Source organism: Longispora sp. NPDC051575, from assembly GCF_040681875.1.
Taxonomy (GTDB): Bacteria; Actinomycetota; Actinomycetes; order Mycobacteriales; family Micromonosporaceae; genus Longispora.
This window is the reverse complement of record NZ_JBFAZP010000002.1, coordinates 600,293-712,108: the sequence shown is the minus strand read 5'-3', so window position 1 is coordinate 712,108 and position 111,816 is coordinate 600,293. Positions and strand designations below refer to the sequence as shown.

General features: G+C 73.8%; 105 protein-coding genes and 1 pseudogene (2 of these 106 only partly in view). 50 read left to right on the top strand and 56 right to left on the bottom strand.

Annotated features, from left to right (window positions below):
- Window positions 1–1,121, bottom strand: partial view of an ABC transporter substrate-binding protein gene (locus AB0M43_RS06940; RefSeq protein WP_363721860.1) — the 5' portion only. It extends 82 nt beyond the left edge of the window; only the first 1,121 of its 1,203 coding nucleotides appear in the window; it begins with the start codon at window positions 1,119–1,121; its stop codon lies off the left edge, out of view.
- Between the two features lie 177 nt (window positions 1,122–1,298).
- Here AB0M43_RS06940 and AB0M43_RS06935 point away from each other — a divergent pair, with 177 nt between their 5' ends.
- Window positions 1,299–4,085, top strand: coding sequence for a nitrate- and nitrite sensing domain-containing protein (locus AB0M43_RS06935; protein WP_363721858.1), 2,787 nt, complete (start codon window positions 1,299–1,301; stop codon window positions 4,083–4,085).
- The gene (locus AB0M43_RS06930; protein ID WP_363721856.1) at window positions 4,082–4,483 is read left to right on the top strand and encodes a roadblock/LC7 domain-containing protein; all 402 of its coding nucleotides are present in this window, start codon (window positions 4,082–4,084) and stop codon (window positions 4,481–4,483) included. The genes AB0M43_RS06935 and AB0M43_RS06930 overlap by 4 nt, the downstream gene beginning before the upstream one ends.
- A gap of 57 nt (window positions 4,484–4,540) precedes the next feature.
- On the opposite strand, the gene AB0M43_RS06925 is transcribed toward AB0M43_RS06930, so the two are convergent.
- Complete coding sequence (locus AB0M43_RS06925; RefSeq protein WP_363721854.1) at window positions 4,541–5,782, bottom strand: serine hydrolase domain-containing protein; 1,242 nt, start codon at window positions 5,780–5,782, stop codon at window positions 4,541–4,543.
- A 334-nt stretch (window positions 5,783–6,116) separates the two neighbouring features.
- Between AB0M43_RS06925 and AB0M43_RS06920 the strand changes: the two genes are divergently transcribed.
- A complete protein-coding gene (locus AB0M43_RS06920) occupies window positions 6,117–6,575 on the top strand; it encodes a hypothetical protein (RefSeq protein WP_363721853.1) in 459 nt (152 codons plus the stop codon).
- Window positions 6,576–6,703: 128 nt separating this feature from the next.
- Here AB0M43_RS06920 and AB0M43_RS06915 read toward each other — a convergent pair whose 3' ends face one another.
- The 3 genes from AB0M43_RS06915 to AB0M43_RS06905 form a co-directional block, all read right to left on the bottom strand.
- Window positions 6,704–7,090 carry a hypothetical protein gene (locus AB0M43_RS06915; protein WP_363721851.1) on the bottom strand — a complete coding sequence of 129 codons (387 nt, stop codon included), beginning with the start codon at window positions 7,088–7,090 and terminating at the stop codon, window positions 6,704–6,706.
- A gap of 150 nt (window positions 7,091–7,240) precedes the next feature.
- A complete protein-coding gene (locus tag AB0M43_RS06910) occupies window positions 7,241–11,020 on the bottom strand; it encodes a WD40 repeat domain-containing protein (RefSeq protein WP_363721849.1) in 3,780 nt (1,259 codons plus the stop codon).
- A 511-nt stretch (window positions 11,021–11,531) separates the two neighbouring features.
- Window positions 11,532–13,205 (bottom strand): hypothetical protein, encoded by a 1,674-nt coding sequence (locus tag AB0M43_RS06905; protein WP_363721847.1) that lies wholly within the window; start codon window positions 13,203–13,205, stop codon window positions 11,532–11,534.
- 510 nt (window positions 13,206–13,715) lie between these two features.
- Between AB0M43_RS06905 and AB0M43_RS06900 the strand changes: the two genes are divergently transcribed.
- From AB0M43_RS06900 to AB0M43_RS06885, 4 genes are all read left to right on the top strand, one after another.
- On the top strand, window positions 13,716–13,949 hold the full coding sequence (locus AB0M43_RS06900) for a hypothetical protein (protein ID WP_363721845.1): 234 nt from the start codon (window positions 13,716–13,718) through the stop codon (window positions 13,947–13,949).
- Between the two features lie 40 nt (window positions 13,950–13,989).
- On the top strand, window positions 13,990–14,697 hold the full coding sequence (locus tag AB0M43_RS06895) for a TetR/AcrR family transcriptional regulator (protein ID WP_363721844.1): 708 nt from the start codon (window positions 13,990–13,992) through the stop codon (window positions 14,695–14,697).
- Window positions 14,698–15,166: 469 nt separating this feature from the next.
- Complete coding sequence (locus tag AB0M43_RS06890) at window positions 15,167–15,928, top strand: ABC transporter ATP-binding protein (RefSeq protein WP_363721842.1); 762 nt, start codon at window positions 15,167–15,169, stop codon at window positions 15,926–15,928.
- A complete protein-coding gene (locus AB0M43_RS06885; protein WP_363721841.1) occupies window positions 15,928–18,450 on the top strand; it encodes an FtsX-like permease family protein in 2,523 nt (840 codons plus the stop codon). The genes AB0M43_RS06890 and AB0M43_RS06885 overlap by 1 nt, the downstream gene beginning before the upstream one ends.
- 126 nt (window positions 18,451–18,576) lie before the next feature.
- Here AB0M43_RS06885 and AB0M43_RS06880 read toward each other — a convergent pair whose 3' ends face one another.
- On the bottom strand, window positions 18,577–19,263 hold the full coding sequence (locus AB0M43_RS06880; RefSeq protein ID WP_363721839.1) for a DUF6882 domain-containing protein: 687 nt from the start codon (window positions 19,261–19,263) through the stop codon (window positions 18,577–18,579).
- Window positions 19,264–19,667: 404 nt separating this feature from the next.
- Here AB0M43_RS06880 and AB0M43_RS06875 point away from each other — a divergent pair, with 404 nt between their 5' ends.
- Genes AB0M43_RS06875 through AB0M43_RS06865 form a run of 3 tightly spaced genes read left to right on the top strand, consistent with a single transcriptional unit; the run spans window position 19,668 to window position 22,160 of the window.
- Complete coding sequence (locus tag AB0M43_RS06875; protein WP_363721837.1) at window positions 19,668–20,417, top strand: SDR family oxidoreductase; 750 nt, start codon at window positions 19,668–19,670, stop codon at window positions 20,415–20,417.
- A gap of 22 nt (window positions 20,418–20,439) precedes the next feature.
- The gene (locus AB0M43_RS06870) at window positions 20,440–21,189 is read left to right on the top strand and encodes a TSUP family transporter (protein WP_363721836.1); all 750 of its coding nucleotides are present in this window, start codon (window positions 20,440–20,442) and stop codon (window positions 21,187–21,189) included.
- Between the two features lie 20 nt (window positions 21,190–21,209).
- Window positions 21,210–22,160 (top strand): TauD/TfdA family dioxygenase, encoded by a 951-nt coding sequence (locus AB0M43_RS06865; RefSeq protein ID WP_363721834.1) that lies wholly within the window; start codon window positions 21,210–21,212, stop codon window positions 22,158–22,160.
- Window positions 22,161–22,320: 160 nt separating this feature from the next.
- Here the strand turns inward: AB0M43_RS06865 and AB0M43_RS06860 are convergent, their stop codons facing one another.
- On the bottom strand, window positions 22,321–23,310 hold the full coding sequence (locus AB0M43_RS06860; protein WP_363721832.1) for a WD40 repeat domain-containing protein: 990 nt from the start codon (window positions 23,308–23,310) through the stop codon (window positions 22,321–22,323).
- A 207-nt stretch (window positions 23,311–23,517) separates the two neighbouring features.
- Window positions 23,518–24,471: a WYL domain-containing protein gene (locus AB0M43_RS06855; protein WP_363721830.1), complete on the bottom strand. Its 954-nt coding sequence runs from the start codon at window positions 24,469–24,471 to the stop codon at window positions 23,518–23,520.
- Window positions 24,472–24,573: 102 nt separating this feature from the next.
- Here AB0M43_RS06855 and AB0M43_RS06850 point away from each other — a divergent pair, with 102 nt between their 5' ends.
- From AB0M43_RS06850 to AB0M43_RS06840, 3 genes are all read left to right on the top strand, one after another.
- Complete coding sequence (locus AB0M43_RS06850; RefSeq protein ID WP_363721827.1) at window positions 24,574–25,257, top strand: alpha/beta hydrolase; 684 nt, start codon at window positions 24,574–24,576, stop codon at window positions 25,255–25,257.
- Window positions 25,258–25,320: 63 nt separating this feature from the next.
- Window positions 25,321–26,571, top strand: coding sequence for a hypothetical protein (locus AB0M43_RS06845; RefSeq protein ID WP_363721825.1), 1,251 nt, complete (start codon window positions 25,321–25,323; stop codon window positions 26,569–26,571).
- Window positions 26,572–26,680: 109 nt separating this feature from the next.
- The gene (locus AB0M43_RS06840; protein ID WP_363721823.1) at window positions 26,681–29,842 is read left to right on the top strand and encodes a S8 family serine peptidase; all 3,162 of its coding nucleotides are present in this window, start codon (window positions 26,681–26,683) and stop codon (window positions 29,840–29,842) included.
- A gap of 77 nt (window positions 29,843–29,919) precedes the next feature.
- On the opposite strand, the gene AB0M43_RS06835 is transcribed toward AB0M43_RS06840, so the two are convergent.
- Complete coding sequence (locus tag AB0M43_RS06835) at window positions 29,920–30,387, bottom strand: GNAT family N-acetyltransferase (protein ID WP_363721822.1); 468 nt, start codon at window positions 30,385–30,387, stop codon at window positions 29,920–29,922.
- Window positions 30,388–30,556: 169 nt separating this feature from the next.
- Here AB0M43_RS06835 and AB0M43_RS06830 point away from each other — a divergent pair, with 169 nt between their 5' ends.
- Both AB0M43_RS06830 and AB0M43_RS06825 read left to right on the top strand, forming a co-directional pair.
- A complete protein-coding gene (locus AB0M43_RS06830) occupies window positions 30,557–31,117 on the top strand; it encodes a hypothetical protein (protein ID WP_363721820.1) in 561 nt (186 codons plus the stop codon).
- Between the two features lie 41 nt (window positions 31,118–31,158).
- The gene (locus AB0M43_RS06825; protein ID WP_363721818.1) at window positions 31,159–33,951 is read left to right on the top strand and encodes a hypothetical protein; all 2,793 of its coding nucleotides are present in this window, start codon (window positions 31,159–31,161) and stop codon (window positions 33,949–33,951) included.
- Between the two features lie 213 nt (window positions 33,952–34,164).
- Here AB0M43_RS06825 and AB0M43_RS06820 read toward each other — a convergent pair whose 3' ends face one another.
- On the bottom strand, window positions 34,165–34,632 hold the full coding sequence (locus tag AB0M43_RS06820; protein WP_363721816.1) for a hypothetical protein: 468 nt from the start codon (window positions 34,630–34,632) through the stop codon (window positions 34,165–34,167).
- Window positions 34,633–34,702: 70 nt separating this feature from the next.
- On the opposite strand from AB0M43_RS06820, the gene AB0M43_RS06815 reads away from it, so the two are divergent.
- From AB0M43_RS06815 to AB0M43_RS06805, 3 genes are all read left to right on the top strand, one after another.
- Complete coding sequence (locus AB0M43_RS06815; RefSeq protein WP_363721815.1) at window positions 34,703–35,242, top strand: helix-turn-helix domain-containing protein; 540 nt, start codon at window positions 34,703–34,705, stop codon at window positions 35,240–35,242.
- Window positions 35,243–35,274: 32 nt separating this feature from the next.
- Window positions 35,275–35,838 (top strand): GNAT family N-acetyltransferase, encoded by a 564-nt coding sequence (locus AB0M43_RS06810; protein ID WP_363721813.1) that lies wholly within the window; start codon window positions 35,275–35,277, stop codon window positions 35,836–35,838.
- Between the two features lie 261 nt (window positions 35,839–36,099).
- Window positions 36,100–38,118, top strand: coding sequence for a M4 family metallopeptidase (locus AB0M43_RS06805; RefSeq protein ID WP_363722072.1), 2,019 nt, complete (start codon window positions 36,100–36,102; stop codon window positions 38,116–38,118).
- Between the two features lie 185 nt (window positions 38,119–38,303).
- Here AB0M43_RS06805 and AB0M43_RS06800 read toward each other — a convergent pair whose 3' ends face one another.
- On the bottom strand, window positions 38,304–39,467 hold the full coding sequence (locus tag AB0M43_RS06800) for a GNAT family N-acetyltransferase (RefSeq protein WP_363721811.1): 1,164 nt from the start codon (window positions 39,465–39,467) through the stop codon (window positions 38,304–38,306).
- A 103-nt stretch (window positions 39,468–39,570) separates the two neighbouring features.
- Between AB0M43_RS06800 and AB0M43_RS06795 the strand changes: the two genes are divergently transcribed.
- The 4 genes from AB0M43_RS06795 to AB0M43_RS06780 all read left to right on the top strand — a co-directional run bounded on the left by AB0M43_RS06795 (window position 39,571) and on the right by AB0M43_RS06780 (window position 43,439).
- Window positions 39,571–40,494 carry a LysR family transcriptional regulator gene (locus tag AB0M43_RS06795; protein WP_363721810.1) on the top strand — a complete coding sequence of 308 codons (924 nt, stop codon included), beginning with the start codon at window positions 39,571–39,573 and terminating at the stop codon, window positions 40,492–40,494.
- A gap of 183 nt (window positions 40,495–40,677) precedes the next feature.
- Complete coding sequence (locus tag AB0M43_RS06790) at window positions 40,678–41,751, top strand: alkene reductase (protein ID WP_363721808.1); 1,074 nt, start codon at window positions 40,678–40,680, stop codon at window positions 41,749–41,751.
- On the top strand, window positions 41,751–42,158 hold the full coding sequence (locus AB0M43_RS06785; RefSeq protein ID WP_363721806.1) for a RidA family protein: 408 nt from the start codon (window positions 41,751–41,753) through the stop codon (window positions 42,156–42,158). The genes AB0M43_RS06790 and AB0M43_RS06785 overlap by 1 nt, the downstream gene beginning before the upstream one ends.
- Before the next feature lie 81 nt (window positions 42,159–42,239).
- A complete protein-coding gene (locus tag AB0M43_RS06780) occupies window positions 42,240–43,439 on the top strand; it encodes an MFS transporter (RefSeq protein ID WP_363721804.1) in 1,200 nt (399 codons plus the stop codon).
- Between the two features lie 77 nt (window positions 43,440–43,516).
- On the opposite strand, the gene AB0M43_RS06775 is transcribed toward AB0M43_RS06780, so the two are convergent.
- The 3 genes from AB0M43_RS06775 to AB0M43_RS06765 form a co-directional block, all read right to left on the bottom strand.
- Window positions 43,517–44,611 carry a VOC family protein gene (locus AB0M43_RS06775; RefSeq protein ID WP_363721802.1) on the bottom strand — a complete coding sequence of 365 codons (1,095 nt, stop codon included), beginning with the start codon at window positions 44,609–44,611 and terminating at the stop codon, window positions 43,517–43,519.
- A 254-nt stretch (window positions 44,612–44,865) separates the two neighbouring features.
- Window positions 44,866–45,150: a hypothetical protein gene (locus AB0M43_RS06770; protein ID WP_363721801.1), complete on the bottom strand. Its 285-nt coding sequence runs from the start codon at window positions 45,148–45,150 to the stop codon at window positions 44,866–44,868.
- Window positions 45,147–46,052: a cyclase family protein gene (locus AB0M43_RS06765; RefSeq protein WP_363721799.1), complete on the bottom strand. Its 906-nt coding sequence runs from the start codon at window positions 46,050–46,052 to the stop codon at window positions 45,147–45,149. Before AB0M43_RS06765 ends, AB0M43_RS06770 begins: the two co-directional genes overlap by 4 nt.
- A 71-nt stretch (window positions 46,053–46,123) precedes the next feature.
- Between AB0M43_RS06765 and AB0M43_RS06760 the strand changes: the two genes are divergently transcribed.
- From AB0M43_RS06760 to AB0M43_RS06750, 3 genes are read left to right on the top strand one after another with little or no spacing between them, the layout of a single operon-like run.
- Window positions 46,124–47,041: a LysR family transcriptional regulator gene (locus AB0M43_RS06760; RefSeq protein WP_363721798.1), complete on the top strand. Its 918-nt coding sequence runs from the start codon at window positions 46,124–46,126 to the stop codon at window positions 47,039–47,041.
- 44 nt (window positions 47,042–47,085) lie between these two features.
- On the top strand, window positions 47,086–48,033 hold the full coding sequence (locus tag AB0M43_RS06755; protein ID WP_363721796.1) for a hypothetical protein: 948 nt from the start codon (window positions 47,086–47,088) through the stop codon (window positions 48,031–48,033).
- A 44-nt stretch (window positions 48,034–48,077) separates the two neighbouring features.
- Window positions 48,078–48,668 (top strand): ABATE domain-containing protein, encoded by a 591-nt coding sequence (locus tag AB0M43_RS06750; protein WP_363721795.1) that lies wholly within the window; start codon window positions 48,078–48,080, stop codon window positions 48,666–48,668.
- On the opposite strand, the gene AB0M43_RS06745 is transcribed toward AB0M43_RS06750, so the two are convergent.
- A complete protein-coding gene (locus AB0M43_RS06745) occupies window positions 48,655–49,536 on the bottom strand; it encodes a pyridoxamine 5'-phosphate oxidase family protein (RefSeq protein ID WP_363721793.1) in 882 nt (293 codons plus the stop codon). The genes AB0M43_RS06750 and AB0M43_RS06745 overlap by 14 nt on opposite strands.
- A gap of 3 nt (window positions 49,537–49,539) precedes the next feature.
- Window positions 49,540–49,980 (bottom strand): VOC family protein, encoded by a 441-nt coding sequence (locus tag AB0M43_RS06740; protein ID WP_363721792.1) that lies wholly within the window; start codon window positions 49,978–49,980, stop codon window positions 49,540–49,542.
- A 204-nt stretch (window positions 49,981–50,184) separates the two neighbouring features.
- On the opposite strand from AB0M43_RS06740, the gene AB0M43_RS06735 reads away from it, so the two are divergent.
- On the top strand, window positions 50,185–50,427 hold the full coding sequence (locus AB0M43_RS06735) for a hypothetical protein (RefSeq protein WP_363721790.1): 243 nt from the start codon (window positions 50,185–50,187) through the stop codon (window positions 50,425–50,427).
- A 31-nt stretch (window positions 50,428–50,458) separates the two neighbouring features.
- Here AB0M43_RS06735 and AB0M43_RS06730 read toward each other — a convergent pair whose 3' ends face one another.
- Both AB0M43_RS06730 and AB0M43_RS06725 read right to left on the bottom strand, forming a co-directional pair.
- Complete coding sequence (locus AB0M43_RS06730) at window positions 50,459–51,091, bottom strand: hypothetical protein (protein WP_363721788.1); 633 nt, start codon at window positions 51,089–51,091, stop codon at window positions 50,459–50,461.
- Window positions 51,092–51,200: 109 nt separating this feature from the next.
- Window positions 51,201–51,893 carry a DUF4386 domain-containing protein gene (locus AB0M43_RS06725; protein ID WP_363721786.1) on the bottom strand — a complete coding sequence of 231 codons (693 nt, stop codon included), beginning with the start codon at window positions 51,891–51,893 and terminating at the stop codon, window positions 51,201–51,203.
- A 108-nt stretch (window positions 51,894–52,001) separates the two neighbouring features.
- On the opposite strand from AB0M43_RS06725, the gene AB0M43_RS06720 reads away from it, so the two are divergent.
- Together AB0M43_RS06720 and cpt are read left to right on the top strand one after the other, a co-directional pair.
- Window positions 52,002–52,691 (top strand): TetR/AcrR family transcriptional regulator C-terminal domain-containing protein, encoded by a 690-nt coding sequence (locus AB0M43_RS06720; protein ID WP_363721784.1) that lies wholly within the window; start codon window positions 52,002–52,004, stop codon window positions 52,689–52,691.
- A gap of 32 nt (window positions 52,692–52,723) precedes the next feature.
- Window positions 52,724–53,254, top strand: coding sequence for a chloramphenicol phosphotransferase CPT (cpt, locus tag AB0M43_RS06715; protein ID WP_363721783.1), 531 nt, complete (start codon window positions 52,724–52,726; stop codon window positions 53,252–53,254).
- A gap of 56 nt (window positions 53,255–53,310) precedes the next feature.
- Here cpt and AB0M43_RS06710 read toward each other — a convergent pair whose 3' ends face one another.
- From AB0M43_RS06710 to AB0M43_RS06695, 4 genes are all read right to left on the bottom strand, one after another.
- A complete protein-coding gene (locus AB0M43_RS06710; RefSeq protein ID WP_363721781.1) occupies window positions 53,311–53,721 on the bottom strand; it encodes a YciI family protein in 411 nt (136 codons plus the stop codon).
- Between the two features lie 246 nt (window positions 53,722–53,967).
- Window positions 53,968–54,768 carry an alpha/beta hydrolase gene (locus AB0M43_RS06705; RefSeq protein WP_363721779.1) on the bottom strand — a complete coding sequence of 267 codons (801 nt, stop codon included), beginning with the start codon at window positions 54,766–54,768 and terminating at the stop codon, window positions 53,968–53,970.
- A gap of 105 nt (window positions 54,769–54,873) precedes the next feature.
- Entirely contained in the window at window positions 54,874–55,152 is a 279-nt protein-coding gene (locus AB0M43_RS06700; protein WP_363721777.1) for a hypothetical protein, read from the bottom strand.
- A 116-nt stretch (window positions 55,153–55,268) separates the two neighbouring features.
- A complete protein-coding gene (locus tag AB0M43_RS06695) occupies window positions 55,269–55,829 on the bottom strand; it encodes a hypothetical protein (protein WP_363721776.1) in 561 nt (186 codons plus the stop codon).
- Window positions 55,830–56,057: 228 nt separating this feature from the next.
- Between AB0M43_RS06695 and AB0M43_RS06690 the strand changes: the two genes are divergently transcribed.
- The gene (locus AB0M43_RS06690; RefSeq protein ID WP_363721774.1) at window positions 56,058–57,794 is read left to right on the top strand and encodes an OmpA family protein; all 1,737 of its coding nucleotides are present in this window, start codon (window positions 56,058–56,060) and stop codon (window positions 57,792–57,794) included.
- 84 nt (window positions 57,795–57,878) lie between these two features.
- On the opposite strand, the gene AB0M43_RS06685 is transcribed toward AB0M43_RS06690, so the two are convergent.
- The 4 genes from AB0M43_RS06685 to AB0M43_RS06670 form a co-directional block, all read right to left on the bottom strand.
- Complete coding sequence (locus AB0M43_RS06685) at window positions 57,879–58,424, bottom strand: hypothetical protein (protein ID WP_363721772.1); 546 nt, start codon at window positions 58,422–58,424, stop codon at window positions 57,879–57,881.
- The gene (locus tag AB0M43_RS06680; RefSeq protein WP_363721770.1) at window positions 58,421–60,331 is read right to left on the bottom strand and encodes a polymorphic toxin-type HINT domain-containing protein; all 1,911 of its coding nucleotides are present in this window, start codon (window positions 60,329–60,331) and stop codon (window positions 58,421–58,423) included. Before AB0M43_RS06680 ends, AB0M43_RS06685 begins: the two co-directional genes overlap by 4 nt.
- Window positions 60,332–60,333: 2 nt before the next feature.
- On the bottom strand, window positions 60,334–61,224 hold the full coding sequence (locus AB0M43_RS06675) for a sensor domain-containing protein (RefSeq protein ID WP_363721769.1): 891 nt from the start codon (window positions 61,222–61,224) through the stop codon (window positions 60,334–60,336).
- A gap of 224 nt (window positions 61,225–61,448) precedes the next feature.
- Complete coding sequence (locus tag AB0M43_RS06670) at window positions 61,449–62,351, bottom strand: hypothetical protein (RefSeq protein ID WP_363721767.1); 903 nt, start codon at window positions 62,349–62,351, stop codon at window positions 61,449–61,451.
- 191 nt (window positions 62,352–62,542) lie between these two features.
- On the opposite strand from AB0M43_RS06670, the gene AB0M43_RS06665 reads away from it, so the two are divergent.
- Both AB0M43_RS06665 and AB0M43_RS06660 read left to right on the top strand, forming a co-directional pair.
- Entirely contained in the window at window positions 62,543–64,801 is a 2,259-nt protein-coding gene (locus AB0M43_RS06665; RefSeq protein ID WP_363721765.1) for an Hsp70 family protein, read from the top strand.
- Window positions 64,802–65,092: 291 nt separating this feature from the next.
- A complete protein-coding gene (locus tag AB0M43_RS06660; RefSeq protein WP_363721764.1) occupies window positions 65,093–65,656 on the top strand; it encodes a hypothetical protein in 564 nt (187 codons plus the stop codon).
- A 38-nt stretch (window positions 65,657–65,694) separates the two neighbouring features.
- Here the strand turns inward: AB0M43_RS06660 and AB0M43_RS06655 are convergent, their stop codons facing one another.
- Window positions 65,695–66,834, bottom strand: coding sequence for a hypothetical protein (locus AB0M43_RS06655; RefSeq protein WP_363721763.1), 1,140 nt, complete (start codon window positions 66,832–66,834; stop codon window positions 65,695–65,697).
- 152 nt (window positions 66,835–66,986) lie between these two features.
- Here AB0M43_RS06655 and AB0M43_RS06650 point away from each other — a divergent pair, with 152 nt between their 5' ends.
- The gene (locus AB0M43_RS06650) at window positions 66,987–68,249 is read left to right on the top strand and encodes an MFS transporter (RefSeq protein WP_363721761.1); all 1,263 of its coding nucleotides are present in this window, start codon (window positions 66,987–66,989) and stop codon (window positions 68,247–68,249) included.
- Window positions 68,250–68,279: 30 nt separating this feature from the next.
- Here the strand turns inward: AB0M43_RS06650 and rho are convergent.
- The 4 genes and pseudogenes from rho to AB0M43_RS06630 all read right to left on the bottom strand — a co-directional run.
- Window positions 68,280–69,431 (bottom strand): annotated as a pseudogene (rho, locus tag AB0M43_RS06645) (transcription termination factor Rho); the annotation flags it as partial.
- Between the two features lie 457 nt (window positions 69,432–69,888).
- The gene (locus AB0M43_RS06640) at window positions 69,889–71,628 is read right to left on the bottom strand and encodes an ABC transporter ATP-binding protein (protein WP_363721760.1); all 1,740 of its coding nucleotides are present in this window, start codon (window positions 71,626–71,628) and stop codon (window positions 69,889–69,891) included.
- Window positions 71,625–73,241, bottom strand: coding sequence for an ABC transporter ATP-binding protein (locus tag AB0M43_RS06635; RefSeq protein WP_363722070.1), 1,617 nt, complete (start codon window positions 73,239–73,241; stop codon window positions 71,625–71,627). The genes AB0M43_RS06640 and AB0M43_RS06635 overlap by 4 nt, the downstream gene beginning before the upstream one ends.
- Before the next feature lie 146 nt (window positions 73,242–73,387).
- A complete protein-coding gene (locus AB0M43_RS06630) occupies window positions 73,388–74,038 on the bottom strand; it encodes a LysE family translocator (protein ID WP_363722069.1) in 651 nt (216 codons plus the stop codon).
- 262 nt (window positions 74,039–74,300) lie between these two features.
- Here AB0M43_RS06630 and AB0M43_RS06625 point away from each other — a divergent pair, with 262 nt between their 5' ends.
- Both AB0M43_RS06625 and modA read left to right on the top strand, forming a co-directional pair.
- Window positions 74,301–74,717: a helix-turn-helix transcriptional regulator gene (locus tag AB0M43_RS06625; protein WP_363721758.1), complete on the top strand. Its 417-nt coding sequence runs from the start codon at window positions 74,301–74,303 to the stop codon at window positions 74,715–74,717.
- Window positions 74,714–75,493 carry a molybdate ABC transporter substrate-binding protein gene (gene modA / locus AB0M43_RS06620; protein ID WP_363721756.1) on the top strand — a complete coding sequence of 260 codons (780 nt, stop codon included), beginning with the start codon at window positions 74,714–74,716 and terminating at the stop codon, window positions 75,491–75,493. The genes AB0M43_RS06625 and modA overlap by 4 nt, the downstream gene beginning before the upstream one ends.
- A gap of 46 nt (window positions 75,494–75,539) precedes the next feature.
- Here modA and AB0M43_RS06615 read toward each other — a convergent pair whose 3' ends face one another.
- Window positions 75,540–76,187 (bottom strand): class I SAM-dependent methyltransferase, encoded by a 648-nt coding sequence (locus AB0M43_RS06615; protein WP_363721755.1) that lies wholly within the window; start codon window positions 76,185–76,187, stop codon window positions 75,540–75,542.
- A gap of 159 nt (window positions 76,188–76,346) precedes the next feature.
- Window positions 76,347–76,787, bottom strand: a complete 441-nt coding sequence (locus tag AB0M43_RS06610) for a VOC family protein (RefSeq protein WP_363721753.1) — start codon at window positions 76,785–76,787, stop codon at window positions 76,347–76,349.
- 113 nt (window positions 76,788–76,900) lie between these two features.
- On the opposite strand from AB0M43_RS06610, the gene AB0M43_RS06605 reads away from it, so the two are divergent.
- From AB0M43_RS06605 to AB0M43_RS06590, 4 genes are read left to right on the top strand one after another with little or no spacing between them, the layout of a single operon-like run.
- The gene (locus AB0M43_RS06605; protein ID WP_363721751.1) at window positions 76,901–78,337 is read left to right on the top strand and encodes a serine hydrolase domain-containing protein; all 1,437 of its coding nucleotides are present in this window, start codon (window positions 76,901–76,903) and stop codon (window positions 78,335–78,337) included.
- Window positions 78,334–79,308: a histidine kinase gene (locus AB0M43_RS06600; protein WP_363721749.1), complete on the top strand. Its 975-nt coding sequence runs from the start codon at window positions 78,334–78,336 to the stop codon at window positions 79,306–79,308. Before AB0M43_RS06605 ends, AB0M43_RS06600 begins: the two co-directional genes overlap by 4 nt.
- The gene (locus tag AB0M43_RS06595) at window positions 79,305–79,976 is read left to right on the top strand and encodes a response regulator transcription factor (RefSeq protein WP_363721747.1); all 672 of its coding nucleotides are present in this window, start codon (window positions 79,305–79,307) and stop codon (window positions 79,974–79,976) included. Before AB0M43_RS06600 ends, AB0M43_RS06595 begins: the two co-directional genes overlap by 4 nt.
- Before the next feature lie 38 nt (window positions 79,977–80,014).
- A complete protein-coding gene (locus tag AB0M43_RS06590; RefSeq protein ID WP_363721746.1) occupies window positions 80,015–80,644 on the top strand; it encodes a hypothetical protein in 630 nt (209 codons plus the stop codon).
- Between the two features lie 71 nt (window positions 80,645–80,715).
- Here the strand turns inward: AB0M43_RS06590 and AB0M43_RS06585 are convergent, their stop codons facing one another.
- Both AB0M43_RS06585 and AB0M43_RS06580 read right to left on the bottom strand, forming a co-directional pair.
- Window positions 80,716–81,081 (bottom strand): YciI family protein, encoded by a 366-nt coding sequence (locus AB0M43_RS06585; RefSeq protein ID WP_363721744.1) that lies wholly within the window; start codon window positions 81,079–81,081, stop codon window positions 80,716–80,718.
- Window positions 81,082–81,271: 190 nt separating this feature from the next.
- Window positions 81,272–81,871 carry a superoxide dismutase family protein gene (locus AB0M43_RS06580; RefSeq protein ID WP_363721743.1) on the bottom strand — a complete coding sequence of 200 codons (600 nt, stop codon included), beginning with the start codon at window positions 81,869–81,871 and terminating at the stop codon, window positions 81,272–81,274.
- A 287-nt stretch (window positions 81,872–82,158) separates the two neighbouring features.
- Between AB0M43_RS06580 and AB0M43_RS06575 the strand changes: the two genes are divergently transcribed.
- The 6 genes from AB0M43_RS06575 to AB0M43_RS06550 are packed head-to-tail and all read left to right on the top strand — an operon-like array spanning window position 82,159 to window position 89,925.
- The gene (locus tag AB0M43_RS06575) at window positions 82,159–83,238 is read left to right on the top strand and encodes an FAD-binding oxidoreductase (protein ID WP_363721742.1); all 1,080 of its coding nucleotides are present in this window, start codon (window positions 82,159–82,161) and stop codon (window positions 83,236–83,238) included.
- Entirely contained in the window at window positions 83,235–86,180 is a 2,946-nt protein-coding gene (locus tag AB0M43_RS06570; protein ID WP_363721741.1) for an amino acid adenylation domain-containing protein, read from the top strand. The genes AB0M43_RS06575 and AB0M43_RS06570 overlap by 4 nt, the downstream gene beginning before the upstream one ends.
- A complete protein-coding gene (locus tag AB0M43_RS06565; protein WP_363721740.1) occupies window positions 86,177–87,163 on the top strand; it encodes an aldo/keto reductase in 987 nt (328 codons plus the stop codon). Before AB0M43_RS06570 ends, AB0M43_RS06565 begins: the two co-directional genes overlap by 4 nt.
- Complete coding sequence (locus AB0M43_RS06560; protein WP_363721739.1) at window positions 87,160–87,867, top strand: hypothetical protein; 708 nt, start codon at window positions 87,160–87,162, stop codon at window positions 87,865–87,867. The genes AB0M43_RS06565 and AB0M43_RS06560 overlap by 4 nt, the downstream gene beginning before the upstream one ends.
- Window position 87,868: 1 nt before the next feature.
- A complete protein-coding gene (locus AB0M43_RS06555) occupies window positions 87,869–88,786 on the top strand; it encodes a family 3 encapsulin nanocompartment shell protein (protein ID WP_363721738.1) in 918 nt (305 codons plus the stop codon).
- Window positions 88,783–89,925 (top strand): MFS transporter, encoded by a 1,143-nt coding sequence (locus AB0M43_RS06550; protein ID WP_363721737.1) that lies wholly within the window; start codon window positions 88,783–88,785, stop codon window positions 89,923–89,925. The genes AB0M43_RS06555 and AB0M43_RS06550 overlap by 4 nt, the downstream gene beginning before the upstream one ends.
- A gap of 12 nt (window positions 89,926–89,937) precedes the next feature.
- Here the strand turns inward: AB0M43_RS06550 and AB0M43_RS06545 are convergent, their stop codons facing one another.
- Window positions 89,938–90,963, bottom strand: a complete 1,026-nt coding sequence (locus AB0M43_RS06545; RefSeq protein ID WP_363721736.1) for a hypothetical protein — start codon at window positions 90,961–90,963, stop codon at window positions 89,938–89,940.
- Between the two features lie 100 nt (window positions 90,964–91,063).
- On the opposite strand from AB0M43_RS06545, the gene AB0M43_RS06540 reads away from it, so the two are divergent.
- Window positions 91,064–91,810 (top strand): maleylpyruvate isomerase family mycothiol-dependent enzyme, encoded by a 747-nt coding sequence (locus AB0M43_RS06540; RefSeq protein WP_363721735.1) that lies wholly within the window; start codon window positions 91,064–91,066, stop codon window positions 91,808–91,810.
- A gap of 142 nt (window positions 91,811–91,952) precedes the next feature.
- On the opposite strand, the gene AB0M43_RS06535 is transcribed toward AB0M43_RS06540, so the two are convergent.
- The 18 genes from AB0M43_RS06535 to AB0M43_RS06450 all read right to left on the bottom strand — a co-directional run bounded on the left by AB0M43_RS06535 (window position 91,953) and on the right by AB0M43_RS06450 (window position 105,075).
- The gene (locus tag AB0M43_RS06535; protein ID WP_363721734.1) at window positions 91,953–92,435 is read right to left on the bottom strand and encodes a beta-hydroxyacyl-ACP dehydratase; all 483 of its coding nucleotides are present in this window, start codon (window positions 92,433–92,435) and stop codon (window positions 91,953–91,955) included.
- Window positions 92,436–92,532: 97 nt separating this feature from the next.
- Complete coding sequence (locus AB0M43_RS06530; RefSeq protein ID WP_363721732.1) at window positions 92,533–93,195, bottom strand: DsbA family protein; 663 nt, start codon at window positions 93,193–93,195, stop codon at window positions 92,533–92,535.
- Window positions 93,192–93,938 carry a 3-oxoacyl-ACP reductase FabG gene (gene fabG, locus AB0M43_RS06525; RefSeq protein WP_363721730.1) on the bottom strand — a complete coding sequence of 249 codons (747 nt, stop codon included), beginning with the start codon at window positions 93,936–93,938 and terminating at the stop codon, window positions 93,192–93,194. Before fabG ends, AB0M43_RS06530 begins: the two co-directional genes overlap by 4 nt.
- A 2-nt stretch (window positions 93,939–93,940) precedes the next feature.
- Window positions 93,941–94,318 (bottom strand): hypothetical protein, encoded by a 378-nt coding sequence (locus AB0M43_RS06520; RefSeq protein ID WP_363721728.1) that lies wholly within the window; start codon window positions 94,316–94,318, stop codon window positions 93,941–93,943.
- Between the two features lies 1 nt (window position 94,319).
- Window positions 94,320–94,568, bottom strand: coding sequence for an acyl carrier protein (locus AB0M43_RS06515; protein ID WP_363721727.1), 249 nt, complete (start codon window positions 94,566–94,568; stop codon window positions 94,320–94,322).
- 89 nt (window positions 94,569–94,657) lie between these two features.
- Window positions 94,658–95,725 (bottom strand): beta-ketoacyl synthase N-terminal-like domain-containing protein, encoded by a 1,068-nt coding sequence (locus AB0M43_RS06510; RefSeq protein ID WP_363721725.1) that lies wholly within the window; start codon window positions 95,723–95,725, stop codon window positions 94,658–94,660.
- Window positions 95,722–96,105, bottom strand: coding sequence for a hypothetical protein (locus AB0M43_RS06505; protein ID WP_363721723.1), 384 nt, complete (start codon window positions 96,103–96,105; stop codon window positions 95,722–95,724). The genes AB0M43_RS06510 and AB0M43_RS06505 overlap by 4 nt, the downstream gene beginning before the upstream one ends.
- Window position 96,106: 1 nt before the next feature.
- Entirely contained in the window at window positions 96,107–96,511 is a 405-nt protein-coding gene (locus tag AB0M43_RS06500; RefSeq protein ID WP_363721721.1) for a hypothetical protein, read from the bottom strand.
- Window positions 96,511–96,801 carry a DsrE family protein gene (locus tag AB0M43_RS06495; protein ID WP_363721720.1) on the bottom strand — a complete coding sequence of 97 codons (291 nt, stop codon included), beginning with the start codon at window positions 96,799–96,801 and terminating at the stop codon, window positions 96,511–96,513. Before AB0M43_RS06495 ends, AB0M43_RS06500 begins: the two co-directional genes overlap by 1 nt.
- Complete coding sequence (locus tag AB0M43_RS06490; RefSeq protein ID WP_363721719.1) at window positions 96,798–97,577, bottom strand: SDR family oxidoreductase; 780 nt, start codon at window positions 97,575–97,577, stop codon at window positions 96,798–96,800. Before AB0M43_RS06490 ends, AB0M43_RS06495 begins: the two co-directional genes overlap by 4 nt.
- Complete coding sequence (locus AB0M43_RS06485; RefSeq protein WP_363721717.1) at window positions 97,577–98,557, bottom strand: beta-ketoacyl synthase N-terminal-like domain-containing protein; 981 nt, start codon at window positions 98,555–98,557, stop codon at window positions 97,577–97,579. The genes AB0M43_RS06490 and AB0M43_RS06485 overlap by 1 nt, the downstream gene beginning before the upstream one ends.
- Window positions 98,554–99,747 carry a beta-ketoacyl-[acyl-carrier-protein] synthase family protein gene (locus AB0M43_RS06480; protein ID WP_363721715.1) on the bottom strand — a complete coding sequence of 398 codons (1,194 nt, stop codon included), beginning with the start codon at window positions 99,745–99,747 and terminating at the stop codon, window positions 98,554–98,556. The genes AB0M43_RS06485 and AB0M43_RS06480 overlap by 4 nt, the downstream gene beginning before the upstream one ends.
- Window positions 99,748–99,750: 3 nt before the next feature.
- Window positions 99,751–100,728, bottom strand: a complete 978-nt coding sequence (locus AB0M43_RS06475; RefSeq protein ID WP_363721713.1) for a thioesterase — start codon at window positions 100,726–100,728, stop codon at window positions 99,751–99,753.
- Window positions 100,725–101,525, bottom strand: coding sequence for an alpha/beta hydrolase (locus AB0M43_RS06470; protein WP_363721712.1), 801 nt, complete (start codon window positions 101,523–101,525; stop codon window positions 100,725–100,727). The genes AB0M43_RS06475 and AB0M43_RS06470 overlap by 4 nt, the downstream gene beginning before the upstream one ends.
- Window positions 101,522–102,430 carry a beta-ketoacyl synthase N-terminal-like domain-containing protein gene (locus tag AB0M43_RS06465; RefSeq protein ID WP_363721710.1) on the bottom strand — a complete coding sequence of 303 codons (909 nt, stop codon included), beginning with the start codon at window positions 102,428–102,430 and terminating at the stop codon, window positions 101,522–101,524. The genes AB0M43_RS06470 and AB0M43_RS06465 overlap by 4 nt, the downstream gene beginning before the upstream one ends.
- Before the next feature lies 1 nt (window position 102,431).
- The gene (locus AB0M43_RS06460; RefSeq protein WP_363721708.1) at window positions 102,432–103,565 is read right to left on the bottom strand and encodes a beta-ketoacyl synthase N-terminal-like domain-containing protein; all 1,134 of its coding nucleotides are present in this window, start codon (window positions 103,563–103,565) and stop codon (window positions 102,432–102,434) included.
- Complete coding sequence (locus tag AB0M43_RS06455) at window positions 103,562–104,809, bottom strand: beta-ketoacyl-[acyl-carrier-protein] synthase family protein (RefSeq protein ID WP_363721706.1); 1,248 nt, start codon at window positions 104,807–104,809, stop codon at window positions 103,562–103,564. The genes AB0M43_RS06460 and AB0M43_RS06455 overlap by 4 nt, the downstream gene beginning before the upstream one ends.
- Before the next feature lie 11 nt (window positions 104,810–104,820).
- Entirely contained in the window at window positions 104,821–105,075 is a 255-nt protein-coding gene (locus AB0M43_RS06450; RefSeq protein WP_363721704.1) for an acyl carrier protein, read from the bottom strand.
- A gap of 332 nt (window positions 105,076–105,407) precedes the next feature.
- On the opposite strand from AB0M43_RS06450, the gene AB0M43_RS06445 reads away from it, so the two are divergent.
- Together AB0M43_RS06445 and AB0M43_RS06440 are read left to right on the top strand one after the other, a co-directional pair.
- Complete coding sequence (locus tag AB0M43_RS06445; RefSeq protein WP_363721702.1) at window positions 105,408–106,592, top strand: MFS transporter; 1,185 nt, start codon at window positions 105,408–105,410, stop codon at window positions 106,590–106,592.
- 181 nt (window positions 106,593–106,773) lie between these two features.
- Complete coding sequence (locus AB0M43_RS06440; protein WP_363721701.1) at window positions 106,774–107,097, top strand: transcriptional regulator; 324 nt, start codon at window positions 106,774–106,776, stop codon at window positions 107,095–107,097.
- A gap of 151 nt (window positions 107,098–107,248) precedes the next feature.
- Here the strand turns inward: AB0M43_RS06440 and AB0M43_RS06435 are convergent, their stop codons facing one another.
- A complete protein-coding gene (locus AB0M43_RS06435; protein ID WP_363721699.1) occupies window positions 107,249–108,520 on the bottom strand; it encodes an NAD(P)/FAD-dependent oxidoreductase in 1,272 nt (423 codons plus the stop codon).
- Window positions 108,521–108,681: 161 nt separating this feature from the next.
- Here AB0M43_RS06435 and AB0M43_RS06430 point away from each other — a divergent pair, with 161 nt between their 5' ends.
- The 3 genes from AB0M43_RS06430 to AB0M43_RS06420 are packed head-to-tail and all read left to right on the top strand — an operon-like array spanning window position 108,682 to window position 111,043.
- The gene (locus AB0M43_RS06430) at window positions 108,682–109,461 is read left to right on the top strand and encodes an SDR family oxidoreductase (protein WP_363721698.1); all 780 of its coding nucleotides are present in this window, start codon (window positions 108,682–108,684) and stop codon (window positions 109,459–109,461) included.
- Window positions 109,458–110,516 (top strand): LLM class flavin-dependent oxidoreductase, encoded by a 1,059-nt coding sequence (locus tag AB0M43_RS06425; protein ID WP_363721696.1) that lies wholly within the window; start codon window positions 109,458–109,460, stop codon window positions 110,514–110,516. The genes AB0M43_RS06430 and AB0M43_RS06425 overlap by 4 nt, the downstream gene beginning before the upstream one ends.
- A complete protein-coding gene (locus AB0M43_RS06420; protein ID WP_363721694.1) occupies window positions 110,513–111,043 on the top strand; it encodes a flavin reductase family protein in 531 nt (176 codons plus the stop codon). Before AB0M43_RS06425 ends, AB0M43_RS06420 begins: the two co-directional genes overlap by 4 nt.
- Before the next feature lie 132 nt (window positions 111,044–111,175).
- Here AB0M43_RS06420 and AB0M43_RS06415 read toward each other — a convergent pair whose 3' ends face one another.
- Window positions 111,176–111,816 carry the 3' portion of a hypothetical protein gene (locus AB0M43_RS06415; RefSeq protein ID WP_363721692.1) on the bottom strand. Its footprint extends 148 nt past the window's final position, so only the last 641 of its 789 coding nucleotides appear in the window; its start codon lies off the right edge, out of view — the gene reads right to left on this strand; its stop codon occupies window positions 111,176–111,178.

Below are 111,816 nucleotides of genomic sequence, written 5' to 3'. Positions count from 1 at the left end.
TTCTGCACCGGGGTGTGCCCTGCCGCGTCGAACTGCCACGGGCCGCGCGGGCTGTTGATCTGGCCGACCTTGGCGATGGCCGCGTTGAGGGTCTGCGAGGTGAGATCCTTGCCGGCCGCCGCGATCGCCTTGTCCAGCACGGCCGCCGCGTCGTAGGTCGCCATCGCGAAGGTGGTGGGCTGGCCGCCGAACTTCTTCTGGTACTCCGACGTGAAGGTGCGGTTCGCCGGGTTGTCCAGGTCGGGGGAGTAGTTCAGGGAGTTGTAGATGTTGGCGGCCGCGTCGCCCTGCGCGGTGAGCACCCCGCCCTCGGTGAGGAAACCGGCCGCGTACAGCGGCACCTTCCCGGCCAGCCCGAACTGCTGGTACTGCTTGACGAAGTCCACCGCCGCGCCGCCCGCGTAGAACGTGTACACGGCCTTGGCCCCCGACTCGGCGATCGCCGAGAGGTAGGGCTGGAAGTTCTTCGTGCCCGGGAACGGCGTGTACACGGGCTTGCCGTCCGGGTTCGCCAGCTTCCCGCCCGCCTTCGTGTACGCCTCCACGAAGCCGCCGATCTCGTCCCAGCCGCCCTGGTAGTCGGGGCCGATCACGTACACCGGCCCGTCGACGGCCTTGTGCACGTACTCGCCCATCACGAGGCCCGGTTCGGTGCTGATGTAGGACGTGTGCCAGACCCAGGCCGGGTCGGCGAGCTTGGTGGGCCGGCCGTTCGCGCCGACGAGGGGGACCTTGTTCGCGTCCAGCAGGGGCTTGACCGCCGCGACCGAACCCGCGCCGACCACCCCCGCGAGGGCCAGCACCTTGTCCTGCTTGATCAGCCGCTCGGCCGCCGGGCGGGCGGTGTCCGCGCCCTCGCCCTCGTCCGCCGTGACGACCTCCACCGGGTGGCCGCCCAGCTTGCCGCCGTTGAGGGCCAGGTACAACCGGAAGCCGTTGGCCATGTCGTCGCCGACGGACTTGTACACCCCCGACTGCGAGACCAGTAGCCCGATCTTGACCGTCGACGCGGGCCCGGCGGCCTCCCCGCCCAGGCTGGAGCCGCTACAACCGGCGGAGACGACGAGCGCGAGCAGGGCCACGAGCGGCCGGGCCGCCGTACTGCGGAGCGAGGTGCGCATGCGACCGTCTCTTTCGGACTCAGGGAGTTTCCGCGAGAGTTGTAACCCGGGAACGGTGAACACGTCAAGATCCGGAATGTCAGCGGAAAATTCCCGTATTCGCAGACTTCCCCCGCAGTCGGTCATCATGGTAGGACTCTCGGGATCTCCATTCGCCACTGACGCAAGGAACAACCGGTGACCCCGGCACCCACCGCACCCCTGTCACGCCGACGCGGCGCCCTCGCCCTGCTCCGCGACGTCCGCATCCGCTCCAAGCTCGCGCTGATCCTCACCGTGCCGTTCCTGCTCATCGTCGCGCTCGCCGCCGGCCAGCTCCTCGCGCTCGGCGACCAGGCGGGCCAGGCCGGCCAGCTGACCACCCTCGCCACGGTCAACCGCCAGGTGGCCGGCGTGATCCAGCAACTGCAGCTGGAACGGTCGGCCGCCGCCGCCGCGCTCACCGGCGCCGGCGACGACCCGTCCTACCTGGAACAGGCCCGGCGGACGGACGCGGAGATCGCGAAGTACACCGCACTCGGCCCGCGACGGCTCCCCGGGCTCACCGAGGGCGCGGCGGCCCTGCTGCGGCGCGTCGACGACCAGGTCCAGGGTCTCGGGCTGCTGCGCCAGCAGGTCGCCCCCGGACGCACCGTGGCGCTGTCGACGGCGGCGTTCCGGTACCGGACACTGATCGCCGACCTCCTCTCCTACCGGGCGTCCCTCGCCCAGGCCGGGGTCCGCCCCGACATCGCCGACCAGATCCGGGCCGCCGTCGCCCTGTCCACGGCCAAGGAGGCCGTCCAGCAGGAACAGGTCGTGGTCCTGCGCGCCCTCGCGTTCGGCCGCCTCGACCCCGCCCAGCAACGCGACTTCGTGGCCACCACCACCGGCTACTCCGAGAGCCTGCTCGCCTTCAGCTCCGCGTCCAGCCCCGGGCAGCGCGCCCTGCTCGACCAGACCGTCCAGGGCGCCGACGTCCTGCAGGCCCAGCGCTTCGAGGGCGCGGTGACCCGGACCCTGCCGAACACGCCGTTGAAGCTCACCGGCACCGCCACCGACTGGCGGCGGGTGATGTCCGCCCGCGCGGAACTGCTGCGCACCGTCGAGGACCGGGTCGACGGCGACGTCATCGGCTCGCTGTCGGCCTACCGCGACGACCAGACCCGCCAGGCCGTCACGTCGGGGTCGATCGTGCTCGTGGTCCTGGTGCTGGCCGTGTTCGTCGCGCTCGGGATCGCCCGGTCGATGCTCGTGCCGCTCCGCCAGCTCCGGGAGGGCGCGCTGACCGTGGCGTACACGTCGCTGCCCGCCGCCGTGGCCCGGCTCCGCGAACTCGACGCGCACGACGCGACCTCGCACCGCCGGACCGCCGTGGTCGAGTCCCCGATCGACATCACCGGCCGCGACGAGATCGCCCAGGTCGGCGAGGCGTTCAACGTCGTGCACCAGGAGGCCGTGCGGATCGCCGCCGAGCAGGCCGCGCTGCGCGCCGGGATCTCCCGGCTGTTCGTCAACCTCGCCCGCCGCAGCCAGCTCCTGGTCGACCGGCTGATCGGGCAACTCGACCTCCTCGAACAGAACGAGAAGGACCCCGACCAGCTCGAAGCCCTCTTCGGCCTCGACCACCTGGCCACCCGGATGCGCCGGAACAACGAGAACCTGCTGGTCCTCGCGGGCACCGAGGGCGGCCGGACGGGGGCCCGGCACACCCCGCTGTCCGACGTGGTCCGGGCCGCGCAGTCGGAGATCGAGCGGTACACCCGGGTCGAGGTCGGCGCCACCGACGCGGGGGTGGACCTCCTGCCGCACGCCGTCAACAACGTCGTGCACCTGCTGGCGGAGCTCCTGGACAACGCGACCAGCTTCTCGGCACCGGACACCACGGTCCTCGTGCAGGGCCGGCGGGTGGACGACGAGGTCGTCGTCACCATCGAGGACAGCGGGCTCGGCCTGGAACCCGACCAGCTCGCCGAACTGAACACCCAGCTGGCGCACCCGCCGGCGATCGACACGTCGGTCCGGCTGCTGGGCATCATCGCCGTCGGCCGGATCTCCACCCGCCTCGGCATCACGGTCGTACTCCGGGCCCGGCCCGGTGGCGGCACGATCGCCGAGGTCCGGCTGCCGCGGGCCCTGTTCGCGACGGGCGCCCGGCACTCGCGGTCCGGCCCCGACCAGGTGTCGCGGCCCCGGCCGCCGAGGGCGCCGGTCGTGCCGCAGTGGGACGTGTTCAGCAGGGGCGTCGCGAGCCTGCGCGCGGCGGGTCGGCCGGTCCCGGACGCCGTCGGTGCTGGGCTGCCCGTGGTCGGGGCCGAACCGGTGGCGCTGCTGGACCTGGCCGGTTCGGAGCCGGTGGCCTCCCTGGCCCGTGAGGTGGAGCCGGTTCCGGAGGCCCGTGTGGGCCATGTGGCGGGGCTGGTTCCGGAAGCCCACCTGGTCCACCGGGTGGGGCCGGTTCCGGAAGCCCGCACGGCCCACCAGGGGGAGCCGGTTCAGACGGCCCGCTCGGTGGACCTGGTTCCGGAGGCCCGCCCAGCCCACCGGCAGGAGCTGGCCGCCGAAGCCGAACCCGCCCCGGCGCCCCTACCGCCGTCCGGCGCCTCCCCGGCGGGCTTCGACGCGGACGCGACCAGGGAGCTCCCGATCTTCCGCCAGGTGGAAACCGCCTGGTTCTCCCGCGGCTCCACCCCGACCGTCCCGACCCAGCGCGACACCGCCTGGGCGGCGGCCGACCCCGGGTGGGCGGCGGCGCGCGCGGCGGCCGAACCCCGGCCGGCCGAGGACACGACCGCCGGGCTGCCCCGGCGCGAACCCATGGCCCACCTGGTCCCCGGCCGGGCGGACGCCGAGGCACCCGACGTGCCGATCACCCGGACCGCCGACGCCATGCGGGCGTCCCTGGCAGCCTTCCAGCTCGGCGCCATCCGCGGGCGCGTGTCCACCGAAGTCCCAGCACCACCCGCCGAGGAGCACCGACCATGACAGCCGCCAGCGACACCACGAACCTCGGTTGGCTCCTCGCCGACCTCGCCGACCGCGTCCCGGGCGTCGCGCACGCCACGGCCGTGTCCGCCGACGGTCTGCTGATCGCCGCGTCCGAACAGTTGCCGGACGGCCGGGCGGGTCAGCTGTCGGCGATCATCGCCGGCCTGGTCAGCCTCACCTACGGGGCGACCCGGGTGATCGAGTGGGGCGACGTCGTGCAGAGCGTGGTCGAGATGGACAAGGGTTTCCTGTTCCTGATGGCCATCGGGGACGGTTCGACCCTGGGCGTGCTCGCCGCGCACGGCTGCGACGTGGGCCAGGTGGCGTTCGAGATGGCCCGGTTGACGGCCCGGGTGGGCGGCCGGCTCGACCCGTCCCCCCGGCCGAGGCCGTAGGCGCCCGCCGCGCGCCGCGCCGGGGCGGACCACCCCGAGGCGGCCGCCGGCGGACGGTCAGCACCGCGCGGCGGGCGCCGGTGCCGGCGGCGGGCTGTCGTCCGGTGCCATCAGGGCCCCGATCTCCCGGAACAGCTGGTCACTGGCATTCGCGTAGTGGCCCTCGCAGTCGAACGCGCCGGGCTGGAAGGTGACGGCCACCGAGATCGCGACCTTGCCGGCGGGCAGGTAGGCCATGGTCGCCGCGTACCCGCCGAGCAGCGGGTTCTGCAGCAGCCAGTCGCCGGAGCGCACCACACCCAGGCCGTAGTTGTACCGGACCATCTGGGTGAAGCACGAGGGCACGCAGCTGTCCAGCTTCTGGCCGAAGCCGAGCAGGCGCTCGTCCGTCATCGCGTGGTAGCTCGCCTTCGACAGCACCGCGCCGGTGCCCACCGCGATGGCCGTGCGGTCCAGGTCCCCGATGGTGGAGGTCTGGCTGGCCCCGGTCGGGGTGCCCCAGTCGGCGTTCCAGGACGTGGTCTCCTCGTAGAAGGGCGTCGGGGCCGCGATGCCCAGTACCTGGCGGCGTTCGGAACTGAACGCGTGCAGGACCGGTTCCGGGATCGCCGCGGTGTCGGCGGCGGTGGTGTGGGTCAGCCCCATCGGCTTCAGCACCTTCTCGCGCAGGAGCACGTCCAGCGGCTCGCCGCCGATCTTCGCGAGGGCCTCGCCGAGGATCATGAAGTTGGTGTGCGCGTAGCTCCAGTTGGTGCCGGGCGCCGACACCTGGGGCCGGCCGAACGCGATCCGCAGCCGCTGGTCGTAGCTCCAGGACCGGAACGGGTCGGCGTAGAAGGCCCGCTGGAACACGGGATCGGTCTCGTAGTCCGGGTACCCCGACGTGTGGTTGGCCAGCATCCGCAGCGTGACCTTGTCGGCCTCCGGCAACGTCGGCAGCCAGCGCCCGACCGGATCGTCGAGGCCGACCTTCTTCTCGTCGACGAACTTCAGCAGCAGGGTACTGATGTACGCGAACGCGACCGCACCGTTGCGGAACCGCATCGCCGTGCTGGCCGGCACCCCGGTGAGCGACTCGCCGAGCGCCTCGGTGGCCACGTCCTTCCCGTCGACGGTCACCCGGAGGAGGACGGCCCGGAGGTTGCTCTTCGCCAGGTGGTCGCGGGCGAGGGCGACGACGGCGTCACCCTGGGCGCCGCGGGCCGTACCGGTCGGCGGGGTCTTTTCCCGGGTGCAGGCGGGGAGCGTGGTCGCCAGCGCGACCGCGAGCACGGCGGCCCACCCTCGTCTCCGACTCATCGCGACGCGCCTCCGCCAGGTCCGGGCACCGGAACTCCAGGGCCGAATTACCCCATTCGTACCACGAAACCGACACTCCCGAGGTCGATCGGCGAAGCCGCCCTGGTGCTGGCCGGCACCTCCTGGCCGTTCGAGGTGGTTGGCGCCATGGTGCCCAAGTGCCATGTGTACGGGCTCGTACGGGCAATACGGGACCTGTTGTGGCGGGTGGGAGTCCAGACCCACTGTGGTGGTCGATCCGGCATGTCCGCTGGAATCCCCGACAGGAAGGAGTGGTTCGATGTCACATCGGATGAGACTGCGACCGGCCGATTCGTCGCCCGTCGCTACGCACGTGGTCAGACTGAAGCATTGGTGGGTCGCGCTCGTGGTCGCCGCCGTGGTGCTTCTGAGCCCCATGCCCGCGCACGCCAGCGCTGCGGACTACGGCACCAACCCGTACCTCGCACCGAACTACTGCAGCCAGAATTCCTCCTGGATCGCACGGCGGTCCGTCGAGACTGAGCTGGGTCAGATTGTCGCCTGGGCCAATGTCTACTTTTCATCCCGCTGCCAGACGAACTGGGTGACGGTCGACGGCAATCCGACCGGTGGCGACTCCTACAAGGTGATCTGGACTGACGGCAACCGAAGTCTCGAGGCGACCGATCGAACGACACTGTGGACCTACACCATGCAGGTCTATGCGCCGGGTAGCACCTGTGTCAACTTCCACGTCCGTCTCCGCTACCCCGACGGCCGCCACTTCGCTGAGACCTACACCGCGGGGGCAAACCATCAGAGGGTGTGCTGAGGAGCCACTGAGCTGACGGCGCACTCAACGCGCCGACGGTCGGAGCCACGAGTGCCGTGGATCGGAGGTGCCGCACCGGGTGGGGCCGGATCCTGTATCCGCCCCACCCGGCTGAGTCCGGCTACGGACTACTGGCAGAGATCGATGTTGGGATGCCGGCCGTCGACACCGGTGTAGACGTAGTAGTCCGATGCGTAGCCCTCACCGGCACTGTGTACGACGTAGTCCCACCAGACGTTGCCATAGATGTTCTGGCCCTGCCGCTGGCAGACGACGTGCAGGGAGGTGCCCTGCGGGAGCCGCTTCTGGAGGTTGCAGTACTGGCTCGGGGGCTGCGGCTCGGGGTGGTAGCAGTCGCGCACGGCGACGTCCGCGACGGTGGTGTATGCCGAGTGCCAACTTGCGTGAGCCGGCGTGGCGACGGTCAACGGCATGGCGAGGCACGTGGCGATCACGGCCGCCGTCGACATCCGACGGGCCGCACTGCCACGTCCTTGGCTGAGGAGGTGCGTCATGAGGTGTCCTCCAGTTCGTCGAGGGTGTTCGTGCCGGGTTGGCTCCCGGCACACCCTGACGCTGGCCGAACCCGTGGGCGATCGGAAGACCTGGCGAATTGCCCGTACATCCCCGTACATCCGACGGATGTGGTCTGGCACGGAGCCGGTTCAGATTCGACACGGCCGCTGGTAGGAGCGGTCGGGTATGTACTTCGACCACTCTTCGACCGTGATGTGGTCACCCGTCCTCGCGCAGATCTGCTGAGCTGCCAGGTGAGGATCAGTGGTGAACAGCCATGTCGTTCCCGCAGCGCCCCCGCCCGCGAGTGCTGTGCCGCCCGGGTGGTAGCCGATCGTGTACAACGCTCCTTGGGGGATGGCTACCGCAGCGAGTGGAACGGGATGTCCACGGTTCTGAAGGCTCCAGAGCCAGACGTGGCCGTCGGTGGTCGCGGAGGCGAGGGTCTCACCGTCGGGACTGAAGGTCAGCATGTACACGTAGTTGGTCGGGCCGTGCAGCGGTGAGCCGAGTGGCCGGGGTAGCCCTGCGACGCCGACATTCCAGAGGTAGATGTTGCTGTCGGCGCTGCTGGCGGCGATGGTTCGGCCGTCGGGACTGTACGCCACGCTGTAGACATAGTGGCTTCCCGCTGACAGCGGCCCTCCGACGGAGGTGGGCGAATGCGGATTGGCCACGTTCCACAGCCGAATGGTCTTGTCAGCGCTGCTCGCGATGACCGTGCGGCCATCCGGGCTGAAGGTGACCCAGGTGACGATGCCTGTGAAGCCGGTCATCGTCGCGACCAGCAGGGGGCGGGTCTTGCTGGTCGTGTCCCACAGGCGCACGGTGGCGTCGTCGGCGCCGGTGGCGAGGAGGTTTCCGTCGGGACTGAAGGCGACCGTCTGAACGATCTTGTCGTGTGCCGCCGTCGGTGGTCCGTGCGCCACTGGTCGTGCGGGATCCGTCGTGTCCCACAGCCTGATCGTTCCGGACGCCCCATGACTTACCGCAAGTGTCCTGCTGTCGGGGGAGAACGCCAACGAACCGGAGAACCTGTCGGGGTTCGCCAGCGGTGGCCCGAACGGGGTGGGCGCTCGAGGGTCGGCAATGTTCCACAACTGGACGTCCGAGCTGCCGACAGCCAACACTCTGCCGTCCGGGCTGAACACAGCGGCGCTGACAGGGCCGGTGGCGGCGAGGACCGGCCCACGCACCGGCCACAGGCGGGCGGTGCCGTCATTGGCGGCTGTCGCCACGGTGCGACCGTCCGGACGGAATCTCACGGAGGTGACGGGCGCGGGATGAGGAAGGGTGGCGGTCAGCCGTCCGGTGGTGACATCCCAGATCCGGACGCCCAGTGCGGTATCCGACCCACCGGCGGCCAGGTGGGTACTGTCGGGGCTGAAGGCCACCGTGTTGATCCAGCTTCGGGCTCCGACCAGGGGGTCGCGAACGGGAGTTGGGGATGCCGGATCGGTGATGTCCCAGAGGTACACGCTGAAGTCGCGGCTACCGGCGGCGAGCATGCGGCCATCGGGGCTGACGGCCACCTGATCGACCTCTTTGGTCGGTCCCTGGGCGATGCCGATCATGCGGGGCTGGGTGGGATCGGCGAGGGTCCACAGACGAACGGTCCCGCTCTCGCTCCCCGTCACCAGTCGCTGGTTGTCCGGCGTGAAGACGACGGATTTCGTCGCCCCACCAGCGACCGGAAGGGGCGACCCCACGCGCGTCGGGTGGGTCGGGTCAATGATGTTCCACATCCGCACGGTGCCGTCGGCGTCCGCCACGGCCAGCGTGTGGCCGTCGGGACTGAAGGCGACCGAGTACACCGTACTGGCGGATCCAGTCGTCAACGCGCCGAGGGGGTCCGGCCGAGTCGGATCCTCCGCCGTGCTCCACAGATGGACGGCCTGGTCGGCGCCTGCTGAGGCCATCAACCGGCCGTCGGGGCTGTAGGAGAGGGCGAAGACAGTTCCCGTTCCGACTCCCGGCAGGGTTGTTCCGTGCCCGTGGAGCGGATCGGTGAGATCCCAGATCCTGATCCCGGTGTCCGCTGCGGCCGCGAGAACCCGCCCGGACGGATGGAATGCGACTGCTTGCATGATCTGGGCACCTCCGCCCAGTAGCCGTGTCGGCAGGGCTACGCCGGTCGCGCCGACGAGACTGGCTCGGGCCTCGCTCGTGGCGGCGATCTGGTACGCGGCGACCGACAATTGTGCCGACAGGGACGGGTCATGCGCCCGCAACTGGTCCGCACGGGCGGCCACAAGTCGGGACAGAGCCGCATCCCGGACCGCGACTGCGGCGGCGCGGGCCGCTTCGGCACCGGACTGGGCACGCACAGCCAGGATCCCACCTGTCGCTGTCGCCATCAGCAGCACCGTGAGCGCGGCCACGGTCTGTTGTAGCCGGCGGGTCCGTCGGCGCGCGCGGTGATGGCTCGCCCGCAGGAACTCCGCCACATCTGTGGGCACTTCCGACGCGTGGCTGTCCGCCCAGTCCTGAGCGGCGTTGAGGCGGGCGGTGCCGTAGAGATGTTCGGGATCACGGTCGGCGATCCTCCATTCCCTGGCGGTCGCGGCCAGTTGGCGGGCGACCATCAGGCTGGAGCGGTCGGCCTGTATCCAGGCACCCAACTGTGGCCACGCGCTGAGGACAGCCTCGTGGCTCAGTTCGACCGCGTCGGCGTCGACGGTGATGAGGCGCTGGGAGACGAACTGTTCGAGTACGGCCTCGAGCGCAGTCCCGTTCTCCGGGCCCATGTGGGCGAACAGGTCGACCCGCGATACCCGGCGCCGCGTGTCGGGAGTGTCTGGCGCGAGGTGCACGAGCGCGAGGAACAGCCGCCGCGCCACATCGCGGTGGCGCGCGTCGAGCTGTGCGTAGATCGCATCCGCCGTGGAGGCCACAGCACCCGTGATTCCTCCCGCCCGTTGATAGTCCTCTATCCGGAGTCGTTGACCTTTGCCGGTCTTCCAGGTTGTGTACAGCACGTGCGAGAGCAACGGTAGGCAGCCGTTTTCCCAGCGGTCGATCGACGTGTCCATGTCACGGGACGTCGCGTCCCGGACCAGGATTTCGACGAGCCCCTCCTCGATCGTGATCCTGGCCTTGCGCGCCGGCTTCACGATGGCCTGCCGTAGCTCCGCCCGGCTCATCGGTCCGACCGGAACCTGGTGGTCGCGAGCCGCGGTCCGCAACATCGGCAGTTCCAGAGCGGCGGCGTAGAAGTCCGCGCGCAGGGCGACCACCACCACGGCGCCGCTGGCCGCAGCTTCCAGGGCGGAGAGGAAGCTCCGTCGTTCCGCCACCTCGGCTTCGGTGAAGACCTCCTCGAACTGGTCGATGACGAGCAACAGGAGTCCTGCCCCGTTGGCCAGTCGCGTGGTTGGATGGGTGGACTCGGCAGGGACCTGGCCCTCGCGCAGATCTCCCGTGTTCTCGGCGACGAGTGCGGCCAGCTGCTGCTCCAGGTCGGACATCGGTCGGCTTCCCGGGGTCATCAGAATCACGTTTCTCGCCAGAGTTCCCGGCGGGTCCCCGAGGCGCATCGCCGCGACAAGTCCGGCCCGTAGCAGCGAGGACTTTCCCGCTCCAGATGCGCCGACCAGGATGAGTACTCCGCCGCCAGCCGCGTCAAGGGCATGTACCCGGGTGACGAGTTCGGAGGTCAATGCCTCCCGGCCGAAGAACCAGTCGGCGTCCTCGGGGTTGAAGGACGCGAGTCCGCGAAACGGCGACGGTGCGCCGGGGCGCCGCCCCGGCGCACGGCGAACGCGTTCCCACGCGGAGAGCCAACGCTCGATTCCGACGTCGTCCGCGACCCCACACACCATGAGGAGCTGGACCAGGGTGCCGCGAAATGCGGGCAGGGGAACTGTTTGTCCCGCGAACCAACTGGCGAGCGTCGTGTGCGGTGTGCCCGTGCCGATCTTCGCGGCCACCTGTCGGACGGTGAGACCGGCGTACTCCCGTAGGACTGTGAGCTCGCGGGCGAAGTCCTCCCGGTTGGCGATCGTATCGGGCCGGGAAGGCGTGTTCTCGGTGTTCCCTGGCGTAGGCACGCGGCAACCCCTCATTGACGACACTGATGGTCCGCTTTGACCGTAGTCAATGTTGGTTGCGCAGTGTGTCGGGTTGTTTACGAGTCACCTTTCCGGGTGGGCGACGATCCGCTGGTCGTCGACGACCGGGCAACTGGTCGACTGGAGTCGACGTCGTGCGCACCTGGCGCGGTCGTCGTGGGTGATACGCGGGCCAGACCGTGCGTCGGCGACTCGGTGCGACTCCCCGTCTACGGTCCGGCCGCGCTCCCGACACCAACCCCGATCGGTCGTACAGTGGCTGCTGGCGAAAAGGGCAAGTCTGTGACAGTCGGCGCGGTGGCCTCTGGGTAGGACCTCGATACCTCGTGGCTCCTCGCCGAGGTCCAGGTTGCCGGCCGTACCGAGACCGTCATTCGGGCTCGGGCCCGGGGCTCAGATGACGGTCGGGCGGGCCGTCGGCGTCGGCCGGGTGCTCCGGGGCGGCGGGGCGCAGGGTAGGTGGCGGCCCGTAGCCCCGGTAGAACGCGGTCGGAGGGGCGGGCGTGGGTGCCGCTCCGACGCCCTTGTGGAACTGTGCGGGCGGGACGGGTGGGGCGGGCGGGGCGCCGACGTATCCCGGGTGGATGGCCCGGCTCCGGGCGGCGGGCCGGTTCCCGAACAGGCGGCCGGCGGCCACGGCCAGCCCAGTGCCCACCGCCGCCACGCCCAGCGCCGTCCACGCCGCCCGCGGGTACCCGTCGATCGTGCCGGTGTTCCACGCGTGGAACGGCAGGTACACGCCGACCCCGGTGGCGACCGCCGTGACCGCGGCCACCGCGAATCCGACGGGACGCAGCCCACGGGAGGAGACGCTGAACCCGGTGGCCAGGAGCGACCCGACGAGCAGGGCGACGGCCCCGAACAGCACGCCCGCGAAGTTCATGGGGAAGTCCGCGTTCCACCCCGCGAACAAGATCAGAGAGCCCACGGCGACGACGGGTACTGCCGACACCGCGCCGGGCCCCCACCGGTCGCCGCGCCGCCGACCGGCCAGCAGCGCCGCCGCCCAGGCGAGCAGTGCCAGGCCGACGGAGAGGCCGGTCTCCGCCCGGATCGCCGGACCTCCCGTCAGCGACGGCGCGCGATTTCCCGAAACCCGAACGCCCTTACTGTCGGTGTACGCGGGGAAGCCGATCCGGGTCCAGGTGCCGTGCCGGTCGCGCAACAGCAGCCCGTCGCGCTGGTTGCCGACCGCCACGACGTACCCGTCTCCCGGCAGCGCGAGGACGGCCACGGACGTGGACGCCAGCCGGGGGCTCGACTCCTGGTAGGCGGGCGGGTAGGCCCGGCGCAGGTGTTCGAGCCTGCCGGCCGGGACCTCCCAGGCGAGGGTCCAGGTCACCCCGTCGGCGGACTCCTCGACCCGGAGGTGCTCGCCGTCGACCCGGTAGCACTGGCCCGTCGGGGCACAGGCCGTGCGGGGCGGTTCCGGCTCCGGCTCCCCGGGGTAGGACGAGGGCGGACACGTCGGCCCGGAGCACCCGGGGGTGGGGACGGCCCTGGGCACCTCGTGCCATCGCGTGCCGTCCGAGCTGCCCAGGTAGCCGAACCGCAGCTGGCCGTCGGCCACGGACACGTCGTAGGTCGGCGGGCGGTACGCGGAGGTGGCCGCCACGGACAGCAGACAGCAGGGCAGCACGACGAGTACCCGCAGGAGACGGGCGGTCCCCTCGGGCTCCGGCCGGTCCCGTACCCGGGTCCACACCCACCAGGACAGTCCCAGCGCCGGCAGCGCCCACAGGTCCGTCGGATCGGCCAGCACCCGCGACGGCCCGCCCAGCGCGCCCCACAGCTCCGTGGCCACCGCCGCCCCGGCGCCGCTCACCTTCACCAGCGTGAACCCGGCACCCGTGACCGGCACCGCCCACCGGGCCGGCAGGACCAGGGCGACGAGGGCCGGCGCCAGCACCAGCCCGGCGACGTCGGACAGCTTCCCCGTGACGGGCCCGGGGAACGACGGCTTCAACAGATGGTCGTTGAGTACCAGCAGGAGCCCGGCCACCAGGGTGACCGGGTGCGCGAGCCAGGCGAGGGCGCGGGACATGCGCGTCATCCTGCCGTTCCGACATCGCGGACGGATCTCCGACCGGCGACGATCGCACCCGCGCCTCCGCCCCGTGCCCCGCGCCCCCGTGCCCCGTGCCCCGTGCCCCGTGCCCCGTGCCCCGTGCCCCGTGCCCCGTGCCCCGTGCACCGGGCACCGGGCTCTCGGGCTCTCGGGCTCCAGTGCTCCCGTGTCCCCGTGTCCCCGTGCCCGCGCCTCCGCCCACGGCGACGCTCGCACCCGCCCGCACCCGCTCGCCCCCGCGCCCACGGCGACGCGGAAAGCCCCAGGTCACGCCCTCGCAGCCGAGGCACAGCGCACGACCTCGACGAGGCCTGGCCCGACCGCAGCCCGGCACGTCCGGCACCCCGATCGGGCCGGTGGTCGATCCCGGACAAACCACCCAGTAGCCCGCCGGGCGGTAACGGCTTCGTGACAACCTTCGCCGGTCCCTTGGCGCACCCGGGCCGAGTGATGAGACTCGGTAACCCCGACGCGTGGAGCGTAACGATGGACTTCGACGAGGAACTGACCTTCCCTGGCCTGCACGAACGCCTCCAGGACCCGGTCGAGCGGCAGCACTGGGCGGCGCGGTTCCACGCCATCCGGGCCGGGCTCGGCACGGAACGGGCGTTCTCGCTGACGGCGAGCCGGGCCGTCGCGCACAACGGGGTGCCGGAGTTCCAGTTCGGGGTGGAGGCGGTGCTCGCCGCGCTGGCGGCCGACGAGAACCGCGACCTGTAGCCGGACCGGCGGACACGGCGGGCCTACGATTCCGCATACAGTGTTCGCGAGGGAGGACGGCGACGTGCCCGACAGCATCTGGCTGCGCCCCGAGCGTGCGGCACGGGGGCCGGCGCCGGAGCACAGCCGCGAGGAGATCGCCGCCACCGCGATCGGCATCGCCGACGAGCGGGGCCTGCCGGCCGTCACCATGCGGGCGGTCGCCGGCGCGCTCGGCTCGGGGCCGGCGTCGCTGTACCGGTACGTCGCGTCCCGCGACGAGCTGCTCGAACTCATGGTGAACGAGGTGCACGGGGAGCTGGACTACACCCGGCTCGGCTCCGGCGACTGGCTCGCCGACCTGCTGGTCCTCGCGCACGAGAGCCGCGCCGGGTACCTGCGCCACCCGTGGATGATCGAGCTGGCCAGTACCCGGGTGGCGGTGGGTCCGAGCGCCATGGACTTTCTGGAGCACGCCCTGGCCGCGATGTCGACCCTGGACGTGGACGCCATCACCAAGCTGGAGACCGTCGGCCTGCTCGGCGGGATGGTGGTCATGTTGACCCGCGCGGAGCTGGGTGACCAGCAGTCGCCGGAGGTGCAACAGGCCCGGGCGGCCTATGTGGGCGCGGTCGCCGCCGAGGGGCGCCATCCGCACCTCGCGGCGGTGGTCTTCGCCGCGGCGTCCGGCCCGGCCGCGCCGACGGAGCCGCTCTTCGACCGGGTGGTCACCCGGATGTTGACGGGGCTGCTCCGCGCGGAGGGCTAGGACGGTGGTGCGCCGGTGCCCCACGCGGTGGGGGCGGCCCCGGGCCACGGCCCGCTGACGGCCGCCCGACCGGCCGGTACCCGATGAAGGCGTCCTGAAGCGGCGGCCCGGCAACATGCCCGGCAACCGCAACCGCAACCGCAACCGGCCCCAGGCCCCCGGCAACCGGCGGCCAGTGACCGGCACCCGGCGGGCACCCGGCACGGATCGAAGCCGACGACTACGGCGAGCACATATCTCCTTTGCGGACGGTACGCGCCTGACGTAACCTAACAACTGCGAACGCTGATCGCAGAAAGCGCGGGCCCTTCCACGGGCGGCGCGGCAGGGCATCGGCGGCGCCGGGCGGCGGACACGAACACCCGCCGGCCGCAGTCGGTCCCACCGCCCCCGCCCGGGGCCACGGGACAGTTCGCGGCTCTCGCACCAGCCGGCACGGCCGGTGCGTTCGGAGACAGGAGAGACAGCGATGACCACAGCGGTACAGCCGGTCGCGGCGCGCGCGTCCGACGTGTGGAAGGTGTACGGGCAGGGCGAGGCGCAGGTGATCGCTCTGCGCGGCATCGACGTGGAGCTGGCCAAGGGTCAGTTCACGGCGATCATGGGCCCGTCCGGGTCCGGCAAGTCGACGCTGATGCACTGCCTCGCCGGGCTGGACACGGTCACCCGCGGTGACCTGTTCATCGGCGACACCCAGGTCGACAAGCTGTCCGACGGCGGTCTGACCAAACTGCGCCGGGACAAGATCGGGTTCATCTTCCAGCAGTTCAACCTGCTGCCCACGCTGACCGCGCAGGAGAACATCCTGCTGCCGCTGTCGATCGCCGGCCGCAAGCCGGATCAGGCGTGGTACGACACGGTGATCAAGACCGTGGGCCTGGAAGACCGGCTCAAGCACAAACCGACCGAGCTGTCCGGTGGTCAGCAGCAGCGCGTCGCCTGCGCCCGCGCCCTCGTGTCGCGTCCGGAGGTCGTCTTCGCCGACGAGCCGACCGGTAACCTCGACTCGCGGTCGGGTGCCGAGGTGCTCAACTTCCTGCGGAACTCGGTGCGCGACTTCGGCCAGACGATCGTCATGGTCACCCACGACCCGACCGCCGCGTCCTACGCCGACCGGGTCATCTTCCTGGCTGACGGCCAGATCGTCGATGAGCTCCTCGAGCCGACCGTCGACCAGGTGCACGACAAGCTCAAGAGCCTCGACCCGCACGCGCACGGCGGAGACGACTGATGCTGAAGGCCACCCTGAAGAGTCTGCTGTCCCGCAAGCTCCGACTCGTGCTGTCGGCGCTCGCGGTGGTGCTGGGCGTCATGTTCGTCTCCGGCGCGCTCATCCTGACCGAGACCCTCGGCAGGTCCTTCGACGATCTGTACGCGTCCGTCTACGACGGAACGGACGTCACGGTGACGGGCGGGTCCACGGTCCCCGACGGGCCGGCGGACCCGATCCCGGCCTCCGCGCTCGACAGGGTGTCCGCCGTCCCGGGCGTCCGGGGGACCACCGGCACCGTGTTCGCCAACGGCGCGCGCCTCATCGGCAAGAATGGCAAGGTCATCACCGGTGGTGGGCAGGCGTTCGGGACCAACTGGACCGGCGGGAACGACGTCGTGCGGCTGCGGGCGGGCCGGGCCCCGGCGGCGGACACCGAGATCCTGATCAACGGGACGCTGGCCGAGGCCTCCGGGTACCGGATCGGCGATGCCGTGGGCGTGCTGACCCTGGAGCCGAAGCGGGCCTTCACCATCGTCGGGTTCTTCGGCTACTCGGGGGACCGTGGCTCGCTCGCCGGCGAATACACGATCGCGTTCACCACCCCGGCGGCCCAGCGGCTGCTGCTCGGCGGGCCCGACCAGTTCACCTCGATCGACGTCACGGCCGCGCCCGGCACCTCGGACGAGCGGTTGCGCGACTCCGTGCGCTCGGCGCTCGGCGACCCGTTCGTGGTCCGGACCGGCGCGGAGATGGGCAGGTCGCAGGCCGACGCGGTGAAGGGCGTCTTCGACTTCCTCCGCGACATCCTGATGGGCTTCGCGGCCGTGGCGCTGCTCGTCGGCGTCTTCCTGATCGTCAACACCTTCTCGATCATCGTCGCCCAGCGGACCCGGGAGCTGGCCCTGATGCGCGCCATGGGCGCCAGCGGCGGCCAGGTCGTCGGGTCGGTGATCGTCGAGGCCGTCCTCATCGGGCTGACCGCCTCGGTCCTCGGCCTCGGGGCCGGGATCGGGGTGGGCGCGGGGCTCGTCGCGGCCATCGGCGGCGTCATCCCGACCAGCGGGCTCGTGGTCCCGGCGGCGGCCGTGGTCGCCGCGTTCGCGATCGGCGTCCTCGTCACCGTCCTGGCGGCGCTGGCCCCGGCGTTGCGGGCCGCCCGGATCGCCCCGCTCGCGGCGATGCGCGACGCGGCGAACACCACCCGGTCGCTGCGGACGCCCACGATCGCGGGCGGCGTGGTCACGACGCTCGGCGTGGCCGGCCTGTGGGTGGCGCTCGCGGGCGGCGCGGGCGACGACACGCTGCCCATGCTGCTCGGCGGCGTCCTGCTGTCGTTCGTCGGGATCGCGCTGCTCACCCCGTCGATCAGCCGTCCGGTCGTGTCGCTGCTGGGCCGGATCCTGTCCTGGTCGACGCCGGGCCAGCTCGGCCGGCGCAACTCGGCCCGCAACCCGCGCCGGACCGCCATCACGGCCTCGGCGCTGATGATCGGCATCGCGCTGGTGATCGGGGTCAGCGTCGTGGCCACGTCGATGAAGGCCAGTGTGGCCAGGACGATCGACGACGGCCTGCGGGCCGAGCTGGTCGTCTCCGGGGAGCAGCTCAGCGGCCCGCCGCCGTCCTTCGACCCGGCGGTGCTGGACAAGATCAAGGACACGAGGGGGGTACGCGCCGTCGCCGGCGTCTACCTCGACACCGCCACGGTCGACGACAAGGCGGGCGGCCGGGTGTACGCCACCAGTGACCTGCGGGCGCTCGCCGACATCCTCGGCCTGCGGGCGACGTCGGGTTCGGTGGACGCGGTGTCCGGTACCCAGGTGGTCCTCGACGAGGAGACCGCGCGCCACGACGGCCTCGCCGTGGGGGACCCGGTCCGGATCCGGTCCTCGCGCGGGGAGCCGGTCACCTACACCGTCGTCGGGGTGTACGCCAAGACCGGGGTCGTGGACGGGTACCTCCTTCCGCTGGCGGCGGCCGGGAACTTCCTCAGTCCCACCCCGGTGCTGGCCTACATCCGGCTCGCCGACGGGGCGAACGGGTCGGCGGTCAGGGACCAGGTCGACGCGTACCTGACGGACAGCCCCGAGGTCGGGGTCGCCGACCGCAGCTCCTACATCGAGCAGCGGACGTCGTACCTGGACATCCTGCTCGCGATGATCCAGATCCTGCTCGCGCTGGCGATCGTCATCGCGGTGCTCGGCGTGGTCAACACCCTGGCGCTGTCGATGATCGAACGCACCCGCGAACTGGGCCTGCTGCGCGCCGTCGGCATGAGCCGCGCCCAGATCATGGGCATGGTCACGGTCGAGTCGGTGGTGATCTCGGTATTCGGCGCCCTGCTGGGCATCGGGGTCGGCGTCGGCCTGGGCGCGGCGGTCGTCCGGGCGCTCGAGGACGACGGGCTGACCGTGCTGGTCCTGCCGTGGACCCAGATGTTCGGGTACCTGAGCCTGGCCGTCGTCGTCGGCGTCCTCGCCGCCGCCCTGCCGGCGATCCGGGCCGCCCGCACCGACGTACTGACCGCGATCCACTACGAGTAGTCGCGGGGGCGGCGTGGTCCTGTCCGGGCCACGCCAACGGGGGGCGGCTGAACCGCCGCCGAAGGTCGGCGGCGGTTCAGCCGCTGGTGGCCGGGCCCGCGCGGTGCGCCCCGGGCGGGCCCGGCCTCACGCCATGCTCGGGCCGGTCCACCGCAGGCGGTTGCCGGCGTAGTGCAGCGACATCCCCGCCGTGGCGAACCGGACGCTGAGCCCGCCGGGGATCTGCGTCCACCGGCCGCCGAGCGCCTCGACGTAGTGCGCCGCGACCTCCATCTGGTCGAGTTCGGGGAAGTACGCCGCAGCCAGCCCGAGCACCTGCTCGACCCGTTCCGGGGCCGGCTCCTCCGGGGTGGGCAGCACGGGGTCGTCGGTGAGGACGAAGAAACCGCCGCCGTGCGCCATCCGGAAGCCGTAGCTGCCCCGGGCGCCGAGCACGCCGAGCGCGACCACCAGGAGCCGGGTGGCCGCCTCGTTCAGGTCGTCCCAGTCGCCGAGCCGCACGCCGCTGGTGGCGAACTCGGGGATGTCGTTCGTGATCCCGTACATCCGCAGCCGCCAGGAGGCGTCCTTCGTCCACGGCCAGGGCTCCAGCGAACTGTCCGCCCAGCACCAGGCCAGCACCCCGTGCTCCGGCAGGGCCGTGCCGATCGGCAGCATCGGCAGGGTGCGCTCGCCGATCGTGAACGTCCGGTCGACGAAGCTGTGCCGCCAGGCCCCCGATCCGACCTCGGCGTCGAACACCAGCGACTGGTGCGCGGCGAGGGCGACGTGGCGGACGGCGAGCTGTTCGAACTGTGCGCTGAACCGGGGCATGACCGGATTATGACCAGCGCCCGCCAGCCCCGCCTCCAGGAACGGCGCGCCGGAGAAACGGGCAGACTACGCCACGCACCTGCCGGAAACAATCCGCGGTTGTTCGGGTATTTCACCCTGTCTCCCCAGCACCTCTAGAACTGTTGTTTCCAGTCGCCCCTTAGGGAAACGGGTCGGCAACGGCTCGCACGTGGATCGCCGATGTTCTCCCTGGTCTGAACTGGTTCGACAGTGCGGCGTGCCATCCTCTGACTGCTGTCTGTCGATGGATTGCCCGTTAGGGCATTGGCGGATGCCGATCGATAATGCGCCGTGATTCTTCTCAAAGCCGAGCCGCTTGCGACTCCCGAACCCCGTCCTTACCGTTCTAGATCAGTACGGGATGTATCCAGAGTGGAGTGCGCATGACGGGCGTCGCGGTGGTGACGGGGGCGAGCAGCGGGATCGGTGAGGCGACCGCTCGGAGGCTGGCCGAGGACGGATTCGAGGTGGTGGTCGCGGCCCGCAGGATCGACCGGCTCCGGCGGTTGGCGGGGGAGATCGGCGGCCGGGCGGTGGAGCTCGACGTGACCGACGCGGCCTCGGTGCGCGACTTCGCGGCCGGGTTCGACCGGTGCGACCTGCTGGTCAACAACGCCGGTGGCGCGCTGGGCGCGGAGCCGGTCGCACTGTCCGACCCGGCGGAGTGGGAGCGGATGTTCGCGGTCAACGTGCTCGGCACCCTGCGGGTCACCCAGGCGCTGTTGCCGCTGCTGCGGGCCGGTGCGGGCGGCACGATCGTGACAGTCACCTCGACGGCCGCGGCGGCCAACTACGAGGGCGGGGGCGGCTACAGCGCCGCGAAGCACGCCGAGCACGCGTTCAGCGAGACGCTCCGGCTGGAGCTGTGCGGCCAGCCGGTCCGGGTGATCGAGATCCTGCCCGGCATGGTGCGCACCGAGGAGTTCGCCCTCAACCGGTTCGCCGGGGACGCCGAGCGCGCCGCCGCCGTGTACGCCGACGTGGACCGCCCGCTGACCGCCGGCGACGTCGCGGCGTGCGTGAGCCTGGCGGTCGGGCTGCCACCGCACGTGAACATCGACCAGCTGGTCGTGCGACCACTGGCGCAGGCCGCCCAGCACAAGGTGCACCGGGGCGCGCTCTTCCACCACTGAAAGCCACCTGTTCGGGGGAAAGATGGACATCGTTCTACTCACGCTCGCCGGTTTCATCGCCGGTTTCATCGACAGCATCGCGGGCGGCGGCGCGCTGATCCTGGTGCCGGCCCTGCTGTTCGCCGGCTACTCGCCGCAACTGGCCCTGGGCACCGAGAAGTACGTCAGCACGGTCGGCACCCTCGCCGCGCTGTACAACTTCGCCCGCAACAAGATGGTGGTCTGGTCGCTCGTCGGGGTCGGGGTGCTGTTCGCCGTCGTCGGCGCGTTCGTCGGCGCCAAGGTCATCCTGATGTTCGACCCCGACACCATCGGAAAGATCATCACTTTTCTGGTACCGCTGGGCCTGGCCGTCACCCTGCTCCCCAAGAAGGAGCGCGGCACCGGCGAGGTGGACCTCAAGAGCCGCAAGATCCTGATCGGCGCGCCGCTGCTGTGCCTGGTGATCGGCTTCTACGACGGGTTCTTCGGCCCCGGTACCGGAAGCATGCTCGTCCTGGGTTTCCACCTGGTGCTGCGGCTCGGGCTCGTCGAGGCCTCGGCGACGTCGAAGGTGTTCAACCTGGCGTCCAACGTGGGCGCGCTGGTCGCGTTCGTCGCCACGGGCAACATCCTCTACCTGGTCGGCATCCCGATGCTGCTCGCGAACATCGCCGGCAACTACCTCGGGAGCAGGACCGCGCTGCGCGGCGGCGCGAAGGTGGTGAAGGCGACGCTCGTCGCGTCCCTGGTGGTGCTGTTCGGGTCGCTGCTGTTCAAGTACGTGTTCTAAAGAACGGGGAGGAGCAAGGCATGCGGAGACTGAGTCTGGTCACCTACCGGGTCGACGACGGGGTGCGCGACATCCTGGAGAAGACCATCACCGACCGGATCGAGGGCACCGACCTCGAACCGGACACCCACACCGCGATCCTGGCCGGGATCGGCGCCCACGCGCTGCGTACCCATCTGCCCGGCGAACTGCTCGGCGCTCTGGCGGTGTTCCCGCACACCGGGCACCACGCGCTGCTGGTGGACAACCTGCCGCAGCAGGAGTTCCCGGCCACACCCGTGGACGGCTTCGTCGACGAGACGCGCCTGGCGGTCGTCAACGCCGTGCACCTCGGCGTGCTCCAGCTGCTCGGGCTGATGCCGTACGCGGTGGACTACGAGAACGACGGCCTGCTGATGCGCAACGTGGCCCCGAACCCGAGCGCCGCCGGGACCACGAGCTCCTGGGGCGCGGACACGGAGTTCTTCTGGCACACCGACAACCCGCACCTGCGGTTCGGCGAGCCGGGTACCGACCCCCGGGTCAGCGTGCCCCGCTACCTGACGTTCTACGCGGTCCGCAACGACGAACGGGTGGCCACCGAGCTGATGGCCGTGGAGGACGCGCTCGACCAGCTCGACGAGTCCGACCGGCGGCTGCTGTCCTCGGACGTGTTCGAGGTCGGCGCGCCCGCCTCGACCGACCCGACCGAGCCGCTGCTCCTGACCGGGGTCCCCGTGCTGGAGGGCCACCGGGTCGGGTACCGGGTCCGGTTCGACCTCGGCACCACCCGGGGCACCACCCCCGGATCGGAGGAGGGCCTGGAGCGCTGGAAGGCGGCCCTGGGGCGCGCGGCGGCGTGGGAGCCGGTCCTGGAACCCGGACAGGTCCTCGTGTTCGACAACTACCGGTGCCTGCACCGGCGGACCGCGTTCACCCCGACCGACCCGACGCGCAGCCGGTGGCTCCGGCGGTGCTACGCGAGCGCGTGACGGAGGGAGGGGCCCGGCGACGGGCCCCTCGGCCACCGCAGGGCCCTGCCACCCAGGCGACGGGGCGGGCCCTCGGTCACCAGAATGGCGCCCCCGCGACGCGGCGGACTCCGCCGCCGTGGCCGGATGGAACAAACGCGTCAGGAGGTACCGCGGCCCGTCACGCGGCCGGCACCAGGTCGGCGACGTGGCCGCCGTCCAGCGGTTCCCACACCCGCACCACGCCGTCCAGCCCGACGGCGATCGCGGCGAGCCGCCCGTGCCGCTCGGTGAGCGCCACCCCGGCCACCCAGTCGGCGAGGGGAGCGAACGGCGCCCCGATCTCGGCTCCCGCGAGGTCCCACAGCCGCACCGCGCCGTCGGTCGTGCCGGCCAGCACCAGCGTCCGGCCGTCGCGGCGCACGGCCGCCAGCGCCGACACGTTCTCGTCCTCGTCACCGACGGGCAGCGGCTCGCACAGCGCCTCGCCCGACGCCAGGTCCCATGCCCGGACGTGACCGTCGGCCCCGACCCCGGAGACCAGGGCCGCGCCGGTACCGTGCCCGACGAGCAGCGCCGGCGGATCCACGACCACGCCGCCGAACCCGCCGTCGAGCAGCGGCCCGCCGATCCGGCTCCCCTCCGCCAGATCCCAGGCCTGCAGCGCGACCTCGTCGAAGTCGTAGTCCCCGGCGTCCTCGTCGAACGGGTGGTCCGACAGCACCGCCACCAGCTGGCCGTCCCATTCGGCGAGCGCCACCGCACCGGCCCAGTCGTCGAGCGGACCGGCGGCCAGGGCGCCGGCCACGAGGTCGTACACCCGGGTCAGGCCGTCGGAGTGCAGGCAGACGGCCACCGACAGGTCGTTCCACGTCGTGACGCACATCCGGGTCACGTCGTACGGCAGCTCGACCGGCCCGGCCAGCGGCGCACCCGTCTCCAGCTCCCACAGCCGCAGCGACTCTCCGCCCGCGCTGACCAGCACCGGCCGGCCGCCCAGCACCGTCGTGGCGAGGGCGTCCACCGAACCGTCGTGCGCGGCGACCGGACCGCCGAGCGCCGCGAGCGTGTCGACGTCGAACCGCAGCAGGCTGCCGTCCTCCCCGCCGACCACCGCGACCGTGCGGCCGCCCGCCGCGCCGACGGCCACCTCCGTCCACCGCGTCGCCATGCGTACCCCCATCCGAGAACTCCAGTATGGACAGGCGCCGAGCCTAGCCGCCCCCACCGACATTTCCGCGCCAGCTGCACGGTGACGTCTTCCGGATATGACTATGGGGTCCGGGCACCATCCCCACGTGCCGTTCGCGCCCTGAGACCCGCCGCGACCTCGACGAGATCTACCGGACACGCCCTGGCCGGACGCGTCGGCGCCCCGTCAGGGCTCCTTGACCGCTGCGGTCAGCCTGGCCGCGAGTGTCGCGACGGCGGCCCGCAGCTCCGGGCCGCCGTCGACCCGGAAGTCGAACGGGATGGTCGGCAGCCACTCCTGCGCGTACATCGCCGGATTGCCGGTGCTGCCGACCAGCACGCACCCCTCGCCGTGCGGCTCCAACCGGCCCATCGGCGGCCGAACCCACGGGGCCACCTCCGCCAGCGGCGCGGCGAAGACCACCCGGGTGCCGAACGCCCACCCGGTACCGAGGTTGCGCTCCAGTACGGCCACCGGGTCGAGGTCCGCGGGCGGCTCGAAGGCGTGCCCGGTCGGCTCGACGGCGCGGACCCGGTCCACCCGGTAGGTGCGGATCGCGTCCGCGCGGTGCGAGTGGCACAGCAGGTACCAGTGGCCGTGCCGCACGACCACCGCCCACGGGTCCACCTCCGCCTCCCACGCGTCCCCCGAGCCGCCCTGGTAGCCGACCCGCACCCGGCACCGGTCCGCGACGGCGGAGACCAGCGCGCTGAGGATCGTCGGGGCCGGCCGCGACGCCGACCGGTCGGGCGCGGCGGCGGCGTGCTCCCGGAGTACGGCGGCCTGCCGGCCGACCCGCTCCGGCAGTACCCGGATCACCTTGCCGAGGGCCTCGGAGACCAGGCCGTCGGGGTCGCCGCGTTGGCCGTCGAGGGCCGCCATCACCAGGCCGAGCGCCTCCGCCTCGGTGAACACGACCGGGGGCAGCCGGGTTCCGCGCCGCAGCCGGTACCCGCCGTGCGGGCCCCGGGTCGACTCCACCGGGATGCCGGCCTCCCGGAGGATCCCGACGTAGCGGCGCGCGGCCCGCTCGGTCACGCCCAGCCGCGCGCCGAGCTGCCCGGCCGTGGTGCCGGGGCGGTTCTGGAGGATCTCCAGGGTGCGCAGGGCCCGGGCGGTGGGGCTGTCGGAGTTCGCCACCCGGGCAGCCTAGGCGACCGTCCCGGCGAACCTGGAAGCAGAACGTCCGGAACCGGCCCTAGGGTGGGAAGCGACCGACCGCACGAGAGAGAGAACCCCGTCATGGACATCCTGCTCATCGCCGGCCTGTGGCTCGACGGATCCGTCTGGACCGACGTCGCCGCCGAGCTGGACAAGCTCGGCCACCGTCCCGTGCCGATCACCCTCCCCGGCCAGGGCGACGGCGCGCCGGCCGCCACGCTCGACGACCAGGTGGCCGCCGTCGTCGCCGCCGTGGACGCCGCGACCGGGCCGGTGCTGGTCGTCGGGCACTCCGCCGCCTGCACCCTCGCCTGGCTGGCCGCCGACGCCCGCCCCGCCCGGGTCGCCGGGGTCGCCCTCGTCGGCGGCTTCCCGTCCGCCGACGGGGAACTGTACGCGGACTTCTTCGACATCGTCGACGACGGGATGCCCTTCCCCGGCTGGGGACCGTTCGAGGGGGCCGACGCCGTCGACCTCGACCAGGACGCCCGCCGGGCCATCGCGTCCGCCGCCGTCCCCGTCCCGGTCGGCGTCGCCCGGGGCGTGGTGCGGCTGGCCGACGAGCGGCGGTTCGACGTACCCGTCGTGGTGGTGTGTCCCGAATTCAGCCCCGACGAGGCCCGCGCGTGCGTCGACGGCGGGGACGTGCCCGAACTCGCCCGGGCCCAGCACGTCGAGTACGTGGACATCGACTCCGGGCACTGGCCGATGTTCACCCGGCCCGCCGAGCTGGCCCGGATCCTCGCCGAGCGGGCGGTGGCCTAGCCGGGCGGCGAACTTTCCGGGACGCTGGGCGTAATCCGGGGGCCGTTTTCCCGACCCAGGTACATGAGAACCCCGTCCCGCCTCCTCGCCGTCGCCGCCGCGCTGGGGACCCTCGTGGCGACCGCCCCGCCCGCGTACGCCGCCCCGACCGTCCGGCGCACCGCCGTCGTCCTGCTCGACTTCCGCGACAGCGCGTTGCGGGACCCGGACAAGGTGCGCGCCACCTTCGCCGCGCAGTTCTTCGGCCCGGCCCCGTCGGTGGTCAGCTACTACGAGGAGGCGTCCGACGGCCGGCTGCGGTACGCCCCGGTGGGCGACGGCGGACTGTTCGGCCCGTGGCCGGCGGACCTGGACGCGACCTGCGACTTCACCGCCATCCAGCGCGCCGGACGCGCCGCGCTCGCCGACCACGGGGTGCCCGCCGACGCCTACGACCAGCTCGCGGTGGTGATCCCGAGCCAGAAGAACAAGTGCGCGTGGGCGGGCCTGGCCTCGGTACCCGGCGGCACCGCGCTGCTGATGGACTACCTGAGCCTGACCGGCACCGTGCACGAACTCGGCCACAACCTGGGCCTGTCGCACGAACGCCGGCTGGTCTGCGAGCCGGCGTCCGTGGCCGCGTGCGCCGAGGACGGCTACAGCGACCGGTCCCCGATAGGCGGCGGCGGCCTGGTGGGGCTGTCGGCCCCCGAGCTGATCCACACCGGCTGGCTGCCGGCCGACCGGCGGGTGGCGGTCACCCGCACCGGCCGGTGGACCCTGGCCGCACTGCACGCGCCGCGCGACCGGCCGGGCCCCCGGGCGCTGGAGATCGCGGTGGGCGCGCGCAAGGTCGTCGTCGAGTACCGGGCGAAGGCCACGATCGACACCACCACCCCCGGCGTGTACGCCTACCGGGTCGACAACGCGAAGTACGCCGACGCCCCGCTGCTGGACGCCACCCCGGGCACCAAGGGGACCGACGACACCGCGCTCGCGGTCGGCAGGCCGTTCACGGACGCGGCGGCGAAGGTGACGGTCACGGTGCGGTCGGTCGGGGCCTCGGGCGCCGAGGTCGAGGTGCGGATCGGGGATGCCCCCAGCCCGAGCCCGTCGCCCACGCCGAGCCCGTCGCCGTCGGTGACGCCGAGCCCGTCCGCGAGCGCCACGGTCCCGGCCTCGGAGGATCCCGCGGCGGCGGAGCCGGTCACGCCCACGCCCCGGTCACAGCCGGTGCCGGCGGACAGTTCCTATTCCTGGTACGCCGCCGGCGGGGCGCTCCTGCTCCTGACCTGCGCCGGAGCGCTCCTCCTCCTGCTGCGCCGCCGCCGTTGAGCCGACGGGGACGGGCCCGTCCGCCGGGAGTTCCGGTGGGCGGGCAACGCCCGGAGTGCCCGGCTCCGTCCTCCCGGTAGAGATCATCCACCTCTCCGGAAGGACAGCGATGCGTCCACGATGGCCGGTCGGCGTAGCCCTGACCGCACTCCTGCTCTCCGTGCTCCCGGGCGCCGCGCGGGCCACCCCGCCACCCGCCCCGACCGGCACCCCGCCCGGCCCGGTCCACACCGTCACCCTGGTCACCGGGGACCGGGTCACCGTGGCCGGCGAGCGGGTCTCCGTGGTCATGGCCCCCGGCCGGTCCCACGTCGGCCACATCGTCAGGAAGGCCGACGGCCACCTGAGGGTCACCCCCGCCGACGCCCTCGACGGGCTGCGCGACGGGAGACTCGACCCCCGGCTGTTCGACGTCACGACCCTGATCGCCTTCGGGTACGACGACGCCCGCCGCCCCGACCTGCCCCTCCTCGACCAGGCCGGCACCGGGTTCGCGGCCGGCGTGACCCCGCGCAGGCTGGCCAAGAAGGACGCCGCCGCGTACTGGGGCGGCCACCGGACGGCCGCACCCGGCAAGCTCTGGCTCGACGGGCTCCGCAAGCCGCTGCTGGACCGGAGCGTGCCGCGGATCGGCGCGCCGGAGGCCTGGGCGGCCGGGCACACCGGCGCGGGCGTGACCGTGGCCGTCCTGGACACCGGCGTCGACGCGGGACACCCGGACCTGGCCGGCCGGATCGGCGCGACCGCGAACTTCACCGACGATCCCGACGCCGACGACCTGGACGGGCACGGTACCCATGTCGCGGCCACCATCGCCGGGGTCGGCCCCGTGCACCGGGGCGTGGCGCCCGGCGCGACGCTCGCGGTCGGCAAGGTCTGCGCCGCCCACGGCTGCCCGGAGTCGGCGGTCCTCGCCGGCATGCGCTGGGCGACGGTCGAGCGGCACGCCCGGGTGGTCAACCTGAGCCTCGGCTCCGGGGACACCCCGGAGGTCGACCCGCTGGAGCAGGCCGTCGACGCGCTGACGGCCCAGACCGGCGCGTTGTTCGTCGTCGCCGCCGGGAACGAGGGCCTCGACGGCAGCGTCAACTCGCCCAGTACCGCGGCGGCGGCCCTGTCCGTGGCCGCCGTGGACGCCGCCGACCAGCGGGCCCCGTTCTCCAGCCGGGGCCCGGGCGCCAACGGCGCGGTCAAGCCCGAGATCTCCGCGCCGGGGGTGGACATCGTGGCGGCCCGCGCGGCGCACGGCGTCGCCGGCACGCCGGTGGACGACCTGCACACCCGCCTCAGTGGCACGTCGATGGCCGCCCCGCACGTCGCGGGCGCCGCCGCCCTGCTGGCCGGTCAGCACCCCGACTGGACGGCCGCGCGGGTGAAGAACGCGCTGACCGGGAGCGCCCGGCCCGTCGGGGACGTGCCCGGGCAGGGCGCCGGCCGGGTCGACGTGGGCCGGGCCGTCCGGCAGGCCGTGGTCGCCGAGTCGGGCGCGCTGGACTTCGGCACCCAGGAGTACCCGCACGGCGACGACACCCCGGTCACCCATCAAATCGGGTACCGCAACCAGGGTTCCGCCCCGGTCACCCTCGCGCTGCGGGTCGAGGGCGCCGCGCCCGACGGCCGGCCCGCCCCGGCCGGGATGTTCACCGCCGACCCGTCGGTGACGGTCCCGGCGGGCGGCACGGCCACGGTCACCGTCACGGCGGACACCCGGGTCGGCGGGCCCGACGGGCGGTACACGGGACGGGTGGTCGCGACCGGCACCGACACCGCGCTGGTCACCGCGTTCACCGCGCACCGCGAACGCCAGCTCGTGCCGGTCACCGTCCACCACACGGCCCCCGCCGACTGGCGGCTGGAACGCTACTCGACCAGCCTCACCTCCGACGCGGGCGACGGCTCCTACTTCCTGGGCACCGGGGAGGAGACGCTCCGGGTGCCCCCGGGCCGCTACTCCGTGGCCACCGTGCTGCTCGGCCCCGACGGGATGGGCATGCTCACCCGGCCGGTGCTGGACGTGACCGGCCCGGCGACGGCGGAGATGGACGGCAGACAGGCCGGCAGGTACGAGGTCACCGTGCCGGAACGCGGCGCCGTACCCCTCGGCGCGTCCGTCGGCGTCCGACTCGCCGGCCCGTACGGGCCCACCACGACCTGGATCGGCGCGGACCGGCTCGACCAGCTCCGACTCGCCCGGCTCGGCCCGCCGCCGCCCGCCGGCCGGTTGGCCTCCATCGTGTCCACCACCCTCGCGGCCGACGGCCCCCTGATCGACAGCCCGTACGCCTACCACCTCGCCTGGGCGATCGCCGACCTGCCCAGCTCCCGACGCCAGCGGATCGAGCCCCGCGACCTGGCCACAGTGCGGACCCGGGTGTCCGGACCGGTGGACCCGAGGTTCCCGGTCGCCGAGCACGCGGTGTTCCCGTTCGCCCGGTCCCTGGGCTTCGACTCGGCGGCGGGCGTCCCGCTACCGGCCAGGGTCGGCTCCGAACGGACCGGGTACCACCTGAGCGGCGGCGACATCGGCTGGAACGCCTACCTGGCCAAGAGCGCGGCCACCGGCATGGAGTACCACGCCGTCGACGACCTGACCACCTACCGGGCGGGCCGCCAGCACACCGAGGAGCTCAACAGGCCGGTGTACGGCCCCGCGGCCCTGCCCCGCCTGCTCACCCGGAACGGCGACGAACTGTCCACGATCAGCACCATGCGCGGCCCGGGCGGCGCCGGCTGGTACGGCCTGCGCGCCACCGACACCACCACGGCCGGCACCGCCCTCTACCGCGACGGCACGAAGATCGCCGAGACCAGCTCCGTGAACGGCATGATTACCACGGTCCCGCCCGGGCCCGCCGACTACCGCCTCGTCATGACCTGGGCCGACCCGACCGCCGTCCTCAGCGACCGGATCACCACCGAGTGGACGTTCCGCTCCGGCCACACCGCCGCACCCACCCCGCTGCCGGCCCTGGCCGTGGGCTTCACCCCACACCTCGACCCGGAGGGGTACGCGCCCGCCGGCCGGCCGTTCCGGCTCCCGATCACGGTGTCCGGCGCCGACGGTTCCCGGGCCACGGCGCTGACCGTGGACGCCTCCTACGACGGCGGGGCGACCTGGGTGCCGGTGCGCGTGGCCCGGGACGGGACCGGATGGTGCGGGCAGGTCCGGCACCCGGCGGCCGGGGGAGGGGTGTCACTGCGGGCCACGGCCACGGGGCCGGGCGGCGCGCGGGTGACCCAGACGGTCCACAACGCGTACCGGATCCGGTAGCCCGGTGCGCGCGGCACCGTGGACCCCGGACACCACGGTGCCGCGCCCCGGTACCCCCGCTCGTCGCGGGCCGACCGTCAGCGGAGCGGCAACCGCATCAGGATCTCGTCGGCGACCTCCTGGTCGGTGAACCCGTAACGGGCATAGGCCTGGTACGCGGCCTGGTTGTGCGGGTAGACGTGCAGCTCCAGGGCCTCGGCGCCACTCTCCCGGGCCCAGTCGGCCACGGCGTCGATCAGCCGGGCGGCGACCCGCCGGCCCCGCGCCCCGGGGGCGACCCACATGCTGATCAGCTCCGCGCGGCCGTCGGGATGCGGGAACCCGCAGACCAGCCCGACCGGGAGCCCGTCCCGCTCGGCGGCGAACACCGGCCCGCCACCGGGCCAGGACCGCCACTGCTCCTCGGGGCGGGCGAGGGTGTCGGCGTAGGTCCCGCCGAACGCGTCGGGCGCGTCCAGCAGCGCGGCCAGCCGCAGCCGCCGGGTCAGCTCCCAGTCCCCGGGCCCGAGCCGCCTGACCGTCACCACGTCCACCGCATCAGCCATGCCGGAGATCGTCACACACGGTCACCACGACCCGCCACCGGTTTGGGGACCCCGCGAACAGGCGGTCCCCGCAGGGGAACTCAGGCCCTCGGTGGCGAAAACCGCCCTAGGGGACAACTCCGGGCGAACCCCGATGGCGGGCCCAAGATCGCTCCGGCAGCGTGGGGTCATGCCCCTCTGGTACCGCACCCGGGTCGCCCCCGCCGCCCTCGCCCTGGCCGTCGTCCTGCTCGGCTGGATCGCCGTCCTGATCGCCACCGGTTCCAGCGAGGACGTGCTGTTCGCCCAGCCCGGCACGGAGTCCACCGGGAGCGCCGTGCTCGACGCGGGTACCGGGGTCGGCGAGGCGTTCGTCGTGGTCGGCCAGTGGTTCGTCGACCCGTGGGTCTGCTACGACCTGGTCGAGGTCGCCGTGTTGCTGCTGCTGGCGTACTGGGCGCGGCGCCGACTGCCGGTCGCCCGGCTCGCCGCGTTCGCCATCGCCGGGCTGCTGATCGGCGACGCGTGCTGGGACCTGGCCGAGACCGGCGCGGAGGGCGGCTGGCCGCTGCTGGTCGCGGTCGCGATGGCCGCCCTGCTGGAACTGCCGATCGCAGGGGTGTGCCTGTACCTGGCGGGGGCGGGACTGCGGCCGTGGCTCGCCGGCGATGGCTGGGGCGCGGCCCGCCGGTCACCGGTGGCGGTGGGGTCCGGCCACCATGGAGTGATCAACATTGACGGTCGGTGCTAATTTGGGCGCTTCATCCGAGCGTCCACCCGACCGGAGGCACCGTGACCGAGTCCGATCCGCCGGCCGTCTCCTCGGGGTACCGACCCGGGAGCGTGGGGTCGGAGGACGACCCCCTGCTCGGGGAGCTGGGGGAGCGGCTGGCGGAGCTGGTGCTCGCCGTGGCCCGGGGGCCGGAGTTGGCTCCCGCGCTGCGCGACAGCCGGGTCAGCCCGGAACGCCTGGCGGAAGAGGTCGAGGGAGCCGAGGACGCGCTGCTGCGGGCGACCAACCCGCAGATCACCGCGCTGCGGACCGCCGAGGAGGCGATGCTCCGGCACCAGACCGGGCAGGCGTCCGGCGGCGCGGTCACCGACCCCGCGGGCCGGTTCTGGGCGTTGTGCTTCTGGGGCGCGGTCTCGGCTTGGGCGGCCACGGTCGCACCCCTGGTGGGCCGGCGGCTCGGTTCGCCGCTGGGCGTCCTCCTGGCCCTGACGGCGGCGGTGCTCCTGATCTGGATCTGCCTTCGACGGGTACGGGCGCACGCTGACCCCGAGTTCCTCCGTCGGACGCCGAGCACCGGGCCCGACTGGTGGGTGGCGCACGTCGGGTTGGGGCTGCTCGGGGGCTGGTTCGCCGTGCGCGGCGCGCTGTGGCCGGCGACGGTCAGGGGCACGGGGGAGCCCTGGGCCTGGGCCATCTGGGCGGCGGCCACGGCCGCGCTCGCCTGCTTCGTCGTGATCGCGCTGGTGGGCGGCCTGGGCAACCTCCTCTCCCCGGGTACCGTGACGAAACCGGTCCCGTCCGATCCGCTGCTGCGGCGCGCGGCCCGGTGGATCCCGGCGGTCCTGCTGCCCGGTGCCGTGGCGGCCTGGGTGCTCGACGGGAGCCCACTGGTCGCGGGCGGACCCGCCGCGCTCCTGCCGCCCGCGGTGCCCCTGGCCGCGGTGCTGGCGACCTTCGGCCTGGTCCGGGTACTGCGCTGGCTGTCCCGCCGGCCGTTGCTCCGCCGACTGTCCAGGGACTCGACGCTCGCCGGCAGCCTCGGCTGGCGCTCGGCGGAGCGGGTGCTGCTCGACGAGCTGACCCTGTGCCGGCAGCGCTGGGACCACGCCGCCCGGCAGGTCCTGCTGCCGTTCCTCACCGACCGGCTCAACGCCCTGGTGAAGCCGGCGTACACCACCCGGCTGTCGGTGCTGGACGCCAGCGGGCTGCGGCTCATGCACGCCGCCGACCGGGTGATCATCACCGGCGTGTTCGAGGAGTTCCGCCGGCGGATCGACCAGGTCGGCGGGGGAGCGTTCGGACTGTCCGGGCCGCGCGGCGTCGGCAAGTCGACCCTGCTGGAGTACTACCGGGCCGGGCGCTTCCTGCCCACCGGTACCCGGCACCTGGCCGTCTCGGAGAGCGTGCCGGTGGCCTACGACGCGCGCGAGTTCGCCCTGCACCTGTACGCCAGCCTGTGCCGGGAGGCCCGGGCGCACGGCCGGGGCGACGAGCGGCCCGGCTACCGGGCGCGGCTCGCCGGCCTCCTCGCCCGCTGCCGGTTCGCCGCGGTGATCGGCGCGGCCGGCCTGGCGGCGGCGTACCTGGGACAGCCGCTGGTCCGGGGACAACGGCCGCCGGCCTGGGACTGGCTGGTCGGCGTGTGGTGGCAGGCGGTGCTGCTGGCGACGGTGGCCGGCGTGGTGCTGTCCGTGGCGCGGCACGACCGGCTGCGGGCGCGCCGACCGCTGCGCCCGGCGGACGTGGACGACCTGGCGACCCTGCACGAGTACGCCGACGCGAAGCTGGAGCAGATCCGGTACCAGCAGAAACACGTCGCGGGCTGGTCCGGCAAGGTCGGGTTGCCGTTCGGCGCGGAGGCGCACCGCAGCGGCTCGGTGGAGTTCGCCCAGCAACCGCTGACGTACCCGGAGATCATCACGGACCTGCGGGAGTTCCTGGGCGTGACCGTGCGGGTGCTGGCCGCGCAACCCAACATCGCGCCCATCCCGGTGGTGATGATCCTCGACGAGCTCGACAAGATCCTGCTGCCCGAGCGGGCCCAGGAGTTCCTCAACGAGGTGAAGGTGCTCTTCGCCCTCGACGTACCCGGCTGCCTGTTCCTGATCTCGGTCTCCGAGGACGCGCTGTCGTCGTTCGAGCGCCGGGGGCTGCCCATCCGGGACGCCTTCGACTCGGCGTTCGAGGACATCTTCACGGTGCGGTACCTGAACCTGGCCGACACCGGCGCCCTGCTGCGCAGCCGGACCGTCGGGATCGCCGAACCGTTCGTCGCGCTGTGCCACTGCCTGGCCGGCGGCCTGCCCCGCGACCTGATCCGGGTCGCCCGCGCCCTGGCCGCCGCGCGCGGCACCGAACTGGGCGACGTCTGCCGCGAACTGGTCGGCGCGGACCTCCGCCGCAAGATAGACGCGACGTGCGCGGTGATCGCCCGCCAGGTCGACGCCGAACCGTACGCCAGCCTCCTGATGCGCCACCTCGACGCGCACGCCACGCCCGACCCGGCCGTGCTGCTGGCCGCCGTCGGGGCCCCGCCCGTCACCGACCGGCCGGTCGACCTCACCGCCGAGGACCACGCGCTGCTGGTCCGCCTCCAACACGAGGCGCTGGGCTATCTGTACCACTGCGCGACCGTGCTGGAGGTGTTCGACGCCGGCCTCACGGCGGACCGGTTCGGGGCGGCGCGGGACGGGGCGGGGGCGGGGTCGTTGGACGCCCTCGCGCGGGCCCGGCAGCTGTTCGCGGTGAACTCGCGGCTGGCGTGGTTGACGATCGGGGGGTTCCGGGCGGCGTGGGGCCTGCGGGAACTGGCACCACCGAGCATCACCGCACCTCGGGACGCCGCAGCCTGACCCCAGCGGGGACATCCACCGCCCGAAAGCGTGGGACGTGGCCGGAGGCGGCGCGTCTTCTCGGTGGCTGGCCCTGACGACGAACCCCTGGCCTCGTCTGGTTGGCTGCGCCGGTCGGCACCGTCCACTGACGAGTCGCCCGGAGCGCCGGACCCGAGCTCCGCAGGCGCACGTCCCAGGGCCTGGGCTGCTGCCGCGCGTCCCGGCCGGACCCTAGCCCCGCAGGCGCACGTCGGCGAGGTATCCGCGCATCGCGACGAGCGGCACGCCCACCGCGGCGGCGAAGACGCAGTTGAACGCCGCGTGCGCGGTCGAGCCCACGACCAGCGAGAAGGTGGTGTCGACGCCGAACCAGACGGTCATCGAGGCGGCGGTGGCGGTCCAGGCCCAGCGTTCGCGGCGGCGCAACGGCCCCCGGGCCACCGCCAGGAGCAGCACCATCCAGCCGATCAGGACCGCGCCGAGGACGCCGTAGAGGAGCTGGACGTGGCCCTCGCCGGCGCTGACGCCGCTGGCCGTCGGGCCGAACCCGAGCACGTCGAACAGCGTCGCGGCGCCGCGCCCGTGGACGACCAGGACGGTGCCGTAGGCGATGACCGCGGCGATGGCCGCGCACAGCCACCGGTCCCACAGTCGGGCCCGGCGGTCGCGGGCGGTGGACATGGGGGAGTGCGGTGGCATGACGACCCCAGACTTTGTAGTTGGCACTACAGAACGACCAGAAATGTAGCACCGACTACACTTCCCGTTCGTGGGGTACAAGCACAGCCGGGATCAGATGCTCGACGCCGCCGCCCGGCTGCTGGCCGAGGAGGGGCTGGCCGGCGTGACGTTCCGGCGGATCGGTGAGCGCCTCGGCGTGCCCGACCGCACGGTGGTGTACTACTTCCCCACCAAGTCCGACCTGCTCGGCGCCGTGCTCGACGGTCACGTCCGCCAGTTGCACGGCCTGCTGCACGCCGCGCTGGGCGACCGGCCACTGCCGCCGGCCGAACTGCTGCACCGGGCCTGGTCGGCCCTGCGCACCCCCGGGGCCGACGCCCTGTTCCGGGTCCACTTCGAGGTGGCGGGCCAGGCCGCCGCCGGGCGCGCGCCGTACCGCGCCCTGGCCGCCGCCCTGGCCGCACACTGGGCGGACTGGCTCAGCCCGCGCGTCGCCGTACCCGTCGAACGCCGGAACGGCCGGGCAGCCGCCCTCCTCGCGCAACTCGACGGTCTGCTTCTGCTGCGCGCGGTCGGGCAGGCGGCCCTGGCCGACACGGCCGCGACCGAGCTGGGCTGGCGCCGGTAGGGAAAGCCGCCCGACGGGCAGGAGGAGTTCACGTGAGCGTTCCGCCGATCCTGTCCGCCGCCCGGATCGAAGCTGCCCGGGTCGTGCTGCGCAAGGCCCGGGACGCCGACCGGGACCGGCTGATCGAGCTGCGGACCGACCCGGACGTCTGGGCCCACCTCGGCGGCCCGCTCCCACGGGAGGCCGTCGAGCGGCGCCTGGCCGAAATCGGACCGGCCGCCGCCACCGCCGCCCCCGGCGCGTTCGTCATCGCCGACCGGGCGACCGACGACCTGATCGGCACGGTGACCCTCAGCCGGCGCGCCGCCGACCTGCCCGGACACGTCACTGAGGACGGTGGGGAGCTGGAACTGGGCTACCTGCTGCGCCGCGACGCCTGGGGCGCGGGACTGGCGTACGAGGCGGCGGCCGCTGTCCTTCGCGCCGCCGCGGCCGAGCTCCCCGACCAGCCGGTGATCCTCGTGACCCAGACCGCCAACGTGCGGTCGTTGCGGCTCGCGGCCCGCCTGGGTTTCGAGCCGGTCGGCACGTTCGAACAGTTCGGCGCCGGGCAGACCCTGGGCCGCCTGGCGCGCCTGCATTCCTTCGAGGACTGAGCGAGGCTCAAGGGTACCCGAAGGGTGCACTAACGTTGACTTAAGCGCATTGACTGGCACGGATCACCCCGGATAGCTTCACCGATGCCCGGGTGTTGGCGGGTTGTTTGGAATTGCCGACATTGCCGTAGGGCGTCCCGCTCTCCCCCCTCATCCCGGCCGGTCCGCCGTGCCCACCGTCCACCGGGCGGTGGTCCGGCGTGCCGGCGAGAAGGAGCACTCGTGAAGCTTCCCCATCGGTTCCTGACCGTGGGTGGTGCCATGGCACTCGCGGTCGCGGCGGCCGGTACCGCAGCGGCCGTCACGGTTCCGGCCGAGCCGGTGGCCGCGCCCACCCCGCAGGCGGCGCACGCGGCCGCGCTGCGGTCGGCGGCCTCGCTCGTCGCCGGCCGGCCGGCCTACCTCCGGGCCAGCGCGGACGACAGCTTCGTCCAGCACGACGCCGTCGCCTCGCACGGCACCCAGTACGTGGCGTACGACCGGACGTACAAGGGCCTCCCGGTGACCGGCGGCGACTTCGTCCTGGCCACCGACGGCCTCGGGAACCTGAAGTCCGCCTCGGTCGCCCTGGAGCACCCGATCGGCGACCTGTCGATCACGCCGGAGGTCCCCCGGGCGGCCGCCGAGGCCACCGCCGGGAGCATGGTCACCGGGGCGACCCTGGAGGGCACCCGGCTCGTCGTGTACGCCCTGGACGGCACGCCCAGGCTGGCCTGGGAGGCCACGGTGACCGGCCGCGCCGCCGGCCGCCCGAGCCGCCTGACGGTGGACGTCGACGCGCTCACCGGCGCCGTGCTGCGGACCCGGGACAACGTCGCGCACGGCACCGGCAACTCCGCCTACAACGGGCCGGCCGTCGCGCTCACCACGACCGGCTCGGGCGGGACGTACTCGATGAAGGACCCGACCATCACGAACCTGAGCTGCCAGGACGCGGCGAACAACACCACCCTCACCGGCCCGGACGACTCCTGGGGCAACGGCTCGGCGACCAACAAGGAGACCGGCTGCGTGGACGCCCTGTTCGCCGCGCAGACCGAGGCGAGGATGCTGTCCCAGTGGCTGGGGCGCAACGGGATCGACGGCTCCGGCGGCGCGTGGCCGATCCGGGTCGGCCTCGACGGGGTCGGCGCCTACTTCGACGGCAGCCAGGTCCAGATCGGGCGCAACGTCGCCAACGGCTGGCTCTCGTCGGTCGACGTGGTCGCCCACGAACTGGGCCACGGCATCGACGAGCACACCCCGGGCGGCCAGTCGTTCAACGGCACGGGGGAGTGGATCGCCGACTCGTTCGGCACGGCGACCGAGCACTTCGCCAACGAGCCGAGCCCGCACGACGTGCCGGACTGGACCATCGGCGAGGAGGTCGACATGGAGGGCAAGGGCCCGATCCGCAACATGTACGACCCGTCGCTGATCGACAACCACCCGAACTGCTACTCGAGCTCCATCCCGACCGGCGAGTCGCACACCGGCGCGGGTGTGGGCAACCACTGGAGTTACCTGGTGGCCAAGGGCAGCAACCCGGCCGGCGGCCCGGTCAGCCCGACCTGCAACAACTCCAGCGTGACCGGGATCGGCGTCCAGAAGTGGATCACGATCCTGTACAACGCGATGCTGATGAAGACGTCCAGCGCCTCGTACCTGAAGTACCGGACCTGGACGTTGCAGGCCGCGAAGAACCTCTACGGGGGTACTGGCTGCACCGAGTTCAACACGGTCAGGGCCGCGTGGGACGCCGTCAGCGTGCCGGCCCAGACCGGTGACCCGACGTGCGCCGGCGGCACCGCGACGCCGACTCCCACCAGGACCGCAGGCCCGGGCACGTGCTCCGGACAGAAGCTCGGCAACCCCGGGTTCGAGTCCGCCTCGGCCGCGCCGTGGACCGCCACGTCCGGGGTGATCGACAGCTCGTCCTCCCAGCCAGCGCACGGCGGCACCCGGAAGGCCTGGCTCGACGGGTACGGCTCCGGCCACACCGACACGGTGTCGCAGTCGGTGGCCATCCCGGCGGGCTGCCGGGCCACCCTGAGCTTCTACCTGCACATCGACACGGCGGAGACCACCACCTCGGCGGCCAACGACAAGCTGACCGTGACGGCGGGCCCGACCACCCTGGCGACCTATTCGAACCTGAACAAGGCCGCCGGGTACACGCTGAGGTCGTTCGACGTGTCCGCGTTGGCCGGCCAGACCGTGACGATCACGTTCAGCGGCGTCGAGAACGGGTCGCTGCAGACCTCGTTCGTCGTGGACGACACCGCGCTGACGGTGAGCTGACGCGTCCGGATCAGGGGGAAACAGAGGGTGGCGGTCTCGTCGTAGCAGGTGGCGAGACCGCCGCCACTGTTGGAGGCGGTGGACACAGCGGCCGGGATTCTCGGGGGGAGCCTGACCCCACGCCCGGACGCGCGTCCGGCCAGGCGCGGATAGCGACGGGGCCGACGTTCCCGGTGCGGTCCGGTTCAGGGCAGGTAGAACAGCCGGACGTCGGCGTCCACCGGCGGGAACAGCGCGGTCATCACGTCCCGGTTGCGCCCCGGATAGACGTCCGGCTGCTGGGTGGACAGCCCCGCGATGCCGTGCGGGCCGAACAGCACGGCGGCGAGCTGGTCGGGCGCGATCCCCGCCCCGCCGACGACCCCCGGCGCCTGCATGACCCCACCGCCGCTGACCGGCCCGGCCACACCGTCGGCGTAGCCGAACCGCAGGTGCGACCGGAACAGCGACACCACCACCTCGAGATCGGCGACCCCGGCCCTGGCCAGCCGCGCCCCGAACACCGGCCGCAGCCGCTCGAACAGCGCCACCGGGTCCGGAATCCGGATCATGTCGGCCTCGGCCTGCGAGGACCCGGGACCGAGATGGTCGGCCGCGTCCCGACCGGTCACCTCGATCTCCGGCCGCAGCCCCCGGACGTGGCGGAGCAGCGCCAGCCTCGCCCCGGGGGACCCGGCCAGCTCCGCGAGCTGATCGCCGTCGTCGCGCCCGGCACCGACGATCGTGTCCCCGGACGACACCACCCACTGGGTACTGCCGGGCCGCGCCACCAGCCACCGCCAGCACGCCGCCGACCTGCGCAGACTCAGGCCCACCCCGGCCAGGTCGGCCTCCTGCAACCGGGCCAGCTCCGGCACGTCGGCCGCCACCGCCTCGCGCACGGTCAGCCCCGCCCCGCCCTCGGGCAGGTCCCCGACCACGGGCCGGCTGGTCGGCCGCGGAATCGCGTACTCGTAGCCGAACTGCCGGTAGAAGTACGGGATCCCGTGGAGTACCTGCAGCACGTGTCCCCGCTCGGCGGACCGGTCGTGCGCCCAGCCCATCAGCGCCCGGACCAGGCCGCGACCCTCGTGGGACCGCGCGGTGGCCACCATCTCCACCTGTCCGGCGGGCAGCTCGCACCCGTCGAGCACCAGGGTCTCGTCCAGCAGGGTCGCGGTGGACACCACCGTGTCGCCGTCGAGCACCACGGCGCAGGCCTCGTAGCCGGCGTCGGGGTCCTCGACGACCAGGCGCAGGTCCACGGCGTCGTCGGCGTCGCCCCGGTCGGTGAGCAGCGCCGAGATCTGGTCCAGGTCGGCCGGTCGGGCCGCGCGCAGCCGCAGGCCGCCGGGAAGAGTGTCACCCATGGCCAGAGTCTGGCGGTCCACCGGCGGGACGGCGACCGGATTTCCGGCGGACGTCCCCGCGACGGAGCCGAACACCGCCCGCTACGTTGGATCATGACGGCCGGTGCCGGACAGCGACGGTGACCTGGAGGTCGGCATGGAGCGGTACGAGATCGAGATCTTCCTCGCCCTCGCCGAGGAGCTGCACTTCGCCCGCACGGCCGCCCGGCTGGGGCTCTCGCCGGCCCGGGTGACCCAGGTGGTCCAGAAGCTCGAACGCCGGATCGGCGCGGCGCTGTTCGACCGGTCGAGCCGCAGGGTCGAACTGACCACGCTGGGCGCGCAGTTCCGGGCCGACCTGGCGCCGGGCTACCGGCAGGTCCGGTGGGCCGTGGAGCGGGCGACGATGGCGGCCCGGGGCTTCGACGGCCCGTTCCACGTCGGCTACGTCGGGGCGGCCGGCGGCCGGTTCACCCTGCGGCTGGCCCGGGCGTTCGGCGAGCTGCACCCGACCACCGAGATGACGGTCAGCGAGTTGCAGCTGGGCAACTCGTTGGAGGCCCTGCACGACCGGAGCATCGAGATGGTGCTCAACAGCCGGCCCATCACCGGCCCCGACCTGGTGAACGGGCCGGACCTGTGGCGGGACCCGCGCCACCTCGCGGTGCCGGTGGACCACCCGTTCGCCGCCCGGGCCGCGGTCAGCCTCGAGGACCTGGCCGAGGTCACGCTGATCCGGATGCCGGAACACATCCCGCTGTCCGTCCGCGAGGACCGGGTGCCCGAGCGCACCCCGGCCGGCCGGCCCATCGCGCACGGCCCGGTCGGGTACACGTTCCCCGAGGCGTTGACCCTGGTCGGGGCCGGCGAGGGCGCCTTCACGGTCGGCGCGCAGGTCCACCAGTTCTACCAGCGGCCCGACGTGGCCTACGTGCCGTTCAGCGACGCCCCGCCGATCGGCTGGGGCTTCCTGTGGCGCGCCTCCCAGGAGACCGCCCGGATCCGGGCGTTCAACGCCATGGCCGTCCGGTTCGCCGAGCCGGCCTGAGCCCCACCTGGTCCGTTCAGCGGGGCTGAACGTGCGTTCGCCCGGTCGTCGTTGATCATGTCGCGCGGGCCGGCCATCGTGGTTCCTGTGAGTCGCCGGCCGGTCCGGCCCGACTCCCGCCGATCCCCGCCCGCCGCCCGCCGCGCGTGCCGTCGGCGTGCGCCCGCGACCCGAAGGACGACCGTGACCGACTACTTCCGACCGTTGACCGTGGGCAAGCTGGAGCTGCCCAACCGCCTCGTGATGGCGCCGATGACCCGCAGCCGCGCGCCCGGCGGGCTGGTGACGGCGCTGACGGCCGAGTACTACGCCCAGCGCGCCTCGGCCGGCCTGATCATCTCGGAGGCGACCCAGATCAGCGAACTCGGCCAGGGCTACGTCCACACGCCCGGCCTGCACTCCGCCGAACAGGTGGCGGCGTGGCGCGCCGTGACCGACGCCGTGCGCGCCGCGGGCGGGCGGATGTTCGCCCAGCTGGTGCACTGCGGCCGGATCGGGCACCCGGTGCTGCGGGCCGACGGCGCGCCGCCGGTCGGCCCGTCGCCGATCGCCTCCGGCGGGCAGCTGTACATCGCCGGGGGCCCGCTCGACCACCCGACGCCGCGCGGGATGACCCAGGCCGACATCGACGCGACGATCGCCGACTTCGCGCTGGCCGCGCGCAACGCGGTCGACGCCGGCTTCGACGGGGTGGAACTGCACGCCGCGAACGGTTTCCTGCTGCACCAGTTCCTGGCCGACGGCAGCAACGAGCGGACCGACTTCTACGGCGGCTCCGTGCGGAACCGGATCCGGTTCGCCGTCGAGGTGGTGCGCGCCGTCGGCGACGCGGTCGGCCCGGAGCGGGTCGGGATCCGGATCTCGCCCGGCGCCACGTTCAACGGCATGACCGAGAGCGACCCCCTCGACGTGTACGCGGCGCTGGCCCGCGCCCTGGCCCCAATGCCGCTGGCGTACCTGCACGTCTTCGAGTTCGGCGACCGCGAGGTGACCCGGCTGGTCCGCGCCGCGTGGCCCGGGGTCCTGCTGCTGTGCCCGCACCCCGCACCCGACGCGTTCCCGGCCACCCCGGAGACCGGCGCGGCGGCCCTGGCCGAGGGCGTCGCCGACGCGGTCGTGCTGGCCGAACTGTGGCTGGCCAACCCGGACCTGGTCGCCCGGGTCCGGGCCGGCGGCCCCTACAGCGCGGCCGACCAGGCCACCTTCTACGGCGGCGACCACCGCGGCTACACCGACTACCCGACCCTGGAGAACTGATGCGCGCGTTGATCAACCCCGCCGGACTGCACGACCCGGTCGGGCACGGCTACAGCCACCTGGCCCGGGTCAGCGGCGAACTGGTGTTCGTCGCCGGCCAGTGGGCCGCCGACCTCGACGGCCGGGTCACCTCGTCCGACTTCGCCGACCAGGTCCGCCGGTCGCTGGCGAACCTGGGCACCGCGCTCGCGGCGGTGGGCCTGGACTTCGGCGACGTCGTCCAGCTGCGCAGCTACATCGTGGACCACGACCTGGCGAAGCTCACCGTCCTGGCGGAGGCCGTCGCCGACATCTGGGGCGACCTGCCGCCGACCCAGACCCTGCTCGGCGTCGCCGCCCTGGCGCTGCCCGACATGCGGTTCGAGATCGACGCGATCGCCGTGGGCCGCCCGCCCGACATCCCGTGACGGCCGGGGCGCCGCGCCCCGCGACGTACCCCCCACCTGATGTTGATCTTGGTTTGTTCCTCCCACCTGGCAAGGAAACCCATGAAGAAGCTCGCCGACGGGCCCGTGGCCCTCGACCGGACGACCACCGTGCCGACCCGGAGGTGGCTGGCGCTGGTCGCCGTCGCCGTCGGCACGTTCGCGATGGTGACCGTGGAACAGTTGCCGATGGGGCTGCTCACCTCGATCGGCGGCTCCCTGGACGTGTCGGCGGGCACCGCCGGGCTGATGGTGACCGTGCCCGGCCTGGTCGCCTCGGCCGCCGCCCCGCTGCTCCCGGTCGCGATCGGGCGGCTGGACCGGCGCACGGCGCTGATCGGGCTGCTCGCCCTGATGGTGGTCGCGAACGCCGCCTCGGCCCTCGCGCCGAACTTCGCCGTGATGCTCGGCTCCCGGTTCCTGGTCGGCGTCGCCATCGGCGGCTTCTGGGCGCTGGCGGCCGGCATCGCGGTCCGGATGGTGCCCGCCGCGCACGTGCCCCGGGCGGTGGCGGTCGTGTTCGGCGGGGCCACGGCGGCCAACGTGCTCGGCGTGCCGGCGGGCACCCTGATCGGGGAGTTCACCGACTGGCGGGTCGCGTTCGGCGTCCTGGGCGGGCTCGCGGTCCTGGTCGCGGTCGCCCTGGCGACGCTGGCACCGTCGCTGCCGGCGGCCGGGCCCGTGCGGCTGCGGGCCCTGCCGGCACAGTTCGGGATCCGAGGGGTACGCGCCGGCGTGCTCACCACGTTCCTGCTGGTCGGCGGCCACTACGGCACGTTCACGTTCGTCAGCCCCGTGCTGCGGACGGTGTCCGGCGTCGACCAGAGGTACGTCGGCCCGCTGCTGCTGGCCTTCGGGGTCGCGGGCATCGCCGGCAACGTCCTGGCCGGCCGGCTGATCGGCCTCGACCTGCGCCGCACCGTGGTCGGGATCGCCGTACTCCTCGCCGGGGCCCTCGCGCTGTTCCCGGTCGTCGGCACCACCCCGGCCGGCGGCGTCGTGCTCCTCGTGCTGTGGGGGCTCGCGTTCGGCGGGGTGCCGGTGAGCGTGCAGACCTGGATCCTGCGGGCCGCGCCGGACTCCGCCGAGGCGGCCACCGCGCTGAACACGTCGGTGTTCAACCTCGCGATCGCGGTCGGCGCGGCGGCCGGCGGGCTGGTCGTGGACGCGGTCTCGGTGACCGGCCTGCTCTGGTGCGGCGCGGGCGTCTCCGCCGTGGCGGCGGTCGCGGTGTGGCGGGGGCGGGGAACGGCCACGCGGTAGGCGTTCCGGGGCGGGTGGCCGGCGCGCGATCGAGGCGACGGCCACGATCCCGGGTCGCCCGCCTCTGCGGATCGCGGCTAACGGGACTCGCTGATCTCGATCAGCCGGCCGTCCGGGTCGCGGAAGAAGCACCGCACCTCCCACTCGGACTCCACCGGATCCGTGAGGAACTCCACGCCCCGCCCGCTGAGCAGCCGGTGCGCGGCCCGGCAGTCCGGCACCTTGAGGGTCAGCTCGTGGTCGACCCGGTCCGGGTCGGCGGGCGGCGCGAACGTCACCCCGGGCTTGTCCGGGGTCGGGCCGCCGCCGGTGACCAGGAGCAGCCACGCGCCCTCGAAGCTGAGCACGCTGGACGTGCCGCCGTACTCGCGGACCAGGTCCGCGCCGAGGGTGTCGCGGTAGAACCGGGTGGAGGCGTCCAGGTCGGCGACGACGAGCAGGGTGCTCAGCTCGGCCCCGCTCGGGAACTCCCGCCGCCCGCTCCGCGCCGCGCGGGACCGGATGTTGAGCAGCTCCACGGCCAGCGCGAACGCCATCGCGCAGTAGATGTACCCCTTGGGGATCTTGCGGTCGAAGCCGTCGACCAGCAGCATCGCGCCGATCAGGAGCAGGAACGCGAGCGCCAGCATCTTGATGCTCGGGTGCCGGTTCACGAAGCGCGACAGCGGGCCGGCCAGCACCAGCGTGATCAGCATCGCGACCACCACGGCGGCGATCATGACGGACAGCTCGTCGACCATGCCCACGGCGGTGATCACCGAGTCGAGGCTGAACACGACGTCGAGCAGCACGATCTGGGTCACGACCACGCCGAACGAGGCGACCGCCCGCGCGGTCGAGCCGCCCTCGGACCCCTCCAGTCCGCCGTGGATCTCGTGGCTGGCCTTCCCGATCAGGAACAGGCCGCCGAGGATCAGGATCAGGTCCCGGCCGGAGATCTCGTGGCCGGCGATGTCGAACAGGGGCGCGGTCAGTCCGATCACCCAGGACAGTGCGAACAGCAGCCCGATCCGCATGATCAGGGCGAGGCCCAGGCCGATCCGGCGCGCCTTCTCCTGCTGTTTCTCGGGCAGCTTGCCGGCCAGGATCGAGATGAACACGACATTGTCGATCCCGAGTACCAGCTCCAGCAGCAGCAGGCTCAGGAACCCGAGGATGATCTCCGCGCTCATCCGCCCAGTAAACCGGACCCGGCGGGCGTCGCGCGGGCGAAACCGCCGAACCTGCCGAAGGACAGACCAACCCGAAGAACATCATCTGGTGACGAGTCGGGAGCCGACCCGGACACTGAAGGCCGGAGCCCGGGCGGTCACGACGGGGCACCGGTCCCCGCATGATCTTGTCATGGAGTTCTTCGTGTACTGCCGTGACCGGTCGGACTCCGGCGCCCTGCCGGGCGAGCACCGCCGTGCCGGCCCGGGACCCCTCAGGCCGGCGTCACCGGACGGGATTCGCTCCGGTGCCGGCGCGCCCGCTGGGCGAGGCCGCGCACGGCGACGGCCCCGATCACCAGCCAGATGATGTTCACGGCGGCCGACGGCAGGGCGCTGTGCGCGACCGCGTTGACTGCCAGCGCCACCGACCCGGCCAGGTTGAGCACCTGGTACCCCACCCCGGCGGTGATCCGCCCACTGGACAGCAGCCCGTACGCCAGCAGCAGGGCCGCTGCGCCCAGCCAGCCGGCCGCCTCGACCAGCAGGGCGCCGGTCACGCCGGCACCACCGCGTAGGCGCGCACCGGGAACGTGCCGAAGTCGCGCACCGGGGCCGGCACGGCGTGCAGGCGCGCCCCGTGCACGGGCACGTCGCCGAGCCGGGTCAGGTGCTCCAGGACCGGCACCTCCGCGCCGAGCAGGATCGAGTGCGCCGGGCGGGCGTTGCCGTCGGTCGCGTCGATGTTGACGCTGTCGATGCCGACCAGCTTCGCGCCGGCCTCGACCAGGTACCGGGCGCCGTCCTCGGCCAGGTACGGCGCCGGGTCGCCGTAGCCGGGGGTGCGCCAGTGCCGGTCCCAGCCGGTGTGCAGCAGCACCGCCCTGCCGGCCACGTCGCTGGCGGCCAACGCGCGCGCGGTGATGCCGCGTTCGGCCGCCCCGGTGAGCCGGACGACCACCACGGGTAGGTCGGCCACGGAGTCCAGGGGGAGCCCAGCCAGGTCGGTGCCGCCCTCGTACCGGTGGAAGGGGCTGTCAAGGTAGGTGCCGGTGTTGCCGACCATCTGGATCAGGTCGATGGCGAACTCGGTGCCCTCGGCGTAGTGGTCGCGGGAGTCGGCCCGGGTCAGGTGCGGCGTGAACTCCGGCCCGGGCAGCCCGGGATAGGTGGTCATGCCGGCCTCGATGACGTGGCTCAGGTCGACCAGCCGGGTGCCGCTCCCGGTGCCGGTCTCGGTGGGGCCGCCCCGGGAGCCCCGGTGCGGCTCGGCGACCACGGCGACGTCGGACAGCCGCACCTGGTCGACCATCAGCAGCCCCAGGTGGCCCACGAACAGGCGCTCCAGGTCGTCCCCGCTGACGGTGGGGCCGGGCACGTCGAGCCGGAAGCCCTGGACCTGGAGTCCGCCGCCGTTGAGGAAGGTCACGTCCGCGTCGAAGGACGCCCGGTATTCGGTCATGTACGCATCCTCGCGCTCTCCGGCGTTCAGTACCAGCGATGATTACTACACCACGCATGTAGCATTACTGCATGCAGATCGATCCGCGCCGGCTCGCGGTGCTCCGGGCGGTGGCCGAGGCCGGCGGGGTGCTGGCCGCCGCCGCCACCCTGCACCTGACCCCGTCGGCGGTGTCGCAGCACATCGCCCGGCTGGAGTCGGAGACCGGCGTGACCCTGCTGGACCGCTCGCGGCTGGGCGGGCGGCGGGCCGCCGGGTTGACGCCGGCCGGGCGGATGCTGGCCGGGCACGCGGCACGGCTGGCCGACGTGCTCGCGGCGGCGGAACACGACCTGGCCGCCTACACCGGGAAGGTCACCGGGCCGGTGTCGGTCGGCGCGTTCCCGACCGCGATCCGGCACCTCGTCGCCCCGGCGGCCCGGGACCTCGCGACGACCGCGCCCGCCGTGACCGTGGGCATCCGGCAGGTCGAGCTCGAACCGGGCCGCGCCGCGCTGCGGACCGGCGAGATGGATCTGCTCGTCGTGGAGTCCGACGCGGCCGATCCGCCCCTCGACCTCGCCGGCCTGAGCACGGTGAAGCTGCTCGACGACCCGTACCGCGTCGTGGTCCCGCGGAGCTGGGGCGAGGTCGGTGACCTGGACGTGCTGCGCGGCCGGCCCTGGGTGGACGGCCCGCCGGGTTCAGCGCTGCGCCGGGTGCTGGACCGGCTGTCCGCGCGGCACGGTCTCGTGCTGGACCGGCGGCACGAGTGCATGGAGTTCCCGGCGGCGCTGGCCCTGGTCGCGGCGGGTCTGGCCGCCGCCGTGGTGCCGGCGTTGGCGCTCCGCGCGGGAGAGGTGTCCCCGGCGGTGCGCGCCGTCGCCCTGCCCCTGGTGGGCGCCCGCCGGCTGGACCTGCTGCACCGCAGGGGCCGGCACGAGCCCAGTCCCGCCGCCCGGATGGTCGCCGAGGCGGTGGCGGCCCGCGCGCGGACGCTGCCCCCGTGAGGACGGGCGGCGCGCGGCGGCAGCCACCGGGTAGATTCGCCCTCGTGCATCCCCTTTTCGCCGCGACACCCTCCACAGTGACCGCGTCCACCGGCCGGCGGTGGCCCCACCTGGCGGCGGCCCTCCTCATCCTGGTCGGCGCCGTGTCCGGCTGCTCGGCCGACGAGCCGGATCCCGCGCGCGGACCGACCGCCGCGTCCGTGGTCCGCAGCGCGTTCGACCCGCTGCGGCTGCGGCTGCGGGTCGGGTGGACGCCCGACGACGTGCCGACCGTGACGACGGGCACCGGCACGACCCACCAGACGGTCTTCTACGCGCGCCGCGACGGGCTGCTGAACGTCAGCGTCACCGCCTACGCCCCGGGGTTCACGTCGGAGGAGCGGGGGCAGCAGCCGCTGGAGACCCACCCGGCCCCGCCGGTCGGCGACAAGCCCAGTACGTGGGACACCGGGGGCGTCCTCACCTGGCAGTGGGCGCCCGGCGCCCGCGCGACCGTCCGGGTGACCGGCAACGACTCGGGCACGGACGCCGAGACCCGGGTGATCGCCCAGCGCGTCGCCGCCTCGGTCACGATGGACGGCGACAAGCCGGTCACGCTGCCGTTCACCGTGTCGGCGCCCGGGGGGCTGCCGGTCTCCGCGACGGATGTCGTCACGGAGCCCGATGGGACCTACCGGACGATCCTCACCTTCAGCGACAAGTCCATCTGGGTGGACCGCGACCCGAACAAGGCCGAGGTGTGGGTGCGGGTGGACAAGGCGGCGCACCGCGAGGGCGACAAGCGCGGGCCGGCGACCGCGACCACCGACGGGCACCCGACGATCCTGCTCGGGCGCACCGTGGTCTTCCTCGACGTGTCCGGCCACCGGGTGGAGGCCGCCACGCTCACCCCGTCGGCGGCGACCAGGCTGCCGGAGGCGCAGCTCACGACGCTCCTCCGGGGGCTGCGCGTGACCCCGCAGGCGTGGACCGCGACCCCGGTCGTCCCGTAGTCCGCCACGGTCTCATGGCTAGAAGCCTCAGTTACCATTAGCGGATGCGGAACAGCGACGGCGGCGCCCCCCGGCTCGGGGAGCCGCTGCCCATCGAGTTCGCCAACGCGACCTACGCGGTGCGCGGCCAGGTCCGCGACGGCCTCGGCACGGCCGAACACCTGGCCGAGTGGCTGGCCTCGGTCCGCGACCGGCTCGCCACCCCGCTGCCGGAGCACCCCACGGTCTCCCCGGCCGACCTCGCGGCGGCCCGCGCCCTGCGCGACACGGTCCGGGCCCTGGCCGACGCGGCGGCCCACGACCGGGCGCCGGCCCCCGACGCCGTCGCGGAACTGAACCGCCGCGCCGCCGCCGTGCCCCGCTGGCGGGAACTGCGCTGGGCGGACGGCCCGGTGGTCGCGGCGCGCAGCGCGGCCGATCCGGTCGGCACGGCGCTCGCCGAGCTCGCCGACGCGGCCGTGTCCCTGTTCGCCGGGCCGGACCGGACCGAGGTGCACGCCTGCCCCGGCCCCGGCTGCGTGCTGTACTTCGTGCGCGACCACCCGCGCCGCGAGTGGTGCTCGGCCGCGTGCGGCAACCGTGCCCGGGCCGCCCGGTACTACGAGCGGCACCGGGGCGGCGTCAGCGCGGATTGAGCCGGAAGTACCCGCCGAACGTCCAGCGCAGCCCGCTGCCCCGGGCGACGGACACGACCCGGTCCACGTCGAGGTCGACCAGCCGCTGCGCTCCGGGCACGGCCGCCACCCGTTCCGGGTCCTCGGACACGACGGCCCGCCCGGTGACGTGCAGCAGGTCGCCGCTCTCCCAGTCGGGGAACAGCAGCCCGCACCTCGGGTCGAGTTCCAGGTTGCCCAGGGTCATGAACATCCGGTTGCCGACGTACTCCGGCCATGTCAACCGGTCCGGCCCGGTGACCTGGACGAAGCCCGGGTTCCCGCCCCGGTGCGAGGCGTCGGCGCCCAGCCCGGCCGCGTACGTGGCGACGAAGAACGTGTCGGCCGCCCCGATCAGGGCCCGCTGCGGCCCGGTCAGCGCGCTGGTCACCCGCACCTCCCCGGGGGCGCCCGGGGCGGGGGAGGGTTCGCGGGTCTGGATGTACTTCGGACAGTTCGCGTAGACCTGGTCGGTGCGCACCACCAGCCCCGTACCCGTCGCCTGGGCCTGGCCGTTGATCCGCATCCGCCGCCGGGTGCCGGGCTCGATCGCGAGCAGCCCCACGGCCCGCTCCCGGTCGAACAGCCCGCCGAGCGGGTGCCCCGGGCGGGGCTGGTCGGCCACCGCGACGGTCCGCTCGTCCAGGGCGGTCACGAAGCCCGCCTGGCCGGTGAGCATCGTGGCCCACACCGCCCCGTCGTCGTCGGCCGCGCCGAGGACCACCATCGGCTGCCGGCGCAGGAACTCCGCCGCGATCGGCGGGATCTGCGCGCCGACGGTCGCCGACCCGAGTTCGTGCCCGCCGAACCCGGCCCGGCTCTGCACCGCCCGTTCGCCCGCGTGCCGCATGGCTTAGAAGAACCCGCAGGTCGGCGCGCCCGGGGTCGGCGCGGGGCCCTCGGCGCCGGACGGGGCGTAGATCTCCAGCCGGGTGCCGTCCGGGTCGGCGAAGAACACGCCACCGGAGCCGGCGCCCTCGCCGTGCGGGACGATCCCGTCGTGGCTGATCGCGGCGCCCAGCGCGCGCAGCGTCGCCTCGGCCCGGCGGACCGCCGCGATGTCGGGGACCTGGAAGGCGAGGTGGTGCAGGCCCGGTCGCCGGGCGTCGAACTCGCCGGTGCTCTGCTGCCACAGCGTGATCAGGAGTGTGCCGTCCACGCCGAGGAACGCGTAGCGCCGGTCGGGGTCGGGCGAGGTGCCGAGGACGTCGAGTGCGAAGACCTGGCGGTAGAAGTCGAGGGAGCGGTCCAGGTCGGTGACGTTGAGGCCGACGTGGCCGGGCGTGACGGTCATGGCACTTCCTAACGGTAGCGACATCTGTTTGCCAATAGAAATCTAATGCAATCAGAGGGGTACTGCCGCTAGAAGTGACCTGCATCACTCTCCTGGGGATGCTCCGGCGCGGCCTGTCCGGTGAACACCCGACATGCCCCGACCTCGCCGGGCTGCCAGGCTCGGCGCAGATGACCGTCCGTCAGTCCGAAGAGAGGAGCGTCGATGCCGATCACGAACATCCTGCGGGGAGCGGTCCTGGCCGTCGCCACCGCTGCCGTCCTGCTCGGCGCGCACCCCGCCTCCGCCGGTGGCGGGGTGATGGAGGCCGGGGTGTGGCAGACCTGGCAGGAGTGCGACAACGTCCGGCTCGACTTCGAGGCGTCCAACCAGTACACGTTCGCCTGCACGTTCAAGGACGCGCCGGCCGTCCGGGGCTGGTACTTCCGGCACTTCTACCTCTGGTGACGGCCCCACCCGGGCGGCCCCGCAGGCGAACTCAGTCGGCGTGTACGGGGCAGGTGGCGGTGCGGTGGGTGAACCCGGGGCGGGTCGGCCGGAGCTTCCAGCCCCACGGGTCGCCCGGCTCGGCGCGGGTGAGCACGAGGGTGTGGTTCGCCCGGGCGCCGATCCGTTCCCGGTAGGCGGCCACCGCCGGGGTGTCCGCCCCCGCCAGTTCGCGGACCCGGGCCTCGACGAAGCACAGCGGGCAGCCCTCGGTCAGACCGGCGACCAGGGTGCGGGGGGCTTCCTCGCCGCCGACCACCATGATCTTCCCGCCGGGGCTCACCGCGATCGTCAGCAGCAGCGCGCCCGGCGCCCCCGCCAGCGACCGCACCACCTCGGCGAGCTGCTCCGGGGTGTAGGGCCGGTGCGCGGCCACGGTCACCGCCGCGGCGGCCCGGGCGAACGTCGCCGCCGCGACCAGCACCCCGACGCCGACCGCGACGTAGGCGAGGACGACACCCCAGCCGGGGCCGTACCGGTGCGCCTGCCACACCGCCGCCACGCTGAGGACCAGCAGCAGCACGACGTTGAGCAGCCGGACCCGGGACCGGAACGTCGCGTGGAAGCTCCACACGAGCAGGACGGGAACTCCGACCGCGAGCACCGTGCCGAGCGTGTCGCCCATCGGGGCCCCTTCCGGGCATCGCCGGACATGACCACCCCATTCAACGGGGTACGGGCGACGCGGGTCAACGCGGTGACGGGTACTTGCCACAGTGGTCGGTCCCCGTCGCTCAGGCGGCGTGGATCCCCTCGGCGGCGGGCCTGAATCCCCTGGCGACCAGGTAGACCGCGAAGCTGACCTCCCACCCGAACACCGGCAGCGCGGCCAGCGAGCCGACCGTGGAGACCTGCTCGTAGAGGCCGAACAGCACGGCGGTCCCCGACGCGCAGATCAGCGCGCCCCCGGCGACGCCCAGCGCGGCGATGGGCCGGGGGACCAGCCGGGACCGGTACATCAGGGCGCCGAGCAGCAGGCTGTTGGCGCCCAGCGCGATGTTGGGTCCGATCAGGAACGTCCAGTCGTGCAGGGCGACGAGCGCGTGGCCGACGGTGACGAGCGCGGCGTCGTCGGTGCCGGCCGCCCCCGCGAGGTCCCGGCGCAGCGTGACGACGGCGAGCACGCTGACGGTGCCGACGACGATGACCGCGGCCTCCAGGAGGCGGAAGCACACGTAGCCGACGGCGAGACCGGGGTCGATCCGGCGGAGGACGGGGTACAGCGCGGCGGCCGTGCCGACGACGGCGGCGACCAGCAGGAGCTCGAAGAGCCCGCCCAGCAGGACGCGGGCGTCGGCGCCGGGGCCGACGACGTAGCGGGCGTCCTTCAGCGCCGGTTGGTAGAGCACCAGTCCCACGATCGCGGTGACCTCCGTCAGCAGGAACAGCACGCCGGTGACCAGCGCGGTCCTTCTCGTCGAGCTCATGGGGACCTCTCCTCTCGACCGAGGTGTACGGCGTACACCTGATGTCCCGGCAACCATAGGTGTACGCTGTACGCCTGTCAACCGGCTCCCGCGCTGGAAGGTGGTCAGATGACCCGGCCGACGGAGACCCCGCGCCGCACCCCGCTGAGCACGGAACGCGTGCTGCGCGCCGCCGTCGCGCTCGCCGACACGATCGGGATCGAGGCGCTGAGCATGCGCCGGCTCTCCCAGGAACTCGGCGTCGTGCCGATGGCGCTCTACAAGCACGTCGCCCACAAGGAGGAACTCCTCGACGGCATGGTCGACGCGGTGGTCGGCGAGATCGACCCGCCGAGGTCCGGCGCCCAGGGCATGACGGCCGTCCGGGGCCGGATCCTCTCCGCCCGGCGGGTGCTGTCGCGGCACCCGTGGGCCTCCCGCGTGATCGAGTCGCGGACCGCGCCGACCCCGGCCCTGTTGGCGTACATGGACTCGATGATCGGGATGTTCCGGGCCGACGGGTACTCCGTGGACCTCACCCACCACGCGATGCACGCCCTGGGCAGCCGGCTCCTCGGCTTCAGCCAGGAACTGTTCGACCAGTCCCCGGACGTGGACCCCGGGGTCCGGGAGGCGGGGCTGCGCGCGATGGCGACCGCGTACCCGCACGTCGTGGAGATCGCGGTCCGCGCCGACCATGACGGCCGGTCGGTGGTCGGCCAGGGGTGCGACGACCAGTTCGAGTTCGAGTTCTCCCTCGACCTGCTCCTGGACGGGTTCGAACGGCTCCGGGCGCGGGGCTGGCGCTCCACGGGCTAGGCGATGATCGACAGGGCGCTAGGCTGGGGCGCGTGGCCGCACAGGTGATCGTCCTCAACGGTGGTTCCAGCTCCGGCAAGTCCACCATCGCCCGCGCGCTCCAGGAACTCCTCCCCGAGTCCTGGGTGACGTTCGGGACCGACACCCTGGTCGACGCGCTGCCGCCCCGGCTGCTCGCCGCGGACGGCATCGAGTTCGCCGCCGACGGCGCGGTCGGCACCGGCGAGGAGTTCCGCCGCCTCGACGTCGCCTGGAGCCTGGGCATCGCCGCCATGGCGCGGGCCGGCGCGCGGGTCGTCGTGGACGAGGTGTTCCTCGGCGGGCCCGCCTCACAGCACCGCTGGCGCACCGCCCTCGACGGGCTGGACGTGCTGTGGGTCGGCGTGCGGTGCGCGCCCTCGGCGGCCGAGGCGCGCGAGGCGGCCCGGGGCGACCGGGTGCCGGGGATGGCGCGGGCGCAGGCGGACCTCGTACACCGGAACATTGTCTATGATCTTGAAGTGGACACCACGGACACCGATGCCCTGACCTGCGCCCGGGCCATCGTGGACCGCGCGGCCTGAGACGGTCGATCCGCGCGGACCCGATCCGCCGGGCGGCCCCGACGTGGCCAGGACGGTCAGCTCCGGTTGTCGTGCCGGGCCCGTTCCCCGACGGCCCGTTCGATTCCCTGCGGCATCTCGTCCTCGCCGGCCACCCGCCGGACCTCGATCTTGGAGCCGGGGACCGCCGGGACCCGCCTGGCCCAGTCGACCGCCTCCTGCTTCGATGCGACGTCGAGCAGGAAGTAGCCCCCGAACAGTTCCTTGGTCTCGCCGTACGGCCCGTCCGTGACCACCGGGGTCTCGCCGCTGAAGTCCACCACGACGCCCTGCCCCGCGTCGTCCAGCCCTTCGGCCGCGACGAACACCCCGGCCTCGACCAGGTCCCCGATGTACTGGCGGGTCGAGGCCGCCAGCTCCTCGAACCCGGCCATCAGGGCGGCGTTCGACTCCTCGGTGCCCCGCATGATCAGCATGTACCGCGACATGGCGTTCTCCTCGTCCGATGGGACCGCCTCCCGGCCCTCACACACCCAGGTCGAACGGGCGGCCCGCGGATCGACACGCCTGCGGAGAAATCTCCCGCCGCCGCGGCGCACCCGGTCCGTCCGGCGCCCGCGTTCGCCCGGCACCGGCCGCTCGGCGAGGGCCGACCCGGGCACCCCGCCGATCAGAGAGCCTATCCTCGCGGCCGGGTGCGACGACCACAGTCCGGCCAGGTCAACGGGAGGGGATCAGTCGCCTGCGCCGCGCAGCCATCCGTAGATCTCCCGGAAGGTGGCGGGACCCGGCAGATGCCCGCCGGCGTACTGCCGCCCCCGCACCCCGGGGATGTTCGCCAGCAACCACCGCGCGTGCTCGCCGGACACGTTCTCGTCGTGCGTCCCGTACCAGACGCCGACCGGGATCGCGGCGTCCGGCATGGCGAAGCCCCACGGCCGGGCGAGAGCGATCTGGTCGTCGACCCAGCCGTCGTAGCCGTCGACGAAGGTCGCCCGCAACCGCGCCATGGCCTCCGGATCGTCGAGGGCCGGTGACCCGGGCGGCATACCGGGCATCTCCGGACCGCCGGCGGCGACCAGGTCCATGATGTCGCGGGAGATCTGTTCGAGCCGGGGCCGGAGGGTGCGCTCCTCAGGCGGGTCCGCGTCCTCAGCCGGCCTGATCCCGGAGAGTACGGCGCAGCGGATCACCCGTTCGGGCAGCAGCGCGGCGCAGGCCAACGCGTGCGGCCCGCCACCCGAGCCACCGAAGACGGCGAACCGGTCCCAGCCCTGGGCGTCGGCGAGCACCCGGACGTCCCCGGCCACGTCGGCGACGGTGCGCCCCGGGCGGCGGGTCGAGCCGCCGTAGCCGGGGCGGTCGGGCATCAGCACCCGCACCCCGCTCTGGCGCATCGCCTCGACCTGGTCCGGCCGCCGCAGACGGGTGCTCGGCGTGCCGTTGTGCGCGATGACCGGGAAGCCGTCGGCGGGGCCGTGCAGGCGGTAGCGCACCACTCGTCCGTCGATCTCCACCGACCGGTCAGCGTCCATCCGGCCATTCAACAGCACCCGACGGCGGCACCGCTGACCCGCCGCCCGGGGCTGTCACGATGCCCCGGGCCGGACCGACGACTCCGCCCCGACCGGGGCGGGGTGCTACTCGAAGCGTTCGCCCCGGATGACCGCCCGCGCGACGAGCAGGAGTTTGGCCTCGTCGGGCTGGAAGCCCTTGGCGATGTCGGGGTGCAGGCCGGCCCGGGTCTCGCGGAGGATCCACCGGGCGACCTCGTCCTCGTCCTGCCCGTCGTATTCGGCCGCCACCCGGATGGCCGCCTGCTCCAGCGCGGACGTCAACTGTTCCTCCAGCGGCTCCTGGAGCTTGCGTTCCACCTTGTTGAGCTGGTCGCTGTCGAGCGACACGTGCACCTCGGTCATGGCCCACCACACCTTTCGAGACCTAGGTCTGACGGGTACCCGCCCGCGCCGGCCCTAAACGCCTCCGACCTGCGCGGATCCGTCCACACCCGCCGGACGGCACCGCCCCGGGCGGCTCAGGCGTGCGGGGTGACGCCGGGCACGGGCCGGCCGGTCGCGTCGAACAGCGCGGTGCCGCAGTCGCAGGACTCGTCGGCCAGCGTCTCGCCCGCCGGCAACTGCCAGACCAGCATCTCCCCGCAGTTCGGGCAGTCCAGGCTGATCAGGGTCTCCTCGGGTTCGGAAGTCCAGGCCCGCACAGGGAATCCCTGGTACGTCACCCCGGCCAACTCCCGCTCACCGGCCCGCGCGACGAGCACCTCGTAGGCGTCGGTGCCGGTGTCGTGCACCGCGAGCGTGCAGCCGAGCCGCGCCAGGATCCCGGCCAGGTGGTCGAGCAGGCGGGTCGGCACGTCACCGCGCCGCAGGTTCGGGTCGGCCCCGGCCGCGCGGTAGACGACGTCGGTGTCGACGTCTGTCGGCTCCACCCCGAAGGCCCGGACCCGACCGGCCACGAACGCCGCCAGCTGGCCGGGGTCCTCCTCGCCGGTCCAGTCCATCGTGAACGTCACCCTGTCGATCCCGACTCCCCGGGCCCGCTCGCCGGGCGCCAGGACCAGCTCCGCCAACTCCGTCACGGCGATCACGCTACCAATGCCGGGCCCCGACGCCGCCCGGCGCGCCTCTTCGTCCCCGACCGCCGGCCGCGAGAGCTGCCCTTTCGGTCGTGGACCGACCCGTCGGCGGGACCGGACAATCGCGGGATAGCCGAGCATGCGCACCGACCCGCCGAACCCGCGTCGTCCCCGGCGACGGGCCGGGCCCGGTCGCACCCTCCGACGCCCGCGATGGGTACCCGTGGACTCGTGGCACTGCAGTCCCTCGCGGGCAACCGGGCGGTCGGCGGCCTGATCCCGGCCGGCATGGTCCAGCGCTTCGTCGGCCCCGAACACGCCGAACTGGGCGACGCGACCGGGGCGACCCTCAACCTGGGCAACGGCGTGGTCCTCACCTGGGGCCAGATGGTCGGGATCGCGGGCGACGAGTACGGGACCGTGGAGGAGGTGATCGCCGACTCCAGGACCCCCGAGGGCCGGGCCCGGCTCCGGGCCGCGCTCGAACACGACCGGGTGCCCGGCACGCTCGCCGCCACCCTGCCCGCGAAGACCACCATGCTGCCCTCGAACAAGACCGCCGAACAGGAGCAGGACGCGCGGTACAACGCGCTGGTCGTCGCGAACGTGGCCCACTTCGCCGCGGGCGGCACCGCGATCGCGACCTGGACCGGGCACCACCAGGACGCCCTGGCCAAGGCGATGAACGCGGGACTGGTCGAGGACGACGCCGCCCGGCAGATCGCGCTGGCGACGGAGGCGTTCGGCCAGCACTTCCTCACCGACGCCTTCTCCGGCGGGCACGTGCGCACGCCCCGCGCGGACATCCTCAGCTGGTACACCACGGTGTTCGGCCCCAAGGTCGTCGTGCACCTGGTCGAGGACCTGCGCCAACGGCTCGTGTCCGCCTTTGCCGCCCAGATCGCCCGCCAACTGCCGCCGGCCGTGGCCGGGGCGGTCCCGCCCGTCGCGGAACTCGCCACGAAGCAGGCCACCACCGTGATGGAGATGATCGTCGGCGGGGGCGGGATCGTGGCCCTCGGACGACAGCTCGGCGTGTACATCGCGGGCGCGGTCAGCGGCACCGTGCACGACATGGAGGGCGAGCGCGGGGTCTGGGTCAACTCCGTCGCGCACCCCACGCCCTGGGTGGCCTACGGGGACGCCCGCATGCACGACAGCCCCGACAGCGTGGCCGGGGCGAAGGCGGCGGTGACGGCGGCCAAGGCGCAGGTCGACGAGGCGTACGCGATCGGCCAGCGGTTCCGGCGGACCGTGGCGCTGCCGTACGCGCCGCCGCACACCGTGCACTTCGCCTTCAACCGCTCCGACCTCGACGCCGCCGCGACGGCCGCCTGCGAGAGCGCCGCCGACTACCTGCGGGTGCACCCCGGGGCGACCGTGGACCTGACCGGCCACACCGACCCGGTCGGCACGGACGGCGCCAACCTGGGGCTCGGCACCCGCCGCGCCGAGGCGATCAAGGCGAGCCTGGTGGCCGCGGGCGTGCCCGGCGAGCGGATCCGCACCGCCAGCCGGGGCGAGTCCGAACTCGTGACCTCCGACCCGGCGCAGTACCGGCTCAACCGGCGGGTCGCGCTGACCTGGGGCGGCGATCCGGCGTCGGTGCCGTCCCGGGAGGGGGAGGAGGCGTTCGCCGTCCTGAACCAGCGGCTCCCGGCCCCGTACCACCCGGTCCTCGACCAGGTGCCGAAGGAGGTCGCGAACCTCAACGTCGCGCTGGAGGACTGGCACTGGGGCAGCATGCCGGTGAACCTGCGGACCGGGTTCAACACGTGGATGTCCGCGCACATCCACCCGCTGGTCACGGGGCTGCTGGCGAGTCCGAAGCTGGACCGGCTGGTGGTGCCGGCACCCGTCACGATCGTCCTGGAGCCCCGGGACGTGGCGACCGCCGAGGCGAAGGCGCTGTTCGCGAATCCGGTCGACTACCTCGGCCGCGCCTTCGGAACCCCGGCCGGCCCGTGACGGACCGCAGGGCCCGGCGTGCGCGCGGCCCGGCCGGCCGGCCCGTGACCGACAGCCTGGGCACGCGCGCGACCACGCCGGGGCTCACTCCCCGGGAAAGGCCCCGGCGGTCGCGCCGGCCGGCAGGTAGCCGCGCGCCTCGGCCCGGTCGAACAGCACCAGCAGCGACTCCGGGAAGTAGCCGGGGCGGTCCTCGCCGTCCAGCTCACCCATCGCCACCAGCACCTCCGCGCCCCCGGCGAACCCGAGCCGCACCGCCCACAGGCTCTCCGGGCCGCCGGCCTCGCCGACCTGCCAGCCGAGGCCGACCTCGCTGACCGTGTCGCCGACCGCCGCCGCCCACCGGCTGGCACCGGCGTCGTACCAGTGCGTGCCGGTGCCGGGCCCGGCGACCGGGTCGACCGCCAGCCCCTCCACCAGGTTCTCGCGCTGCCAGGTGAGCCACACCGCGCCCGTGGACAACCGCAGCACCACGTCGAGGTCCACCTCGTGGGTGGCGGCGTCGGGCGGGGGCGCGCCGAGGCCGCTGCCGGGTGTCTGCTGGTACCAGACCGCGTCCAGGCGCGCGTCCAGGAGGAGCTGTCGGACGTGGCCGGCGTCGGGACGCAGTACCGGCTGATGGTCGGTCATGGCTTGTAGTCGAACTTTCCGAAGTACTTGAAGTTGCCCTGCGCGTCGAAGACGGCACCCGTTCCGTCGGGTATCACGATCCTAGTCCCGCCGTTCTGGGCGCCGCCCGTGATCCGCTCCACCACGCCCTTGGGGTGCAGGGCGATCTGGTCGAGGAGTTTCTGCCCGGCGAGGTCCAGGTCCCGGGTGCGGTCCCCGACCCGGGGCAGGAAGCGCTTCGGGTTGTTGGGTTCGTTGGGGTTGAGCTGGTGTTTGCCGTAGGCGAGCCCGGCCTCCGTGGTCTCGGCCTTGCCGCCCCGGCCCGGGCGCGTGCCGGTGTTCGCCATCGCGGTGCGGGCGGCCAGGTCCGGGTCGCAGTTGTGGGTCAGCACGGCCGCTGGGCCGGCCAGGACGTGGAAGGTGCGCAGGCCGGCGACGGTGAGGTTGTGCACCGTGAGCGTCCCGGTGTGCGGTCGCAGGCCGGTGACCGCGACGGCCGCGCCGTCGGGGCCGCGCAGGTGCTCGCCGACCCGCAGCTCCCCGGCGTCGATCCAGCGGGCCCGGTCCACCGACCAGAACGGGTGGCCATCGGTGGCGGTGACGGTGCCGCCGCCGGCCACGGTCACGTCGACGAGCTGTTTGGTCCCGGAGCCGACGATCAGGTCGGTCACCCGCCGGGGGCCGGACTCGCCGGTGACCGGGTCGGCGGCGGCGACCAGGTCACCGACCCGGACATCCTCGATGGGTACCCGGGAACCGTCGGCCATCAGCACCGCCGCGCCCGGGGTGAAGCTGTTCGCCCGGCAGCTCGGACGGGTGGTGCCCCGGCCCGGGACGGTCACCACCTCGTCGATGGTCACCTTCCTGCCGTCCACGGTGGTCGTGGCCCGCCCGCCGCGCCGGATCGCGTCGTCGAACGGCTTGTGCACCGACTCGGAGCCCGGGTTCTGCACCCGCACGGCCCGGTAGTTGCCGTTGGGCTTGCGCACCAGGCCGTCGTAGTCGGCGGTGGTGCGCAGCCGGGCGGCCTCCTCGGCGGACAGCCGCGACACCGCGTCGGGCGACAGCCGCGCCGACACCGGCCGCCGGTCGACCGTGACCCGGTTGTTCCTGGCGTACGCGTCGAGCGCGGCCTGCTCGGGCCGGCGGGACACGCTGTCGCCGCCGTTGCCGGCCGGCCGGGTGCCCTGTTCGGCGCGGCCGGGCGGTCGGGCCGGGTCGCCGCCCTGCGGCCGGGAGACCTTCGGCGCCGGGAGGGCCGCGACCCGCCGGACGAGCTTCTGCCGGTCCAGGGCCAGCTGCCGGACCTTCTGGCCGAGCGCGGAGGCCGCCGCGTTGTGCTTGTTCACGTCGGCGGCGAGCTGGGACCGCTCGGTGGACAGCTGACCGGCCTCGGCGTCGAGCTGGGACTTCTCCGCCTGGAGCTGGCCCTCCTCGGCCTGGAGCTGGGCCTTCTCCCCGTCGAGCTGGGCCTTCTCCGCGTCGTAGGCCGCGGCGGCGGCGGACTCGCGGGGCAGCTCGAACACGTGCGGCCGGGCGTTGTGCGCGTCGACCCGCGCGTTGTACGCGCCGACCTTGGTGTTGTGCGCGGTGATCTTCGGGCCGAGGGCCGTGGACCTGTTGTTGTGCGCGCTGCTCTTGGCGTCGTAGGAGCTGGTCCGCTGGCTCAGGCCCTGCTGAGCGGTCGCCAGCGCCTGGACCTGCTCGGCGATGGCGGCGAGCTGCTCGTTGAACGCCTCGAGCGCCTCGGCCAGCTCCTCCGGATAGTCCCGGCCCGGGTCGAGCGGCGCGGGGTCGGTGGTCGAGCCCTCCGAGATGGAGGGCAGGCCGGGGTCGGCGGTCGCCGGGCCCGCGCCCAGGGACAGGGCCAGCGTCACGGCGGCCAGCAGGCACAGCGCGCGCCGCGCCAGGCTCACGGGAGTCGTCATGGTCAGCCGTCCACCTTCGCGGCGAACGCGTCGGCGAGCTGGGCGGCGGCCCGCCTGCCGTCGCCGGCCTGGCACACGGCCACCTGGAGGACGGCGGGGCCCTTGCGGCGCGCCTGCCGGTAGCAGATCCAGCCGTCGCCGGGGTCCTGGGCGGCCGTCCAGCTCAGGGTGTCGGTGCCGGACTTCTCCACCGTGTACACCCAGGTCGAGGTGCTCTGGTCCTGGTCGGTACGGGTCGCCTGCGGGCAGCCCTGGAGGCCCTCGGTCAGGGTCCGGAACACCTGGCCGGCCGCCTCGGCGTCCTCGTACACGCCGAGGACCTGGGTCACCAGGTGGTCCTCGACGTTCCTGGCGTCCTGGTAGGTGCTGGCCAGGTACGTCTTCCAGCCGCGCGCGTAGACCGACCGGGTGCCGGGCCCGACGGCCACCGCGCAGTCGGACGGGTCGGCGGCCAGCGGGGGCGGCGGCTCGGACCCGGTCGCCCCGGCCGTCAACCGGACGCCGGCCAGGGCGCTGGCCTCGTTGGGGGTGAGCACGCTGGCCTGGGTGGTGCCCGGCACGGGCAGCGACTGCGAGGAGACCCAGAACCCGAAGCCGACCAGCAGCACCAGGGCCGTGCCGACCGAGGTCAGCACGGCGAGCGGCCAGCGGCGGGGAGCGGCGGGGCCGGGTTCGGCGGGCGGCTCCGGGGCGACCGGCGGCACCTCGGCGGTCGGTGGTTCCTGCGCGGCGGGCGGTTCCTGCGCCGCCGGTTGTTCCTGTGCGGCGTGCTGGGCCGACCACAGTGGCGGATCCGAGGTCTCCCCGGGCGCGGCCGGCTCGCCCCGGCTTCCGGGTCGGGGCTGGTCGGCGGGCCCATCGCCCTGGTCTCTGGCTGTCGCGTCGTCCACCACGTGCGGCACCTTCCCTGTCCGGGGTTCTAATAGGACAGAGTAGTGCAGATAGGCAAGGGCGACGGGGTGGCTGTCTCGCCCCTACCCACAAAAGGCAAACCTAAACCCAGGAACTTCCGGGTACGCCCGAGCCGTCGGCGGGCACCTGTGGTCCGAAGGTCACACCCGGCGGTCAACCGGGCGCGGACCCCGGTTGACCAGGCGGTACCTCCCGTCGGCCGGGCTCAGGGCATCGGCGCGTCGGCGACCCAGGTGAACGCGTTGTTGACCGTCGGGGAGGCGGGATCGTTGTCCGTGCGGCCGGCGAAGTAGTTGGCGCCACTGTGGACGGCGACCAGGGCGAGTTCGTTCTGGGAGTTGGCCGGCGGGACGGCGAACACGGGGCCGCCGGAGTCCCCGGGCGCGCCGGAGTTGGTGTCGGTGGTGTCGAACGTGAAGACGCTGGTCCAGCCCTCGTGGGTGGTGTCGATCAGGGTGGGGGCGACGAGTTGCTGGGCCGCCAGTACCCGGTAGCGGAAGGCGTAGAGGTTGGCGGTGTGGACGCCGTACCCCATCTGGACGAGGGTGTGGTTCTGGTACATCGCGACCGCGGGGACGCCGGGGAAGGTGCGGCCGTTGGCGAGGACGGCGCGGGCCGTGTAGTCGTCGGCGAGCGGGATGAGCCAGCCCTCGGTGTCGAACGTGTCGGGCTTGAAGGCGTGGCCGGTGGTTCCCGGGGCCACCAGCCCGCGCGCCCGTTGCACGAACGCCCGGTCGCTGACCCGCATGACGGCGACGTCCAGGCCGTGGTGCGGCGGCCCGTCCGGCTGGTACACCTCGACGATCGGCGAGTCCACGGCCAGGGCGTCGTGCACGTCGTACAGGCGGGCCCTGATCCGGGTGGTGTAGTGCGTGACGGGGTCGACCGGCTCACCGGCGGCGGCGAGGGTCAGGTTGTGCCTGGCGGTGACGATGTAGGCGTCGGTCGCGGTGGCCCGGACCACGACGCCACTGGCCGTGAAGCTGCCGTGGTGCCCGGCGGCCGTGCCGTGGAACTCGACGGCGAGGCCGCGCAGGAACTCGTACAGGTTCGGGTTGGCGGTCCGCCAGGTCTGCGCGGCGGCGATGACGAGCGGCGAGAGCTTCACGGTCGTCCTCCTGGGTGCGGTGCCGGTCAGGGTGTCGACCGTCCACTCACGATATCGCCGCCCGACTCCCCGCCGACCTATCGGATTTCCGGCTCGCGACGGGCCGGTTCCACACTGTCGGATTTCCGTCGGGAACTACTGCCCGTTACGCCAGTGCGGTCCGTGGAGGTGCGCACCTAAGATCACATCCCGTGACTGGACGCTTTCGCCTGGGTGTGGACTTCGGCACCTCCTCGACGGTAGCCGTGCTGGAATGGCCCGACGGACGGACGCGCCCCCTGCTGTTCGACGGGACGCCGCTGCTCAGTTCGGCGGTGTTCTCGGCACCCGACCGCGGGCTGCTCATCGGCCGGGAGGCCGTGCACAGCGCCCGCGCCCAACCGGAACGCTTCGAACCCAACCCCAAGAGACGGATCGACGAGGGTACGGTGCTGCTCGGCGACACCGAGCTGCCCGTCGTCGAACTGGTCGCCGCCGTGCTGCGCCGGGTCGCCGCCGAGGCGCGGACGGTCGCGCACGACCCGGTGCTGGACGTGACCCTCACCCACCCCGCCGCGTGGGGCCAGCGGCGCCGGGGCATCCTCACCGAGGCCGCGCGCCGGGCGGGATTCAGCAACCGGCAGCTCGTCGCCGAACCCGTGGCCGCCGCGACCTACTTCACGGCGCTGCCCGGCGCGAAGGTCCCCGAGGGCGGCTGCGTCGTCGTCTACGACTTCGGCGCCGGAACCTTCGACGCGAGCGTCGTGCGCCGGACCGGCGCGGGCTTCGACGTCCTGGCCTCCGACGGCCTGCCGGACACCGGGGGACTGGACCTGGACGCCTCCGTCGTCGCGCACCTCGCCGCCCGGTACGCGGGCACGCACCCCGAGGCCTGGCACCGCCTGGACGCGCCCCGCACCACCGCCGACCGGCGCAGCCGCCGGGTGCTCTGGGAGGACGCGCGCACCGCCAAGGAGGTGCTGTCGCGCTCGGCGATGACCCTGATCCCGGTGCCCCTGGTCGACGAGGACGCGCCGCTGGGCCGCGAGGAGCTCGAACGCCTGATCGCCCCGATCCTGGCCCGCACGGTGGCCATGACCCTGGCCGTGGTCCGGACCGCGGGGATCCGCTCCGACGAGTTGGCCGGGGTGTTCCTGGTCGGCGGCTCCAGCCGGATCCCGGCCGTGGCGACCCTGTTGCACCAGACGCTGGGCGTGGCGCCCACGGCCATCGAACAGCCCGAACTGGTCGTCTCCGAGGGCAGCCTGCGGGCCACGGCGGTCCGCGCGCCGCAGTCCGAGGGGTCCGGGACGTGGTCGTCGCAGGCCCGGAGCCCCGAGCCGTGGTCCCCGGTCCCGGCGGAACCGCAACTCCCGGCCGGGGCGGAATCCCTGCTCCGGGTGCCGACGGAACCCGTGCCGCAGCCGGCGCCGCCCACCGGGCCGGGCCTGGTGCCGGCATCCCTGCCGAGCCCGGTCCCGGCAACCGCGTCGAGTCCGACGTCGGGCCTGGGGCCGACACCCGCGTGGAGTCCGGTGTCGGGCCCGGTGCCGGTACCCGTGTCGGCGTCTGGCCCGGTCCCGGCACCCTTGACGAGTCCGGTGCCGGTCTTGGCGCCGGCGTCCGCTGCGGGCCCGGGTGCCGGCGTGCGTCCCGCGCCGGACCCCGCCGAGCCGGTGACCGCCGCGCCGAAGGCTCCGGGCCCGGCGGGGGTGTTCGCGTTCACCGCCGCCACGGGCCTGGCCCTGATCGTCGTGGCCGACCTCATCGCGCAGATGGTCGGCGAACTCGGCACCGAGGACGTCACCTTCTACCCGTACCTGCTGGCTTCTCTCGCCCTGACCAGCGCCGTGTGCTGGTGGTCGGGCCGCCGGTCCGGCACGCGGGGCGGGGATCCCACCCTGGCGGCCCGGACGACGGGCCTGGTCCTGGTGGTGCTCTCCGTACTCAGCGGCGTGTTGTGCCTGTACCTGCTGTCCGACGGGTGGATCGCGCGCAACACGGCGCTCACCGGACTCGGTCCGTTGGCCGGCCTCGCCCTGGGCCTCCGGTTCCTCCTCCGGCCCCGGGGCGACGGTTCCCCGCTGCCCGCGCATCCCGGTACCCGTCGGGTGCTGGGTCTGGTCCTGGCTCTTTTTCTCTACCACCGGATCGACGCCTTCTGGCAGACCGACCTGTTCGACGAGTCGGGCCTGCTGAACGCGGTCCTCGCCGCCGTGTTCGCGGTGGTGGGCGCCGGGTTGCTCGCCGGCCCGCCCCGGTCGCGGGTCTACTGGGTGTCCGGGCTCCTCGCGCTGGGCGTCCTCAGCCTCTACAAGATCGCCGAGATCGCCTCCGAGGGGAATCTCGGGTACCTGCTGACGCTCTACCGGCCGCTGGAGGTGGCCACGGGGGCGGTGCTGCTGACGGCGGCGGTCTGGTATCTGGGCTGGCCCTCGCTGCGCACCCTGCGCCGCACCGGAACCAGCTAGCGGCCCGGCCGGCCGGCTGTCCAGCACAGACGACGCCGCCGGCCGCATGCCCGGCCCGGACCCCCGGATCCAGCACGGACCGCGCCGCCGGCCGCGTGTCCAACCCGGACCGCGCGGCCGGCCGGCGGGTCCGATCCGGACCGCGCGGGTGGCCGTGAGGGCAGACGATGGGGCTCGGGCGCACCCCGAACGCTGCCCGCCAGCGCGGATAACCGGCCCGTTACACAGGTGTCATAGGCGTGTTTCGATGACGGTGTCAGAGGGAAAGGCCACCGCCCGAGGAGGCACCACATGGACGCCTGCACCCCCCACGCACACCACCACCAGCCGAGTAGGCGTTCCTTCCTGCTCGGGGCCGCCGCCGTGACCGCCGGCCTCGCCGGTGCCGCGGCGCTCGGCGGGACCGCCAGCGCGCAGGGCCTGATGGCCCAGCAGAGCAACTGGCGGTTCTGCACCAAGTGCTACACGATGTTCTACTGGGGCTACCCGACCGACGGGGTCTGCCCGGCCGGCGGGGCGCACGCCGCGCAGGGCTTCAACTTCACCCTGCCCTACGACGTGCCGGAGACGCCGACGGCGCAGGCCAAGTGGCGGTTCTGTACCAAGTGCTTCGCGATGTACTACTGGGGCTACCCGACCGACGGCCGGTGTCCGTCCGGCGGGGCGCACAGTGCGCAGGGCTTCAACTTCGTCCTCCCGCACGACGTGCCCGAGACGCCGACGGCGCAGGCGAAGTGGCGGTTCTGTACCAAGTGCTTTGTGATGTTCTACTGGGGGTACCCGACCAACGGCCGGTGCGCCGCGGGTTCCGCGCACAGCGCCCAGGGCTACGACTTCGTCCTGCCGCACTTCTAGGCCCGGCGCGGGGCCCGGGTTCGCCGGGGCCCCGCACCTCAGTCCGCGCCCTCCGCCACCGGCAGGTACGGCCGCAGCAGCCGGTTCTCCCGGTCCGTCGAGTCGCCGCCGGGCGCCTTGTCGATGGCCGTCTGGATGTGCCGGCGGATCTCGTCGTTGCGCCAGGCGACCCCGACGTCCTGGGCGATCAGCGCCAGGGCCCGGTCGTCGGGCCCGCCGCCGAGCAGGCGCAGCCGGACGAGCGCCCGGGCGAACTCGTAGAACTCCTTGCCCGTGGTCCGCGCGTCGCCCCGGCACTCGATCGCCCGGGTCAGGGCGATCAGGGCGCCCGCGTCGTTCGGCGACTCCGCGTCCTTGTAGGCGAAGCCGAGCGCGCCCCAGTACCGGTGGTTGCCGGGCCCCAGCTCGGTGAGCGCCCGGAAGATCGGGACGGTGCGGCTGACCCGGCCCCGGAACGCCGGATCCCGCCACGAGTGCCGGCGCAGGTCGTCTGCGAGCAGCAGCACGTTGGCCCGGCCCGCCGGGGACGCGGCGCCCAGCGCCTTGCGCAGCGCCGTCTCGTCGGTCTCCGGCTCGTCGTCGTCGAGCTGCTGGATCACGAGCCGCATGGCGTCGCCGTCGCGCTGGAGCCGTTCGCCGATCTGGCGCTCGACGAGCTGCCGGATGTCCTTGACGTCCCACTGGGCGAAGATGTGGGTCAGGGTGGTCCGGGTCGCGACGTAGCCGACGAGAAAACCCGAGAGCAGAAAGGCCACCATGAGGGTACCGGCGACGAGCCGCCCCGCCGCGCCCCCGCCGAACGCCTCCCCGACGGCGGAGACCAGCCGGCCGAACTGCCGCCCGATCACCGCGAACTGGACGAGCCCGACGCCGACGAGGATCTTCGTCAGCCAGTCGGAGATCTGTTCGAGGTTGGTGTTCACGCCGTAGGCGGCGCCGCCGTGCCCGCCGGTCGGGCGCTCGTGCTGGAGGGTGCGCGGAATGCCGAACAGGAAGCCGAGCAGCGCGCCGACGGCCAGCGCGGCCACCGACACCAGCCCGCCCCGGCCCAGCTCGGCCCAGGGCGACCCGAGCCCCTGGAGGGCGAGGGCCACGGCGGCCCCGATCGGCAGGCACAGCGCGATCAGCAGGACCGCGCGCCGGCGTCGATGGGTCTGATCCGGGGTGAGTTCCGTCATCGGACCTCCTCACGACTGTTGTGAGCATGGCCCACGGGCCGGTCGGCGCCCACGCTTCGGTCCACCAACCGACACACGCGACCGGACGGGCCGGGCTGTCCGGGGTCCACAGGGGCGGCGCCGGATCGGGTCCGCCTGGCATAGTTCCGATCATGACCAGGCTGGCGCACAACGACGGGTACCGGAGGTTCTGGGCCGCCAGCGCGGTCTCGGTGTTCGGTACCCACGTCACCACGATCGCGCTCCAGATCCTGGTGGTGGAGGGCCTGCGGGCGACCACCACCCAGTACGGCCTGGTCAGCTCGGCCCAGTGGCTGCCCTACCTGCTGTTCGGCCTGGTCGCGGGCGTCCTGATCGACCGGCACCGGCGCCGCCCCGTACTGGTCTGGGCCGACCTGGGCCGGGGCCTGGTGCTGGCCGCGATCCCGCTGCTCTACCTCGGCGACGCGCTCAGCCTGCCCACCCTGGCCGGGCTGCTGTTCTGCTTCGGCCTGCTGTCCGTGCTGTTCGACACCGCCGAGCAGGCGTACCTGCCGAGGCTCGTGCCCCGGGAACTGCTCACCCCGGCCAACGCCCGGCTCCAGCTGACCATGAACCTCGCGCAGACCGCCGGCCCCGCGCTCGGCGGCGTGCTGATCAGGGTGGTCACCGCCCCGATCGCGATCGTCGTCGACGCGGTCAGTTACCTCGTCTCGGCCCTGCTGCTGGCCACGATCCGCACCCCCGAGCCGGCGCCCCAACCGGCCGGGCGCCGCGATCTGCGGCACGAACTGCGCGAGGGCCTGACCTATGTGTACGGCCACCGCCTGCTGCGCGCGCACGCCGTCAACGGGCACCTGTGGTTCCTGGTGCACAGCGCGCTGGCCACCGTACTCACCTTCTACGTGGTCGAGGGGAGCCAGCTCGGCCTGGGCGCGTTCGGCCTCGGCCTGGTCTACGCGGCCGGCGGCGTGGGCGCGGTGCTGGGCAACACGCTGTCCAGCAAGCTGTCCGCCCGGCTGGGCGCCGGCCGCACCATGGTGCTGTGCGCCATGGCCAAGGCCGTGCCGTGGCTGCTGGTCGTGTTCGCCCGGCCCGGCCCGGCGGCGCTGCCGATGGTCGCGCTCGGCCTGTTCGGCTTCTGGCTCCTCCTCGGGGTGTGCGGACCGGTCGAGATGGGCTGGCGGCAGTCCATCACGCCCGACGCGCTCCAGGCCCGGATGGGCGGCACGATCCGGTCCGTCAACCGGGCGGCGATCGTCGTCGGCGCCCCGCTCGGCGGGCTGCTCGCCGACCACACCAGCCACCGGCTCGCACTGTGGGCGGGCATCGTCGGCCTGGCCGTCACCGGCTGCTACGCGTACTGCTCGCCGCTGCGCGGGGCCAGCTTCGCCGACGCCCCGCCGGAGAGTCTGCCGGTGTCGCCGCGTCGCTGACGCGCCTGCGGGGACTTCGTGCGGTGGTGCTCAGTGCGCGGCGTCCCGCGTCCGCTGGAGCTGGTGGGCCGGGGGCGTCGTCTGGGCGATCCGGAGCAGGAACTCGGCGTTGCTGCCCGTCCTGCGGAGCCCGTCGAGGAGCTGCTCGCCGCCGTGCTGCTGGTCGCCGCTCCCCAGCGCCCTGCGCAACTGGTGCACCAGGCGGAGTTCGTCGGCCTCGAAGAGAAGTTCCTCCCGACGGGTACCGGAGGAGGCGATGTCGACCGCCGGGAAGACGCGCCGGTCGGCCATGGCGCGCAGCAGGCGGAGTTCGGCGTTGCCGGTGCTCTTGAACTCCTCGAACAGGATGGTGTCCGCGACGGAGCCGGTCTCGACCAGCGCGGTGGCGATGATGGTCAGCGAACCGCCGTCCTCGAGTTTGCGGGCGGCGCCCAGGAGGCGTTTGGGGCCGAGGAGGGCGCCGGCCTCGATGCCGCCGGTCATGATCCGGCCGCCGGCGGGCGCGGCCAGGTTGTAGGCCCGGGCGAGCCGGGTGATCGAGTCGACGAGCACGACGACGTCGCGGCCCGCTTCGGCGAGCCGCTTGGCGCGTTCGATCGCGAGCTCGGCGACGGCGAGGTGCTCGGCGGGCGGCCGGTCGAACGTGGACGCGACCACCTCGCCGTGCAGGGACCGCGTCATGTCGGTGACCTCCTCGGGACGCTCGTCGACGAGCAGGGCCATCAGGTGGCAGTCCGGGTGGTTCTCCGTGACCGCGTGCGCGATGGCCTGCAGGACCATCGTCTTGCCCGCCTTGGGCGGGGAGACGATCAGGGCGCGCTGGCCCTTGCCGATCGGGGTCAGCAGGTCGATGAGGCGGGTGGTGAGGATGTGCGGCTCGGTCTCCAGGCGGAGCCGGTCCTGCGGGAACAGGGGAGTCAGCTGGTGGAACTCCGGCCGGTCGCCGACCGCTCCGGCGGCGATGCCGTTGACGGTGTCCACCCGCAGGAGCGGGGCGGGCCGGCCCCGGTTGTCCTTCGGTTCGGCTGCGTGCGCGGCTCCGGTGACGGCGTCGCCGCGCCGCAGGCCGTGTCGGCGGATCTGGGCCGGGGAGACGGGGACGTCCCGGGAGCTCGGGCGGTAGCCGGCGATCCGGAGGGCGCCGTGGCCGTCGCGGATGTCGAGGATCCCGGAGACCTCGACCTCGGCGGTGTCGGCTCTGGTGGTGGTCCCGGCCTCGGCGCCGGGTTCGGCCCCGGTGCCGGCCGCCGGTCGTTTCGGGGAGTTGCGTGCCGGGCGACGCGGCACGGCGGGGTCGAGGGTCTGGGTGCCGGTCGCGGGGGACTGGCGCAGGTCGAGGTCGATCACAGGTACTCCTGGTGGGGAGGGGAACACGCGGGGCGGAGCCGGATCACGGCGGGCGCGGCGGGTTCGAGACGACAGCGCGGACGGGCGCTGGTGGAGTCCACTGCCGAAGGTGCGCGAGAACGCGGAACTCGGTGTGGGATTCGAGCGAACTGGGGGCGGTGGTTCTCGCCCGCACCAGAATGGCTCACCCCAACGGTAGCCTGCTCCGGCCCCGATGGCAACGCCGGCGTGTCGCCGACCCGGATCCGCCCAGGTCAGCGGCCTGGATCCGCCGGGATGGGAGTGGTCCCGGCTACCCGCCGTGCCAGGTGCGCCAGAGCGCGGCGTACGGGCCGCCGGCGGCGACCAGCTCCGCGTGCGACCCGAGTTCGGTGACCCGGCCGTCCTCCATGACCGCGACCCGGTCGGCGTCGTGCGCGGTCTGCAACCGGTGCGCGATGGCGATGACGGTGCGGCCGGCCAGCACGGCGGCCAGGGCCCGTTCGGTGTTCCGGGCGGCCGTCGGGTCCAGCAGCGCCGTCGCCTCGTCGAGGATCAGGGTGTGCGGGTCGGCGAGCACGACCCGGGCCAGGGCCAGCTGCTGGGACTGGCTGCCGTCGAGCCGGTGGTCGGCGGCGCCGAGCAGGGTGTCGAGCCCGGCCGGCAGCTCCGCCGCCCAGTCCGCGCCGACGGCGGCCAGCGCGGCGCGCAGCTCCTCGTCGGTGGCGGCGGGCGCGGCGATCAGCAGGTTGTCCCGGAGGGAGTCGCCGAACACGTGGTGTTCCTGGGTGACCAGGGCGACCTGGCGGCGCAGCCGGTCCGGCGCGAGGCCGGCGACCGGGACCCCGCCGACGGTCACGGTGCCGGCGCGGGGCGTGTCGATCCCGGCGAGCAGCCGGCCGAGGGTCGACTTGCCCGCGCCGGACGGGCCGACGACCGCGAGCCGTTCCCCGGGCCGCACGGTCAGGTCCACGCCGTGCAGGACGTCGTCGCCGGCACCGTAGGCGAACCGCGCCCCGGTGACCTCGATCCGGTCGTCGGCGGGTTCGGCGGCCGGTTCCCGGTCCGGGGGCGCGGCCGGGGCGGCCAGGCCCTCGACCCGGGCGAAGGACGCGGCGCTGCTCTGCAGGCCCTCCATCCACAACATGACGGCGTCGAGGGGCGCCTGGAGCTGGCGCAGGTACACGGCGGCGGAGACCACCGCGCCGAGCCCGACCGCGCCGTGGTCGTACAGCACGCCGCCGAGCAGCATGACCGCGACGACGGGGACGACGTAGGAGATGTCCACGGCCGGGAACAGCACGCTGCGCAGGAACAGGGTCCGCTCCCGGGTCCGCCGGCTCCGGTCCACGGCCGCCTGGCACGCGTCGATCCGGCGCTGTCGCAGCCCGAGGGCCTCGACGGTGCGGGCCCCGGTGGCGGTGGCGGTGAGCACCTCGGCGAGCGCGGAGCTGGCCGCGCCCTCGGCCAGGTACGCGGCGTGCGCGCGGCGCAGGTACCAGCGGGTCGCCACGACCATCCCGACCAGGCCGAGCAGCCCGCACGCGCCGAGCCGGGGGTCCAGGACGAAGACGGCGCCCAGGATGAACAGGACCTGGACCAGGGCGATGAACACGTCGGGTACCGCGTCCCGCAGCGCCGTGGCCACCTTCGCGACGTCGGTGGTGCCCCGGGCCGTCAGGTCCCCGGTGACGGCGCGTTCGGTGACCGAGGCGGGCAGCGCGAGCGCCCGGTCGACGAACTCCTCTCGGACCCGCCCGGCGGTCCGCTCCCCGAACCGGTAGCCCACGTACCGCGCGTACCGGGTGAGCAGCAGCTGGACGAGCGAGAAGGTGATGATCCCCAGCGCGAGCCGGTCCACGACGCCGACGCCCCGACCGGCGCGCACCGCGTCGACGATGTCGCCGAGCAGCCACGGTCCGACGAGCCCGGCGGCCGCGGCGAGCGCGTTGAGGGCGAACATGCCGGCGACCGCGTACCGGTCCCGGCCGACCAGGCGCAGCGCGGCCCGGCGGACCTGGGCGCGCCCGGCGACCGGCAGGTCCGCGTTCACCGGACCACCTCGTCGGCCCCGCGCGCGACCAGGTCCCGGTAGCCGGGCTCGGTGTCGAGCAGTTCGCGGTGCGTGCCGTGCGCGGCGACCACGCCGTCGACCAGGTAGTACACGGAGTCGGCCCGGTCGAGCACCAGCGGCGACGTACTGGTGAGCACTGTGCACCGGCCCGCGCGGGCCGCGTGCAGCCGTTCGGCGACCGCCGCCTCGGTGTGCGCGTCGACGGCGGAGGTCGGTTCGGTGGCCAGCAGCACCTCGGGGTCGGCCAGCAGCGCCCGGACCAGCCGGACCCGCTGCCGCTGCCCGCCGGACAGGTTGTGGCCGTGCGGTTCGACGGCCGCGTCGAGCCCGCCGTCGGTGGCGTGCACGACGTCGCGGGCCGAGGCGGCGTGCAGGGCCCGGGCGATGGCCGCGTCGTCGGGTTCCCACCGGCCGGACACCACCTCGCGCAGCGTACCGGCGAACAGGTCGGCCTCGTTGTCGGCGACCAGGATCCGGTCCCGGATCCGGCCGAGCCCGATCGCGTCGAGCCGGACCCCGCCCCAGGTGGCCGCCGAGTCCGCGAACCGGCCGAGCCGGTCGATCACGGCCGCGGACTCCGCGGGCCGGGCGGAGGCCAGCACCGTCAACCGGCCCGGCACCACCCGCACCCCGGAGGCCGGGTCGGCGAGTTCGGCCGGCGACCCGGGCGGCTCGGCGGTGCCGGCGTCGGCCGCCGGCTCCAGCCGGAGGAAGTCGATCACCCGGCGGGCGGCGACCCGGCCCTTGACGATGTCGAGCCCGCCCTCGATGAACATCGCCACGGGCACGACGAGCACCGCGACGTACCCGTACACCGCGACGAGCTCGCCGATGCTGATGTCGCCCCGGGCGGCGAGGCGCGCGGCGAGCCAGGTCACCACGGCGAGGAACAACGCGGGCAGGCCGACGCCGAGGGCGTCGATCCAGCTGGTCACGGCGCCGACCCGGTACCCCTCGGTCTCCAGTCGGCGCGAGTCGGTCCGAAACCGGGCCGCGTGCAGGTCCTTGCCGCCGAGGCCGTTGAGCACGCGCAGGCCGCCGACCAGGTCCACGATCCGGGCGGCGAGCGCGCCCTGGCCCGCGCGGTAGGTGGCGCCGGCCCGTTGCAGCCGGCCGAGCAGCGGGCCGACCAGCACCGCGAGCAGCGGCACCCCGACCAGGACCACGGTGGCGAGCAGTGCCGAGATGTCCAGCAGCAGCCCGGCGACGACGAGGTACGCGAGCACCGCGCCGACCCCGGGGCCGGTGACGGTGAGCGTCATGCTGATCACCCAGACGTCGGCGATGCCGATGGTGGCGACCTCCCCGGCGCTGACCGTGCGCGGCAGGACCGCCCCGAGCCGGGTCGCGTGCCGGACCACGGCGCGCACCGTCCGGAACGCCCCGTCCATCCGGACCCGGGTCATGGTGCGGTGCCGCAGGATCGCCAGCCCGGCGTTGAGGACACCGACGGCGGCGAGCGCGGCGACCCAGCCGAGCAGCGCGCCCGAGTGCCCCACCCGGAGCCCGTCGTCGATCGCGCGGGACAAAAGGTACGGCGGCAGGGTCAGGGCGACCATCCACACGGTGCCCAGCGTGGCGCCGGCCGCGATCCGGGGCTTCTGGCACAAGACCAGCCACCACAGGTACCGGCCCGGACCCGACAGGTCCCGGGCGCGCGGGAGGGGGTCGGCGGCGCGCATGCCTGCACCCTAGCCGTGCGCCCGGCGACGCGCGGTCCCGCCGGGGTCGTCCCCGGCTAGGGCGCGACGGCCAGGCCCTTGGACCGGTCGGCGGCGATCCGCACGGCCAGGCCCGCGAGCACGGTGCCCATCAGGTACCGCTGGATCCGCAGCCAACCGGGCCGCCGCCCCAGGAGGCCCGCGATCGAGCCCGCGGCGAGCATGACCGCGCCGTTGACCGTGATCCCGATGGTGATCTGCACGAGGCCCAGCAGGAAACTCTGCGCGGCCACGTGCCCCCGGGCCGGGTCGATGAACTGGGGGAGCAGCGACACGTACAAGATGGCGATCTTGGGGTTGAGCAGGTTGGTGACCAGCCCCATCGTGAACAGCCGGCCGGGCCGGTCGGCGGGCAGTTCCCGGGGCGCGAACACCGAGGTGCCGCCCGGGCGGACCGCCTGCCAGGCGAGGTAGAGCAGGTACGCGGCCCCGGCCAGCTTGAGCGCCGTGTACAGCGCCGGCACGACGGTGAAGATCGCGACCAGGCCGGCGGTGGCCGCCGCGAGGTAGACCAGGAAGCCGGCCGCGACCCCCGCGAGGGAGATCAGGCCGGCCCGGCGGCCCTGGGTGATCGATCGGGACGCCACGTAGATCATGTTCGGGCCGGGGATGAGCGCCATGCCCAGTTCCACGGCCGCGACGCCGAGGACCGCGCTGAGGGAGACCACGTGCACGCGCACCTGCTTTCGGAGGGTGCCGCGACCCTATCAACGCAAGATCGAATCGACCGTGAGTCAGGCCACCCCGACCCGCCCGCGACCGCTCCAGGCTGGACACGGCCGGGGTACCCGCGCCGCCCGACACCGGCGGCGCCTCGTACCCGTCGGCTTCCTGGACTTGTGAAAGCGATGGTCAGTGGGTGAAATAGCTGGCAGGTGCTGAGGCTAACCTCGAACATTCCCCGTATCTGCGTTGCCCTAGAGTCTGGGTGTGGTCGCTTTCCGGATGGGTGAGGCAGCGGAGCTGCTGGGTGTCAGCGTGGACACGGTGCGCAGGTGGGCCGACGGCGGCAAGCTGCCGGTCAGCCGCGACGAGAACGGGCACCGGGTGGTCGAGGGCGGGGCCCTGGCCGGGTTCCTCCGGGCGCGGGCGACGGAGCCCGAGCACAGTTCGGTGTCCTCCGCGCGCAACCGGTTGTCGGGGATCGTGACCGACGTGCTCCGCGACGGCCTGATGGCGCAGGTGGAGATCCACGCCGGCGGGCACCGGATCGTGTCGTTGATGAGCCGCGAGGCCGCCGACGAGCTGGGCCTGGAGATAGGTGTGCTCGCCACGGCGGTGGTGAAGTCCACCAACGTGGTGGTCGAGGTGCCCCAGTCGGGGGCGAAGGGACAGGAGCGTTCATGAGACTGGTACGGATGCTGACGGTCGCCACCGTCGCCGCGCTCGCCCTGGCCGGCTGCGGCGGCGCCGACGACAAGCCGGCGGCCACGCCCACGGGCGGGAAGGTCACCGGCACGGTCACCGTGCTGGCGGCGGCGTCGCTGACGGAGTCGTTCACCGCGATCGGCAAGGAGTTCGAGGCCGCGAACCCCGGGGTGAAGGTGACGTTCAGCTTCGGGGCCAGTTCCACCCTCGCGACCCAGATCGTCAACGGCGCCCCGGCCGACGTGTTCGCCGCCGCCAGCCCGGCGACGATGAAGCAGGTCACCGACGCGAACCTGGCCGTCTCTCCGACGGTGTTCGCCAAGAACCAGCTGGTCATCGCCGTGCCGAAGGGCAACAAGGCCGGCGTCAGGACCATCGAGGACCTGGCCAAGCCCAACCTCAAGGTCGCCCTCTGCGCCGCGCAGGTGCCGTGCGGGGCCGCCGCGACCAAGGCCCTGGCCGCCGCGAACGTCAAGGTCACCCCGGTGACGTTGGAAGCCGACGTGAAGGCCGCGCTCACCAAGGTCCGCCTCGGCGAGGTCGACGCCGCCCTCGTCTACCGCACCGACGCCCAGGCCGCGGCCGCCGACGTCGAGGCCATCGAGTTCACCGCCTCGGCCCAGGCCGTCAACGACTACCCCATCGTGGCCGTCACGAAGGCCCCCAACAGTGCCGGCGCCACCGCCTTCGTCACCTACGTACTCTCCGACAAGGCCAGGGCGATCCTCACCAAGGCCGGCTTCCAGAACCCCTGACCCGGGCGAGGCACGGGCCCCGCGCGAGGTGCGGGGGCCCGTGCCGCTAGGCCCTGCGGGCGAGTAGCTGCACCCCCTGGAACTGGCGCTTGTCGGTGGGCTCGGGTTCGGTGACCAGGCGGGCCACCTCGGCCAACCCGGACGCGCGCAGCAGCGCCGACAGGTGGTCGGGCCACCAGCGGTACGCCGGCGCGACCGTGTGGTCGAAGACCTGGGTCGGATGGTCCGGGCCCTCGGTCGCCGAGAAGCCGATCAGGAGATGGCCGCCGGGTGCCAGTACCCGATGGAACTCCGCCAGGATGACCGGGACCTCCGGCGGCGGGGTGTGGATGACCGACCAGCGGGACAGGACGCCGGCCAGCGCGCCGTCGGGGATGTCCAACGCGGCCATCGAGCCCTCGTCGAACCGAAGTCCCGGATACGCCTCCCGGGCCAGGGCGAGCATCGCGGGGGAGGCGTCCACGCCGAACGCCGCCAGTCCCAGCTGGCCCAGGTGGGCGGTGATGTGCCCGGGCCCGCACCCCAGGTCCGCGACCCGGCCGTCGCCCACCGCGCGGACCAGTTCGGCGAAGGCGCCCAGGATCGCGCGGTCCAGGGGACTGTCCCGCAGCGTGTCGCGGAACATCCGGGCGTAGGTGTCGGCGACCGCGTCGTAGGCCTCGCGGGTGGCACTGAGGGCGTCGTGTTCGATCATGCCCGCGACAGTAGTTCCCGCCCCGGGTGGAGCGCCGCCCCACGGGGTGCGGCACGGGTCCACGCCGAGAGCCCGGCCACCGGGGCGTTCGGGACCACTCGCGGGGACACAGCCGCGCGCGGATCCGCGCCCTCGGCGGACGGCCTGACCAGCGGGTCGTCAGCCCAGCTGCTCGGCCAGGGCGAGGACGATCCCGCCGGGCCCGCGGAGGTAGCAGAGCAGGTAGCTGTCCTCGAAGCGGGTCACCTCGCCGACGAGCTCGGCGCCGTGCGGGCGGAGCCGGGCGAGGGTGTCGGTGAGGTCGTCGACGGCGAACATGACCCGGTGCAGGCCCAGCGTGTTCACCGGGCTGGCCGCCGGCTGGGGGACGATCGTCGCCGGGTGGTGGTACTTCGCCAGTTCGAGCCGGCCGGGCGCGCCCGGGATCCGCATCATCGCGATCTCGGTGCGCAGGCCGTCGAGCCCGACGACCCGCCCCGCCCAGCTGCCCTCGATCGGCGCCCTGCCCTCCAGCTCCATGCCGAGCTCGGTGAAGAAGGCGACGGCGGCGTCGAGGTCGTCGACGACGATGCCGACATTGTCCATGCGCTGAATCGTCATGTCCCCGAGGATAGGGACCGGGTACGACACCGGGCCGCTACCGACGAAAGTCGGTACCGGCCGTTCCGGTTGGTGCGCTGTGCGGCGACGCGGGAATTTCTACGGTTCTCGCCATGAACACGCTGCTCCGCGCGGCGGCCGCGACCGCCGCCATCACCGTCTCCTCCTGGACCCTCGCCCCCGCCGCCCAGGCCGGCCCGGCCCCGGCACCGCTCACCCCCGCCGCGATCGACCGCTACGTCGCCGGGCACCTGGAGCGCACCGGACTGCCGGGCCTGGCGGTGGCGGTGGTGAAGGACGGCGAGGTGCTGCACGCCGCCGGCTACGGCCGCGACGCCGACGGCGACGCCCTCACCGACCGCTCGCCGATGTCGTTGGCGTCGGTGTCGAAGTCCTTCACCGCCATGGCGGTGCTGCGGCTCGCGGAGGACGGCGGGATCCGGCTCGACGCGCCGCTCGTCGACCAGTTGCCGGAGTTCGCGCCCGACGACCCGAGGGCGGGCCGGATCACGGTGCGGGACCTGCTCAACCAGCGGTCCGGCATCTCCGACCGGACCAGCGACATCCCGGCGGTCACCCGGGCCCGAGACCTCACCGGGGCGGTCGCGGCGCTGCGGACCGCGAAGCTGGGCAGCGACCCGGGCAGCCGGTACGAGTACTCGAATCCGAACTACGTCCTCGCGGCCCGGCTCGTCGAGGTGGCCAGCGGCGAGAGCTTCCCGCGCTACCTGGACCGCGCCGTCCTCGGGCCGCTCGGCATGACGGACACCTCGGCGGCGGCCGCGCTGCCCCGGGGGCACGTCGACGTGTTCGGCACCTGGGTGGCGCGGCCGGAGCTGGAGACGTTCAACCTCGGGGCCGGCCGCATGGTCAGCACCGCGCGGGACCTGGGCCGGTGGCTGGCCGCCCAGCAGGTCCCCGGTCGGCTGGTGAGCGCCGCCGGACTCGCCGCGATGCACACCCCGCCGGCCGGGTCGCGGTACGCCATGGGCTGGTCGGTGCCGGACGCCGGGGGGCCGCCCCGGATCGAGCACGGCGGGAACCTCTTCACCGCCACCAGTTCGGTCACCCTGCTGCCCGCCAGCGGGTACGGCTTCGCGGTGCTGTCCAACAGCGCGGGGCTCGCCGACGACGCGTACCCGGTCGTCGAGGGGCTGATCGCGTTGTCGGAGGGCCGCGCTCCGGGGTCGTACACCGCGGTGCTGCCGATCGTGGACGCGGTGCTCGCCGGTCTGGCCGCGCTCACGGTGCTGCTCGGGGTGCTGGGGGTGCGGCGCGCCCGGCGGTGGGCGGGTCGGCGGGCCGGCCGGGCGGGCTGGCGGACCGTCGCCCGGACGCTGCCGGTGCTGGTCCCGGTGGCGCTGCTGGCCGGGTACCTGCCGATCGTCGAGTTCGTGCTGGGCGGCCGCACTGCCACCTGGGCCCAGGTCGCCTACGCCTCCCCGGCGCTGCTGGTCCTGCTGGTCCTGGGCGCGGTCGCGGGCCTGGTCACCGCCGCTGTCCGCACGGTCCGCGTGCTGCGGAACCGCACGGTAGCCTTGGCCCGATGAACAAGATCATGTGGCTGCGGGCCGCCCTGGTGGTGGCCCCGCCCGTGATCGTGTGGAACGCGCTGGCCCTCGGCGAGGCCGTACCCCCCGAAAGGCTCCTGCTCGGGTGTGTGCTGACCGTCCCCGGCTACCTGGCCGGTCGGTGGCTGGCGGGGCTGCCGTCGCTCGCCCCGGGCGGGGTGCTGGGCGCGGCGACCGTGCCGCTGCTGGCCCACACGCCCTGGCAGGTGACCGACGCGCTGGTCGGCCTAGCCGTGACCGTCCTCGGCCCGTGGGCGATCGGCCGGTACCGCCGCCAGCACGTCGCCCTGGGCCGGGCCGGCTGGGACCGCGCCGAACAGCTCGAACGGGAACGCCGGCACGTCGCCGAGCAGGCCAGGCTCCGCGAACGCGCCCGGATCGCCAGCGACATGCACGACTCCCTCGGCCACGCCCTGAGCCTGATCGCGCTGCGGGCCGGCGCCCTGGAACTCGCCGCCGACCAGGCCGAACACCACCGGGAGGCGGCCGGCCAGCTGCGCCGCGACGCGGTCGGCGCCACCGACCTGCTCCGCGAGACCGTCGGTCTGCTCCGCGAGGAGTCCGAGCCCGCCCCGCTCGCCCCGCTCGGGGAGCCGATCGCCGACCTCGTCGCCCGCGCCGCCGCCGCCGGCGCGCCGGTCACCCTCGAACCGGCCGGCACGGACCTCGCCGACCGCACCGCCTACCGGGTCGTGCGGGAGGCGGTCACCAACGCGGTGAGGCACGCGCCGGGCGCCGCGATCACGGTCCGGGTCACCGAGGACGACGCCGCCACCACCGTGGCCGTGCGCAACGCACCCCCCGCCGGACCGGGCGTGGGCGACGGCCGGGGGTACGGCCTGCTCGGGCTGCGGGAACGCGTGGAACTCGCCCGGGGCACGTTGCGGGCCGGCCCGCTGCCGGACGGCGGATTCGAAGTGGTCGCGACACTGCGAAGGGCAGGACGATGATCCGGGTACTGCTGGCCGACGACGAACGGATGATCCGGGCCGGCGTGCGCGCCATCCTGTCCGCCGACCCGGGCATCGAGGTGGTCGCGGAGGCCGGCGACGGCCGGGCGGCGATCGACCTGGCCCTCGCGCACCGGCCCGACGTCGCCGTGCTCGACGTGCGGATGCCCACCCTCGACGGGCTGGCCGCCGCCGCCGAGATCCGCCGGGTCCTCCCCGACACCCAGGTGGTCATGCTCACCACCTTCGGCGAGGACGACTACGTCGCCAGCGCGCTGGCCGGCGGCGCGAACGGCTTCCTCCTCAAGGCCAGCGACCCCCGCGAACTGATCAGCGGGGTACGGGCGGTCGCCGACGGCGGCGCGTACCTGTCCCCCCGGATCGCGCACCGGGTCCTCTCCGAACTCGGCGGCGACCGGCTGGCCCGGACCAGCTCCGCCCGCACCCGGGTCGGGACGCTCACGCCCCGGGAGCGCGACGTGCTGGCCCTCGTCGGCGAGGGGCTGTCCAACGCGGCCATCGGGCGCAGGTTGCACCTGGCGGAGGGCACGGTGAAGGCGTACATGACGACGATCATGGGGCGGTTGGGCGCCCGCAACCGGGTGCAGGCCGCGATCGTCGCCCACGAGGCGGGCCTGGTGGCCGAGGTGCCGGGCCCGCGGGCCTAGATCGTCGGCCGGTGGCCCGCGCCCCGTAGCCTTCGGGGATGGCCAACTCCTCGTATCTCTGCGCCATGGATGAGGCGTCCCTCTACCCGTCGAGCACCGTCGAGGGCTTCGACCCGGCCACCGGCGTGGTCGCCTTCGACAGGTACTGCGTCCCGCTGCTCTGGCTCGCGCTGTTCCGCCCGGCGGACCTGCGGACCGAGACCTTCACCTTCGAGGACGGCGAGGCGGTGCAGGCGACGGCACCCCTCGTGCCGAAGGACCGGGCGCTCGCCCAGCTGGACGCCGCGCTGCCGGCACTCGGGCGGCTCTTCGCCGCGGAGGGCCCCCTCGACGCGCACGCCGCGCTGCTGCGCCAGGCTGTGGAGAAGGCGCCCGGCGGGTACCTCACCGTCGAACTCGACGAGATCGAGGCGATGTGGGAGGAGGGTACCTTCGGGCCTGCGCTCCACGCCGCGCTGGCCAGCCTCGACGGGGAGACCGATCCGCCCGCCGACCGCGCGCGCCTCGTCGAACTGGCACAGCTGCGGCCCGACGGGCCGTTCCCCCCGGCCCGGCTGATCATCGACGGGCTGGAGGCCGGCGACGCCGGGTACTGGAACTTCACCCGGCTGCTCGGCACGGGTTTCCAGGCCGACGTGCCCTGGGAGTTGGCCGCCCCGACCGGCTGACCGGCGCGCGGTCCCGGGCGACCGGGCCCGGCGGCCTGGCGCCGGTACCCGGTCGTCGCCGACCGACGGGATCAGGTCGTCCCCGGGAGGTCGGGCATCGACCCGAACCGGCGGACCTCCTGGGGCCAGCCGCACGCCTCCGCGATCCTGCCGGCCCACATTTTGGCCCTGTCCCCGTCGGCCACGTCCACCACGGTCAGGCCGCCCAGGAACTCCTTGGTCTCCACGTAGGGGCCGTCGGTGAACAACACCGTGCCGCCCGTGGCGTCGGCGCTGAAGACCGGGCCGTCCTCCTCCAGCCCCCCGGCGAAGACGTACTCGCCGGCGGCCTTGATCTCCTCGACGACCGCCTTCGCGAGCGGCCCGCGCCCGCGGAACCACTCCTCGGAGTGGTCGCCCACCCACTGCTGGTTGAAGTAGATGAGGTACTCGGGCATGGCTGCTCCCTCTGCTCGGCCGGACCCGGTGTCCGCCTCCACCTACGCTACGAACGGGGACCGCCGGATCGGACACACTTCTCCAGGAAACTTGCGGACCCGTGACCGGCACCGACCCGGTCGGCGGCGACCGGCAGGCACGGCGACGGCCCGGCGGTTCTCCGCCGGGCCGTGATCGCGCTGTCGGGGGTCAGTACCGGGTGAGGACACCACAGGCGAACCGTCCGCCGGAGTCCCCGGTGGCGGAGGTGGCCGCGTCGGGGCCCGGGGACGCGCCGGAGCTGTACCGGGTGGGGATGTTGGCGTAGTTGTCCGGGCCGGCGTGCACGATGACCGCCGTGCCGTCGGCGTCGAAGAGGGCCCCGCCGGTCAGGCGGTCGGTGCGGACCTGGGCGCTGCCCGTGCCGTCCTGGCCGACCAGGAGCAGGGGGAGGTCCCCGGCGTGCTGGCCGTGCTGACCCGCGCCGAGGTGCGGGCCGGCGGACAGGAAGGGGACCCGGTTGCCGTTCGGGTCGGTGGTTTTGGGGTCGCAGATCCCGGTCGAGTGCAGGTGCAGCCCGTGGAAGCCCGGGGTGAGCCCGTGGGCCTGGACGGTGACGACGCCCCGGTCCCGGCCGACGATGGTCAGCCGGCCGACCGTGGCACCGTCGGCGTTGCGGATCGTCGCGGACGCCCACAGGCGTTCGGTCGACTCGTCGGGGCTGGCCGATCCGACGGTGTAGAGGCCCAGGGCACCGGCGGCGCCGACCGCCACGGCCACGGCACGCGAAAGTATCGCAGTATGTCGCATCTTCACCTCTTTCAAGGGTGTTGGTGGACATGGTGCCACCAATGGAACCCTTCGGGGCCCTTGCGTACCCCTCGCATCGGGCGGCGGGCCCGCCACGGGCGCGTGCGACCACGCCACGACCAGAGTCGGATGTCGATGTGTTGCGGGGCGCGGGAATTCGCGGATGACTATCTATTCCGTAGTCCTTGATGGACCATACGCCTCGAAGTATGCATTCATCGGAGACTATTCCCTGAGGTCGCACGATCAAGTACTGTCTGGTCACTGTCGACAGTCGGGGGGCAACGGTGCCGGACTTCCTTGTGATCGGCGCCGGCATCGCGGGCGCGGCGGCCGGGTACTTCCTGGCCGGGCACGGTCGGGTGACCGTCCTGGACATGGAGTCCGCCGCCGGCTACCACGCGACGGGCCGTTCGGCGGCGCTGTTCTCCGAGTACTTCGGCACCCCTCCGGTCCGCGAGCTCACCGCCGCCAGCCGCGCCTTCCTGACCGCGCCGCCGGCCGGCTTCTGCGACACGCCCCTGCTGCACCCGCGCGGGGCGCTCGCGGTCGGGGCGGGCGGCGCCGCGTTCGAGGCGGAGTTCGCCGAGGGGCGGGACGCGCCCGAGCCGGTCCGCCGGATCGACCCCGCCGAGGCCCTCGCCCGCTGCCCCGTGCTGCGGCCCGGCACGTTCACCGCCGCCATGCACAAGCCGGGCGCGATGGACATCGACGTCGCGGCGCTGCACCAGGGGTTCCTGGCGGGCGTGCGCCGTGCCGGCGGCCGGGTCCTGACCGGGGCCCGGGTCCGGGCGGTGGGCCCGAGCGGCGGACAGTGGCGGGTGGAGACCGACCTGGGGGAGTACGGGGCCCCGGTCGTGGTGAACGCCGCCGGCGCCTGGGCCGACGAACTGGCCGTGGCGGCCGGGGTCAAGCCGGTCGGACTGGTCGCCCGCCGCCGGACGGCCTGCCTGGTCTCCCTGCCGCCCGGCCTGGACGCCCGGGACTGGCCGCTGGTGCACGACGTGCCGGAGACCTATTACTTCCGCCCCGAGTCCGGCGGCCTGCTGCTCTCGCCGGCCGACGAGACGACCGCCCCGCCCGGCGACGCCCGCCCCGCCGACCTGGACGTGGCCCTCGCCGCCGAACGGGTCGCGCAGGCCACCACCCTGGTGATCCGGAGCATCCGGCGGGCCTGGGCCGGGCTGCGGACGTTCGCGCCCGACGACACCCCGGTGCTGGGTGCCGCCGAGCGGCCGGGTTTCCACTGGCTGGCCGGGCTCGGCGGGTTCGGCATCCAGACCGCCGTCGAGGTCGGCCGGCTGCTGGCCGCCGAGGTGACCGGCAGCCCGTTGCCCGCCGCACTGGCCGCTGGTCGGTTCCGGTGATCTCGGGGGCGGGCGTGGACCACGGCGCGTTCCTCGCGGTGCCGGCGCTGATCGAGCGCCAGGTCGACCTCACGGGGGACCGGCCGGCCGTCACGCACGGCGAGCGCACCCTGAGCTACCGCGAACTCGACGGCCTGGCCAACGGGCTCGCCGCGCACCTGGCCGGGGCCGGGGTGCGCCGCGGCGACGTGGTGCCGGTGCTGCTGCCCGACGGCCTGGACTTCGCGGTCGCGTGCCTGGCGCTGATGAAGCTCGGCGCCGCGTTCGTACCCCTCGACCCGGAGTGGCCGGCCGCGACCCTCGACGCGACCCTGGCGGTGCTCGCGCCCCGGCTGGTCGTCGACCGCACCGTCAGCTATGAGTCCACATTGGACCGACCGGGGGTGCCGCTCGGGCCCGAGGACCTGATCTACGGCATCTTCACCTCCGGCAGCACCGGCACCCCGAGGTGCGCGCTGAACACCCACCGGGGACTGGTGAACCGGTTCGCGTTCATGACCCGGTACTTCGCGGCCACCGGCGCCGAGGTCGTACTCCAGAACAGCCGGCACACCGTCGACTCCTCGGTCTGGCAGCTGTTCTGGCCGCTCACCGTCGGCGCGCGCAGCGTGATCCCGGTCCGGACCGGCTATGTCGACCTCGAACACACCGTGGCCACCATCCACCGGCACCGGGTCACCCTGACCGACTTCGTGCCCAGCCTGCTCGGCGCGCTGGTCGGCCTCGCCGACACCGACCCGGGCGCCCTGGCCCGGCTGGGCAGCCTCACCGAGCTGGTCGTCGGCGGGGAGGAGATCGTCGCGCCCGTCGTGCACCGGCTGTGCGAGCTGCTGCCGGGGCTGCGGATCACCAACGGGTACGGCCCGACCGAGGCGTCGATCGGGATGGCGTTCCACCCGGTCACGCCGGCCGACGGCGACGCCGTGCCGCTGGGTCGGCCGATCGACAACTGCTACGCGGTGGTCCTCGGCCCCGACGACCGGCCACTGCCGGTGGGCGAGGTCGGCGAGATCGTGATCGGCGGCGCGTGCCTGGGCCTGGGGTACCTGGGCGATCCGGTCCGCACCGCCGAGGCCTTCGTGCCGAACCCGTTCCCGGCCATCCCCGGCCGGCACCTCTACCGGACCGGGGACCTGGGCCGGCTCGACACCGAGGGCCGGCTGTTCTTCCACGGCCGGCGCGACTTCCAGGTGAAGATCGGCGGGGTCCGGATCGAACTCGGCGAGATCGCCGCCGCCGCCGAGCGCTGCCCGGGCGTGCGCCAGGCCCGGGTGCTGCTCGCGCCGACCCGGCCGCCGGCCCTGGCGGTGTTCGTCGCGGCGACCGGCCTGGACGACAGCACGCTCGGCGCCCACCTGCGAAGCGAGCTGCCCCGGGACCGGCGGCCACGGTACCGCTTCGTGCTGCCCGAGCTGCCGCTCACCGACGGCGGCAAGGTCGACCGGGCCCGGCTGCGGCTGCTCCTCGACGCCCAGTTGTCCGCCGACGAGGCACTGCTGGCCGCCGAGGTCACCGGTGCCCGGCCCGGGGTGACCGCGGCCGACCGGATCCTGGGCGTGTTCCGCCGGGTGCTGCTCCGCCCCGACCTCGGCCCCGACGACGACTTCTTCGACGCGGGCGGCGACTCCCTGGCCGCCCTGCGCGTGATCGCCGACCTGCGGGCCACCACCCCGAGAGCCGATCTCGACGGGTACGGGGCTCCGCTGCCCGGTGGGGCACCGTCCCCCGTGGCGCCGACCCCCGGGGAGGCGCCCGCCCCGGCAGCGGGGGCGCCGACCAGCGGCGCGACGCGGCCCGTCGGCGTGGCGGACCTGTTCGCCGCCCCCACCGCCACCCGGCTCGCCGGCCGCCTCGCCCCGCCCGTCGCCGACGAGCACGAACTGATGGAACTCGACTCGGCGCTCCCGGCCGGCCTGGACGCCGCCGCGCCCGGCCCCGTCGACCCGCCGACGGACGTGCTGGTCACCGGTGCCACCGGCTTCGTCGGCAGCCGGATCGTGTACGAGCTGCTCGCCGGCACCAGCGCCCGGGTGCACGTGCTGTGCCGGGCGGCCGACGAGGAGCACGCGGCCCGCCGGGTCGCCGGCGTCCTGCAGACCCAGGGCCTGTGGCGCCCGGGCTTCGCCGACCGGCTGCGCGGCCACGCGGGCGACCTCGCCGCACCCGGGCTCGGCCTGTCCGGGCGGGGCTGGGACCGGCTCGCCGTCGGCTGTGACGCGATCGTCCACAGTGGCGCGATGGTGAACTTCCTGTTCGACTACCTGACCCACCGGCCGGCCAACGTGCTCGGTACCCGGGAACTGCTCCGCCTCGCCCTCACCGGCCGGCCCAAGGCGCTGCACCACGTCTCCACCCTCGGCGTCCTGGAGGACGAGGCCGCCGGCCGGTCCGAGCCGCTCGCCGAGAGCACCGACGCGGCCTCGGCCGCCCGGCCGGGCAGCGGCTACAGCCGGTCCAAGTGGGTCGCCGAACGCTGCCTCACCGAGGCCCGGCACAAGGGCGCGCACGTCACCATCTACCGGCTCGGCGAGGTGATGGCGGCGACCGACACCGGGCACCCCAACGGCCGGGCCGCCACCGAACTGCTGCTGGCCGCCGTCGCCCGGCTCGGCGTGGCCCCCGACGTCGCGCTGCGCACCGACTGGACCCCGGCCGACCACGCCGCCCGGGCCGTCGTGGCCGGCCTGTTCGACCCGCGCGTCTGGGGCCGCAACCTGCACGTGTTCCACCCCGACAGCGTCGACCTCGTCGAACGCTCCGGACTGGCCGCGCGCCGGGTGCCGGTGCCGGAGTTCGTCGAGCTGCTGCGGGCCGACCCGGCCTGCCGGCTGCTCGCCGGCCTGCTGGACCGCAAACCCCTGCACGAGCTCGTGATCGACAACCCGCGCCTGTTCCGCAGGGAGCACGGCGCCCGGCTGGATCTACAGAAAGAGGAACGATGATGCGGTACCGCAGGCTCGGCCGGCTCGGCTGGCAGGTCAGTGAGGTCGGCTACGGCATGTGGGGGATCGGCGGCGGCCCGGGCGGCTTCACCGGCTGGGACTACGACACCGCCCCGGCCTGCCTGGACCTCGCCCTCGAACTCGGCTGCAACTTCTTCGACACCGCCTGGATCTACGGCCGGGGCGTCAGCGAGCAGCTCCTCGGCCGGGTCCTGCGCGACAACTCCGACCGCCGGATCTACGTGGCCACCAAGGTGCCGCCGAAGAACCGGGAGTGGCCGCCGCGCGCCGCCGACACCCTGGACGAGGTGTTCCCGGCCGACCACATCCGCGAGTACACCTACAAGTCTCTGGAAAACCTGGGGGTCGACCGGATCGACCTGCTCCAGCTGCACGTCTGGGAGGACCGGTGGGCCGCCGACGAACGCTGGCAGAAGGCGATCGGCGACCTGAAGGCCGAGGGCGTGGTCGACGGGGTCGGGATCAGCGTCAACCGGTGGGAGCCGGAGAACTGCCTGCGCGCCATCGACTCCGGTCTGATCGACGTCATCCAGGTGATCTACAACATCTTCGACCAGGCACCCGAGGACGAGCTGTTCGACCGGGCGCTCGCCGAGGACATCGGGATCATCGCCCGGGTGCCGTTCGACGAGGGGGGCCTGACCGGCACGCTCACCGCCGACACCACCTTCCCCGCCGAGGACTGGCGCGCCACCTACTTCGGCCCGGAGAACCTGCCGGCGACCGTCGAACGCGCGGCCCGGCTCGCCGGTGACCTGCCGCCCGGGATGAGCATGCCCGAGGCGGGCCTGCGCTTCATCCTGCACCACCCGGCGGTCAGCACCGTGATCCCCGGCATGCGGCGGGCCGGGCACGTCCGGGCCAACCTCGCCGTCAGCGACGGCGCGCCGCTCGACCCCGCGCTGCTGGAGAGGCTGCGCGGCCACCGCTGGGACCGCCGACCCACGGCCTGGTCGATGTGAGCCCCGCGATCGTGATGTGGGCGCACCCGCGCTCGGTCTCCACCGCCTTCGGCCGGATGATGATCGAGCGCGGCGACGTCGCGGTCGTGCACGAACCGCTGGTCACCCTCGTCGACTTCGGCGAGGTACCGGTCGGCGGCCGGACGCTGCGCACCGCGCCCGACGTCCTGCGCGCGGTCCGCGGGCTGGCCCCGGTGTTCATGAAGGACACCGTCGAGTACCGCTACGAGGGGCTGTTCGCCGACCCCGACTGCATGGCCGGGCTGACCCACACGTTCATCGTCCGCGAACCGAGGCAGACCATCGCCTCGCACTACGACCTGCTGCCGGACGTGACCTGCGCGAAGATCGGCTACGAGCACCAGTACCAGCTGTTCGAGCTCGCCTGGCGGGTCACCGGGGAACGACCGGTCGTCGTCGACGCCGCCCGGTTGCTCGCCGACCCGCCGGGCGTGGTGGCCGCGTACTGCGCCGCCGTCGGGCTGCCGTTCCTGCCCGAGGCGCTGAGCTGGGCACCCGCCGAGCGGCCCGAGTGGGAACGCACCGCCCGCTGGCACGTCGACGCCGCCCGCAGCTCCGGCTTCGCGGCGTCGGAGAAGACCTATCGGACGACCGTGGACAACGACGCCCGACTGCGCGCGTTCCACGACCATCATCGGCCGTTCTACGAGCGGCTGATCAGCCACGCGATCCAGGGGGTTTGACATGTCCGAGTTGACACCGGGGCAGGCGTTCGCGCGGGCCTTCGCCAAGGACGGCGACCGGGCGGAGGTGACCTTCGACTTCACGATCACCGACGCCTTCCAGCCGACGAAGGACCGGCCGCGGGTGACGGTCCGCAACCTGTTCCGCAAGCGGCCCGCGCCCGACGGGCCGGTCCGGTTCTGGACCGAGAGCCGGCCGACCGCCGCCGAGGCCGCCCGGGTGCACGAGTCCGGGCTGCGCCGGGAGGCGGCGTTCCGGTCCGGGGTCGCCGAGGCCGGCACGCGGCCGATCACCGCCTGGGTCCAGGTGCCCGCCGAGCTCGCCGACGACGAGGAGGCCGTGGCCGCGTTCGTGGACTTCCGGCTGCTGGTCCGGCTCGCCACCGCCGAGAACCAGGCGCTGACCTACACGCTGCTCGACCGGCCGGACGTGGCCAGGTTGCCGTACCACGGCGACTACGTGGCCGGCCTGATGGCCGCCTGCAACGAGATCGAGCAGACCGGGGCCACCGCGCACGCGATGATCGTCAACCCGCACGACTACTACTTCCACCTCGTCGGCACCGGCGTGCTGGAGGACCTGGCCCGGGGCGGGACCCTGATCAGCCGGACCCGGATGGTCGAACGCGGCCGGGCGCTGGTCGGCGACTTCGCGATGGCCGCCCGGCTGCTCGACGGCGGCCGGTCCGTGATCCGGGTGGCCGAGCCGCCGGCCGGTACGTTCGCCGAGCCCGGGCTCGCGGTGTGCGCCGAGATCCACGAGGGGATCGCCCTGCACCTGCCGACCCACTTCTTCCTCGTCGAGCCCGCCGCCTCGGCCGCGCACCTGACCGCCGCCGCCCCGGCCGCCCTCACCGCCGCCCCCGCCGACCACCTCACCGCCGCCACCTCCGCGCCACGACCCCGGACCGGGCAATGAGTTTCTACAAGCCCTTCGCACCGCTGTTCGGCGCCATCTTCTGCTGCCTGCTCGGCGTCGGGGCGACCCTCGGGGCGCTCCCGCTGTACCTGCGCCGCGACCTGCACGCCACCGACCTCCAGATCGGGGTCGTGGTCATGGCGATCGCGGTCTCGGCGGTCATCGCCCGGCCCATCGCGGGCCGGCTCGCCGACCGGCACGGCTACAAGCCGCTGATGCTCGCCGGGGTCGCGCTGTGCGTCCTGGCCAGCCTCGGCTACCTGCTCGGCGGCGGCATCGTGCCGCTCACCGCCGTGCGGATCCTGCACGGGATCGGCGAGGGCACCGTCTACACCGCCGGCGCCACCTGGCTGGTCGCGCTGTCCCCGCTGGAACGGCGCGGCCGGGTCGTCGGCCTGTACGGCATCTGCATGTGGCTCGGCATCACCCTCGGAGCCCTGGTCGGCGTGCTGCTCCTGGACAACGCGGGCTTCGCGGCGGTCGGCTGGTTCGCCGCGGCGGCCGCGCTCGGCGGACTGGCGCTGGTCGCGGCCAAGCCCGGCCCCGAACGCCCCACCGGACCGCCCCGGACCGGCCTGGTCGCCGGCAGCGCCGTCCTGCCCGGCGTCGCCCTGTCCCTGGCCGCGTTCGGCTACGCGGCGCTTGCGGCGTTCGTGGCGCTGCACCTGGCCAAGCGCGACATCGGCAGCGGCATCGCCGCGTTCAACGCGTTCGGCGTCACCTACGTCGGCGTCCGGTTGTTCATCGGCAACCTGCCCGACCGGCTCGGCGCCAGCCGGGTCGCCCTGTGGTCCGCGCTGACCGAGGCGGTCGGCCTGGTCCTGGTCGGCGCGGCCCCGAACCTGGCGGTCGCGGTCGTCGGCGGCCTGGTGATGGGCGCGGGCCTGTCGCTGCTGTTCCCGGCGCTGGCCCTGGTCGTGCTCAACCGGACCGACCCGTCCCGGCACGGGGTGGCGCTCGGCGCGTTCACCTCGTTCTGGGACGTCGGCCTGGCCGTGGGCGGGCCGCTGGCCGGCTGGATCGCGGGGCTGGCCGGCTATCCGGCGATCTTCTACGTGATGGCCGGGTGCGCGCTGGGTTCGGCCGCGCTGTCCCTGGCGGGTCGGCGGCGGGCCGCCTCTGTTCCTGCGGAGACGTAGCGGACGCGTGGGTCACCGCGCCTCCGCGAACCACAGCCGCCCGTCCCCGGCGCCCACGACGACCTGCCCGTCGCCGGTCGCGAGCACCAGCCGGGCGCCGGGCACGTGCGCCGGGGCGACCGGCAGCGGCACCGACCGGGCTGCGTCGCCCTGACAGAACCACAGCCCCAGACGGGTACCGGAGGCCACCGCCGCGTACGTGCCACCCGGACCGGGGGAGAGCCCGACGACGTGCGGCGGCGTCGCCCCGGCCGTGTCCCCGAACCGGACCAGCCGCCGCCAGCCCGGCCCGCCCCAGAGCTCGAACCGCCCGCCCGCCGGACCGGCCGCCAGCAGCTCCCCGTCCGCCGTGGTGGCCCGGTGCAGGGTCAGCCCCGGGGTCTCGGCGCTCCACCGGGCGCCGTCGGCCGAACGCCACACCCGGTCGCCGATCAGGACGAAGCCGGCCGTGGTCACCGCGCCGTCGTACGCGCGCAGGTTCTCGTCGGCGTACCCGGGCCGGAACTCCCCGCCGTCGGCCGACACCCAGCCGGTCGAGCCCGGATGGTTGCCGCTGACCAGGAAACCCGCCGGGCCGGCCGCGACCCGGGCCAGGCCGGCGTCGCGCGGGCCGCCGTACAGCTCCGGCGGAGCCACCTGCTCGACGAGGACGCCGTCGCGCAGGGACCAGGTGCCGCTGCGCCGGTTGCCGTGCGCCCCGCCGTGCGCGACGCCCAGCGCCGTCAACCGGCCGGCCACGCACGCCACGGAGACCAGCTCGTGCTCGGGCCCGTACGCCGACCGCGGCTCCACCGGTACCACGGTGAATCCGCGCCCGTCCGCCGAGCGCCACGCGGCCGGGTGACCGGCGACGGCCCCCACGGCGTACCAGCCGTCCGCGCACCGCGCGACCTCGCTGACCGTGGCGGTGCCCGTCGCTGGCAGGTCCACCGGCCGCCAGTCGGGCGCGGCCGGCTCCGCGGTGCAGCCCGCCACGGCCAGCAGCACCGGCACCCCGAGGGCCCAGCACCGGATCGACCACCGCCGAAGTCTGCGCATCCCGCCACCATATCGGTCGGAACCGGTCAGCGGCGGACCCGACGCGGCGCCGCAGGCGGGAAGGCCCCTGCGGCCATGATGGACAGATACTGTGGGAATCATGGTGCTTTCGTATCCGGAACTCTGTACGGCGCTCGACGGCGAGATCGCCCACCTGGTGAAGGTGGCCGCCGCCGTCGACCTCGACGCTCCCGTCCCGACCTGCCCGGCGTGGACGGCGGGCCACCTGCTCGGCCACACCGGCGGCTCCCACCGGTGGGCCACCGGCATCGTCCGGGAGCGGGCCCAGGCCTTCGTGCGCCCCGGCGGGGTCCCGGTGCCCCGGGAACCGGCGACCGTGGCGGCCTGGCTCGCCGACGGCGGCACGGAACTCCTCGACGTGCTGCGCGCGACCGACCCGGACACCGCCGTGTGGACCTGGGGCGGCGGCGCCCGGGGCGTCACCTGGTGGGCACGCCGCCAGCTGCACGAGACGACCGTGCACCGGGTCGACGCGGAGTCGGCGCTGGACGCGGCGTGGCTCGTCCAGGACGCCGTGGCCGTCGACGGGGTGGAGGAGTTCCTCGACAACCTGCCGTACACCCGGATCTGGGCGCCGCACGTCGACCAGCTGCGCGGGGCGGGCGAGACGCTGCTGCTGGCCGGTCCCGAGGTGTCCTGGCTGATCACGCTGGACCCGGACGGGTGGCGGTGGGAGCGCGCCGGGGCCGCCGCCGCGAGGGTGACGGTGCGGGGCTCGGCGACCGACCTCTACCTGTTCCTCTGGGGGCGCCGGCCGGCGGCGGACCTGGTGGTCGAGGGGGACCGGGCCGTGCTGGACCTCTGGGTCCGGCACTCCGCCATCTGACCGGCCGAGGCCGGGCCGGCAGCTCGTTGCCCGCCCGGCCGGGGCTGTCCTCCGCGCCGCCGCCCGTCGCCCGCTGCCCGTCGCGCGCCCGGCAGCTCCCCGGTCACTCGCCCGGCCGCCCTGACCGGTCGCCCGGCCGGTCCTACACCGACCCGGTGGCCGGCGTCCGGGCCCGCAGCTCCGCCCCGGGCCGCAGCGCGATCGTCACCCGCTCCACGGTGAGCACCGTCTCGTCCGCCACCGTCGCCTCCCCCTCGAACATCCACGTGTCCGACACCGCCCGCAGCAGCCGCACCCGGTGCTCCAGGAGGTCCCCGGGCCCGACCGGCCGGTGGAACGTGATCCGGGAGATGGCGCCGAACAACGGCACCAGACGGTCCCCGCCGGGCGTGTCGCGCAGCGCGCCGGCCGCCAGCAGGCTCGCGGCCTGGCACCACGACTCGATGACCAGGACCTGCGGATAGGCGAGGCTGCGCCCGTCGGCGAACCACGGCTCGTTGGCGGTGACGGCCTTGGTCGCCGTGAGCGCCCGCCCCGGTTCGAGGTGGGTCACCCGGTCGACCAGCAACATGGGGTACCGGTGCGGCAGCAGCGTCCGGATCTCGTCCGTCCCGAGCGTCGTCATGTCCCGTCCACTTCTGACCGCAGGCGGCCGATGGGGCCCGACCGGGCCGGAGTGCGACGGCGGTGACCGGCGGCCACCACCCCAGGTGCGAGGGCCATCAGCCGCACCCGCCCGCGTGGCCCCAGTCGGTGGTGCGCGCCGGCACCGGGGCCAGTTCGGCGCGGACCAGGTCGACGAAGTCCGGCAGCCGGTCCACGCCCCAGTACCGGTCGTAGCCGCGGACGAAGTACGGCACCCCGAACACGCCGTCGGAGTGCAGGTCGCGCAGCTTGCCGGTACCCGTCGCTCGAAGTTCGGGTTTGTCTGCCGCCGTCGACAGCTCTCCCGGGTCCAGCCCGAGCCCGGTGGCCAGGTCGGCGACCACCGCCGGATCGCAGATGTCGCGGCCGGCCCCGAACCGCGCCCGGTACGCGGCGGCGACGAACTCCCGCCCCCGCCCCGCGCGCTCCGCCAGCAGGTACGCCAGGTGCGGCACCTCCCACACCGGCTCCCGGTCGGCGGGCCACGCGACGGTCAGCCCGCGCCCGGCGGCGAGCCGTCGCACGTCCTGGAGGATGTAGAGGTGCTTCTCCCTCGACATCGCGGTGTAGACGAACCGCCCGCCGGCCTCGGTGAGCAGCCGCTCGCTGTGCTGGTCGGGTTCCCAGAACGGCCGCCAGTCGCAGGCGTCGGCGACGTCCGGGTACCGGGTCACCAGGTCGTGCCAGGCCAGCCACGAGTAGGGGCTGCGCAGCGAGAAGTAGAACCTCGGCTGCCTCATATCGCCAGCCCGCCGTCGATCGGGAAGACCCCGGCGGTGATGTAGCCGGCCTTCGGGGAGGCGAGGAACGCCACCAGCTCGGCGACCTCCTCGGCCCGGCCGAGCCGGCCGAGCGGGATCTGGGCGAGCTTCTCCGTGCGCAGCGCCTCGGGCAGGTCGGCGGTCATGTCGGTCTCGATGAAGCCGGGGGCCACGACGTTGGCGCGCACGCCGTAGCGCCCGGCCTCCTTGGCCAGCGCCTGCGTGAAGCCGATGATGCCCGCCTTGGAGGCCGAGTAGTTGGTCTGGCCCGGGTTGCCGTACCGGCCGGAGATGGACGAGATCGTCACGATCGAGCCGCCCCGCCGCTTCATCAGCGCGAAGATCGCGGCCCGGCACATCGCGAACGTGCCGGTCAGGTTCGTGTCGATCACGTCGGACCAGTCGTCCTCGGCCATCATCACCAGCGGCTTGTCCCGGACGATGCCGGCCGAGGTGATCACGGTGTCCAGCCCGCCGAGTTCCTGTTCGGTCGCGGTGAACAGGTCCCGGCACTCGGCGAGGACGGCCACGTCGACCTGCCGGGTCAGGACCCTGGCCCCCAGGTCCCGGGCGACCTTGGCGGTGGCCGCCGCCGCGTCGGCGTTGGACTGGTAGCACAGGGCGATGTCGTAGCCGTCGGCGGCGAGGCGGTGCACGACCGCGCGGCCGATCCCGCGCGAACCGCCGCTCACCACGGCCACGGGCCTTCGCTCCTCGGACATGGTCACTCCTCCGTTCCGGTGCGGTAGGCCAGGCGCACGGTGGCGATGCCGGTGTCGCCGCTGGACAACGCGGCGGAGCACCGCCAGCCGCCGGCCCGCTCGACGAGGTCGACCCGCGCGGTCACCGTGTCGCCGGGGAAGACCGGATGGTGGAACCGGACGCTCTCCACGCCGGTCAGCTCCACCTCCCGGCCGATCATCAGCGCGAGGGCGTGCGCGCTGGCGTTGACGAACTCCACCAGGCACACCCCCGGATAGATCGGGAAGTCCGGGTAGTGCCCGGCGAAGATCGGGTCGGCCGGATCGACGGTCAGGGAGGTCACGGCGTGGTGCTCGCCGTGTTCGACCACCACGACCGGCGCGGCCAGCGGGGTCGCCACCTCACCCGCCCGTCTTGGCGACGAGCAGGTCGAAGGCGGCGTCCAGGCAGGTGATCGCGCGGAGCTCCGTCTCGTCGATCTTCACCTGGTACGTGTTCTCCAGCACCACCATCACCTCCAGCGCCATCAGCGAGTCCGCGCCGAGTTCGTCCACGAACCGCGCGGTGTCGGTGACCTCGTCCACCTCCGTGTCGAGGGTCTCGGCGATGAGCTGTCGCAGGTGTTCCTTGTCGAGCGTGATGCCCGTCATCGTTGTTCTCCTTCAGGTGTGGCTTGAGGTCCGATGTTCTCGGCGGTCCGGCGGTCCGGTAGTCCGGCGGGTTGCTGGTCGCGGCGGGTTCAGCCGAGTCTGAGCAGCGCGCAGCCCACGAGCCCTTCGCGGTCGACGGAGGTGATCACCCCGAGCCGCCCGGCGGGGCCGCCCTCGGCGTGCGCGAGGAGCGCGGCCAGCTGGAACGTCGCCGACGCCGCCGAGGTGTCCCCGGTCAGGGCGCTCACCGCCGGCAGGACCTCGCACCCCGCCAGCGCGGCGGCGATGGCGGCCCGTTCGGCGTCGCCCCGGCCGTCGACGTAGCCGGCGGGCGCGACGGCCCACACGTCCGCCGGGGTCACCCCGGCCTCGGCGACCGCCGCGCGCACGCAGCGGGCCAGCACGTCGGCGGCGGTGTGCTCGTCGACCGCGACCCCGAACTCCAGGCCCAGGATCTCGGCGTGCACCGCCCGGCCGTGCTCGCGGGCCGTCTCCGGGGCCTCCAGCAGGAACACGGCGCAGCCCTCGCCGAGCGGCTGGGCCGGCGCGTCCCCGGTGTGCGCGAGCCACTCCAGCCACGCGCGCTGCGCCGAGAACTCCTCGACCGCGCCGCACAGGATGGTCCCGGCGTGCCCGCACCGGTGCAGCCGGGCCGCGTACTGCAACGCCAGCAGCCCGGTCACGTGCCCGCCGGCGATCGTACTGTTGGGCCCGCGCAGGCCGTGCCAGATGGCGCACTGCCCGGAGGCGCAGTTCATCACGGTGTTCGGGAACCGGGCCGGGTCCACGAAGTACGGCTTGTCCTGCGTCAACGAGTCCCGGGTGAAGTCCATCATGCTCTTCACGCTGCCGGTGTTCGTCCCGAGCACCAGGCCGACCCCGTCGCCGCCGACCCGGCCGGTCTGCTCCAGCAGCATGCCGACGGTGGCGACCGCGATGCCGGTGGCCCGGTCCATCGAGCGGGTGTTCTTGAGGCCCAGCACGCCCCGGACGTCGAAGTCCGGCACGACGCCGGCCTCGGGGGTCGGCAGCCGGCTCTCCTGCCGCACGGTGGCCACGGCGCTGACGCCGCGCCGGACCCCGGCCGTGAACGCGGCCGGGCCGATGCCGAACGGGGAGACCGCGGACCAGCCGGAGATCGCCAACGGATACTTCACAGGAACCACACACCTTCGTAGTCGGGCCAGTCGCGGGTCAGCGAGGCGGAGTCGCGGCACACCACGCCGGGGAGGACGCGGTCCGGGGTGAGCCCGAGCGCGCGCAGGGCGGGCTCGTCGACGGAGACCGCCGAGTCGGCGGCGAGCAGGGCGCGCAGGGAACGGCGCGGGTCGGGCAGGTCCAGGTGCCGGGCGCCGACCCGCAGCCGGGGGAGGGGACCGGTGTCCACGGCGTACGTCACGGCCGGGCCGCGCAGGACCACGTCCAGGCCGCCGAGCTGGCGGTGCAGGCCCCGGGCCAGGTAGAACAGGTCGCAGAACTGCACCTCCGGGCCGCCCCGGTAGGCGTGGTCCACCACGGCGAGGTACCGGCCGGCCATGTCAGGCACCTCCGATGTAGACGGTCGTCCGGGCCGCCGCCACGTTCGTGCCGATCCGGGACGGCGCGCGGGTCCGCACCCCCGGCACGTGCGGACCCGCGCCCCGGTCCTGGGCGCAGTACGCGCAGACCTCCCAGCCGAACAGCGCCGGGTACTCCGCGAGCAGCCCCGACACCACCGCCGCCGTCGACGGGTACCGGGCCGCCCAGTCGTCCACGTCCCGCGGCTTGTGCGCGCCGAGCGCGGCCTGGGTCAGCATCGTCGTGTACCCGCAGGCCCAGACCAGCACCGACCGGCCCCGGCGCAGCAGCTCGTCGACGAGCCGCAGGACGGTGGTCAGCATGTCCGAGGCGAACGGCGCGCCGGTCACGACCAGCAGCACGTCGGCGGGCGGGCGGGCGGCCATCAGTGCCACACCACCCGGACGCCGTCGGCGAGCAGCAGGTCCGCGACCTCCGGCATGTCCACGACCGTCACGCCGGGGCGCAGGTCCCCGGGGCGCAGCGCGCGGTGCGCCAGGCTCGGGCCGTCCACCCAGACCGTGGCGTCGCCGGCCGGCTCCTGCCCGCGCAGCGCCCGGGTCACCCCGTCCTGCACCAGGTAGAGCACCACCCGGTGGCCGGCCCCGGCCAGGATCGCGGCGTCGGCGGCCAGTTGCCGGTCGATCCCGGTGTCGACGAGCAGGAAACCGGTCATGTCAGCAGCTCCCCGCCGTCCACGCCGATCACGTTGCCGGTGATCCAGGTCGAGTCGCCGCGCGTCAGGGTGAGCACCGCCTCGGCCACGTCCTCCGGGGTGGTCAGCCGCCCGCCCGGGTTGGTCGCCCGGGCCCGCTCCACATAGCTCTCGTGGCCGGGGATCCGCAGCAGGGCCGGGGTGATCGTGACGCCCGCCCGCAGCGCGTTGACCGCGACGCCGGACCCGCCGAGCTCCAGCGCCAGCTGCCGGACGTGCGACTCCAGCGCCGCCTTGGCCGCCGACACCGCCCCGTAGTGCCGCTGGACCCGGCTGCTGCCGGCGCTGGTCAGCGCGAAGATCCGACTGCCCGGGGCGAGCAGCCCCGCCGCGTGCAGGTCCTGGGTCCAGTACACGAGGCTGTGCGCCATCACGTTGAGGGTCATGTCGAGCTGCCGGGGCGTGACGGCCGGCTCCTCGCCCACCGGCAGGAAGGGCGCCAGGGCCCCGAAGGCCAGGGAGTGCACGAGCACCCGGATCCCGTCGGGGCCGGTCAGCCCTGCCAGCTCCGCGACCAGGCGCGCCCGGGCGGTGTGGTTGGCGGCGTTGGCGTTGAACAGTTCCGCGCGCCCACCGTAGCCGCGCAGCTCGGCCAGCAGCGCCGTGACCCGCGGTTCGGCGGCGGACGTGTCGAAGTGCACCCCGGCGATGTTGGCCCCGGCCCGCGCGGCGGCGAGCGCGATGGCCCGGCCCAGCCCGCTGGAGGCCCCCAGGACCAGAACCCACTGACCGCGCATCAGGACCCGCCTTCCCTGGTGACGGCGGTGAACGCGACGGTCCCCGCCCGACTGGCAACGGCTATGACATGGGTACGGTGCCCCTCGGTCACCCCGGACCGACCCGACCGGGCCCCGGCGGGGACGGCCGCGCGCACCCCGCCGGCCAGTACCGCCGCGACCTGCCAGGCCGGGCCCACGGTGCCGGCGGCCAGCGGCAGCACGGTCAACTCGTCGGCGACCCCGCGCACGGCCCGGTCGACCGCCGCCCCGACCGCCGAGTCGTCGGCGAACAGGGTCACGGGCGCCGGCCCGGTGTCGAGCGCCGCCCAGGCCGCCCGCACGACGGCCGTGGCGTCCGGCCCGGTCGGCGGGAGGAAGCCGGTGTGCGTGGCGACGTGCCCGAGGACCGGGGCGCCGCGCCGCTCGGCGAGGTCGCGCGGTTCCAGGACGAACACCGCCGCGCCCTCCTCGGCCCCGGCGGAGCCGTCGCCGGCCTCGGTGGCGCCGGCCAGCACGACCTCCGCCCGGCCCAGGCGCAGCGAACGCGACGCGACGTGCAGGGACTCCAGGCCCGCCGTCCACGGCGTGGTCAGGGTCAGGCTGAACGCGCGCGCGGTGTGTTCGATCGCGAGCCTGCTGACGAACACGTTCACCGCGAAGAAGGGCGCCAGGGCCGGGCTGAGCTGGTCGGCGCCGCCGCGCAGCACCGTGTCGTCCATGTCCGCGTGCAGGGCGGACGCGGCGTGGTTCGTGCCGATGGCCACCCCCAGGTCGGGGCCGGGGACGGCCGGCAGGCCCGCGAGCGCCCGGCGCCCGGCGGCCAGCAGGTACCGGCACGCCGGCGGCAGGTACTTGTACCCCCGGGCGCCCAGCTGGCCGCGCACGTCGAACCAGCCGTCGGGCACCGCGTCCCGGGGCGCGTCGGCCCACAGCCCGGCCGGGTCGTCGCCCCAGGGCGAGGCCGCCCCGACGCCGGTGACCACGATCCGCGCGGTCATGCCGGCACGCTCCGCAGCAGCACGGACACGTTGTTGCCGCCGAACGCGTAGGCGTTGGCCAGCACGGCCCGGCCCGCCAACGGCCGGGCCTCGACCGGCAGCCACACGGGGCACCGCTCGTCCGGGGCGTCGAGAGGCACGTTGGGCGGCACCGCGCGGGTGAACAGGATGAGCGCGGCCGTGGCCACCGCGAGCCCGGCCGCCGCCCCCGCGGTATGCCCGACCTGCGCCTTCAGGCTGTACAGCGGCACCGGCCGGTCCCCGAACAGGGTCCGCAGCGCCTCGCTCTCCACCACGTCGTTGAGTTCGGTGCCCGTGCCGTGCGGCACCACGCAGGCGATCTCGGCGGGCGAGGTGGCCCCGTCCCGCAGCGCCCGGCGCATCGCGGCGTCGATCTGCGCGCCGCCGGGCTCCGGGGCCGTCGGGTGGTGCGCGTCGCAGCTCCAGCCGGTGGCCGCGATCTCCGCGTACACACTGGCGCCGCGGCGGCGGGCGACACTGGCGGCCTCCACCACCAGCATCGCCGCGGCCTCGCCGGAGACCGTGCCCTTCCGGCCCTGGTCGAACGGGCGGCACCGCTCCGGGTCGGTGGCGCCCATCCGGTGGAAGTTCGCCACCGCCAGCCGGCTGTACGCCTCCGCGCCGCCGACCAGCACCACGTCGGCCTCCCCGGCCCGGATCATGTCCACGGCCAGCCCGATGGCGTACCCGCTGGCCGCGCACGCGTTGGAGTTCGTCGAGACCGGCCCCTGCCCGCCGAGCAGGTCGGCGACGACGGAGGCCACCAGGTACTCGGTGTGCCACCCCGCCGACGGCGCCCACTCGCCGGACCGTTCGCGCTCCCGGACCTGGTGGTCGCCCATCGTGGTGCCCAGCAGGACGGCCACCCGTTCGGGCCGCACGTCCCCCCGGCGCACCGCCCCGACGATCCCCGCGTCGTCGAGGGCCTCCCGGGCGGCGGCGACGGCCAGCCGCGAGGCGGGGCCGACCGGCGCGTCCGCCCAGGTGGTCGGCTCGGTCGGCAGATCCGCGTCGGGCACCAGGTACACCAGGGGGATGTCGACGTTCGCCCCCGGGTCGGCCACCCGCCGGGGTCCGTGCGGCCCGGCGTGCAGCGCCTCCCACAGCGTGTCGGCCCCGCGACCCAGGCACGAGATCACGCCGAGCCCGGTAATCAGTGCCCGCTCCACGGGTCAGTTCCGTCCGCGCAGGGCGGCCAGGACCGTGTCGTCGAAGCCCACCAGGCTCCAGTCCCGGCGGTTCTCGATCACCGCGTACCCGTGGGTGATCGAGCCCGTCGCCGTCAGGACCAGTTCCCCGTCGCGGACCACGAAGCAGTCCATCCGGGCGGTGTAGGTGAAGTCCTTGAACACGTCCTCCACCGTGAACACCGTGTAGAGGTCCTCCTCCATCAGCGCCTCCCCGACCAGCTCGATCGTGGAGCGCGGCACCACCGGGATCCAGTTCCGGTCGGTCAACAGGGTCCGGATGGAGATCCCGCGCTCGGCGAGGAACAGGTCGACGACCTCCTCCATCTGCCGCAGGTACCCGGACATCTGCAGCCGCTGCGTGAAGTGGCAGTACGGGTACGGGATCCGCCACCGCCACGCGAACGCGTTCCGCCCGGCCGTCAGCTGGGCCAGGACCGGGTCCCCGCCCGACGTGCCCCGGTTGACCCCCAGCGGGCCGACGAGCGGCACGGGCGACGACGCCGGCCGGGCGATGTCGGTCGTGACGTAGGGGGACAGCGCGGCCGGGGCCGGGTCGCCCGGGCCGTCGCGCTCGTCGAGGCGCAGCGCCACCCGGACCTTCGACACGACGGCCTTGAGCACCTCGCCGCCGCGCTCGACGGTCAGGGTCACCGCGAACGCCAGCTCGTCGTCCGCCGCCTTCGTCGCGGGGACCACCGTGGCCGTCGCCTCGTCGTCCATGTGCAGCGCGTGCAGGATCCGGGTGTCCAGCGACACCAGGTCCACGCACAGGGCGTGGTCCTCGAACAGGGCCCGCGCCGGGGTGCCGGACTGGCGGAAGTGCTCCAGGACGGCCTCCTCGACCAGGTAGTTCACGTGCTTGAACCCGATCCAGGTACAGATGTTGGAGCCCTCGTACCGGGGCCGTACCCGCACGGTGGTCGTGGTGTCGAGCAGGGCGGACGTCAGGGTGTCGGTCATGGTTGGTCTGCTCCCGTGGTCTGGGCGATCGACGGTTCGATGGAACGGCTGAAGACGTTGACGAGGTGCGCGAAGCGTTCGGCCCGCTCGACCATGGCCAGGTGGCCACAGCCGTCGAGGATCTCGGCCTGGCAGTCCGGCAGCCGGTCGGCGAGGTCGCGGCTGTCCGCGGGGGACGAGGCCGGATCGTCGGCGCCGGCCACGATGAGGAACGACTGGGTCAGGTTCTCCAGCGCGAGCCCCGGGGTCCGCAGGTAGGTGTCGAAGAACCGGACCCAGCCGTACGGTCCGACCATCTCCCGCAGCCGCAGGGCGAGGTCCCGCTGACTGTCGGCGTCCAGCCGGCCCGCCGAACGCACCCGGATGCCCTCCTGCAACAGCAGGTGGAAGTTGTTGAGGAAGTAGGAGATCGTCTCCCAGTCGAACCGGTCCGGGCTGGGCCGGTAGAACGGGGACACGAGCACCGCCGCCCGGGGCGGCTCCGGCAGCCCGCCCCGGCACAGGAGATCCAGCAGCAGGTTCGCGCCGAACGAGTGCGCCACGACGAGGTCGACCCGGCCGGAGTCCACCGACTCCAGCGCCCGCCGGATCCACGGCCCGAGCTCGGGCTCCTGACCCCAGCCCACCGTGCCCTCGCTGCCCCACGGCAGGTCCGCCTCCCAGATCTCCAGGCGCGGATCGGCCCGCTCGGCGAACGGGCCCCACACGGCGTTGCTGCCGCCGAGCCCGTTGACGAGCAGGGTGCGCAGGGGCCCGGTGCCGTCCGCCGGCCTGCGGAGCCGGGCCCGGCCGATCACCGGGCCGGCCCGGGGGCGGACAGCAGCAGGGTCGCCGTCGCGTCGTCCTCGGGACCGCCGGCCGTGGCCAGCGCCGTCGGGCCGTGGCCGCCGTGGATCCAGGTGGCCGCCGCCGCGCACTGCAACACCCCGAGCGCGCCGGACGCCGCGCCGTACCGCCGGGACAGGTCCAGCGGGGTCACGCCCGGCGGGGCGGCGGTCGCGTGCCGTTCCGGTACCAGCCACAGGCCGGTGCCGGGGACGGCCCCGACCGCGCGCCGCTCGTACCGGCCCAGGGTCGCCCGCGCCGTCACCCCGCGCGCGGCGGCGTTCGCGGCCGACTCGACGACCAGCGCCGCCGCGCCGTGGAAGAGGCGCTCGGCGCCGGTGAGCCGGCGGACCACCTCGTTGTCGACCTCGACCCCCACGACGAGCGCGTGCCGGACCCGTCCGGAGCCGACCAGGACCCGGGCCCACCGCACGGCGTCGAGCCCGGACGTCGCGCCGTTGCAGACCATCAGGTTCGCACCGCGCAGCCCGAACCAGATGGCCACCGACGAGGCGACCACGTTGCTGGACGCGTTCGGCAGGTCCATCGGGCTGAGGCCGGTGACCGACTCCCGGGCGATGGTCTCCGCCGCCGCGCACACCGTGTCGAGGTTGCCGAGGTTGGAGCTGACCACGACGGCCACCTGCCCGGCGGGCACCGTCGGGGCGCGGTCGTCGAGCAGGCCCGCGTCGGTCAGGGCCCGGTGCGCGGCGGCCAGCGCGAGCCGGGTCGCGTCGTCCTTGTACCGCAGGCCCCGCTTCCCCACGACCGAGGCGGGGTCGAAATCCTCCCGCCCGGCCACCCCGGACCCCAGCAGGTGCGCCGGGTCCCCGACGGTGGGGCCAGCGAGTCCGATCCCGGTGACGACCGGTGCCATGTCAGTCCTCCCTCCGCACGATGGCGACGGCGTTGACGCCGCCGAACCCGAACGCCTCGACCTGGGCGACGGTCAACTCCGCGCTGGCCGGCCCGCCCGTGACGAACCGCAGCCCGGCCGCCTCGGGGACCGGGTTCTCCAGCCCGAGGGTCGGGGGCACCCTGCCGGTCCGCAGCGCCCGGACGGCGACGACCAGGCTCAGCAGCCCCGAACCGCCCGAGGTGTGGCCGGTCATCGACTTGACGGCCGTGACCAGCGGACCCGGGACCCCCGCGAACACCGCCCCGAGCGCGACGGCCTCCGCCTCGTCGTTGAGCAGGGTGCCGGTGCCGTGCGCCAGCAGCAGGTCCACCGCGCCCGGCCCGATCCCCGCCCGGTCGTGCGCGTCGCGGACCGCCGCCGTGATCCCGGCGGGGTCCGGGGCGGTCGCGTGGTACGCGTCGCAGTTCACCGACACCCCGCGCAGCCTGGCCAGCGCCGGACCGTCGGCGCGGGACAGCACGATCGCCGCCGCCCCGTCGCCCATCAGCACGCCGCGCCGGTTCCGGTCGAACGGCCGCACGGCGTCCACCGGCTCCGGATGCACACGGTCGAGCAGCCCGAACATGCTCTCCGTGAGGGTGTCCACCCCGGCGACGACCACGGTCTCCGCCTCGCCCAGCGCGAGCAGGTCACTGGCCAGCGCCAACGCGTACAGCGATGCGGAACAGGCGTTGGAGAACGTGTGCGTGTCGGTGGCCCCGAACCGCTCGCGCAGCGCCGTACCGAAATGCAGGTCCTCCGGGGTGAGCTCCGCTTCCTTGCGCGCCCACAGCTCGGCGGACCGCAGCTCCCGGAGCCCCGTGCCGATCAGCACCGGCACGTCCGCGAGGTCCTCGGACAGGCCGGCCTCGGCCAGCGCCTCCGCGATCGCCGCGATCAGCCAGGTCGTGGCCCGGCCCGTGACGTCCACCCCGGGTCCGGGCCGGTCGTCGATCTCGTAGGCGTGCCGGGCGCGGAACCGGGTCGGGTCGAAGCCCCGCAGCGGGGCGAGCCCGGTCCGGCCCGCGCACAGCGCCTCGAACACGGCCGGCGCGGTCCCGCCGACGCTCGCCACGGCCCCGGTGCCCCGGATCGCCCAGTCGGTGCCGGTCATGCCGGGACCCCGTCGAAGCGGCTGAGCAGGAGGACCGCGTTGTTGCCCCCGAAGGCCAGCGCGTTGTTCTGCACGACCCGCAGCTCGGCGTCGATGGCGACGTTGGGCACGCAGTCCAGGTCGCACTCCGGGTCGGTCTCCTCGTGGTTGATCGTCGGCGGGATGAACTGCTCGGCGACCGCCAGCGCGCACGCGATCGCCGACAGGGCGCTGGCCGCGCCCATGGTGTGCCCGATCATCGACTTGATCGAGATGGTTCTCGGCGGGCTGTCGCCGAACACCTTCCGGATCGCGCCGGCCTCGGTGACGTCGTTGGCCCGGGTACCGGTGCCGTGCGCCGACACGAAGTCGATCTCCGCGGGGCTGACCCCGGCCCGGCTGTGCGCGAGTTCCATGCACCGGGCGATGCTGTCCCGGTTCGGCGCGACCGGGTGGTCCGCGTCGCAGTTGAGCCCGCAGCCGAGCACCTCGGCGTAGATCTGGGCGCCCCGGGCCAGCGCGGAGTCGAGGCTCTCCAGGAGGAGTACGCCCGCGCCCTCGCCGGTCAGGATGCCCTTGCGGTGCAGGTCGAACGGCTGGCAGCGTTCCGGGGCGATCGTGCCCAGGCGGTAGAAGCCGGCGAACGTCTTGCGGCACACGGCGTCGGCCCCGCCGCAGAGGGCGAACTCGACCTCCCCGGCGCGGACGGCGTCGGCCGCGTACCCGATGGCGTAGTTGCCCGCCGCGCACGCCGTGGGGATGGTGACCGCCTCGACGTTCGTCAGCCCGAGCTCCCGGGCGATGCACACCGACAGCCGCCCGGCCGGCACCCGGCGGGCGACGACCGGGTCCAGGCCGTCCTCGCCCTCGGCGAGCTGGAGACCCACCAGGTGGTCGAGGTCGCGGGACTCGCCGTCGGTGGTGCCCACGGTCACCAGGACCTTGCCCGAGGACAGCAGCTCCAGGTCCATCTTGGCGTCCTCGACCGCCATCCGGGCCGCCGCGACGGAGAACTGGGTGGCCCGGCCGAGCTCCTCCGGCCGGTACCGGGTGAGCCACGGGCCCGGGTCGAAGTCCACGACCTCGCACCCGTTGGCGTACGCGAAGCCCTCGGTGTCGAACGCCCCGAGCGGACGCACCCCGCTGCGCCCGGTCCGCAGTGCCGTGAGGAACTCCCGGACCCCGACCCCGACGCTCGTGACGGCGCCCATGCCCGTGATGACGACCCGGCGGTTGGTCTCCTGGCGGTGACCGTTGGTGGTCATGGCGGACGCCGTCAGTTCCAGTTGGCGGCTTTGGCCACGACGGTGTAGACGCCGTCGAGGTTGACCATGCCGCCCAGTTCGGACTGGTCGATCGTGATGTTGAAGTTCCGCTCGAGGGCGGCGAGGATCTCGATCGCCCGCAGGGAGTCCGCGCCGTGCTCCTCCTTGAACAGGCTCGTCTCGGTGACCTCTTCGGGCTCGATCTCCAGGATGTCGCAGACGATGTCCTTGGCCTGCTGCTTCCACTCTTCTGTCGCGGTAGCCACGGATCGTGTCCTCTCGTTGGGGGTGAACGAGACGAGGCTCGCACGGCCGCGGGGGGCGTGGAAGGCTTCAAACAGGTTGCTGCCACGGCGTTCGCGCGGCCTGAGGGCACTGTGGACAGCTTCCTGCCAAAAGCGGGCCGCCGGCCCGGCCGCCGGGCACACTGGAGATCATCTGACCTTTTCCGACATAGTGGCTTGCGTCGCCGTCTGAGCGGTATTACGCTCGGAATGTTCGAGGTTCGTCGAACATCGAACCGAAGGCCACGGCGACCGCACGCCGCCCGTCGGGCGCCTCCACACACCCAGCCCACTGATGCAAAGGACTGACCACCATGTGGTTCCGCATCCTCATCCTCGCCCTGGGGACCTTCGCGATCGGCACCGACGGTTTCGTCGTCGCCGGCGTGCTCGGTGACATCTCCACGGAAACCCACGTCAGCGTCAGCGTCGCGGGCCAGCTGGTCACGATGTTCGCCTGGGTGTACGCCGTGGCCAGCCCCGTCGTCGCCGCCCTCACCGGCCGGTTCCCCCGCAAGACCATGCTGATCGTCGCGCTGGTGGTGTTCACGGTCGGCAACGTGCTGGCCGCGGTCGCCCCGTCGTACGAGGTGCTCGCCCTCGGCCGGGTGCTCGCCGCGATCGGTGCCGCCGCGTACACCCCCGCGGCCTCGGTGACCGCGATCATGCTGGCCCCCGAGGCGGCCCGCGGCCGGGCGCTGTCCGTCGTCATCGGCGGCATCACCGTGGCCACGGTCCTGGGCGTGCCCCTCGGCACGTACCTGGGCAGCCGCACGAGCTTCCACGGCGTGTTCTGGCTGGTCACCGCCCTGGGCGTCGCCGCGCTGCTCCTGATCGCGGCGCTGCTGCCCAAGGTCCCGTCGCCGCCCGCCGTCGACCTGAGGACCCGGCTCGGCATGCTGAAGCTGCCCGGGGTCCGGCCGACCCTGCTGGTCAACGTGCTGGCCTTCATCGCCGGCTTCACCGTCTACACCTACCTGCAGCCGCTCCTGACCGAGATCACGCACATCGACGGCCGGACCCTGAGCCTGATGCTCATGACCTTCGGGGTCGGCGGCGCGGTCGGCAACATCCTCGGCGGCTGGCTCACCGACCGCTGGGGCGCCTACCCGACGGCGCTGGTCAGTCTCGCCACGTTCTTCCTGTTCCTCGCGCTGCTGCCCGTCGTGGCCACGACGGTGGCGGGCGCGGCGGTGGTCATCTTCTTCTGGGGCGTGACCGGCTGGCTCATGGTCGCCCCGCAGCAGCACCGCCTCGTCAGCCTCGCGCCCAAGGCGGCCCCGCTGCTGCTGTCCCTGAACGCCTCGGCGATGTACGTCGGGATCGGCAGCGCCGCCCTGGTCGGCGGCACCGTGGTCCAACTGGTCGGGGTCCGGTACGTCGGGATCGCCGGAGCGGTCGCGGGCGCCCTCGCCCTCGTGCTGTTCCTCGTCACGGCGACGGCCCGCGCCAAGGCCGCCCCGGCGACGCCGGAGGCCCAGCCCGCCGGTCGCGGCTGACGGGCGACCCGCCCGGGGCAGAGTCCCGCCCGCCCCGGGGCGGGTCCTGCCCGCCGGGGCCGGTTCCGCCCCCACCCGGGGCCGGTCCTGCCCCGCCCGGGCGCGGGGTGGTGCGCTCCACCGCGCCACTCCGTGCCCGGGGTACCGTGTCCTGTCGACGAACAGGCCAAAGGAGCGTGACATGTCCGCGGACGTAGAGCACCCTCGTACGGCTGACCTCCAACTCGAGCGGGTCCTGCACGCGCTCAGCGACCCGATCCGGCTGCAGATCGTGCGCAACCTCGCGAACTGCGAGTCGCTCGCCTGCGGGGCGATGGACTACCCGGTCGCCAAGTCGACGCTGTCGCACCACCTGCGCACGCTGCGGCTGTCGGGCCTGACCCACACCGACATCGTGGGCACCCAGCGGTTCATCTCCCTGCGGCACGACGACGTCGAGAGCCGGTTCCCGGGCCTGCTCGCGGTCATCGGGGCCGTCCGGGACCCCCAGCCCTCCGCACACTGACGGATCCCCGGCACCCGCGCGCCATCGGACCCCGGCACCTCGCGCGCCACTGGACCCCGGCGTCCGCGCACCGGCGGGATCCCCGCGCCCCGCACGCTGACACGACGGTGCCGCCCACCCCGCGAACCCGGGTGGGCGGCACCGTCACGTCCTAGCGCCCGGGGGACCAGTCGCCCCAGGCCGAGTCGGCGGTCCGGCCGCCCGTCTCCCGCAGCCCGCCCGCCTCGGCCGCCCGGGCCAGGATGCGCTGGCAGTTCTCCGGGCTGAAGAACTCCTTGAACGGGGTGTACCCGCCCACGATGCCCATGAACCGGTCCCGCTCGGTCTCGTCGTAGCGCAGGCTGTCGATCACCTGGAGCATCTCCGGCGGGAGCATGTCCAGGGTCGCGGCCCGGTGGTAGTACTGGAAGACCTCGCTGAACGACCCGTCGCGCCAGGCGTGGTACCCGGCCAGCGCCTCGGCCATGTCCCGGCGCCCCGACAGCCCGTCGTCGAGGGCGTCGACCAGCACCTCGACCTGCCGGAAGGCGTCGCTGATCCCGATCCCGGCGATCGGATCCTTGTGGTAACCGGCGTCGCCGACGAGCACCCAGCCGGGCCCGTACGGGTGGCGCATCCACTGCCGGGTCTGCTTCGTACCGTAGAAGGGTTCGACCTGCCGTCCCCTGCGCACCCGGGCGGCGAGCTCGGGGAACAGGTCCAGCGTCGCGTGGTAGTTGCCGGGGATGTCCTTGCGGAACTCGTGGAACTCGTGGTGCCGCCAGCCGACCATCACGTTGACGCAGTCGTCGTTGGTGGGCACCAGGAACAGCTCCCGGCCGTCGAGCCGGGTGAAGATCAGGTGGTCGACGTCGGTGCCCTGCCAGTACGTGTACCAGACGGCCGTCAGCGGCGGCGTACCCGACTGCTCGGCCGGCTCGAACGTCGACGCCACCAGCGAGTGGATCCCGTCGGCCCCGACCACGATCGGCGCGTGCGCCACCACCTCGGTGCCGTCGCGCTCCCGGCCGCGGATGCCGACGGCCCGGTCCCCGTCGCGGAGGATCTCCTCCACCGTGAAGCCCTCGTGCAGCTCGGCGCCGGCCTCGACGGCCGCGTCGAGCAGGATCTTGTCGAGCACCTTGCGCCGGGGCGCGACCGCGAACCGTTTGCCGTCCCATTCCGGCGCGGTACCCGTGAGGTAGACGTCGCCCATGCCCCACGTGATCCGGTCGATCACCGGGGCGCCGGTCTTGAGGACCCGGTCGAGGAGGTTCCAGCGATCGAGCCGCGCGATCGCCGGATAGTGCAGGTAGTGGGTGGAGATCGCGTCGCTGGGGAACGTCGCCTTGTCGACGAGCAGAACCCGGTAACCCCTGCGTGCGAGGAGCATCGCGGTGGGCGATCCCGCGCAACGCGCCCCCACAACTATGGCGTCGTACATGGCGCTGCCTTCCGCCGGTGGGATGTTCGGAACCCCCAAGCTACGAATCCCCGGCGCGGCTCCGGCCCCGCTGTCCGGTACCTGCCGCCACCCGTGCCGGTACCTGGCAGCAAGCTGTCGATTTCGGACGGTCGCCGCGCGCCGCGTCCAGACTGGGCGCCATGACCCAACGAGTAGCGGTGGTGACCGGCGCGGGCCGGGGCCTCGGCCGCGCGATCGCCCGGAAGCTCGCGGCCCGCGACTACCACGTCGTGGCCGTCGACATCGAGGCCCACGCGGCGGAGGCCGTCGCGGGGGAGTGCCGTGGGACGGCGGTGTCCGGCAGTGTCGCCGAGCCGGACACCTGGCGGGAGGTCGTCGACCGGGCGCCCCGGATCGACCTGCTGGTGAACAACGCCGGCGTGTGGGAGTACACCACCCTCGCCGACACCACGGCCGAGCAGTTCCACCGGGTGATGGGCGTCAACGTGCTGGGCACCCTGCTGGGCGTGCAGGCGTGCGCGCCCGCGATCGCCCGGCAGGGCGGCGGCGCGATCGTCAACCTCACCTCGGTGGTCGGCCACGTGGTGCGGCCCGCGTTCGGCATCTACCCGGCGTCCAAGGCCGCGATCGTGGCGCTGACCAAGCAGGCGGCCCTGGAGTACGCGGCCCAGGGCATCCGGGTCAACGCCGTCGGGCCGGGCATGACCCGCACCGAGGGCACCGACGGGGCGTTCGGGGCCACCGGGGACGAGGAGGCGGCCCTGGGCCGGCTCGTACCCCTCGGCCGGCTCGGCGAACCCGACGACGTCGCCGACGTCGTGACCTTCCTGGCCTCCGACGACGCGCGCTACGTCTCCGGACAGGTCCTCTACGTGGACGGCGCCGTGGGCGAGGCCGCCTGGCGGCTGCTGGGCGCGGCCCGAGCACGACAGCACACCCCGACATTGGAGGAAGCATGAAGTTCGGCATCTCGCTCGTCCCCGACGGCAGCCCCGAGACCAAGGACCCCAAGGAGTACTACGACGACGTCCTGAGGCTGTGCGAGCTCTCCGACGCCGCCGGCCTGGAGTGGGTCAAGATGACAGAGCACTATCTGCACCCCTACGGCGGGTACTGCCCGGACCCGCTGGCCTTCCTCGCCGCGGTCGCCGTGCGCACCGAGCGGATCCGGCTGATGACCGGCGGGGTCATCCCCGTGTTCCACCACCCGGTCATCCTCGCCTCGCGGGCGGCGATGATCGACGTGCTCAGCGGCGGCCGGCTCGACCTGGGCTTCGCCCGGGGCTACCTGCCGTACGAGCACGACACGTTCGCGGTGCCGATGGCCGAGAGCCACGAGCGGTACGAGGCCGCGGTCGGCGCCATCACCCGGCTGCTCACCGAGGACCGGGCCAGCGAGGACACCCCCTTCTTCGCGTACTCCGACGCGGTGGCCCTGCCGCGCCCGGTGCAGGACCCGATCCCGCTGTGGTCGGCCGCCGTACGCACGGAGAAGAGTTTCCTGCGGCTCGCCGAACTCGGGCACGGCCTGCTCGCCACGCCGATGTTCAAGCCGCTGGACCTGTTCCGGCAGCACAGCGAGCTCTACCGGGGCGCGTACGCCGCCGCCGGCCACGCCCGCCCCGCGCAGATCGCGGCCGGCCTGCCGGTGTTCGTGGCCAGGACGGACAAGGAGGCCCGGGAGGTCGGCGACCGGCTCTTCCAGCACTACCTCGACGCCTGGGTGGACGCGGCCAACTCCTGGAACGACGTGGAGTCGGGCAGCTTCGCCGGGTACACCGACATGGGCAAGCGGCTCGGCTCGATGACCGCGACCCAGTGGCGCGAGTTCGGTTCGGCGTTCTTCGGCTCCCCGGAGCGGGTCATCGACCAGATCCGCGCCTTCCAGGAGAACTCCGGCGGCGTGGACGGGATCATCGCCCAGGTCGACTTCGGCGCGGTGTCGGGCGAGGTGATGGAGCGCAGCGTCCGGCTCCTGATCGACGAGGTCGTACCGGCGGTCAGCGACCTGTGACCGTCCGGCCGCATCCCCTGCCGCAGGTCGGGCGGTCCGCGCCGCCGCCCGACCCGGGGCTGGCCGCGGCTTTCCGGGACGCCATGGCCTGCCTCGCGGCGCCCGTGACCATCGTGACGACGGTCGACGCGCACGACACCCCGTGGGGTTTCACCGCGAGCGCCGTGTGTTCGTTGTCGATGGAACCGCCGCTGCTCCTGGTCAACATCGGCCGGAGTTCGAGCTGCTTCCCGACGTTCAGGACCGCGCCCCGGTTCGTCGTCAACATCCTCGGCGCCGAACACCGGGAGCTGGCGGCCCGGTTCGCCCTGCACGGCGCGAACCGGTTCGCCGCCGCGGACTTCCGGCGGGCCGAGGGGACCCGGCTGCCCTACCTGCCCGACGCGACGGCGGTGGTGCACTGCGCCGTGGACGGCCGCCTCGACGGCGGGGACCACCTGATGCTGGTCGGGCGGGTCCTGACGGCCGACGCCCGACCGGGGCAGCCGCTCGTGTGGCACCAACGGGCGTTCGGCACGGTGGGCTGACCCACGCCCGACCTGGCGCCGACACCAGGCCTGGTGCTGATACCCGGCCTGGCGCTGAAGCCCGGCCGCCCAGGCCGACCGGGCCGACCTGACGGAGGGGGTGACCGCCACACCGGCGGTCACCCCCTCCGCTCATGCCGGCAGCAGGCCCAACTGCACGGCCCGGGCACCCGCCTGGAACCTCGAACCGGCACCGAGCCGGCGGAGGATCTCGGCGACGTGCCTCCGGTACGTCCGCACGGACATGCCCAGTTGGCGGGCCGCCGCGTCGTCCTTGTAGCCCGCGTTGAGCATGCCGACGATGGCCACGGTCAGTTCCGCGGACTCGTCGCCGTGCCACCGCTGGTAGGTCTCCAGGTCGCTGGCGGAGTCCCACACGACGTTGAGCAGCCGGTGCAGGCCGTCGAGGACCACGGTGCCCCGGATCACGAGGCACTGCTCGTCGTAGATCCCGTTGCGGCCCCAGACGACCGCGGACCGGCCGTCGACGATGATGGTGTCCTGGAACTTGCTGGCGGACACCCGGACCTTCGCGCCGCGCCGGGCCACCGACTCGGCGTACTTCTGGACGCTGGGCCGGGCCAGCGCCCCGGGATTGAACAGGTGGCGGACCCCGATGTCCCGGGCCACCATCTCCCCGACCAGTCTGCTCTGCAGGTCGAGCTGCTCCATGCTGCACACGGAGGCACCGGACGACGCCAGCACATACTCCCGGTGGACGCCCCTGAGCAGCATCCGGGCCGCCGTGCGCCAACCCTGGGAGTGGTACTCGA

What these genes read in the sequence shown, in the direction of transcription:
- AB0M43_RS06930 (WP_363721856.1), top strand. Translation starts at nt 4,082, where the DNA reads ATGACAGCCGCCAGCGACACCACGAACCTCGGTTGGCTCCTCGCCGAC.
- AB0M43_RS06925 (WP_363721854.1), bottom strand. Translation starts at nt 5,782, where the DNA reads ATGAGTCGGAGACGAGGGTGGGCCGCCGTGCTCGCGGTCGCGCTGGCG.
- AB0M43_RS06915 (WP_363721851.1), bottom strand. Translation starts at nt 7,090, where the DNA reads ATGACGCACCTCCTCAGCCAAGGACGTGGCAGTGCGGCCCGTCGGATG.
- AB0M43_RS06905 (WP_363721847.1), bottom strand. Translation starts at nt 13,205, where the DNA reads ATGTCCCGCGCCCTCGCCTGGCTCGCGCACCCGGTCACCCTGGTGGCC.
- AB0M43_RS06900 (WP_363721845.1), top strand. Translation starts at nt 13,716, where the DNA reads ATGGACTTCGACGAGGAACTGACCTTCCCTGGCCTGCACGAACGCCTC.
- AB0M43_RS06890 (WP_363721842.1), top strand. Translation starts at nt 15,167, where the DNA reads ATGACCACAGCGGTACAGCCGGTCGCGGCGCGCGCGTCCGACGTGTGG.
- AB0M43_RS06885 (WP_363721841.1), top strand. Translation starts at nt 15,928, where the DNA reads ATGCTGAAGGCCACCCTGAAGAGTCTGCTGTCCCGCAAGCTCCGACTC.
- AB0M43_RS06880 (WP_363721839.1), bottom strand. Translation starts at nt 19,263, where the DNA reads ATGCCCCGGTTCAGCGCACAGTTCGAACAGCTCGCCGTCCGCCACGTC.
- AB0M43_RS06875 (WP_363721837.1), top strand. Translation starts at nt 19,668, where the DNA reads ATGACGGGCGTCGCGGTGGTGACGGGGGCGAGCAGCGGGATCGGTGAG.
- AB0M43_RS06870 (WP_363721836.1), top strand. Translation starts at nt 20,440, where the DNA reads ATGGACATCGTTCTACTCACGCTCGCCGGTTTCATCGCCGGTTTCATC.
- AB0M43_RS06865 (WP_363721834.1), top strand. Translation starts at nt 21,210, where the DNA reads ATGCGGAGACTGAGTCTGGTCACCTACCGGGTCGACGACGGGGTGCGC.
- AB0M43_RS06860 (WP_363721832.1), bottom strand. Translation starts at nt 23,310, where the DNA reads ATGGCGACGCGGTGGACGGAGGTGGCCGTCGGCGCGGCGGGCGGCCGC.
- AB0M43_RS06850 (WP_363721827.1), top strand. Translation starts at nt 24,574, where the DNA reads ATGGACATCCTGCTCATCGCCGGCCTGTGGCTCGACGGATCCGTCTGG.
- AB0M43_RS06845 (WP_363721825.1), top strand. Translation starts at nt 25,321, where the DNA reads ATGAGAACCCCGTCCCGCCTCCTCGCCGTCGCCGCCGCGCTGGGGACC.
- AB0M43_RS06840 (WP_363721823.1), top strand. Translation starts at nt 26,681, where the DNA reads ATGCGTCCACGATGGCCGGTCGGCGTAGCCCTGACCGCACTCCTGCTC.
- AB0M43_RS06835 (WP_363721822.1), bottom strand. Translation starts at nt 30,387, where the DNA reads ATGGCTGATGCGGTGGACGTGGTGACGGTCAGGCGGCTCGGGCCCGGG.
- AB0M43_RS06830 (WP_363721820.1), top strand. Translation starts at nt 30,557, where the DNA reads ATGCCCCTCTGGTACCGCACCCGGGTCGCCCCCGCCGCCCTCGCCCTG.
- AB0M43_RS06820 (WP_363721816.1), bottom strand. Translation starts at nt 34,632, where the DNA reads ATGCCACCGCACTCCCCCATGTCCACCGCCCGCGACCGCCGGGCCCGA.
- AB0M43_RS06805 (WP_363722072.1), top strand. Translation starts at nt 36,100, where the DNA reads ATGGCACTCGCGGTCGCGGCGGCCGGTACCGCAGCGGCCGTCACGGTT.
- AB0M43_RS06800 (WP_363721811.1), bottom strand. Translation starts at nt 39,467, where the DNA reads ATGGGTGACACTCTTCCCGGCGGCCTGCGGCTGCGCGCGGCCCGACCG.
- AB0M43_RS06785 (WP_363721806.1), top strand. Translation starts at nt 41,751, where the DNA reads ATGCGCGCGTTGATCAACCCCGCCGGACTGCACGACCCGGTCGGGCAC.
- AB0M43_RS06780 (WP_363721804.1), top strand. Translation starts at nt 42,240, where the DNA reads ATGAAGAAGCTCGCCGACGGGCCCGTGGCCCTCGACCGGACGACCACC.
- AB0M43_RS06775 (WP_363721802.1), bottom strand. Translation starts at nt 44,611, where the DNA reads ATGAGCGCGGAGATCATCCTCGGGTTCCTGAGCCTGCTGCTGCTGGAG.
- AB0M43_RS06765 (WP_363721799.1), bottom strand. Translation starts at nt 46,052, where the DNA reads ATGACCGAATACCGGGCGTCCTTCGACGCGGACGTGACCTTCCTCAAC.
- AB0M43_RS06760 (WP_363721798.1), top strand. Translation starts at nt 46,124, where the DNA reads ATGCAGATCGATCCGCGCCGGCTCGCGGTGCTCCGGGCGGTGGCCGAG.
- AB0M43_RS06750 (WP_363721795.1), top strand. Translation starts at nt 48,078, where the DNA reads ATGCGGAACAGCGACGGCGGCGCCCCCCGGCTCGGGGAGCCGCTGCCC.
- AB0M43_RS06745 (WP_363721793.1), bottom strand. Translation starts at nt 49,536, where the DNA reads ATGCGGCACGCGGGCGAACGGGCGGTGCAGAGCCGGGCCGGGTTCGGC.
- AB0M43_RS06740 (WP_363721792.1), bottom strand. Translation starts at nt 49,980, where the DNA reads ATGACCGTCACGCCCGGCCACGTCGGCCTCAACGTCACCGACCTGGAC.
- AB0M43_RS06735 (WP_363721790.1), top strand. Translation starts at nt 50,185, where the DNA reads ATGCCGATCACGAACATCCTGCGGGGAGCGGTCCTGGCCGTCGCCACC.
- AB0M43_RS06730 (WP_363721788.1), bottom strand. Translation starts at nt 51,091, where the DNA reads ATGGGCGACACGCTCGGCACGGTGCTCGCGGTCGGAGTTCCCGTCCTG.
- AB0M43_RS06725 (WP_363721786.1), bottom strand. Translation starts at nt 51,893, where the DNA reads ATGAGCTCGACGAGAAGGACCGCGCTGGTCACCGGCGTGCTGTTCCTG.
- AB0M43_RS06720 (WP_363721784.1), top strand. Translation starts at nt 52,002, where the DNA reads ATGACCCGGCCGACGGAGACCCCGCGCCGCACCCCGCTGAGCACGGAA.
- AB0M43_RS06710 (WP_363721781.1), bottom strand. Translation starts at nt 53,721, where the DNA reads ATGTCGCGGTACATGCTGATCATGCGGGGCACCGAGGAGTCGAACGCC.
- AB0M43_RS06705 (WP_363721779.1), bottom strand. Translation starts at nt 54,768, where the DNA reads ATGGACGCTGACCGGTCGGTGGAGATCGACGGACGAGTGGTGCGCTAC.
- AB0M43_RS06700 (WP_363721777.1), bottom strand. Translation starts at nt 55,152, where the DNA reads ATGACCGAGGTGCACGTGTCGCTCGACAGCGACCAGCTCAACAAGGTG.
- AB0M43_RS06685 (WP_363721772.1), bottom strand. Translation starts at nt 58,424, where the DNA reads ATGACCGACCATCAGCCGGTACTGCGTCCCGACGCCGGCCACGTCCGA.
- AB0M43_RS06680 (WP_363721770.1), bottom strand. Translation starts at nt 60,331, where the DNA reads ATGACGACTCCCGTGAGCCTGGCGCGGCGCGCGCTGTGCCTGCTGGCC.
- AB0M43_RS06660 (WP_363721764.1), top strand. Translation starts at nt 65,093, where the DNA reads ATGGACGCCTGCACCCCCCACGCACACCACCACCAGCCGAGTAGGCGT.
- AB0M43_RS06655 (WP_363721763.1), bottom strand. Translation starts at nt 66,834, where the DNA reads ATGACGGAACTCACCCCGGATCAGACCCATCGACGCCGGCGCGCGGTC.
- AB0M43_RS06650 (WP_363721761.1), top strand. Translation starts at nt 66,987, where the DNA reads ATGACCAGGCTGGCGCACAACGACGGGTACCGGAGGTTCTGGGCCGCC.
- modA (WP_363721756.1), top strand. Translation starts at nt 74,714, where the DNA reads ATGAGACTGGTACGGATGCTGACGGTCGCCACCGTCGCCGCGCTCGCC.
- AB0M43_RS06615 (WP_363721755.1), bottom strand. Translation starts at nt 76,187, where the DNA reads ATGATCGAACACGACGCCCTCAGTGCCACCCGCGAGGCCTACGACGCG.
- AB0M43_RS06610 (WP_363721753.1), bottom strand. Translation starts at nt 76,787, where the DNA reads ATGACGATTCAGCGCATGGACAATGTCGGCATCGTCGTCGACGACCTC.
- AB0M43_RS06605 (WP_363721751.1), top strand. Translation starts at nt 76,901, where the DNA reads ATGAACACGCTGCTCCGCGCGGCGGCCGCGACCGCCGCCATCACCGTC.
- AB0M43_RS06600 (WP_363721749.1), top strand. Translation starts at nt 78,334, where the DNA reads ATGAACAAGATCATGTGGCTGCGGGCCGCCCTGGTGGTGGCCCCGCCC.
- AB0M43_RS06595 (WP_363721747.1), top strand. Translation starts at nt 79,305, where the DNA reads ATGATCCGGGTACTGCTGGCCGACGACGAACGGATGATCCGGGCCGGC.
- AB0M43_RS06590 (WP_363721746.1), top strand. Translation starts at nt 80,015, where the DNA reads ATGGCCAACTCCTCGTATCTCTGCGCCATGGATGAGGCGTCCCTCTAC.
- AB0M43_RS06585 (WP_363721744.1), bottom strand. Translation starts at nt 81,081, where the DNA reads ATGCCCGAGTACCTCATCTACTTCAACCAGCAGTGGGTGGGCGACCAC.
- AB0M43_RS06580 (WP_363721743.1), bottom strand. Translation starts at nt 81,871, where the DNA reads ATGCGACATACTGCGATACTTTCGCGTGCCGTGGCCGTGGCGGTCGGC.
- AB0M43_RS06565 (WP_363721740.1), top strand. Translation starts at nt 86,177, where the DNA reads ATGATGCGGTACCGCAGGCTCGGCCGGCTCGGCTGGCAGGTCAGTGAG.
- AB0M43_RS06555 (WP_363721738.1), top strand. Translation starts at nt 87,869, where the DNA reads ATGTCCGAGTTGACACCGGGGCAGGCGTTCGCGCGGGCCTTCGCCAAG.
- AB0M43_RS06550 (WP_363721737.1), top strand. Translation starts at nt 88,783, where the DNA reads ATGAGTTTCTACAAGCCCTTCGCACCGCTGTTCGGCGCCATCTTCTGC.
- AB0M43_RS06545 (WP_363721736.1), bottom strand. Translation starts at nt 90,963, where the DNA reads ATGCGCAGACTTCGGCGGTGGTCGATCCGGTGCTGGGCCCTCGGGGTG.
- AB0M43_RS06540 (WP_363721735.1), top strand. Translation starts at nt 91,064, where the DNA reads ATGGTGCTTTCGTATCCGGAACTCTGTACGGCGCTCGACGGCGAGATC.
- AB0M43_RS06535 (WP_363721734.1), bottom strand. Translation starts at nt 92,435, where the DNA reads ATGACGACGCTCGGGACGGACGAGATCCGGACGCTGCTGCCGCACCGG.
- AB0M43_RS06530 (WP_363721732.1), bottom strand. Translation starts at nt 93,195, where the DNA reads ATGAGGCAGCCGAGGTTCTACTTCTCGCTGCGCAGCCCCTACTCGTGG.
- fabG (WP_363721730.1), bottom strand. Translation starts at nt 93,938, where the DNA reads ATGTCCGAGGAGCGAAGGCCCGTGGCCGTGGTGAGCGGCGGTTCGCGC.
- AB0M43_RS06515 (WP_363721727.1), bottom strand. Translation starts at nt 94,568, where the DNA reads ATGACGGGCATCACGCTCGACAAGGAACACCTGCGACAGCTCATCGCC.
- AB0M43_RS06505 (WP_363721723.1), bottom strand. Translation starts at nt 96,105, where the DNA reads ATGGCCGGCCGGTACCTCGCCGTGGTGGACCACGCCTACCGGGGCGGC.
- AB0M43_RS06500 (WP_363721721.1), bottom strand. Translation starts at nt 96,511, where the DNA reads ATGGCCGCCCGCCCGCCCGCCGACGTGCTGCTGGTCGTGACCGGCGCG.
- AB0M43_RS06495 (WP_363721720.1), bottom strand. Translation starts at nt 96,801, where the DNA reads ATGACCGGTTTCCTGCTCGTCGACACCGGGATCGACCGGCAACTGGCC.
- AB0M43_RS06490 (WP_363721719.1), bottom strand. Translation starts at nt 97,577, where the DNA reads ATGCGCGGTCAGTGGGTTCTGGTCCTGGGGGCCTCCAGCGGGCTGGGC.
- AB0M43_RS06485 (WP_363721717.1), bottom strand. Translation starts at nt 98,557, where the DNA reads ATGACCGCGCGGATCGTGGTCACCGGCGTCGGGGCGGCCTCGCCCTGG.
- AB0M43_RS06475 (WP_363721713.1), bottom strand. Translation starts at nt 100,728, where the DNA reads ATGACCGACACCCTGACGTCCGCCCTGCTCGACACCACGACCACCGTG.
- AB0M43_RS06465 (WP_363721710.1), bottom strand. Translation starts at nt 102,430, where the DNA reads ATGGCACCGGTCGTCACCGGGATCGGACTCGCTGGCCCCACCGTCGGG.
- AB0M43_RS06460 (WP_363721708.1), bottom strand. Translation starts at nt 103,565, where the DNA reads ATGACCGGCACCGACTGGGCGATCCGGGGCACCGGGGCCGTGGCGAGC.
- AB0M43_RS06455 (WP_363721706.1), bottom strand. Translation starts at nt 104,809, where the DNA reads ATGACCACCAACGGTCACCGCCAGGAGACCAACCGCCGGGTCGTCATC.
- AB0M43_RS06445 (WP_363721702.1), top strand. Translation starts at nt 105,408, where the DNA reads ATGTGGTTCCGCATCCTCATCCTCGCCCTGGGGACCTTCGCGATCGGC.
- AB0M43_RS06440 (WP_363721701.1), top strand. Translation starts at nt 106,774, where the DNA reads ATGTCCGCGGACGTAGAGCACCCTCGTACGGCTGACCTCCAACTCGAG.
- AB0M43_RS06435 (WP_363721699.1), bottom strand. Translation starts at nt 108,520, where the DNA reads ATGTACGACGCCATAGTTGTGGGGGCGCGTTGCGCGGGATCGCCCACC.
- AB0M43_RS06430 (WP_363721698.1), top strand. Translation starts at nt 108,682, where the DNA reads ATGACCCAACGAGTAGCGGTGGTGACCGGCGCGGGCCGGGGCCTCGGC.
- AB0M43_RS06425 (WP_363721696.1), top strand. Translation starts at nt 109,458, where the DNA reads ATGAAGTTCGGCATCTCGCTCGTCCCCGACGGCAGCCCCGAGACCAAG.